The 114192-nt window shown below is 73.3% G+C and carries 98 protein-coding genes, 3 pseudogenes and 1 riboswitch (2 of these 102 running past the window's edge); of the genes and pseudogenes, 67 read left to right on the top strand and 34 right to left on the bottom strand.

All coding sequences use genetic code 11. The annotated features are described in order from the left end of the window. Both ACIQ9P_RS13165 and ACIQ9P_RS13160 read left to right on the top strand, forming a co-directional pair. A protein-coding gene (locus ACIQ9P_RS13165; protein ID WP_402354323.1) for an AAA family ATPase crosses the window boundary here: on the top strand, nt 1-638 show its 3' portion. Its footprint begins 142 nt before the window's first position; the window shows 638 of its 780 coding nt (coding positions 143-780); its start codon lies off the left edge, out of view; its stop codon occupies nt 636-638. 118 nt (nt 639-756) lie between these two features. Further along, entirely contained in the window at nt 757-1590 is an 834-nt protein-coding gene (locus ACIQ9P_RS13160) for an Fpg/Nei family DNA glycosylase (RefSeq protein WP_402354320.1), read from the top strand. 22 nt (nt 1591-1612) lie between these two features. Here ACIQ9P_RS13160 and ACIQ9P_RS13155 read toward each other — a convergent pair whose 3' ends face one another. Continuing rightward, nucleotides 1613-2002 (bottom strand): ArsR/SmtB family transcription factor, encoded by a 390-nt coding sequence (locus ACIQ9P_RS13155; RefSeq protein ID WP_402354317.1) that lies wholly within the window; start codon nt 2000-2002, stop codon nt 1613-1615. 83 nt (nt 2003-2085) lie between these two features. Further along, nucleotides 2086-2279: riboswitch (cobalamin riboswitch) on the top strand. 31 nt (nt 2280-2310) lie between these two features. On the opposite strand from ACIQ9P_RS13155, the gene ACIQ9P_RS13150 reads away from it, so the two are divergent. The 6 genes from ACIQ9P_RS13150 (at nt 2311) to ACIQ9P_RS13125 (ending at nt 7988) form a co-directional block, all read left to right on the top strand. Further along, nucleotides 2311-3471, top strand: a complete 1161-nt coding sequence (locus tag ACIQ9P_RS13150) for a HoxN/HupN/NixA family nickel/cobalt transporter (RefSeq protein WP_402354314.1) — start codon at nt 2311-2313, stop codon at nt 3469-3471. A 66-nt stretch (nt 3472-3537) separates the two neighbouring features. Continuing rightward, nucleotides 3538-4644, top strand: coding sequence for a M24 family metallopeptidase (locus ACIQ9P_RS13145; protein WP_402354311.1), 1107 nt, complete (start codon nt 3538-3540; stop codon nt 4642-4644). 66 nt (nt 4645-4710) lie between these two features. Beyond that, nucleotides 4711-5274, top strand: coding sequence for an elongation factor P (gene efp / locus ACIQ9P_RS13140; protein WP_266275326.1), 564 nt, complete (start codon nt 4711-4713; stop codon nt 5272-5274). A 4-nt stretch (nt 5275-5278) separates the two neighbouring features. After that, nucleotides 5279-5716, top strand: a complete 438-nt coding sequence (gene nusB, locus ACIQ9P_RS13135) for a transcription antitermination factor NusB (protein WP_402354307.1) — start codon at nt 5279-5281, stop codon at nt 5714-5716. A gap of 157 nt (nt 5717-5873) precedes the next feature. Beyond that, nucleotides 5874-6713 (top strand): thioesterase family protein, encoded by an 840-nt coding sequence (locus tag ACIQ9P_RS13130; RefSeq protein ID WP_402354304.1) that lies wholly within the window; start codon nt 5874-5876, stop codon nt 6711-6713. A 363-nt stretch (nt 6714-7076) separates the two neighbouring features. Continuing rightward, nucleotides 7077-7988 (top strand): hypothetical protein, encoded by a 912-nt coding sequence (locus ACIQ9P_RS13125; protein WP_402354301.1) that lies wholly within the window; start codon nt 7077-7079, stop codon nt 7986-7988. A gap of 227 nt (nt 7989-8215) precedes the next feature. On the opposite strand, the gene ACIQ9P_RS13120 is transcribed toward ACIQ9P_RS13125, so the two are convergent. After that, nucleotides 8216-8719 carry a transcriptional regulator gene (locus ACIQ9P_RS13120; RefSeq protein WP_045692870.1) on the bottom strand — a complete coding sequence of 168 codons (504 nt, stop codon included), beginning with the start codon at nt 8717-8719 and terminating at the stop codon, nt 8216-8218. A gap of 330 nt (nt 8720-9049) precedes the next feature. Between ACIQ9P_RS13120 and pyrR the strand changes: the two genes are divergently transcribed. From pyrR to ACIQ9P_RS13050, 14 genes are all read left to right on the top strand, one after another. Then, nucleotides 9050-9673 carry a bifunctional pyr operon transcriptional regulator/uracil phosphoribosyltransferase PyrR gene (gene pyrR / locus ACIQ9P_RS13115; protein WP_402354298.1) on the top strand — a complete coding sequence of 208 codons (624 nt, stop codon included), beginning with the start codon at nt 9050-9052 and terminating at the stop codon, nt 9671-9673. Nucleotides 9674-9678: 5 nt separating this feature from the next. Then, nucleotides 9679-10656, top strand: a complete 978-nt coding sequence (locus ACIQ9P_RS13110) for an aspartate carbamoyltransferase catalytic subunit (protein ID WP_402354295.1) — start codon at nt 9679-9681, stop codon at nt 10654-10656. Nucleotides 10657-10682: 26 nt separating this feature from the next. Next, the gene (locus tag ACIQ9P_RS13105; protein ID WP_402354944.1) at nt 10683-11987 is read left to right on the top strand and encodes a dihydroorotase; all 1305 of its coding nucleotides are present in this window, start codon (nt 10683-10685) and stop codon (nt 11985-11987) included. Between the two features lie 5 nt (nt 11988-11992). Beyond that, a complete protein-coding gene (locus ACIQ9P_RS13100; RefSeq protein WP_402354942.1) occupies nt 11993-12595 on the top strand; it encodes a hypothetical protein in 603 nt (200 codons plus the stop codon). After that, nucleotides 12592-13749 (top strand): glutamine-hydrolyzing carbamoyl-phosphate synthase small subunit, encoded by a 1158-nt coding sequence (carA, locus tag ACIQ9P_RS13095; RefSeq protein WP_402354292.1) that lies wholly within the window; start codon nt 12592-12594, stop codon nt 13747-13749. Before ACIQ9P_RS13100 ends, carA begins: the two co-directional genes overlap by 4 nt. Then, the gene (carB, locus tag ACIQ9P_RS13090; protein ID WP_402354289.1) at nt 13742-17056 is read left to right on the top strand and encodes a carbamoyl-phosphate synthase large subunit; all 3315 of its coding nucleotides are present in this window, start codon (nt 13742-13744) and stop codon (nt 17054-17056) included. The genes carA and carB overlap by 8 nt, the downstream gene beginning before the upstream one ends. Before the next feature lie 66 nt (nt 17057-17122). Continuing rightward, complete coding sequence (locus tag ACIQ9P_RS13085; protein WP_402354286.1) at nt 17123-18235, top strand: quinone-dependent dihydroorotate dehydrogenase; 1113 nt, start codon at nt 17123-17125, stop codon at nt 18233-18235. 47 nt (nt 18236-18282) lie between these two features. Next, complete coding sequence (gene pyrF / locus ACIQ9P_RS13080; RefSeq protein ID WP_402354283.1) at nt 18283-19116, top strand: orotidine-5'-phosphate decarboxylase; 834 nt, start codon at nt 18283-18285, stop codon at nt 19114-19116. A gap of 360 nt (nt 19117-19476) precedes the next feature. Then, on the top strand, nt 19477-19803 hold the full coding sequence (gene mihF, locus ACIQ9P_RS13075) for an integration host factor, actinobacterial type (protein WP_030056187.1): 327 nt from the start codon (nt 19477-19479) through the stop codon (nt 19801-19803). A 49-nt stretch (nt 19804-19852) separates the two neighbouring features. After that, nucleotides 19853-20410 (top strand): guanylate kinase, encoded by a 558-nt coding sequence (gmk, locus tag ACIQ9P_RS13070; protein WP_402354280.1) that lies wholly within the window; start codon nt 19853-19855, stop codon nt 20408-20410. Between the two features lie 36 nt (nt 20411-20446). Beyond that, nucleotides 20447-20713, top strand: a complete 267-nt coding sequence (gene rpoZ, locus ACIQ9P_RS13065; RefSeq protein ID WP_030240625.1) for a DNA-directed RNA polymerase subunit omega — start codon at nt 20447-20449, stop codon at nt 20711-20713. Between the two features lie 220 nt (nt 20714-20933). Continuing rightward, complete coding sequence (coaBC, locus tag ACIQ9P_RS13060) at nt 20934-22169, top strand: bifunctional phosphopantothenoylcysteine decarboxylase/phosphopantothenate--cysteine ligase CoaBC (RefSeq protein ID WP_402354276.1); 1236 nt, start codon at nt 20934-20936, stop codon at nt 22167-22169. Between the two features lie 152 nt (nt 22170-22321). Continuing rightward, nucleotides 22322-23530, top strand: a complete 1209-nt coding sequence (gene metK / locus ACIQ9P_RS13055) for a methionine adenosyltransferase (protein ID WP_402354273.1) — start codon at nt 22322-22324, stop codon at nt 23528-23530. 132 nt (nt 23531-23662) lie between these two features. After that, nucleotides 23663-25810: a primosomal protein N' gene (locus ACIQ9P_RS13050; RefSeq protein WP_402354270.1), complete on the top strand. Its 2148-nt coding sequence runs from the start codon at nt 23663-23665 to the stop codon at nt 25808-25810. A 531-nt stretch (nt 25811-26341) separates the two neighbouring features. Here ACIQ9P_RS13050 and ACIQ9P_RS13045 read toward each other — a convergent pair. Continuing rightward, nucleotides 26342-26693 (bottom strand): annotated as a pseudogene (locus ACIQ9P_RS13045) (hypothetical protein); the annotation flags it as partial. Between the two features lie 242 nt (nt 26694-26935). Here ACIQ9P_RS13045 and def point away from each other — a divergent pair. The 3 genes from def to ACIQ9P_RS13030 all read left to right on the top strand — a co-directional run bounded on the left by def (nt 26936) and on the right by ACIQ9P_RS13030 (nt 30085). Continuing rightward, on the top strand, nt 26936-27481 hold the full coding sequence (def, locus tag ACIQ9P_RS13040) for a peptide deformylase (RefSeq protein ID WP_402354267.1): 546 nt from the start codon (nt 26936-26938) through the stop codon (nt 27479-27481). A gap of 106 nt (nt 27482-27587) precedes the next feature. Beyond that, nucleotides 27588-28547, top strand: coding sequence for a methionyl-tRNA formyltransferase (fmt, locus tag ACIQ9P_RS13035; protein ID WP_402354264.1), 960 nt, complete (start codon nt 27588-27590; stop codon nt 28545-28547). Nucleotides 28548-28618: 71 nt separating this feature from the next. Continuing rightward, entirely contained in the window at nt 28619-30085 is a 1467-nt protein-coding gene (locus tag ACIQ9P_RS13030) for an RsmB/NOP family class I SAM-dependent RNA methyltransferase (protein WP_402354261.1), read from the top strand. 82 nt (nt 30086-30167) lie between these two features. Here the strand turns inward: ACIQ9P_RS13030 and ACIQ9P_RS13025 are convergent, their stop codons facing one another. From ACIQ9P_RS13025 to ACIQ9P_RS12990, 8 genes are all read right to left on the bottom strand, one after another. Next, nucleotides 30168-31145 (bottom strand): LysR family transcriptional regulator, encoded by a 978-nt coding sequence (locus tag ACIQ9P_RS13025; RefSeq protein WP_402354258.1) that lies wholly within the window; start codon nt 31143-31145, stop codon nt 30168-30170. A gap of 674 nt (nt 31146-31819) precedes the next feature. After that, a complete protein-coding gene (locus ACIQ9P_RS13020; RefSeq protein ID WP_402354255.1) occupies nt 31820-32176 on the bottom strand; it encodes a DUF6204 family protein in 357 nt (118 codons plus the stop codon). Nucleotides 32177-32308: 132 nt separating this feature from the next. Further along, a complete protein-coding gene (locus ACIQ9P_RS13015; protein ID WP_402354940.1) occupies nt 32309-33589 on the bottom strand; it encodes an MFS transporter in 1281 nt (426 codons plus the stop codon). 44 nt (nt 33590-33633) lie between these two features. After that, nucleotides 33634-34239: a GNAT family N-acetyltransferase gene (locus tag ACIQ9P_RS13010; RefSeq protein ID WP_402354252.1), complete on the bottom strand. Its 606-nt coding sequence runs from the start codon at nt 34237-34239 to the stop codon at nt 33634-33636. Further along, nucleotides 34240-35448 carry a type III PLP-dependent enzyme gene (locus ACIQ9P_RS13005; RefSeq protein ID WP_402354249.1) on the bottom strand — a complete coding sequence of 403 codons (1209 nt, stop codon included), beginning with the start codon at nt 35446-35448 and terminating at the stop codon, nt 34240-34242. After that, on the bottom strand, nt 35441-36904 hold the full coding sequence (locus tag ACIQ9P_RS13000) for a DUF6271 family protein (RefSeq protein WP_402354246.1): 1464 nt from the start codon (nt 36902-36904) through the stop codon (nt 35441-35443). The genes ACIQ9P_RS13005 and ACIQ9P_RS13000 overlap by 8 nt, the downstream gene beginning before the upstream one ends. Next, nucleotides 36901-38019 (bottom strand): phytanoyl-CoA dioxygenase family protein, encoded by a 1119-nt coding sequence (locus ACIQ9P_RS12995; protein WP_402354243.1) that lies wholly within the window; start codon nt 38017-38019, stop codon nt 36901-36903. The genes ACIQ9P_RS13000 and ACIQ9P_RS12995 overlap by 4 nt, the downstream gene beginning before the upstream one ends. Nucleotides 38020-38928: 909 nt before the next feature. Beyond that, nucleotides 38929-40032 (bottom strand): hypothetical protein, encoded by a 1104-nt coding sequence (locus ACIQ9P_RS12990; RefSeq protein WP_402354240.1) that lies wholly within the window; start codon nt 40030-40032, stop codon nt 38929-38931. A 403-nt stretch (nt 40033-40435) separates the two neighbouring features. Here ACIQ9P_RS12990 and ACIQ9P_RS12985 point away from each other — a divergent pair, with 403 nt between their 5' ends. Then, complete coding sequence (locus ACIQ9P_RS12985) at nt 40436-41800, top strand: FAD-dependent oxidoreductase (protein WP_402354237.1); 1365 nt, start codon at nt 40436-40438, stop codon at nt 41798-41800. A gap of 82 nt (nt 41801-41882) precedes the next feature. On the opposite strand, the gene ACIQ9P_RS12980 is transcribed toward ACIQ9P_RS12985, so the two are convergent. Next, nucleotides 41883-42344: a hypothetical protein gene (locus ACIQ9P_RS12980; protein WP_402354234.1), complete on the bottom strand. Its 462-nt coding sequence runs from the start codon at nt 42342-42344 to the stop codon at nt 41883-41885. A 179-nt stretch (nt 42345-42523) separates the two neighbouring features. Continuing rightward, nucleotides 42524-43915, bottom strand: a complete 1392-nt coding sequence (locus ACIQ9P_RS12975; protein ID WP_402354231.1) for an MFS transporter — start codon at nt 43913-43915, stop codon at nt 42524-42526. A gap of 55 nt (nt 43916-43970) precedes the next feature. Between ACIQ9P_RS12975 and ACIQ9P_RS12970 the strand changes: the two genes are divergently transcribed. Continuing rightward, the gene (locus ACIQ9P_RS12970; RefSeq protein WP_402354228.1) at nt 43971-44990 is read left to right on the top strand and encodes an ArsR/SmtB family transcription factor; all 1020 of its coding nucleotides are present in this window, start codon (nt 43971-43973) and stop codon (nt 44988-44990) included. Nucleotides 44991-45045: 55 nt separating this feature from the next. Here the strand turns inward: ACIQ9P_RS12970 and ACIQ9P_RS12965 are convergent, their stop codons facing one another. After that, nucleotides 45046-46113, bottom strand: coding sequence for a threonine/serine dehydratase (locus tag ACIQ9P_RS12965; protein ID WP_402354225.1), 1068 nt, complete (start codon nt 46111-46113; stop codon nt 45046-45048). A gap of 54 nt (nt 46114-46167) precedes the next feature. Here ACIQ9P_RS12965 and ACIQ9P_RS12960 point away from each other — a divergent pair, with 54 nt between their 5' ends. The 3 genes from ACIQ9P_RS12960 to ACIQ9P_RS12950 all read left to right on the top strand — a co-directional run bounded on the left by ACIQ9P_RS12960 (nt 46168) and on the right by ACIQ9P_RS12950 (nt 48162). After that, on the top strand, nt 46168-46893 hold the full coding sequence (locus tag ACIQ9P_RS12960; protein WP_402354222.1) for a TetR/AcrR family transcriptional regulator: 726 nt from the start codon (nt 46168-46170) through the stop codon (nt 46891-46893). 239 nt (nt 46894-47132) lie between these two features. Next, the gene (locus ACIQ9P_RS12955) at nt 47133-47357 is read left to right on the top strand and encodes a hypothetical protein (RefSeq protein ID WP_402354219.1); all 225 of its coding nucleotides are present in this window, start codon (nt 47133-47135) and stop codon (nt 47355-47357) included. Between the two features lie 376 nt (nt 47358-47733). Next, nucleotides 47734-48162: an SSI family serine proteinase inhibitor gene (locus ACIQ9P_RS12950; protein ID WP_402354216.1), complete on the top strand. Its 429-nt coding sequence runs from the start codon at nt 47734-47736 to the stop codon at nt 48160-48162. Nucleotides 48163-48244: 82 nt separating this feature from the next. On the opposite strand, the gene ACIQ9P_RS12945 is transcribed toward ACIQ9P_RS12950, so the two are convergent. Further along, a complete protein-coding gene (locus ACIQ9P_RS12945; RefSeq protein WP_402354213.1) occupies nt 48245-49204 on the bottom strand; it encodes a helix-turn-helix transcriptional regulator in 960 nt (319 codons plus the stop codon). Between the two features lie 64 nt (nt 49205-49268). Between ACIQ9P_RS12945 and ACIQ9P_RS12940 the strand changes: the two genes are divergently transcribed. Both ACIQ9P_RS12940 and ACIQ9P_RS12935 read left to right on the top strand, forming a co-directional pair. Then, the gene (locus ACIQ9P_RS12940) at nt 49269-49745 is read left to right on the top strand and encodes a hypothetical protein (RefSeq protein ID WP_402354210.1); all 477 of its coding nucleotides are present in this window, start codon (nt 49269-49271) and stop codon (nt 49743-49745) included. Next, entirely contained in the window at nt 49742-50290 is a 549-nt protein-coding gene (locus tag ACIQ9P_RS12935; RefSeq protein WP_402354207.1) for an NIPSNAP family protein, read from the top strand. Before ACIQ9P_RS12940 ends, ACIQ9P_RS12935 begins: the two co-directional genes overlap by 4 nt. Nucleotides 50291-50351: 61 nt before the next feature. Here ACIQ9P_RS12935 and ACIQ9P_RS12930 read toward each other — a convergent pair whose 3' ends face one another. Both ACIQ9P_RS12930 and ACIQ9P_RS12925 read right to left on the bottom strand, forming a co-directional pair. Continuing rightward, nucleotides 50352-50585 carry a DUF397 domain-containing protein gene (locus ACIQ9P_RS12930; protein WP_402354204.1) on the bottom strand — a complete coding sequence of 78 codons (234 nt, stop codon included), beginning with the start codon at nt 50583-50585 and terminating at the stop codon, nt 50352-50354. After that, nucleotides 50582-51442 (bottom strand): helix-turn-helix domain-containing protein, encoded by an 861-nt coding sequence (locus tag ACIQ9P_RS12925; protein ID WP_402354201.1) that lies wholly within the window; start codon nt 51440-51442, stop codon nt 50582-50584. The genes ACIQ9P_RS12930 and ACIQ9P_RS12925 overlap by 4 nt, the downstream gene beginning before the upstream one ends. A 169-nt stretch (nt 51443-51611) precedes the next feature. Here ACIQ9P_RS12925 and ACIQ9P_RS12920 point away from each other — a divergent pair, with 169 nt between their 5' ends. From ACIQ9P_RS12920 to ACIQ9P_RS12905, 4 genes are all read left to right on the top strand, one after another. Beyond that, the gene (locus tag ACIQ9P_RS12920) at nt 51612-52055 is read left to right on the top strand and encodes an ATP-binding protein (protein ID WP_402354198.1); all 444 of its coding nucleotides are present in this window, start codon (nt 51612-51614) and stop codon (nt 52053-52055) included. Between the two features lie 20 nt (nt 52056-52075). Further along, on the top strand, nt 52076-52798 hold the full coding sequence (locus tag ACIQ9P_RS12915) for a hypothetical protein (protein WP_402354195.1): 723 nt from the start codon (nt 52076-52078) through the stop codon (nt 52796-52798). An 82-nt stretch (nt 52799-52880) separates the two neighbouring features. Then, entirely contained in the window at nt 52881-53690 is an 810-nt protein-coding gene (locus ACIQ9P_RS12910; protein ID WP_402354192.1) for an alpha/beta fold hydrolase, read from the top strand. A gap of 559 nt (nt 53691-54249) precedes the next feature. Continuing rightward, nucleotides 54250-54549, top strand: a complete 300-nt coding sequence (locus ACIQ9P_RS12905; protein WP_402354189.1) for a hypothetical protein — start codon at nt 54250-54252, stop codon at nt 54547-54549. Between the two features lie 141 nt (nt 54550-54690). Here ACIQ9P_RS12905 and ACIQ9P_RS12900 read toward each other — a convergent pair whose 3' ends face one another. After that, nucleotides 54691-54819, bottom strand: a complete 129-nt coding sequence (locus ACIQ9P_RS12900) for a hypothetical protein (protein ID WP_402354186.1) — start codon at nt 54817-54819, stop codon at nt 54691-54693. Between the two features lie 393 nt (nt 54820-55212). Between ACIQ9P_RS12900 and ACIQ9P_RS12895 the strand changes: the two genes are divergently transcribed. Next, nucleotides 55213-56610, top strand: a complete 1398-nt coding sequence (locus tag ACIQ9P_RS12895; protein ID WP_402354183.1) for an MFS transporter — start codon at nt 55213-55215, stop codon at nt 56608-56610. Nucleotides 56611-56844: 234 nt separating this feature from the next. Here the strand turns inward: ACIQ9P_RS12895 and ACIQ9P_RS12890 are convergent, their stop codons facing one another. Further along, the gene (locus ACIQ9P_RS12890; protein WP_402354938.1) at nt 56845-57717 is read right to left on the bottom strand and encodes a LamG-like jellyroll fold domain-containing protein; all 873 of its coding nucleotides are present in this window, start codon (nt 57715-57717) and stop codon (nt 56845-56847) included. A gap of 86 nt (nt 57718-57803) precedes the next feature. Here ACIQ9P_RS12890 and ACIQ9P_RS12885 point away from each other — a divergent pair, with 86 nt between their 5' ends. Beyond that, a complete protein-coding gene (locus ACIQ9P_RS12885) occupies nt 57804-61082 on the top strand; it encodes an RHS repeat-associated core domain-containing protein (protein WP_402354180.1) in 3279 nt (1092 codons plus the stop codon). Then, nucleotides 61079-61606, top strand: coding sequence for a hypothetical protein (locus tag ACIQ9P_RS12880; RefSeq protein WP_402354177.1), 528 nt, complete (start codon nt 61079-61081; stop codon nt 61604-61606). Before ACIQ9P_RS12885 ends, ACIQ9P_RS12880 begins: the two co-directional genes overlap by 4 nt. A 215-nt stretch (nt 61607-61821) precedes the next feature. Here the strand turns inward: ACIQ9P_RS12880 and ACIQ9P_RS12875 are convergent, their stop codons facing one another. Next, nucleotides 61822-62358, bottom strand: a complete 537-nt coding sequence (locus ACIQ9P_RS12875; protein ID WP_402354174.1) for a hypothetical protein — start codon at nt 62356-62358, stop codon at nt 61822-61824. A 127-nt stretch (nt 62359-62485) separates the two neighbouring features. Here ACIQ9P_RS12875 and ACIQ9P_RS12870 point away from each other — a divergent pair, with 127 nt between their 5' ends. Continuing rightward, entirely contained in the window at nt 62486-63934 is a 1449-nt protein-coding gene (locus ACIQ9P_RS12870) for a serine/threonine-protein kinase (protein ID WP_402354171.1), read from the top strand. A gap of 6 nt (nt 63935-63940) precedes the next feature. Here ACIQ9P_RS12870 and ACIQ9P_RS12865 read toward each other — a convergent pair whose 3' ends face one another. Continuing rightward, complete coding sequence (locus tag ACIQ9P_RS12865; protein ID WP_402354168.1) at nt 63941-64699, bottom strand: TetR/AcrR family transcriptional regulator; 759 nt, start codon at nt 64697-64699, stop codon at nt 63941-63943. A 107-nt stretch (nt 64700-64806) separates the two neighbouring features. On the opposite strand from ACIQ9P_RS12865, the gene ACIQ9P_RS12860 reads away from it, so the two are divergent. From ACIQ9P_RS12860 to ACIQ9P_RS12830, 7 genes are all read left to right on the top strand, one after another. Further along, nucleotides 64807-65904: an ATP-binding cassette domain-containing protein gene (locus ACIQ9P_RS12860; RefSeq protein ID WP_402354166.1), complete on the top strand. Its 1098-nt coding sequence runs from the start codon at nt 64807-64809 to the stop codon at nt 65902-65904. Then, nucleotides 65904-66770 (top strand): ABC transporter permease, encoded by an 867-nt coding sequence (locus tag ACIQ9P_RS12855; protein ID WP_402354164.1) that lies wholly within the window; start codon nt 65904-65906, stop codon nt 66768-66770. The genes ACIQ9P_RS12860 and ACIQ9P_RS12855 overlap by 1 nt, the downstream gene beginning before the upstream one ends. Nucleotides 66771-66935: 165 nt before the next feature. Beyond that, entirely contained in the window at nt 66936-67922 is a 987-nt protein-coding gene (locus ACIQ9P_RS12850) for an aldo/keto reductase (RefSeq protein ID WP_402354162.1), read from the top strand. Nucleotides 67923-68213: 291 nt separating this feature from the next. After that, nucleotides 68214-69749: an FAD-dependent monooxygenase gene (locus tag ACIQ9P_RS12845; RefSeq protein WP_402354160.1), complete on the top strand. Its 1536-nt coding sequence runs from the start codon at nt 68214-68216 to the stop codon at nt 69747-69749. After that, nucleotides 69746-70966, top strand: coding sequence for a hypothetical protein (locus ACIQ9P_RS12840; protein WP_402354158.1), 1221 nt, complete (start codon nt 69746-69748; stop codon nt 70964-70966). Before ACIQ9P_RS12845 ends, ACIQ9P_RS12840 begins: the two co-directional genes overlap by 4 nt. Further along, complete coding sequence (locus ACIQ9P_RS12835) at nt 70963-71616, top strand: TetR/AcrR family transcriptional regulator (RefSeq protein WP_402354155.1); 654 nt, start codon at nt 70963-70965, stop codon at nt 71614-71616. The genes ACIQ9P_RS12840 and ACIQ9P_RS12835 overlap by 4 nt, the downstream gene beginning before the upstream one ends. 220 nt (nt 71617-71836) lie before the next feature. Beyond that, a complete protein-coding gene (locus tag ACIQ9P_RS12830; protein WP_402354152.1) occupies nt 71837-72370 on the top strand; it encodes a DUF4188 domain-containing protein in 534 nt (177 codons plus the stop codon). 59 nt (nt 72371-72429) lie between these two features. Here the strand turns inward: ACIQ9P_RS12830 and ACIQ9P_RS12825 are convergent, their stop codons facing one another. Further along, on the bottom strand, nt 72430-73290 hold the full coding sequence (locus tag ACIQ9P_RS12825; protein WP_402354149.1) for a hypothetical protein: 861 nt from the start codon (nt 73288-73290) through the stop codon (nt 72430-72432). Nucleotides 73291-73572: 282 nt separating this feature from the next. Between ACIQ9P_RS12825 and rpe the strand changes: the two genes are divergently transcribed. Together rpe and ACIQ9P_RS12815 are read left to right on the top strand one after the other, a co-directional pair. Beyond that, nucleotides 73573-74256 (top strand): ribulose-phosphate 3-epimerase, encoded by a 684-nt coding sequence (gene rpe / locus ACIQ9P_RS12820; RefSeq protein ID WP_402354146.1) that lies wholly within the window; start codon nt 73573-73575, stop codon nt 74254-74256. Between the two features lie 351 nt (nt 74257-74607). Beyond that, nucleotides 74608-77841 carry a discoidin domain-containing protein gene (locus tag ACIQ9P_RS12815; protein ID WP_402354143.1) on the top strand — a complete coding sequence of 1078 codons (3234 nt, stop codon included), beginning with the start codon at nt 74608-74610 and terminating at the stop codon, nt 77839-77841. Nucleotides 77842-78024: 183 nt separating this feature from the next. Here the strand turns inward: ACIQ9P_RS12815 and ACIQ9P_RS12810 are convergent, their stop codons facing one another. The 6 genes and pseudogenes from ACIQ9P_RS12810 to ACIQ9P_RS12785 form a co-directional block, all read right to left on the bottom strand. Then, complete coding sequence (locus ACIQ9P_RS12810; protein ID WP_402354140.1) at nt 78025-79035, bottom strand: hypothetical protein; 1011 nt, start codon at nt 79033-79035, stop codon at nt 78025-78027. Between the two features lie 105 nt (nt 79036-79140). Beyond that, on the bottom strand, nt 79141-79842 hold the full coding sequence (locus ACIQ9P_RS12805) for a M24 family metallopeptidase (RefSeq protein ID WP_402354936.1): 702 nt from the start codon (nt 79840-79842) through the stop codon (nt 79141-79143). Nucleotides 79843-79848: 6 nt separating this feature from the next. Continuing rightward, a pseudogene (locus tag ACIQ9P_RS12800) lies at nt 79849-80169 on the bottom strand (gamma-glutamylcyclotransferase family protein); the annotation flags it as partial. A gap of 160 nt (nt 80170-80329) precedes the next feature. Beyond that, complete coding sequence (locus ACIQ9P_RS12795; protein ID WP_402354934.1) at nt 80330-80815, bottom strand: peptidoglycan-binding protein; 486 nt, start codon at nt 80813-80815, stop codon at nt 80330-80332. A 12-nt stretch (nt 80816-80827) separates the two neighbouring features. After that, nucleotides 80828-81121 (bottom strand): annotated as a pseudogene (locus ACIQ9P_RS12790) (peptidoglycan-binding protein); the annotation flags it as partial. A 243-nt stretch (nt 81122-81364) separates the two neighbouring features. Next, entirely contained in the window at nt 81365-81721 is a 357-nt protein-coding gene (locus ACIQ9P_RS12785; RefSeq protein ID WP_402354932.1) for a peptidoglycan-binding protein, read from the bottom strand. A gap of 529 nt (nt 81722-82250) precedes the next feature. On the opposite strand from ACIQ9P_RS12785, the gene ACIQ9P_RS12780 reads away from it, so the two are divergent. After that, entirely contained in the window at nt 82251-82703 is a 453-nt protein-coding gene (locus ACIQ9P_RS12780) for a helix-turn-helix domain-containing protein (RefSeq protein WP_402354137.1), read from the top strand. 58 nt (nt 82704-82761) lie between these two features. Here ACIQ9P_RS12780 and ACIQ9P_RS12775 read toward each other — a convergent pair whose 3' ends face one another. From ACIQ9P_RS12775 to ACIQ9P_RS12760, 4 genes are all read right to left on the bottom strand, one after another. Then, entirely contained in the window at nt 82762-83481 is a 720-nt protein-coding gene (locus ACIQ9P_RS12775) for a peptidoglycan-binding protein (RefSeq protein ID WP_402354134.1), read from the bottom strand. A gap of 300 nt (nt 83482-83781) precedes the next feature. Further along, complete coding sequence (locus ACIQ9P_RS12770) at nt 83782-84861, bottom strand: N-acetylmuramoyl-L-alanine amidase (protein ID WP_402354131.1); 1080 nt, start codon at nt 84859-84861, stop codon at nt 83782-83784. A gap of 193 nt (nt 84862-85054) precedes the next feature. After that, complete coding sequence (locus tag ACIQ9P_RS12765) at nt 85055-85420, bottom strand: peptidoglycan-binding protein (RefSeq protein WP_402354128.1); 366 nt, start codon at nt 85418-85420, stop codon at nt 85055-85057. A 341-nt stretch (nt 85421-85761) separates the two neighbouring features. Beyond that, a complete protein-coding gene (locus ACIQ9P_RS12760) occupies nt 85762-86406 on the bottom strand; it encodes a hypothetical protein (protein WP_402354125.1) in 645 nt (214 codons plus the stop codon). 379 nt (nt 86407-86785) lie between these two features. Between ACIQ9P_RS12760 and ACIQ9P_RS12755 the strand changes: the two genes are divergently transcribed. The 6 genes from ACIQ9P_RS12755 to ACIQ9P_RS12730 all read left to right on the top strand — a co-directional run bounded on the left by ACIQ9P_RS12755 (nt 86786) and on the right by ACIQ9P_RS12730 (nt 95469). Then, nucleotides 86786-87424 (top strand): LmbU family transcriptional regulator, encoded by a 639-nt coding sequence (locus tag ACIQ9P_RS12755; RefSeq protein ID WP_402354122.1) that lies wholly within the window; start codon nt 86786-86788, stop codon nt 87422-87424. A gap of 305 nt (nt 87425-87729) precedes the next feature. Continuing rightward, a complete protein-coding gene (locus tag ACIQ9P_RS12750; RefSeq protein ID WP_402354119.1) occupies nt 87730-88530 on the top strand; it encodes a phytanoyl-CoA dioxygenase family protein in 801 nt (266 codons plus the stop codon). 151 nt (nt 88531-88681) lie between these two features. Beyond that, complete coding sequence (locus ACIQ9P_RS12745; RefSeq protein ID WP_402354116.1) at nt 88682-90601, top strand: NAD-dependent epimerase/dehydratase family protein; 1920 nt, start codon at nt 88682-88684, stop codon at nt 90599-90601. Nucleotides 90602-90714: 113 nt separating this feature from the next. Further along, on the top strand, nt 90715-92565 hold the full coding sequence (asnB, locus tag ACIQ9P_RS12740; RefSeq protein ID WP_402354113.1) for an asparagine synthase (glutamine-hydrolyzing): 1851 nt from the start codon (nt 90715-90717) through the stop codon (nt 92563-92565). Nucleotides 92566-92804: 239 nt separating this feature from the next. Beyond that, nucleotides 92805-94028 carry an MFS transporter gene (locus ACIQ9P_RS12735; RefSeq protein ID WP_402354110.1) on the top strand — a complete coding sequence of 408 codons (1224 nt, stop codon included), beginning with the start codon at nt 92805-92807 and terminating at the stop codon, nt 94026-94028. A gap of 127 nt (nt 94029-94155) precedes the next feature. Next, complete coding sequence (locus ACIQ9P_RS12730; protein WP_402354107.1) at nt 94156-95469, top strand: UDP-glucose dehydrogenase family protein; 1314 nt, start codon at nt 94156-94158, stop codon at nt 95467-95469. Nucleotides 95470-95519: 50 nt separating this feature from the next. Here ACIQ9P_RS12730 and ACIQ9P_RS12725 read toward each other — a convergent pair whose 3' ends face one another. Together ACIQ9P_RS12725 and ACIQ9P_RS12720 are read right to left on the bottom strand one after the other, a co-directional pair. Next, entirely contained in the window at nt 95520-96260 is a 741-nt protein-coding gene (locus ACIQ9P_RS12725; RefSeq protein ID WP_402354104.1) for a GNAT family N-acetyltransferase, read from the bottom strand. 232 nt (nt 96261-96492) lie between these two features. Further along, entirely contained in the window at nt 96493-98850 is a 2358-nt protein-coding gene (locus ACIQ9P_RS12720; RefSeq protein WP_402354101.1) for a collagenase, read from the bottom strand. A gap of 370 nt (nt 98851-99220) precedes the next feature. On the opposite strand from ACIQ9P_RS12720, the gene ACIQ9P_RS12715 reads away from it, so the two are divergent. The 11 genes from ACIQ9P_RS12715 to ACIQ9P_RS12665 all read left to right on the top strand — a co-directional run. Then, a complete protein-coding gene (locus tag ACIQ9P_RS12715; protein WP_402354098.1) occupies nt 99221-100408 on the top strand; it encodes an aminotransferase class V-fold PLP-dependent enzyme in 1188 nt (395 codons plus the stop codon). A gap of 219 nt (nt 100409-100627) precedes the next feature. After that, a complete protein-coding gene (locus tag ACIQ9P_RS12710) occupies nt 100628-101971 on the top strand; it encodes an extracellular solute-binding protein (protein ID WP_402354095.1) in 1344 nt (447 codons plus the stop codon). Beyond that, a complete protein-coding gene (locus ACIQ9P_RS12705; protein ID WP_402354092.1) occupies nt 101968-102900 on the top strand; it encodes a carbohydrate ABC transporter permease in 933 nt (310 codons plus the stop codon). The genes ACIQ9P_RS12710 and ACIQ9P_RS12705 overlap by 4 nt, the downstream gene beginning before the upstream one ends. Continuing rightward, nucleotides 102897-103805: a carbohydrate ABC transporter permease gene (locus ACIQ9P_RS12700; RefSeq protein WP_402354089.1), complete on the top strand. Its 909-nt coding sequence runs from the start codon at nt 102897-102899 to the stop codon at nt 103803-103805. Before ACIQ9P_RS12705 ends, ACIQ9P_RS12700 begins: the two co-directional genes overlap by 4 nt. An 8-nt stretch (nt 103806-103813) precedes the next feature. Further along, on the top strand, nt 103814-105583 hold the full coding sequence (locus ACIQ9P_RS12695) for a glycoside hydrolase family 36 protein (protein ID WP_402354086.1): 1770 nt from the start codon (nt 103814-103816) through the stop codon (nt 105581-105583). A 43-nt stretch (nt 105584-105626) separates the two neighbouring features. Further along, nucleotides 105627-106685 (top strand): LacI family DNA-binding transcriptional regulator, encoded by a 1059-nt coding sequence (locus ACIQ9P_RS12690; RefSeq protein WP_402354083.1) that lies wholly within the window; start codon nt 105627-105629, stop codon nt 106683-106685. Nucleotides 106686-107306: 621 nt separating this feature from the next. Next, complete coding sequence (locus ACIQ9P_RS12685) at nt 107307-108566, top strand: styrene monooxygenase/indole monooxygenase family protein (RefSeq protein ID WP_402354080.1); 1260 nt, start codon at nt 107307-107309, stop codon at nt 108564-108566. A 48-nt stretch (nt 108567-108614) separates the two neighbouring features. Then, complete coding sequence (locus ACIQ9P_RS12680) at nt 108615-110924, top strand: protein kinase (protein WP_402354078.1); 2310 nt, start codon at nt 108615-108617, stop codon at nt 110922-110924. A 2-nt stretch (nt 110925-110926) separates the two neighbouring features. Beyond that, nucleotides 110927-113341, top strand: coding sequence for a PQQ-binding-like beta-propeller repeat protein (locus ACIQ9P_RS12675; RefSeq protein WP_402354076.1), 2415 nt, complete (start codon nt 110927-110929; stop codon nt 113339-113341). Nucleotides 113342-113473: 132 nt separating this feature from the next. Then, the gene (locus ACIQ9P_RS12670; protein ID WP_402354073.1) at nt 113474-114142 is read left to right on the top strand and encodes a DUF6232 family protein; all 669 of its coding nucleotides are present in this window, start codon (nt 113474-113476) and stop codon (nt 114140-114142) included. Then, nucleotides 114139-114192: the start of a hypothetical protein gene (locus tag ACIQ9P_RS12665; protein WP_402354070.1), read on the top strand. The gene runs 306 nt beyond the window's last position; 54 of the gene's 360 nt are visible here — the first part of the coding sequence; the start codon lies at nt 114139-114141; its stop codon lies beyond the right edge, outside the window. Before ACIQ9P_RS12670 ends, ACIQ9P_RS12665 begins: the two co-directional genes overlap by 4 nt.

Raw genomic sequence — 114192 nt, 5'->3', positions numbered from 1 at the left:
CCGGGTCCACCGGGCACTTCCTGCTGCCCTCCGGGGCGCCGGTCCAGCTCCCCGCCCGCCCGCCGCAGCAGCACGCGCCCACCGGCCCGATCGCGGTGCTGCTGATCGGTCCGGCCGGTGCCGGCAAGACCACCGTCGCCCGCCACTGGGCCGAGCGGCGCCCCAGCCCGACCGCCCACATCAGCCTCGACGACGTCCGGGAGTGGGTGCAGTCCGGCTTCGCCAACCCGCAGTCCGGCTGGAACAACGCCTCCGAGGCGCAGTACCGGCTGGCCCGCCGGACCTGTGGCTTCGCCTGCCGCAACTACCTCGCCAACGGCATCTCCTGCATCATCGACGACGCGGTCTTCCCGGACCGCCCGGCGATCGGCCTCGGCGGCTGGAAGCGGCACATCGGGCCCGGCATGATCCCGGTGGTGCTGCTGCCGAGCCTCGACTCGGTGCTCCACCGCAACGCCCGGCGCAGCGGGAACCGCCGGCTGGGCGACGAGGAGGTGGCCCGGATCCACGGCCGGATGGCCGGCTGGTACAACTCCGGGCTGCCGATCATCGACAACTCCCACCTCGACGTGGCCGCCACCGCGGCCGAGCTGGACCGGGTGATCCTGGCCCGGCTGATGGGCATCCCGGTGCGCTGAGCGGCCCGGACGGCGGCGGGCGGCCGGGCGGTTCCGGGCCCGCGGGCGGGCGGGGCCTGTCGGTGCCGACTGCGATGATGGACGGGTCCTGAACGTTCCACCGGGGGGAGCCGCGCCCGTGCCGGAAGGCCACATCATCCACCGCCTCGCCGCCGAGAACCACCGTGCCTTCGGTGGCCGGGCGGTCCGTGCCAGCAGTCCGCAGGGGCGGTTCGCGGACGGCGCGAAGCTGATCGACGGGCGGGAGCTGGAGGCGGCGGAGGCGGTCGGCAAGCACCTGTTCCTCGGCTTCGGGGAGGACGCCTGGGTGCACATCCACCTCGGCCTCTACGGGGGCTTCGGTTTCGGCGCGATCGGCGACGGTCCGGTACCGCCCCCGGTCGGTCTGGTGCGGCTGCGGCTGGAGAACGACGAGCACGTCGCCGACCTGCGCGGTCCCAACACCTGCGCGCTGATCACGGGCGCCGAGAAGGCCGCGGTGGCGGCCAGGCTCGGGCCGGACCCGCTGCGGTCCGACGCCGACCCGGACGCCGCCTGGCGGCGGATGACGGCCAGCCGGACGACGGTGGCGGCCCTGCTGATGGACCAGAAGGTGCTGGCCGGGGTGGGGAACGTCTACCGGGCCGAGGTGCTGTTCCGGCACGGTATCGATCCGCACCGGACGGGACGCGAGCTGCTCCGGGCCGAGTGGGACGCGATCTGGGCCGACCTGGTCGTGCTGATGCGCGAGGGTGTCGGCGCGGGCCGGATCGACACCGTGCGCCCCGAGCACACCCCCGAGGCGATGGGCCGCCCGCCGCGGGTCGACGACCACGGCGGCGAGGTGTACGTCTACCGCCGGGCCGGGATGCCGTGCCTGGTCTGCGGCACCGAGGTCCGGACCGAGGAGCACGCCTCCCGCAACCTGTTCTGGTGCCCGTCCTGCCAGCCGGCCGGCACCCCGGCCCGCTGACCGGCCCTCCGGCCGGACCGGGTCAGCCGGTCGCGGCGTCGTGCTCCGGATGGGCGGGGGCGTCGACGGCGCAGGCGTCCAGCAGGGGGCGCAGGTCCGCGTCCACGAGCCGGTAGCGCACGACGCGCCCCTCCTTCTCGCCGCTCACCACCCCGGCCGTCCGCAGCAGCCGCAGGGCCTGCGAGACGGCGGGGTCGCGCATGCCGGTGGCGACCGCCAGGTCGGTGACGGCGAGCGGTCCGGTGCGGTGCAGCGCGAGCAGCAGGGCGAGCCGCCCGGGGTCGGCGAGCAGCGAGAAGCGCTCGGCCCAGGAGCGGACGCGGGCGGTGTCGCCGATCGCCGCGATGGCCTCGCAGACCCGGTGCCCGTCGATGGTGCGGTGGCCCGCGCGGTCGGCCGGTACGAGATGCATGCGGGCCATTCTCGCAGGCGGGGCGCTGTGATCCTGGACACCTGCGCAGGTGCGCAGCCTTGCAAGGGTCGTGCTCCGCCACCTACGGTGTTCCCCGCCGTGGTGTTCGGGAAGACCGGTGACGGATCCTCAGGGGTCCCAGTCCGGAGCGGCCCTCGCCACTGTGATCGGGGGGAAGTGTCCGTACCCACGTCGCCACTGGGCGCCTCGCGCGCCTGGGAAGGCGGGTACGGGAGCCCCGTCAGCCAGGAGATCGGCCGCGGCATCTCACGAGGTATTTCCACGAGGTGCTGGAGCGTGATCCCAGGATGACCCTGCCCGAAACCGTCGCCGCCCCGGCGGCGCCCGCCCCCCTGCCCACCTTCCGCTGGCGGCGGGAGGACACCGTGCGGACGGCCGGCCTGATGGGCGTGATCCTGGCCATGCACGTGGTGGCCTTCGGCACGCTGATCTTCCTGGTCGCGCCGGAGAAGTACGAGGTGGGAACCCAGGTCTTCGGGGTGGGCCTGGGCATCACCGCCTACACCCTCGGCATGCGGCACGCCTTCGACGCCGACCACATCGCGGTGATCGACAACACCACCCGGAAGCTGATGGCGGACGGCAAGCGGCCGGTCTCGGTCGGCTTCTGGTTCGCGCTCGGGCACTCCTCGATGGTGGTGCTGATGGCCGCCCTGGTGGCGGGCGGCGCGCAGCTGGCCAGCACCCTGATGGACGACGACTCCGCCACCCACCAGTGGCTGGGAGTGGTCGGCACCTCGGCCTCCGGGGTCTTCCTCTACCTGATCGGCGCGCTCAACCTGGCCGCGCTGTTCGGCATCCTCAAGGTCTTCCGCTCGATGCGGGAGGGCCGGTTCGACGAGGCCGAGCTGGAGGACCACCTCAACTCGCGCGGCCTGCTGGCCCGGGTGCTGAACCGGGCCACCCGCTCGATCACCCGCCCCGGCCAGATGTTCCCGGTCGGCATGGTGCTCGGCCTGGGCTTCGACACCGCGACCGAGGTCACCCTGATGGTGATGGCCGGCTCCGGCGCGGCCTCCGGCCTGCCCTGGTACGCGATCGTCTGCCTGCCGCTGCTGTTCGCGGCGGGGATGAGCCTGTTCGACACCCTGGACGGCACCTTCATGAACTTCGCCTACCAGTGGGCGTTCTCCAACCCGGTGCGCAAGGTGTACTACAACCTGACCATCACCGGACTGTCCATCGCGGTGGCCTTCGTCATCGGCACCATCGAACTGGTGGGCGTCCTGCACGAGAAGCTCGACCTCACCGACCCCGTGACCGGCTGGATCGCCGACATCACCCTGGACAACGTCGGCTACGCCATCGTCGCCCTGTTCGTCGTCGTCTGGGCCGCCGCCATCGCCTACTGGCGCCTCGCCGGCGTCGAACGGAAGTGGGCCCCCGTCCCGACCCCGGCCCCTGCCCCGGCGGCCCCTGCCCCGACCCCCGCGGGCGGCACCGAGTAGTCCCGCCCGGGCCCGGGTGGGGGCGTTCGGCGGGCGGAACGGGGGCGGGGTTCGTAGGCTCGACGCATGGCTGATGCGTACGCGGGCCGGCGGGAGCGGTTGCGGGAGCACTGCAGTGCGTCCGGGGCCGACGCGGCGCTGATCACCCGGGCGGCGAACGTGCGGTACCTCACCGGGTGTCCGCCGTGCGGGGCGACCCTGCTGCTGACCCGGGACCGGGCGCTGCTGGCGCTGCCGGACGACCTGCCGCCGGACGACACGGGGGAGCACCTGATCGCCCCCGAGCTGACCCGGCTGGAGGTGCCGGCCGGGGCGGACACCGCGCTGGCCGCGGCCGGCGCCGCGGCGCGGCTGCGGGTGGCCGGGCTGGCGGTGGAGGAGCACGATCTCACGGTCACCCGGCACCGGGCCGTGGCCGGGCTGGTCGAGGGCGCCAGGCTGGCGGACGTCGGACAGGCGGTCGAGCGGCTGCGGGTGGTCAAGGACGAGTACGAGATCGCCGATCTGCGGATCGCCGCGGAGATCGCCGACCAGGCGCTCGGCGAACTGCTGGAGTCGATCCTGGTCGGCCGGACCGAACGGCACCTGGCGATGGAGCTGGAGCGCCGGATGATCGACCACGGCGCGGACCGCGCCGCGTTCCCGGTCTCGGTCGGCACCGGCAGCCACTCCGGGCAGCAGGCGCACCAGCCCACCGACCGCCGGGTCGAGGAGGGCGACTTCCTGACCGTGGTGCTCGGTGCCCGGTACCGGGGCTACGGGGTCTCGACCGCCCGGACCTTCGTGATCGGCGCGGCCCCGGCCCCCTGGCAGGTGGAGCTGCACCGGCTGGTCTTCCGGGCCCAGCGGGCCGGCCGGGAGGCGCTCGGACCGGGGGTCGAGCAGCACGTGCCGGACCAGGCGGCGCGGGAGATCCTCCAGTCCGCCGGGCACGCCGAGGGCTCTCCGCACCCGGTCGGCCACGGCATCGGACTGGAGATCCGGGAGGCACCGCGTCTCGGCCCCACGGACATGGGTAAACTGGACAGCCGCGTGCCGGTCACCGTCGGCCCGGGGGTCCACCTCCCGGGACGCGGCGGGGTCCGGATCGAGGACACGCTCGTGGTGCGCCCCCTTGAGGAGGGCGGGCCCGAGCTGCTCACCATCACCACCAAGGAGCTCCTCGCCCTGTGACGCAGGTGTGCCACAGGACGCGATCCCTTGGTTCCTTGACAGCTATATCCAGGAGTTAGTGCGCCCGTGGCTTCCACGAACGATCTCAAGAACGGCATGGTCCTCAAGCTGGACGGCGGGAAGCTCTGGTCCGTCGTCGAGTTCCAGCACGTCAAGCCCGGCAAGGGCCCGGCCTTCGTGCGCACCAAGCTCAAGGAGGTCCTGACGGGCAAGGTCGTCGACAAGACCTTCAACGCCGGCACCAAGGTCGAGACCGCCAACGTCGACAAGCGCACGATGCAGTTCTCGTACAAGGACGGCGAGAACTACGTGTTCATGGACATGGACACCTTCGACCAGCTGACCATCGAGCCGGTCGTCGTCGGTGACGCCGCCAAGTACCTGCTGGAGGGCTTCGACGCCCTCGTCGCCGTGAACGACGGCGCGGTGCTGTACATCGAGCTCCCGGCCGCCGTCGAGCTGGTCATCGCCGAGACCGAGCCGGGCGTCCAGGGCGACCGCTCCACCGGTGGCACCAAGCCGGCCACGCTGGAGACCGGCGCCGAGATCCAGGTGCCGCTCTTCGTCACCACCGGCGAGAAGGTCAAGGTCGACACCCGCGACGGCAGCTACCTCGGCCGGGTGAAGTAAGTCCGTGTCGTCCGCACGCACCAAGGCCCGCACGCGAGCCTTCCAGATCCTGTTCGAGGCCGACCACCGCGGGGTCGACCCGCTGACGGTCCTCGCCGACTGGGTGGCCCGGGCCCGGGAGCCCAAGCCGGACGAGGGCACCCCGCAGGTCGCCGAGTACACCATGGAGCTGGTCGAGGGGTACGTCCAGTACGCCCGCCGGATCGATGACCTGATCTCCCAGTACTCGGTCGGCTGGACGCTCGACCGGATGCCGATCGCGGACCGCAACGTCCTGCGGCTCGGCGCGTACGAGCTGATCTGGGAGGACAGCGTTCCGGACGCGGTCGTCGTCGACGAGGCGGTGGAGATCGCCAAGGAGTACTCCACCGACGACTCCCCGGCGTTCGTCAACGGTCTGCTGGCCCGCTTCATGGAGCTCAAGCCGAGCATCCGCCGCTGAGGCGCACCCGTACCGACGGCCGTCGGACCGGAAACGGTCCGGCGGCCGTTCGGTGTGTTCACCCGGGCGGCGTATGGTGGATCTACTCGCCAGTAACCTGGTGCGACGGCGGCCCACGCCCGCCGACGACCGCGTAGCGAAGGGCAGGCCACCCCCCATGACCACGGCGATCCGCAGCGAGTTCGACCAGGGCATCGCCCTCACCCCGCACCCGGACGAGCCCGACCGGTACGACGGCGAACTCGGCGCCGGCTGGCAGATCGGCGGCGGCGTCAACGGCGGACTGCTGCTGGCCGTCGCCGGCCACGCGCTCACGCTCGCGCACACCGCCCGCCCGGAGAGCGCCGACCACACCGACCCGGTGTCGATCAGCGGCTACTACCTCTCCGCCGCCACCCCCGGACCGGCCACCGTGCGCACCGACATCGTCCGTACCGGCCGCACGCTCTCCACCGGTACCGCCTCGCTCAGCCAGGGCGGTGTGGAACGGCTGCGGGTGCTCGCCACCCACGGCGACCTCGCCACCCACGACGGGGAGGTGCGCACCAGTGCCACCCCGCCGCAGCTGCCGCCGCCGGACCAGTGCGTCGGCGTCGAGCACGCGCCCAAGGAACTGCTCACGCAGGCCGCCCTGCTGGAGCGGTTCGACATGCGGCTCGACCCGGCGACCATCGGCTGGGCGCTCGGACAGCCCTCCGGCACCGGCCGGATCCAGGGCTGGTTCCGGCTCGCCGACGGCCGCGAGCCCGACCCGCTGCTGCTCCTGCTGGTCGCCGACGCGCTGCCGCCGGTCACCTTCGACCTCGGGATGCCGGGCTGGGCGCCGACCGTGGAACTGACGGTGCATCTGCGGGCCAGGCCCGCCCCGGGCTGGCTGCGGGTCGTGCACGCGACCCGGAACCTGGCGGGCGGGTACTTCGAGGAGGACGCCGAGGTCTGGGACGAGACCGGCCGCCTGGTCGCCCAGTCCCGCCAACTGGCGCGCGTGCCCAGGTAGTCGCCCGCCGGCGGGTGGGGCCCCGGGGTGGGAGTCGCCCGCTCGCCTCCGGGGGTTCGGGGTGGGGCGCTCGGGGTGGGGCGCTCGGGCGGAAGGGGGGGGCGCTCGGCGGAGTGTGCGCGCGGGCGCGGATGGCTGAAATGGTGTGAGCGGGCGGGCACGGGGTGTGACGTTTGTGCCTCGCGCGGGGCGGATGCGCGGGGCGTGACCGCTCGGACGCACAACCGTGCGTGACCCCAAACATCTGATTCACCCTCGGTTACAGTCCTGTGACACGTCGTACGTGTGCGCCACGCGGGGCGGGGGAGGACATGGTCGGCGGTGCACCCGCCGCCGCCCGCCCGCCCCGCCCGAGGAGCCCCGATGAGCCGCAACGGCCGCGCCCGCCGCACCCCCGACTGCACCGCCGCCGGCCACCGCCCCCGGGTCCGTCCGCGCGCCGCCGCCGAGGGCTGCGAGCGGCAGCGGTCCGAGGGGGTCGGCCAGGCGTTCGTGATCGGGGTGCTCACCAGCGCGGCGGACTTCGAGCGGGCCCGCGCCTGGCAGCTGTCGGACGCCCCGGACCACGAGCGGTACCTCGCCGAGACCGCCGAGCTGCTCACCGACGCCCGGCGGCGTTTCGACACCGTCCGGGCGCGGATGTTCCACCCGCAGGACTTCGCGGAGTTCTGCCTGCTGCACGGCCTCGACCCGGCCGAGCCGGCCGCCCGTGAGCGCTACCTGGTCAATCCGCCGCTGCGCACCCAGCTGTTGACCTATCAGGGCGAGGACCTGGTCGGCGACTTCCTGCCCCGGCTGGTGCGGGCCCGGGAGAACGGGCTGACCCTGCGGCACGCCGACCTGCTGCTCGACGGACGCCTCCACGGGGAGCGCGACGAGACCGTGCGCGGCGCCTACGAGCAGGGCGCCGACGTGTTCCGGCGGATGCTGCTCGGGGCCGGCAGCGGTGTCTACGAGCTGCGGCTCTCGGTGGACGCCCCCGGCGGGCGGCTGACCGCGGCGGCCCGGGTGCTCCAGTGGGAGGACGGCGTGGTGCGGATCAACGACGAGGACCTCGAACTGCTCTGCGCGGTGTTCTGCGCCGGGTTGGCCCGGGGACTGCCCGGACTCGCGGTGCTGCACGGCGCGCAGGGCTCGGCGGCGGCCTGCGGGGAGTACCGGCCGACGGCCTGGGCCTGGGCCAGCGAGGGGCGGGTGTGGGCGCCCGCGGCGGGTCCGGTGCGGCTGGACGGCGTGGCGGCCGAGCCGGGCTACCGGCTGGAGACGGTCTGCTGATCGCCGGGGCGGGCGCGCGGGGCGCACGGGGGACGCGACGGGGCACCCGAACGGGCGCCCGGCCGGGCGGGCGGGGGCGCGCGGGCGGCCGCGGCCGGGCCCGCCGAAAGGCCGCGGCGCGGCGCCCCGTGCGGGGGCCGCGCCGTGACGTTTCTGCTGGTGTTCGCCGTTCCCGCGCCCGCTCCGTGGGCCGCGAACCGGGCTGCCGGGAACCGTGGGGCCGTGACTCAGCCCGCCTCCTCCTCGCGCACCGCGCGGCGCGCGTCGGGGTTGAGCACGCCCCAGGAGATGAGCTGCTCGGTGAGGATCGACGGCGACTGGTCGTAGATCACGGCCAGGGTGCGCAGGTCGTCCTGGCGGATCGACAGCACCTTGCCGTTGTAGTCGCCGCGCTGGCTCTGGATGGTCGCCGCGTAGCGCTGCAGCGGGCCGGCCTTCTCGGACGGGACCTGGGTCAGTCTCTCCAGGTCGAGGACCAGGCGCGGCGGCGGCTCGGCCGCGCCGCCGGGCGTACCGCCGGGCAGCAGCTCCTGTACCGGGACCCCGTAGAACTCCGCCAGTTCGGCCAGCCGCTGCACGGTGACCGCACGGTCGCCACGCTCGTACGAGCCGACGACCACTGCCTTCCAGCGCCCCTGGGACTTCTCCTCGACACCGTGCAGGGAGAGTCCCTGCTGAGTGCGGATGGCTCGGAGCTTGCCTCCGAGCTGCTTCGCGTAGTCGCTGGACATTGATCTCCCCGGACGAGATTGCTTCGCGTTCAGTGGTGGGTCACGGGCGTTTGCCGACGCCGTTACCGGTGGGTTCGACGTCCGTCTCGTAACTCACTGTGAGGTTACGTAGAGTGAGGTAGTTGCGTCAAGCCGAATGGGGCAGTCGTGCGAATGGGCCGCATCAGGGGTGCGTCCGGCACATGAACCAGGAGAAGCGGAACGATGGCCGTCGGTTGGCCGCGGAATCGCACTGGTAACATGACCGGAGCCCGCGCCGCAGGTCGGCGGGGGTCTCCCGACATCCTTTAAGACCCGTCCCGTGAGGCGGGGAAGGAGGTCCGCTTCGGCATGACCACACACCAGGAATCCGCTCCGAGGCCGCCGCACCAGGTGCTGGACGGCACGGACATCGCCCGGGTCATCACCCGGATAGCGCACGAGATCGTCGAACGCGCCAAGGGCGCCGAGGACGTCGTGCTGCTCGGCATCCACACCAGGGGCGTCCACCTCGCCCGCCGGCTGCACGCCAGGCTCGCCCAGATCACCGATCAGGACATCCCGCTCGGGACCCTGGACATCACCATGTACCGGGACGACCTGCGGCTGAAGCCCGCCCGCGCCCTGGAGCACACCGAGATCCCGCCCGGCGGCATCGACGGCCGACTGGTCGTCCTCGTCGACGACGTGCTCTTCTCCGGCCGGACCATCCGCGCCGCGCTCGACGCCCTCAACGACATCGGCCGCCCGCGCGCCGTCCAGCTCGCCGTCCTGGTCGACCGCGGCCACCGCGAGCTGCCCATCCGCGCCGACTACGTGGGCAAGAACCTCCCCACCTCGCTGCGCGAGGCGGTCCAGGTGCGCCTGTCCGACCGTGACGGCGTGGACGCCGTGCTGGTCGGCGACCGCGACTTCGCGGCGCGCTCGTCCCAGGCCATGGCCTCCCGGGCCACCGAACCGCACCTCCCGGAGTAACCCGCGTGAAGCGCCACCTCGTGTCCGCCGCCGATCTCAGCCGCGACGACGCGCTGCTCATCCTGGACACCGCCGAGGAACTCGCCCAGCTGTCCGGCCGGGCGGTCAAGAAGCTCCCTACCCTCCGCGGCCGCACCGTCGTCAACCTCTTCTTCGAGGACTCGACCCGCACCAAGACCTCGTTCGAGGTCGCCGAGAAGCGGCTCTCCGCCGACGTCATCAACTTCTCCGCCAAGGGCTCCTCGGTCTCCAAGGGCGAGAGCCTCAAGGACACCGCCCTGACCCTCCAGGCGATGGGCGCCGACGCGGTCGTGGTCCGGCACCACGCCTCCGGCGCGCCGGCCCGGCTGGCCCAGTCCGACTGGCTGCACGGCAGCGTCATCAACGCCGGTGACGGCACCCACGAGCACCCCACCCAGGCCCTGCTCGACGCCTTCACCATGCGCCGCCACCTGAACCCGGGCGCCGGCAACGACCTGGCCGGGCGGCGGGTGACCATCGTCGGCGACATCCTGCACAGCCGGGTCGCCCGCTCGAACGTCCACCTGCTCACCACGCTCGGCGCCGAGGTGACCTTCGTCGCCCCGCCGACCCTGCTGCCGATCGGGATCGAGAACTGGCCCTGCGAGGTCAGCTACGACCTGGAGAGCGTGCTGCCGAAGACCGACGCGCTGATGATGCTCCGGGTCCAGCGCGAGCGGATGAACGCCGCGTTCTTCCCCACCGAGCGCGAGTACACCCGCCGCTACGGCGTGGACGGCCCCCGGATGGCCCGGCTGCCCGAGCACGCCATCGTGATGCACCCCGGCCCGATGGTCCGCGGCATGGAGATCACCGCCGAGGTGGCCGACTCGCCGCGCTGCACCGTGGTCGAGCAGGTCGCCAACGGAGTCTCCGTCCGGATGGCCGTGCTCTACCTGCTGCTCGGCGGAGCCACCGCCGCCGACACCCCCCGCACCGACTCCGGCGAGACCGCCCAGTGAACGAGCGAAGCGAGCGAACCAACACCATGGTCACCTACCTGATCCGCAACGCCCAGATCCTCGGCGGCGCTCCGCAGGACCTCCACCTCGTCGACGGCGCGATCGCGGCCATCGGCACCGCGCTGGACGCCACGGCGGACATCGAGATCGACGCCACCGGGCTGATCGTCCTGCCCGGCCTGGTCGACCTGCACACCCACCTTCGCGAGCCCGGCCGGGAGGACGCCGAGACCGTCCTCACCGGCACCCGCGCCGCGGCCAAGGGCGGCTTCACCGCCGTCCACGCCATGGCCAACACCTTCCCGGTGGCCGACACCGCCGGCGTGGTCGAGCAGGTCTGGCGGCTGGGCCAGGAGTCCGGATTCTGCGACGTCCAGCCGGTCGGCGCCGTGACCGTCGGCCTGGAGGGCAAGAAGCTCGCCGAGCTGGGCGCCATGCACGAGTCCGCGGCCGGCGTCCGGGTCTTCTCCGACGACGGCAAGTGCGTCGACGACGCGGTGATGATGCGCCGCGCGCTGGAGTACGTGAAGGCGTTCGACGGCGTCGTCGCCCAGCACGCGCAGGAGCCCCGGCTGACCGAGGGCGCCCAGATGAACGAGGGCCAGGTCTCCGGCGAGCTCGGCCTGGGCGGCTGGCCGGCCGTCGCGGAGGAGGCGATCATCGCCCGCGACGTGCTGCTCGCCGCGCACGTCGGATCCCGGCTGCACATCTGCCACGTCTCCACCGCCGGCTCGGTCGAGATCGTCCGCTGGGCCAAGGCCAAGGGCTGGGACGTCACCGCCGAGGTCACCCCGCACCACCTGCTGCTGACCGACGAGCTGGTCCGCTCCTACGACCCGGTGTACAAGGTCAACCCGCCGCTGCGCACCGCCGAGGACGTCCAGGCGCTGCGCAAGGCGCTGGCGGACGGCACCATCGACGCCGTCGCCACCGACCACGCGCCGCACCCGGCCGAGGACAAGGACTGCGAGTGGGCCGTGGCCGCGATGGGCATGGTCGGCCTGGAGACCGCCTTGTCCGTGGTGCAGCAGACCATGGTCGACACCGGCCTGCTGAACTGGGAGGGCGTCGCGGACCGGATGTCGCACCGCCCGGCCCGGATCGGCCGGCTCGCGGGCCACGGCCGCCCGGTCTCGGTGGGTGAGCCCGCCAACCTGGTGCTCTTCGATCCCGCGTACCGTGGTGCCGTGAATCCCGACACCTTCGCCACCCGCTCCCGCAACACCCCTTACAAGGGCCTCGACCTGCCCGGTCGGGTGCACGCCACCTTCCTGCGCGGCACCGCCACGGTGCTGGCCGGCGAGCTGGTCGAGCAGGGCGGTCCGGCGTGAGCTCCGTGACCGGGGGCACCGCCGCCCTGCTGGCCCAGGAGCAGGCCAGGGTCGCCAACTGGCCCGGGTACATCGGCTGGACGGTCGGCCTGCTGCTGGTCATCGGCCTCGTGTACTGGCTGATGCGCCAGGGCTGGAACTGGCGCCGCACCCTGCAGTCCGGGATCCCGCCGCTCCCCGCCGTGCCGGAGCGCGCCGGCCGGACCATCCTGGAGACCAGCGGCCGGTACCACGGCACCACCACCGCCGGGAACTGGCTCGACCGGGTCGTCGCGCACGGCCTGGGCACCCGCAGCCGCGCCGATCTGACCCTCGGCGAGAACGGCCTGCTGGTGCAGCGCCCGGGTGACGTCGACTTCTGGATCCCCGCCGAGCACCTGACCGGTGCCCGGACGGACTCCGGGATCGCCGGCAAGGTCGTCCCCTCCGGGCTGCTCGTCGTCACCTGGACGCTCCCGCAGGCTCCGGCCGGGGGGACGTCCGTGGTGACGGAGCTCGACTCCGGGTTCCGGTTCGACCATCCGGACGAGCACGCCGCCTGGGTCGAGGCGGTCGCTCAAATCGCAACACGTACGACGACGAAGAAGACGGAAGAGGCCGCGTCATGACCGCACCTGCCCCCACCACGCAGCGCCAACGGCGGGAGCGTGTGCCCGCTGTGCTCGTCCTGGAGGACGGCCGGACCTTCCGGGGCCAGGCATACGGCGCGACCGGCGAGACCTACGGCGAGGCCGTCTTCAACACCGGCATGTCCGGCTACCAGGAGACCCTCACCGACCCCTCGTACCACCGCCAGGTGGTCGTGATGACCGCCCCGCAGATCGGCAACACCGGCTGGAACGACGAGGACGACGAGTCCAAGCAGATCTGGGTCGCCGGATACGTCGTCCGCGACCCCTCCCGGGTCGCCTCCAACTGGCGCTCCCGCCGCTCGCTGGACGAGGAACTGGTGAACCAGGGCGTCGTCGGCATCAGCGGTATCGACACCCGGGCGCTCACCCGGCACCTGCGCGAGCGCGGCGCCATGCGCTGCGGCATCTTCTCCGGCGAGGCCCTGGCCGACCCGGCGGCGCTGCTCGCCAAGGTGCAGTCCTCGCCCGAGATGAAGGGCGCCGACCTGTGCGCCGAGGTCGCCACCACCGAGCCGTACGTGGTGCCCGCGATCGGTGAGAAGCGCTTCACCGTCGCCGCCCTGGACCTCGGCATCAAGGCGATGACCCCGCAGCGGATGGCCGAGCGCGGCATCGAGGTGCACGTGCTGCCCGCGAACGCGACGATCGAGGACGTCTACGCCGTCAACCCCGACGGCGTGTTCTTCTCCAACGGCCCGGGCGACCCGGCGACCGCCGACCACCAGGTCGCGGTGGCGCGGGGCGTGCTGGAGCGGAAGACCCCGTTCTTCGGGATCTGCTTCGGCAACCAGATCCTCGGCCGCGCGCTGGGCTTCGGCACCTACAAGCTCAAGTACGGCCACCGCGGCATCAACCAGCCGGTGCAGGACCGCACCACCGGCAAGGTCGAGGTGACCGCCCACAACCACGGTTTCGCCGTGAACGCGCCGCTCGACAAGGTCAGCGACACGCCCTACGGCCGGGTCGAGGTCTCCCACGTCTGTCTCAACGACGATGTGGTCGAGGGCCTCCAGGCGCTGGACGTGCCCGCCTTCTCGGTGCAGTACCACCCGGAGGCCGCCGCCGGCCCGCACGACGCGGCGTACCTCTTCGATCGTTTCGTGAAGCTCATGGAGGGCCCGCGTGCCTAAGCGCACTGACATCAAGTCCGTCCTGGTCATCGGGTCCGGCCCGATCGTGATCGGTCAGGCCGCCGAGTTCGACTACTCGGGCACGCAGGCGTGTCGCGTCCTCAAGGCCGAGGGCCTGCGGGTCGTCCTGGTGAACTCCAACCCGGCGACGATCATGACCGACCCGGAGATCGCCGACGCCACCTACGTCGAGCCGATCACCCCGGAGTTCGTCGAGAAGATCATCGCCAAGGAGCGCCCCGACGCCCTGCTGCCCACCCTGGGCGGCCAGACCGCGCTCAACACCGCGATCTCCCTGCACGCCGCCGGCACGCTGGAGAAGTACGGCGTCGAGCTGATCGGCGCCGACGTCGAGGCGATCAACAAGGGCGAGGACCGCGAGCTGTTCAAGGGCGTGGTCGAGGCGGTCAACGCCAAGATCGGCCACGGCGAGTCCGCCCGCTCGGTCATCTGCCACACCATGGACGAGGTCATCGCCGGGGTCGACACCCTCGGCGGCGGCTACCCGGTCGTCGTCCGCCCCTCCTTCACCATGGGCGGCGCCGGCTCCGGCTTCGCCCACGACGAGGAGGAGCTGCGCCGCATCGCCGGCCAGGGCCTGACGCTCTCCCCGACCACCGAGGTACTCCTGGAGGAGTCCATCCTCGGCTGGAAGGAGTACGAGCTGGAGCTGATGCGCGACAAGAACGACAACGTCGTGGTCGTCTGCTCGATCGAGAACTTCGACCCGATGGGCGTGCACACCGGTGACTCGATCACCGTCGCCCCGGCGATGACGCTCACCGACCGCGAGTACCAGATCCTGCGCGACATCGGCATCGCCGTGATCCGCGAGGTCGGCGTCGACACCGGCGGCTGCAACATCCAGTTCGCCGTCAACCCCGACGACGGCCGGGTCATCGTCATCGAGATGAACCCGCGGGTGTCCCGCTCCTCGGCGCTGGCCTCCAAGGCGACCGGCTTCCCGATCGCCAAGATCGCCGCCAAGCTGGCCGTCGGCTACACCCTCGACGAGATCCCCAACGACATCACCGAGCAGACCCCGGCCTCGTTCGAGCCGGCCCTCGACTACGTCGTGGTCAAGGTGCCCCGGTTCGCGTTCGAGAAGTTCCCGAGCGCCGACGCCACCCTCACCACCACCATGAAGTCGGTCGGCGAGGCGATGGCCATGGGCCGCAACTTCCCCGAGGCGCTGCAGAAGGCGCTGCGCTCGCTGGAGAAGAAGGGCTCCCAGTTCACCTGGGTCGGCCCGGTGGGCGACAAGGCCGAACTGCTGGCCAAGGCCGTCGTGCCGACGGACGGCCGGATCAACACCGTGATGCAGGCCATCCGGGCCGGGGCCACCCCGGACGAGGTGTTCGAGTTCACCAGGATCGACCCCTGGTTCGTCGACCAGCTCTTCCTGCTCGACGAGATCGCCGCCGAGCTGGCCGAGGCCCCCGAGCTCACCCCCGAGCTGCTGCGCCACGCCAAGCGGCACGGCTTCTCCGACCACCAGGTCGGTGAGATCCGCGGCCTGCGCCCGGACGTGGTCCGCGAGGTCCGGCACGCGCTGGGCATCCGCCCGGTCTTCAAGACCGTCGACACCTGCGCGGCGGAGTTCGCGGCCAAGACCCCGTACTTCTACTCGTCCTACGACGAGGAGAACGAGGTCGCCCCGCGCACCAAGCCCGCGGTGATCATCCTCGGCTCCGGCCCGAACCGCATCGGCCAGGGCATCGAGTTCGACTACTCCTGCGTGCACGCCTCCTTCGCGCTCGCCGACGCCGGGTACGAGACCGTCATGGTCAACTGCAACCCGGAGACCGTCTCCACCGACTACGACACCTCCGACCGGCTCTACTTCGAGCCGCTCACCCTGGAGGACGTGCTGGAGATCGTCCACGCCGAGAAGCAGGCCGGACCGCTCGCCGGTGTGATCGTCCAGCTCGGCGGCCAGACCCCGCTCGGCCTGGCCCAGGCGCTCAAGGACAACGGCGTGCCGATCGTCGGCACCCAGCCGGAGGCCATCGACCTGGCCGAGGAGCGCGGCGCCTTCGGCCGCGTGCTGCGCGACGCCGGCCTGCCCGCCCCCAAGCACGGCACCGCCTTCTCCTTCGCCGAGGCCAAGGCCATCGCCGACGAGATCGGCTACCCGGTCCTCGCCCGCCCGTCCTACGTGCTCGGCGGCCGCGGCATGGAGATCGTCTACGACGAGGAGTCGCTCGCCTCCTACCTGGAGCGGCACGCCGGTCTGATCTCCGAGCACCCGGTGCTGATCGACCGCTTCCTCGACGACGCGGTGGAGATCGACGTCGACGCGCTCTACGACGGCACCGAGCTGTACCTCGGCGGCGTCATGGAGCACATCGAGGAGGCCGGCATCCACTCCGGCGACTCCGCCTGCGCCCTGCCGCCGATCACCCTCGGCGGGTACGACATCAAGCGGCTGCGCGCCTCCACCGAGGCCATCGCCCGCGGCGTCGGGGTGCGCGGTCTGATCAACATCCAGTTCGCGCTCTCCGGGGACATCCTCTACGTCCTGGAGGCCAACCCGCGCGCCTCGCGCACCGTGCCGTTCACCTCCAAGGCGACCGCGGTGCCGCTGGCCAAGGCCGCCGCCCGGGTCTCGCTCGGCGCCACCATCGCCGAGCTGCGCGCCGAGGGCATGCTCCCGGCCGAGGGCGACGGCGGCACCCTGCCGGCCGACGCCCCGATCGCGGTCAAGGAGGCCGTGATGCCGTGGAGCCGCTTCCGCGACGTCCACGGCCGCGGCGTGGACACCGTCCTCGGCCCGGAGATGCGCTCCACCGGCGAGGTCATGGGTCTGGACCGGGTCTTCGGCACCGCCTACGCCAAGGCCCAGGCCGGCGCCTACGGCGCGCTGCCGACCAAGGGCAAGGTCTTCGTCTCGGTCGCCAACCGGGACAAGCGCAACCTGGTCTTCCCGGCCCGCGCGCTGGTCAGCCTCGGCTTCGAGGTGCTCGCCACCGCCGGCACCGCCGAGGTGCTCCAGCGCGGCGGCATCCCGTCGACGCTGGTGCGCAAGCACAGCGAGGGCGAGGGCCCGAACGGCGAGCGGACCATCGTCCAGCTGATCCACGACGGTGAGGTCGACCTCATCATCAACACGCCGTACGGCACCGGCGGCCGCCTCGACGGCTACGAGATCCGCACCGCCGCCGTCGCCCGCGCGGTGCCCTGCCTGACCACCGTGCAGGCCATGGGCGCAGCCGTCCAGGGCATCGACCGGTTGCTGCGCGACGAGGTCGGCGTCATGTCGCTCCAGGAGCACGCCGAGCTGATCAACGCCGGCCGCGCCAACTAGCCACACCGCAGTGGGGGGCACCAGTACCGCCGGGTGCCCCCCATTTCCATGCCCTGGGAGGATCTTGTGTACAAGCTGCTGTTCGACCTCGTGTTCAAGAGGATGGACCCGGAGAAGGCCCACCACCTGGCGTTCTTCTGGGTCCGGCTGGCCTCCTCGGTGCCCGGCCTGCGCGGCCTGGTCCGGCTGGTGCTCGCCCCGCGCGACCGGGCGCTGCGCACCGGCGCCCTCGGTCTCGCCCTGCCCGGACCGTTCGGCCTGGCGGCCGGCTTCGACAAGAACGGGGTCGGCATCGACGGCCTGTCGATGCTCGGCTTCGACTACGTCGAGATCGGCACCGTCACCGGCGAGGCGCAGCCCGGCAACCCCCAGCCGCGACTGTTCCGGCTGGTCGAGGACCGCGCGCTGATCAACCGGATGGGCTTCAACAACCAGGGCTCGGCCCGGGTCGCCGCCCGGCTGGCCGCGCGCCCGCACACCAGCTCGACCCCGGTCGTGGGCGTCAACATCGGCAAGACCAAGCTGGTCGAGGAGGCCGACGCGGTCGCCGACTACGTGAAGTCCACCGAGCGGCTCGCCCGCTTCGCCGACTACCTGGTGGTCAACGTCAGCTCGCCGAACACCCCCGGGCTGCGCAACCTCCAGGCGGTCGAGCACCTGCGCCCGCTGCTGAGCGCCGTGCGCGAGGCCGCCGACCGGACCACCCCGCACCATGTGCCGCTGCTGGTCAAGATCGCCCCCGACCTGGCGGACGAGGACATCGACGGGGTCGCCGACCTGGCCCTGGAACTCGGCCTGGACGGCATCATCGCGACCAACACCACGATCGGCCGCGAGGGCCTGCGCAGCGACGCCGCCCGGGTCGCGGAGATCGGCATGGGCGGCCTGTCCGGCGCCCCGCTCAAGGAGCGCGCGCTGGTGGTGCTGCAGCGGCTGCGCGCCCGTACCGGCGGCCGGCTGACGCTGGTGTCGGTCGGCGGCATCGAGACCGCCGAGGACGCCTGGCAGCGGATCGTCCACGGCGCCGACCTGGTGCAGGGCTACAGCGCCTTCGTCTACGAGGGCCCGTTCTGGTGCCGGCGGATCCACAAGGGCCTGTCGGCGCGCCTGCGGGCCGGCGGCTTCCGCAGCCTCTCCGCGGCCGTCGGCAGCGCGGTCGACGACCGCACGGCCGCCTGAGCGCCTCCTCTTCCGCCTCTTCTCCCACGCCCCTCCGGAAGGACGTCATGACCCTCGCCCCCTTCGGCGCCCGGCTGCGCCACGCCCTCGACACCCGCGGCCAGCTCTGCGTGGGCGTCGACCCGCACGCCTCCCTGCTCGCCGCCTGGGGCCTGGAGGACACCGTGGCGGGCCTGGAGACCTTCAGTCGCACCGTGGTCGAGGCGCTGGCCGACCGGGTGGCCGTGCTCAAGCCGCAGGCCGCGTTCTTCGAGCGCTTCGGCTCCCGGGGCGTCGCCGTCCTGGAGCGGTCGGTCGAGGAGGCCAGGGCGGCCGGCGCGCTCGTTCTGATGGACGCCAAGCGCGGCGACATCGGCTCCACCATGGCCGCCTACGCCGAAGCCTTCCTCGCGCCCGGCAGCCCGCTGTTCTCGGACGCCGTCACGGTCAGCCCCTACCTCGGTTTCGGTTCGCTGCGCCCGGCGCTGGACCTGGCGCACGCCAACGGCGCGGGCGTGTTCGCGCTGGCGCTCACCTCCAACCCGGAGGGCGCGGAGGTGCAGCGGGCGGTCGGTGCCGACGGCGAGCCGGTCGCCGCCTCGGTGCTGCGCCAGCTGGCGCAGGAGAACGCGGGGGCCGAGCCGCTGGGCTCCTTCGGCGCGGTGGTCGGGGCGACCCTGGCCGACGCCGGGGTGGACCTGGCGATCAACGGTCCGCTGCTGGCCCCCGGCATCGGGGCGCAGGGCGCGACCATGGCGGACCTGCCGCGGGTGTTCGGCGCCTCGGTGCGCAACGTCGTCCCGAGCGTCAGCCGGGACGTGCTCAAGCACGGCCCCTCGGTGACGGCGCTGCGTTCGGCCGCGGACCGTTTTGTCCAGGAGTACGCCGAGGCGGTCAAGTAGCGGACGGAGTGCCGGGGTTCGCCCCGGCGGACGCTCCGCAGCACCCCCGTGACGGGTTGCGACGGGGGAGGCGGGGCGGCGGCCCGACGTGAGCGCCGTCACATCGGTGCCGCCAAAGCTTCGCAATCGCGGTCATTTTGCCCTGGAAAGTCCTGGTCGGCCTTGGCTGACCAGGACTTTTCGTGTTCTTTTCCTGACGCGGCGCCGCAATCCGGGTAGTGTCCGGCGATAGGTCATCGAAGAGCGGCGAATATCGCTGCTCCCGCAGGTCAGGGGCGGCGCCATCGCTCTTTGACCGGTGTCCTGGGAACCACAACAGTCCTAGTTCCATCCCTTCCATCCACACCTGAGGTGAACGGCGTGGCTCTTCCGCCCCTTACCCCTGAACAGCGCACCGCCGCGCTCGCCAAGGCCGCCGAGGCTCGCCGGGAGCGCGCCGAGGTCAAGAACCGGCTCAAGCACTCCGGCGCCTCCCTGCACGAGGTGATCAAGGCCGGCAAGGCCGACAACGACGTGATCGGCAAGATGAAGGTCTCCGCCCTGCTGGAGTCCCTGCCGGGCGTGGGCAAGGTTCGCGCCAAGCAGATCATGGAGCGGCTCGGCATCTCCGAGAGCCGCCGTGTCCGTGGTCTCGGAACGAACCAGATCGCCTCCCTGGAGCGGGAGTTCGGCGGCGGTGCCGCCTGACCGTGCCCCCGTGGTCCCAGGATCGTCCGCGATCCGGGATAATCGGTGCATGAGTGAGCGTCCGCGGCTGACCGTGCTCTCCGGCCCCTCGGGGGTCGGCAAGAGCACGGTCGTCGCTCATATGAGGAAGCAGCACCCCGAAGTCTGGCTCTCGGTGTCGGCGACGACCCGCCACCCGAGGCCGGGCGAGCAGCACGGGGTCCAGTACCACTTCGTCGACAACGACGAGTTCGACAAGCTGATCGCCAACGGTGAGCTGCTGGAGTGGGCCGTGTTCGCGGGCAACCGCTACGGCACGCCCCGGGCGGCGGTCCAGGAGAAGCTGGAGCGCGGCGAGCCCGTGCTGCTGGAGATCGACCTGCAGGGTGCCCGCCAGGTGCGCGAGTCCATGCCCGAGGCGCAGCTGGTCTTCCTGGCTCCGCCGAGCTGGGACGAGCTGGTCCGCCGGCTCACCGGCCGGGGAACGGAGCCGCAGGACGTGATCGAGAAGCGGCTGGAGGCCGCGAAGATCGAACTGGCGGCCGAGCCGGAGTTCGACACCACCCTGGTCAACACCTCCGTCGAGCAGGTGGCGAGCGAACTGCTAGCCTTGCTCGGTGTAGGCTGACCTGTTGTCTTTTCCACCCTTTCGGAAGGTTTTCGCGTGTCCTCTTCCATGACCGCGCCCGAGGGCATCATCAACCCGCCCATCGACGAGCTGCTTGAGGCCACCGACTCCAAGTACAGCCTGGTCATCTACGCGGCCAAGCGTGCGCGGCAGATCAACGCGTACTACTCCCAGCTCGGCGAGGGCCTGCTGGAGTACGTCGGCCCGCTGGTCGACACCCACGTGCACGAGAAGCCGCTCTCGATCGCGCTGCGCGAGATCAACGCCGGCATGCTGACGGCCGAGGCGATCGAGGCCGCCTGAGGCGTCCCGCCCGGTGCGGAAGGGCCCGTCGGAGTTCGCTCCGACGGGCCCTCCGCCGTTTCCGGGGCCGGGTCCGGTCCGGCGCCGTCCGGCGTTCGGCGGGCCCGGGCGGCCCGGGACAGCGCGGGGCGGGGCCGTGCGGGGTGCCCCTGTGCGGGTGGTCGTCGGCGGGCCGTAGGGTTGGCGGGCATCTGGGACCGCCACGAGGAGAGCAGGCGACATGAGCGGCAGCACGGAGCGGACGGGCGCACCGCGCGTCGTCCTCGGCGTCAGCGGCGGCATCGCCGCGTACAAGGCGTGCGAGCTGCTGCGGCGGTTCACCGAGTCCGGCCACCAGGTCACCGTGGTGCCCACCGCGGCGGCGCTGCACTTCGTCGGCGAGGCGACCTGGGCGGCCCTCTCCGGCCGCCCCGCGGCCACCGAGACCTGGGAGAACGTGCACGAGGTGCCGCACGTGCGGATCGGGCAGAACGCCGACCTGGTCGTGGTCGCCCCGGCCACCGCCGATCTGATGGCCAAGGCCGCCCACGGCCTCGCCGACGACCTGCTCACCAACACCCTGCTCACCGCCCGCTGCCCGGTCGTCCTGGCGCCCGCGATGCACACCGAGATGTGGGAGCACCCCGCGACCCGGGAGAACGTGGCCACGCTGCGTCGCCGGGGTGTGATCGTGCTGGAGCCCGCCAGCGGACGGCTGACCGGGAAGGACACCGGCAAGGGGCGGCTGCCCGAGCCGTCCGCGATCTTCGACGCCTGCCGCGCCGTGCTCCGGTACGGCGGCGAGCGGGCCGACCTGGCCGGCCGGCACGTGGTGGTCTCGGCCGGTGGCACCCGTGAGCCGCTCGACCCGGTCCGCTTCCTCGGCAACCGCTCCTCCGGCAAGCAGGGCTACGCGCTCGCCGCGACGGCCGCCGCCCGCGGTGCCCGTGTGACGTTGATCTCGGCCAACGCGGGGCTGCCGGATCCGGCGGGGGTGGACGTGGTCCGGGTGGCCACCGCGCTGGAGCTGCGGGACGCGGCGCTCAAGGCCGCCGCGGACGCGGACGCCGTGGTCATGGCCGCGGCGGTGGCCGACTTCCGGCCCGCGGTCTACGCCGCCGGCAAGATCAAGAAGGTCGAGGGCGTCGAGCCGGCGCCGGTCGAGCTCGTCCGCAACCCCGACGTGCTGGCCGAGCTCTCCGCCCACCGCACCCGTTCGGGCCAACTGGTGGTGGGATTCGCGGCGGAGACCGACGACGTCCTCGCCAACGGCCGGGCCAAGCTCGCCCGCAAGGGCTGCGACCTGCTGGTGGTCAACGAGGTGGGGGACGGAAAGGCATTCGGGCAGGACGTCAACGAGGCCGTGGTGCTGGGCGCCGACGGCACCGAGACCCCCGTTCCGGTGGGGCCCAAGGAGGTTCTGGCGGACGTCGTCTGGGACCTGGTCGCGGAGCGGCTGGATCTGCGCGCCCATTGATCTCGAAGGGTGGGCACGCGGTCTTCGATTCCGGAATCACGTGACGTTTCTCGGAAGCCGACCGTTACACTCCAGGAATCAAGTCTTTCCGGAAGTCCCCGGTTCCGACCGGGGCCTTTCAGTCAGCAGCCGCTGCAACCCCAGGGAGCGCTGTGTCTCGCCGCCTGTTCACCTCGGAGTCCGTCACCGAGGGACACCCCGACAAGATCGCTGACCAGATCAGCGACACCATTCTTGACGCTCTCCTCCGCGAGGACCCGACCTCCCGGGTCGCGGTGGAGACGCTGATCACCACCGGCCAGGTGCACGTGGCCGGCGAGGTGACCACGAAGGCTTACGCGCCGATCGCGCAGCTCGTCCGGGACAAGATCCTGGAGATCGGCTACGACAGCTCCAAGAAGGGCTTCGACGGCGCCTCCTGCGGCGTTTCCGTCTCGATCGGCGCCCAGTCGCCGGACATCGCCCAGGGCGTCGACACCGCGTACGAGGCCCGGGTCGAGGGTGACGAGGACGACCTGGACCGCCAGGGCGCCGGGGACCAGGGCCTGATGTTCGGCTACGCGTCCGACGAGACGCCCGAGCTCATGCCGCTGCCGATCACGCTGGCCCACCGCCTCTCGCGCCGCCTCACCGAGGTGCGCAAGAACGGGACCATCCCCTACCTGCGGCCCGACGGCAAGACCCAGGTCACCATCGAGTACGACGGCGACAAGGCCGTCCGCCTCGACACCGTGGTGGTCTCCACCCAGCACGCGAGCGACATCGACCTGGAGTCGCTGCTCACCCCGGACATCCGCGAGTTCGTCGTGGAGCCGGAGCTGAAGGCGCTCGCCGAGCAGGGCATCAAGCTCGTCACCGAGGGCTACCGGCTGCTGGTGAACCCGACCGGCCGCTTCGAGATCGGCGGCCCGATGGGCGACGCCGGCCTCACCGGCCGCAAGATCATCATCGACACCTACGGCGGCATGGCCCGCCACGGCGGCGGCGCCTTCTCGGGCAAGGACCCGTCCAAGGTGGACCGCTCGGCCGCGTACGCGATGCGCTGGGTGGCGAAGAACATCGTCGCCGCCGGCCTCGCCCGCCGCGCCGAGGTGCAGGTCGCGTACGCGATCGGCAAGGCCGAGCCGGTCGGTCTGTTCGTGGAGACCTTCGGCACCGAGACCGTGCCGGTCCTCGCGATCCAGCAGGCCGTCACCGAGGTGTTCGACCTGCGTCCGGCCGCGATCATCCGCGACCTGGACCTGCTGCGTCCGATCTACTCGCAGACCGCCGCGTACGGCCACTTCGGCCGTGAGCTGCCGGACTTCACCTGGGAGCGGACCGACCGCGTGGAGCAGCTGAAGAAGGCCGTCGAAGCCTGATCGGCCCGTAAGGCTCCTAGGATCGTTTGACGGCAGGTGGTGGCCGCCCGGTACTCCGGGCGGCCACCACCTGCCGTTTTGTCGGTGGACCCGCTGCTGTTCTGTCGGTGGGACCTGGTAGGACTGGGTGCGATGAGCAGCAGGCAGGGGAGTGACGAGGGCGGGGCGCCCGGGGCTGACGCCGGGGTGTCGGGCGAGGGGGGTGGCGCGTCGGGCGAGGACGGTGGGGCGCCGGAGCAGCTGGCGTTCATCCGGGAGACGGTCCGGCGGGCCAAGCCGCGCAGTTGGCGGGGCGCCAAGCGGGCGGAGCACCTGCCGGTCGCCCGGGTGGTCGTCGACAAGGGCGTGCTCACCATCGACAAGTTCTTCGACTACGAAGTACCGGCCGTGATGGCGGAGGAGGCCCAGCCCGGTGTACGGGTCCGGGTGCGTTTCGGCGCGCGGGTCGTCAAGGGTCAGCGCGAGGGCGGGGAACTCCACGACGGCTTCATTGTCGCCCGGCTGGAGAAGAGCGATTTCTCCGGGCCGCTGGCCCCGCTCGCGCAGGTCCTCTCGCCGGAACCGGTGCTCACCCCGCAGCTGCTGCGGCTCTGCCGCACCGTCGCCGACCGCTACGCCGGCACCCTCGCCGACGTCCTGCAACTGGCCGTACCGCCCCGGCACGCCAAGGCGGAGGCCGAGCCCTCGCCGCCGTCGCCGCCCCGGCCGGACGCGCCCGCGCCCGGCGGCTGGTCCCGCTACCCGGCCGGACCGGACTTCCTGGCCTCGCTCGCCGCCGGTGGTGCGCCGCGCGCGGTCTGGACGGCCCTGCCCGGCCCCGGCTGGCCGTACGAGATCGCCCGGGCCGTCGCGGCCACCCTCGCGGGCGGACGCGGCGCGCTGGTCGTGGTGCCCGACGGCCGCTCGGTGGCCAGGGTCGACCGGGCGCTGACCGAACTGCTCGGCGAGGGCCGGCACGCCGTCCTGGCCGCCGACCTCGGCCCGCGTGAGCGCTACCGGCGCTGGCTCACGGTCAGCCGGGGTTCGGTGCACGCCGCCGTCGGCACCCGGGCGGCGATGTTCGCCCCCGTGCGCGACCTCGGGCTCGTGGTCGTGTGGTCCGACGGCGATTCCAGTCACGCCGATCCCCGCGCCCCGCACCCGCACGTGCGCGAGGTCGCCCTGCTGCGCGCGGCCGAGGAGGGCGCGGCGGTGCTGCTCGGCGGGCACGTGGTCACCGTCGAGGGTGCCCAGCTGGTGCGGACCGGGTGGGCCAGGCCGCTGACCGCCGACCGGGAGACCGTCCGCCGGACCGCGCCCCGGGTCCGCACCGTCACCGATCTCGACCAGCACCGGGACGCCGCCGCGCAGGCCGCCCGGCTGCCCTCGATCGCCTGGGAGGCCGCCCGAGAGGGCCTGACCTCGGGCCCGGTGCTGATCCAGGTGCCCCGGCGCGGCTACGTCCCCCGATTGGCGTGCGGGCGCTGCCGTACGCCGGCGCGCTGCCGGCGCTGCGAGGGCCCGCTGGAGGCGGCCGGGGCCGACGCGCCCCTGCACTGTGGGTGGTGCGGCGAGGAGGACCGGGAGTGGCACTGCCCGGAGTGCGGGTCGTTCCGGCTGCGGGCGCAGGTGGTCGGCGCCCGGCGGACGGCCGAGGAACTGGGCAAGGCGTTTCCCCGGGTGCCGGTGCGGACCTCCGGGCGGGACGCGGTGCTGGCCACCGTGCCGGACGAACCGGCACTGGTGATCTCCACGCCCGGGGCCGAGCCGGTGGTCGAGGGGAGCGGCGGGTACGCGGCGGCGCTGCTGCTGGACGGCTGGGCGCTGCTGGGCCGCCCCGACCTGCGGGCCGGGGAGGAGGCGCTGCGGCTCTGGCTGGCCGCCGCCGCGCTGGTCCGGCCGGCCGGGGAGGGCGGGACGGTGGTGGTGGTCGCCGAGCCGACCGCGCGGGCGGTGCAGGCGCTGGTGCGCTGGGACCCGCTCGGGCACGCCGGGTTCGAGCTGGACGAGCGGGCCCAGCTGCACTTCCCGCCGGTGGCCCGGATGGCCTCGGTGACCGGCAGTCCGGCGGCGGTGGCGGACCTGCTGAACCTGGTCCGGCTGCCACCGGACGCGGACGTGCTCGGGCCGGTGCCGCTGGCGGCCCTGCGGGGGGAGGAGCAGGAGCGCGCGCTGCTGCGGGTGCCGCCCGGGCAGGGTGCCGCGCTGGCGGCGGCGTTGAAGGCGGCGCAGATCGCGCGGATCGCGCTGCGGACGCCGGAGGTGGTGAAGGTGCGGATCGATCCGACGGACATCGGCTGAGGGCGGTCCGGCGGTGCGGTGTGCGCTGCTCTTCCGGTCGGGGGCCGGTCGGGTGGGCCGGCCGGGGTGCCGGACAGCGGGTGAGGGGCGCGGCGTTCGTACGGCCGTGGCCCTCACCCGGCGTCCGGGTGGTGCGTCAGCCGCGCAGGGGGACGCCGGAGCGGTCCAGCGCGGTGCGGTCGACGGAGCCGCGGTCGACGGGGGTCCGGTCGACGCCTGCGCGCTCGACGGCGGTGCGGTCGACGCTGCCGCGGTCGAGTGCGCCGCGGTCGAGGGCCGTGCGGTCGAGGCCGCCCTGGCGGGCGGCCGGGACGGTCGCGGCCAGGCCGGTCGGGGCGGGGGAGCGGTCGCGCTCCACCACCGGGTGGCCCGGGGCGGTGTGGCCCGGGGCGGTGTGGGCCGACGGGAGGCCGGCCGCGGCGTGCTGCGGGGTGTGGGTCGCGGGGTGCGGCGCGCTGTGGCCCGGGAGCTCCTCGGAGCGGTCCGGGCGGCTCGGGTTGGGCACCGCGGCGCCCGCCGCCAGCAGTTCGCCGGTCGGCCGACGCATCCCGTAGCGGCGGTGCACCGCCTGCTTGGTCACCCCGAGGGCCGATCCCACCGAGTCCCAGGAGAACCCCAGCGCGCGGTCGAACTCGACCGCCGCCGCCACCAGCGTCTCCACGCTCTCCCGCAGCTCCTGCGCCAGCCGCACCGTCGGCGCGGGGGCCCGCCCGTAGACCACGAAGCCCGCCGAGGTGCTGGGGCGACGGGGCCGGTAGACGTTGCCCAACTGGGCGGTCAGCGTCCGCAGCGCATCGACCTGCCGCCTCACCCGCTCGATGTCCCGCACCAACAGGTGCAGGCTCGCCCGCGCCCGGGCGTCGTGGTTGATCTGCTCGGCCATGGCTTACGTGCCACCTTCCGTACGGTTCGCTCGACCGGAGCGCCCTTCCCGCGCGCTCCGGCCACGGTCAATCCCCCTTGACCAACGCCGTACCGGCGCCGGGGTCACGCAGGCGGGGCGAGCGGGATATGCCAGAACCCCGCGCGGGCGGATTGCATAGACTTGCCGACGGCCGCGCGCACCCCGCCCGGCCCACCCGTTCCCGGCAGTCAGCACCCCCGACGGACAAGGAGCCCGCGCCCGTGGCGATCCAGCCGATCCGTATCTTCGGAGACCCTGTCCTGCGCGCCACCGCCCAGCCCGTCACCACCTTCGACAAGGAACTCCGCACCCTGGTCGGGGACCTCACCGAGACCATGCTCGACGCCCCCGGCGCCGGTCTGGCCGCGCCCCAACTCGGTATCTCACTAAGGGTGTTCACCTACCATGTGGACGGCGTCACCGGGCATCTGATCAATCCCGACCTGTCGCTCAGCGAGGAGGAGCAGGAGGGCCCCGAGGGCTGCCTCTCGCTCCCCGGCCTGCGCTACGACACCCGGCGCGCGTACGGGGTGGTCGCCCGCGGCTTCAACATGTACGGCGATCCGGTCACCGTCGAGGGCACCCGACTGCTGGCCCGCTGCATCCAGCACGAGACCGACCACCTGGACGGGATCGTCTTCATCGACCGCCTCGACCGGGAGCAGCGGAAGGCCGCGCTCAGGGCGATCCGGGAGACGGACTGGGGTTCGGGCCCGGTGCCGGTGGTCAAGGTCTCCCCGCACAGCACCTTCGGCGCGGCGCGCTGAGCCCGCACCGCCTTCGGCACGCCGGGCCCGAGTGGCTCCGGCGCGGCGCACCGCGCGCCCGCCCGTTTTTGAAAAACGCCAACTCCGTACTGCAGAAAGGCACTTGATGCGCCTCGTGTTCGCCGGCACCCCCGAGGTCGCCGTTCCCGCCCTGGACGCCCTGCTCGCCTCCGGCCGGCACGAGGTCGTCGCGGTGGTCACCCGCCCCGACGCCCCCTCCGGCCGGGGCCGCAGGCTCGTCGCCAGCCCCGTCGCCCAGCGCGCCGAGGAGGCCGGGATCGAGGTCCTCAAGCCGGCGAAGCCGAGCGACCCGGACTTCGTCGCCAGGCTCACCGAGCTGGCCCCCGACTGCTGCCCGGTCGTCGCCTACGGCGCCCTGCTGCGCCCCGGCACCCTGGAGATCCCGAAGCACGGCTGGGTCAACCTGCACTTCTCGCTGCTCCCCGCCTGGCGCGGCGCCGCGCCCGTCCAGCACGCGGTGATGGCCGGCGACGAGGTCACCGGCGCGTCCACCTTCCTGATCGAGCAGGGCCTCGACTCCGGTCCGGTCTACGGCGTGATCACCGAGGAGGTCCGCCCCGCCGACACCAGCGGCGACCTGCTCGGCCGGCTCGCGCAGTCGGGCGCCCGGCTGCTCGCCGCCACTATGGACGGCATCGCCGACGGCAGCCTGCACGCCCTCCCGCAGCCCGCCGAGGGCATCACCCTCGCCCCTAAGATCACCGTCGAGGACGCCCGGATCGACTGGACGGCGCCCGCCCTGCGGGTCGACCGGGTGGTGCGCGGCTGCGCCCCCGCCCCCGGCGCGTGGACCGAGTTCCGCGGCGAGCGGCTCAAGGTCACCGGCCCGGTCACCCTGGTGCCGGACTCCGCCGCGCTCGCCCCGGGCGAGCTGGCCGTCGGCAAGAACAGCGTCCGGGTCGGCACCGGCAGCCACGAGGTCGAGCTGGGCGAGGTGCGGCCGCAGGGCAAGAAGGCGATGCGGGCGGCGGACTGGGCGCGCGGCGCCCGGATCGAGTCCGGCGAGCGCCTGGGCGAGCGCCCCGCCGAGGCCGGCACGAGCTGAACCGGCCCGCGTTTCGCGTTACTGTTCGAGAGATCACGACATAACCTCCGTAGCACCTTGAGGCACATCCCATGAGCACGCCCAGCAGCAGTTCCGGCACCACCCACGGCGCGTCCGGCGGCAAGCGCGCCCCGCGCCCGCACCGGCGCCCGAAGAAGGACCCCGCGCGGATCGTCGCGTTCCGCGCCCTGCGCGCCGTCGACGAGCGCGACGCCTACGCCAACCTGATCCTGCCCTCGCTGCTCCGCGAGGCCGAGCAGAAGGGCATGGACCGGCGCGACGCGGCACTCGCCACCGAGCTGGTCTACGGCACCCTCCGGCTCCAGGGCACCTATGACGCGGTCATCGCCGCCTGCATCGACCGCCCGATCAGCAAGGTCGACCCGCCGGTCCTCGACGTCCTCTCGCTCGGCGCCCACCAGCTGCTGACCACCCGCATCCCCAGCCATGCCGCCGTCTCGGCCACCGTCGAACTCGCCCGGGCCGTACTCGGCGACGGCAAGGCCAAGTTCGTCAACGCCGTGCTGCGCCGGATCAGCGCCCACGACCTGGACACCTGGCTGGAGCAGGTCGCCCCGCCGTACGACAAGGACGCCGAGGACCATCTCGCCGTCGTGCACTCCCACCCGCGCTGGGTGGTCGCCGCCCTGTGGGACTCGCTCGGCCGCTGGCAGCCCGGGGCCGCCGGGCGCGAGGCGATGGAGGAGCTGCTCCGCGCCGACAACGAGCGCCCCGAGGTCACCCTGGTGGCCCGGCCCGGGCGGATCGCCGTCGGCGAGCTGGCCGAGACCCTGCCGGAGGCCGAGCCGGGCCGCTGGTCCCCGTTCGCGCTGCGGCTCGCGGAGGGCGGCGACCCGGGCTCGCTCGCGGCGGTCCAGGACAACCGGGCCGGTGTCCAGGACGAGGGCAGCCAGCTGGTCGCCCTCGCCCTCGCCGCCGCTCCGCTGGACGGCCCGGACCGGCTGTGGCTCGACGGCTGCGCCGGTCCCGGTGGCAAGGCCGCGCTGCTCGGCGCGCTCGCCGCCGGACGCGGGGCCGCGCTGGTCGCCAGCGAGAAGCAGCCGCACCGGGCCCGGCTGGTCGCCCGCACCCTGGCCGGGAACCCCGGCCCCTACACCGTGATCGCCGCCGACGGCACCAGGCCGGCCTGGAAGTCCGGCGGCTTCGACCGGGTGCTCGTCGACGTGCCGTGCTCCGGCCTCGGCGCCCTGCGCCGCCGCCCGGAGGCCCGCTGGCGTCGCCGGCCGGCCGACGTCGCCGCCTTCGGGCCGCTCCAGCGCGACCTGCTGCGCTCGGCCGTCGAGGCGACCCGGATCGGCGGCGTGGTCGGCTACGCCACCTGCTCGCCGCACCTCGCGGAGACCAGGGCGGTCGTCGACGACGTGCTGCGCGACGAGGGCGGCCGGGTCGAGTGGATCGACGCCCGGCCGCTGCTGCCCGGCGTGCCGGCCCTCGGCGACGGCCCCGACGTCCAGCTCTGGCCCCACCTCCACGGGACCGACGCGATGTACCTGGCGCTGCTGCGCCGCACGGCGTAGCGGGGGGAACGACGGCGGGGGTGGGCGGAGTCGGTCGGCTCCGGTCCGGGCGATCGGTCCGGACCGGAGCCGACCGGGGTGTTCAACGGGAGCTCAGGACCGGGCGGTTGGCGCCGAGGAACGCTTCGGCCGGGGGCAGGGCGGCGCGGCGGGGCGCGCCCGCGCGGGCGGTGACCACGCCGCGGACCAGCTCGCGCAGCCAGCGGTGGCCGGCGTCCTGGTCGTTGCGCGGGTGCCAGGCCATGGTCAGTACCACCTCGGGCAGGTGCACCGGGAGCGGGAAGGTGCTCAGGCCCAGGGCCTCGGCCGCCGGGGTGCCCAGGCGGGCCGGGGCGAGGCCGACCAGGTCGCTGTCGCGGAGCAGGAAGAGGGCGGCCGGGTAGCTCGGCACGCTGGCCACCACCCGGCGGGAGAGGCCGACCTCGGCCAGTCGCTGGTCGATCGGGCCCGGGCCGCGGCCGTTGCGGGAGACCGCGAGATGGTCGGCGGTGGCGAACTCCTCGACGCTGGGGGGCGCGCCGACGGTCAGCGGGTGCCCGGCACGGGCGATGCCCACCAGGCTGGAGGTGGCCAGCGGTTCGGTGCGGGTCTCGGGGTCGAGGTGGTCCGTCACGCCGACCTCCAGGTCGATCACGCCGTCCCGCATCGCGCTGGCGCCCTCCGGGTGGTCGCTCAGGAAGCGCAGGGTGACGGCGGGAGCCTGGGCGCGGACCGTCTCCACCAGGCTCGCGCCGATCGTGGTGAGGAGGACGTCCCCGGTCTGGAGGGTGAAGCGGCGGTTGAGGTCGGCGGGTTCGGCGGCGGCGCGCGGGACCAGCAGCGACTGGCCGCGGCTGACCAGCGCGCGGACCTCCGCCCGTAGTTCGACCGCGCGTGGTGTCGGGACCAGCCCCCGGCCGGCCCGGACCAGGAGCGGGTCGCCCAGTACCCGGCGCAGCCGCCCGAGCGTGCGGCTCATCGCGGGGGCCGAGGTGTGCAGCCGCTCGGCGGCGCCGGTCACGCTGCCCTCCTCCAGCAGGGCGTCCAGGGCGACGAGCAGGTTGAGATCGAGGTCCGGCATGGAGTTCTCCGCTGGTGGTCGGTCGGCTGGGTGGGGGGTGGTGGGGGGTGGTGGGGGTGTGGATGACCAGAAGTGGAAGCAGTGCTGACCCAGGGTTTCGTGGGAGCGCGTGACGACTCGTCATCTACCGTCGATCGTGACAACTCCCCTTTGGAGTGAAGGATCTGACGTGATGATTGACAATGACATGTTGGTGATGGCCTGCCAAGGAGGCCGTGTGCCGACCTTTTGTCCGGCCGACGGCGCACGCCGGCCGCTTCGGCCCGGTGAGCTGCCCGGGTGCCCCGCGCACCGCCCGGGCGGCGTCCCCGGGTGACCCGGCGGCCCGGTGGCGGGGGTACGGAAGTGGGGACGGTCGGTCCGGATCACCGGACGGTGGTACATACCAATCGGCCTGCGCCGGAGCGCGCCCCGTGCGGGCCGGCGGGCGTGCCGGATGCCCGCGCGGGTGGGACCGGGCGCGGGGCGGGGGCGTGCGAGGGGGGCGAGGTCGGCGGCGGCGGTGCGGCCGAAGGCGGTGGCGGCGGTCGGCCACGGGCGTTCGACGGCCCGGCAGTGATCCGCGGGACACGCCCCGGCCGCGGTGGGCGGCCCCGGGGCGGTGGTCCTCGACGATTCGGATCCGGGCGGGATCCGGGCGGGCAGGCGTCGTGCGCGGGGGTGGGGCGCGGGCCTCAGAGCTCGTTGGCGGCCGCCCGGCGCTGTCGCTTGCCGAGCGGGGCCTGCGAGAGGTCCTCGGCCTGGGAACGGAGGTTCTTGTGGCCGTACCCGCGTTCGTCGAGCCAGGCGCGCGCGGACCGCTCCGCGCGCTCGGTGGCGTCGAGGATGTCCTCCTCGGCCTCGCCGGTGTCCTGGTAGCGGAACGTGAAGACGGCGCGGGCGTTCAGGTCGTAGCTGAGGTGGCCCTCGGGGGTGAAGGCGGCGTAGAGGATGTCGTGCTCGGCGGCCTCGGACAGCAGCTCGGCGCGCTGCTCGGGGGTGAGGCCGTCGAAGACGCCGCGGACGGTGATGCGGAAGGTGCGGGAGCTCATCCGGCGAGCCTAGTTCGCGGGGCCGCGGGTGGGCGAAGGGTTTTGCGGCGGCCGGTCGCACCGCGTGCCGCCCGGCGCCCCTGGCGACTGCCCGAGTGTCGGGGAGGGGCGGCCGGGCGGGTGCGGCGCGGGTCAGACCTCGTGCAGCGCCGAGTCGGCGGGGGCGGCCGGCGCGGCGGGCGCGGTGGCGTCGGCCGCCGGGTCTCCGTCGAGGGCGGGCCAGGCGATCCGGGTGGAGCAGAGCGCGACCACCAGCGCCGAGACCGCGACCACGCCCATGCCCCAGGCCAGACCGGTGGCGTTGGCGACGAAGCCGATCACGGCCGGACCGGCGAGCAGTCCGGTGGTGCCGGTGGCCGCGACCAGGGCCAGGGCGTCGGAGCCCTGCCGGGCGGCCGCGACGTAGACACAGGGAGTGACGGCGGCGATGCCGAGGCCGACGCAGGCGAAGCCGATCAGGGCCGGCACGACGCCGCCGACCAGCAGGGCGAGCGCCAGACCGAGCCCGGCCACGGTGCTGCCGACCCGGACGATCGGGCCGTCCCCGAAACGGGTGCGCCAGCCGTCGGCGAACAGCCGGGCGACGACCATCATCACCGAGATGACGGCGATGCCCAGCGGGGCCAGCTGGGGCGAGGCGTGGACGACGTTCTTCAGGTAGAGGGCGGACCAGTCGTTCATGGCGCCCTCGGTGATGGTGCCGAACACCATCGCGACGCCCATCCAGATGGTGATCCGGGAGGGGAGCGGGATCCCGCGGCGCTTCGGCGCCGCCTCGGCGTCCGGTCCGGCGTCCGGTCGGGCCTCCGCCCCGGCGACGGGCTCGTCGGCCGCGGCGGGCTGCGGCTCGTCCGTCAGCATGCCGGTCCGGGCCAGCAGGAGCAGCAGGGCGAGGACGGCGGCCGCGATCGCGAAGTGCGCGGACAGCGTGGTGGTGACGATGTTGACACCGGAGGCGAGCAGGGCCGCCAGGCCCAGGCCGGCGCTGAAGGTGGCGTGCAGCCTGGACATCGCGGTCCGCCGGAAGCGGACCTCCAGCGCGGCGCCCTGGGCGTTCATCGCGACGTTCAGGAAGCCGACCGCGACACCGTCGAGGGCGGCCACCAGCAGCAGGACCGGGAAGTTCGGGGCGAGGGTGAAGCCGGCCAGCACGAGGCCGAGGACGATCGCGGAGACCGTGGCGAGGGTACGCGAGCCGTACCGCTTCATCATCGTGGCGACGAGCGGGAAGGAGGCGGCCGCGCCGATGCCGGAGGCCATCAGCAGCAGGCCGATGTGGCCGTCACTGAGTTCGAACCGGGTCTTCAGGGCGGGCAGACGGGAGACCCAGGTCGCGTACTGGAAGCCGAGGAAACAGAACAGCGCTGCGATGGCCAGGTGCGCCCGCAGGAAGTCGTCGCGCACGCGGAGCATGTGCATCAGTCCGATTCGTAGTGGGGGAGGAGAGGGGGACGGCGCTACGGGTGGAGGGGCATCGCCATGTACACGGCCCGGTCGCCGTAGCTCGCGGGGAGCCGTACCTCGGGGTGGGGGAGGTAGCCGAGGGGGGCCCAGAGGACTTCGCTGCCGCGGACGGCGACCAGCGAGATGGTGGCGTAGCCGCGGTCGCGGGCGGTGTCGGCGAGGAAGGTGAGCAGGCGCGGGGCCAGGCCGCGTCCGCGCAACCGCTCGGTCACCACCAGGTCGTGGGCGTGCAGGTTGGTGGAGGCGGCGGCGGCCGGGGACTCCGCGCGGCCGAGGTCGGGGCAGTGGCCGAGCGGATAGGGCAGCGCGAGCAGGTAGCCGCCGAACTCGCCCTTGTGCTCGACCGCGAAGCAGAGGTCGGGGGCGGCCCGGTGGCGCGAGCGCAGCGCCTCGCCGCCCTCGGAGAGACCGCTCTCGCCGTAGGCGCGGGCCTCCAGCGGGACCACCTCGGCCCAGTCGCGCTCGGCGAGCGGGCGGACGAGGAGCTCCTCGTCGAGGAGGGCACCGGTGGGGTGCGCGTCGGCGTGGTGTTCGTCGGCGTGCTGCTCGTGGGTGGGGTGCTCGTGGGTGGGGTGCGTGTCGGTGGGGTGCGCGGACATCTACTGCGGGACTCCCTCGGGGGCGGGCGGGTCGACCGGCCCGCCCGCCCGGACGCAGCTGTAGGGGAGCGGGGGGAGGCCGTTGAACCCGCGCGTGGTGTAGGCGGTGGCGTAGGCGCCGCAGGAGAGGATCCACACCGGGTCGCCCGAGGCGGCGTCCCGGGGGACGGGCACGCCGGCGCCCTCGTCGGCGTAGGCGTCGTCGCTGTCGCAGGTGGGCCCGGCGATCACGGCCGGAACGGTCACGGCGTCCGGGTGGGTGGGGAACTCCAGCCGGTAGCGCAGCTCGTCCATCTCGTACAGGCCGTTGAACTTGCCGCAGCTCAGGTAGAGCCAGTACGCCCGCTCACCGTCCAGTTGCTGACGATCGGTCAGGCGGGCGACGCGGGCCCGGATCGCGCCGTGGTCGGCGACCAGGTGGCGGCCCGGCTCCAGTAGGAAGTCGAGCGGTGCCGCGGAGATCTCGCGCAGCCGCTGCATGCCCTCCCGGATCACCGCGAACATCTTGTCCACCGGCGGGTGGAGTGCTTCCCCGCGCCGGTCGAGTACGCCCAGGGCGGGCAGGCCGCCGCCGAGGTTGACGTGGTCCAGCAGGATGCCGCGCCGGTTGGCCTCCTCGACCACCGAGGCGATCGTCTCCAGGACGTGCCGCCAGGCGTCGGAGGTGAGTTGCTGGGATCCGACGTGCACCGAGAGCCCGGCCGGGACCAGTCCGGCGTCCCGGGCCGCGTCCAGCACCCGCAGGGCGTCCGCCGGCGAGCAGCCGAACTTCCGGCTCAGGCCCCAGAGCGCCCCTTCGCCGGTGGTGGCGAGACGGCAGAACACCCTTGCGCCCGGGGCGTGTTCGGCGATCGCGAGGACGTCGGCCAGGCTGTCGGTGGCGAAGTCGCGCACACCGAGCCGGTACGCCTCGGCGATCTGGCGATCGGACTTGATGGTGTTGCCGTAGTGGATCCGCTCGACCGGCACGCCGGTGCGCAGCGCCTGGGAGATCTCCTGCGGTCCGGCCGCGTCGAAGCCGGCGCCCCGGGCTGCCAGGCAGTCGAGCACCTCGTCGACCGGGCACGCCTTCATGGCGAACCGGATGTCGACGTCCGGCAGTTCGCGCCGCAGGGCGTCGTACTGGGACTCGATGCCGTCGAGGTCGTAGAGGATCCGGTCGTCCTCGGTGGCGGCCAGGGCGGCGCGCAGGGGTCCGTGATCAGGCATGGGCGGCGCTCCGGCCGGTGGTGGGCTGGGCGGGTCCCCGGGGTGTGTCCGCGCGGGCGGGCGCGGGCGGGACCACGAGGAGGTCGGTGTCCGACGGCGCGGGCGCGACGGTCCGGGCGGCGGCGACCAGCGGGCCCCAGGCGTCGACGAGCAGGGCGAACGCCTCGATGTCGGCCTGCGCCTCGTCCAACAGGCGTTCCCGCCGGGGCAGCAGGTGATCGGCGAAGTCGGCGTAGCGTCCGCCGAGGCCGCGGTAGGCGCGGTCGAGGACGGCCAGCCGCCGGTGGTTCTCCGCCCGGTCCTCGCCGGCCGCGCGGCGGGCGAACCCGGCCACGGCCCCGGGGCGCAGGTGGTGCTGCCCGTCGAGCAGTTCCCCACCGGCCGACTCCAGCGCGTCGTAGACCGGGTGGAGGTACAGCATCGACAGCAGGAACTTGGTGAACCGCAGCTGGTAGGCGAGGAATCCGGCGTCGGTGCGCCGTTCCGGGGTGTACCGGTTGACGATGTCGCGGTTGTGGGTGACGCCGGGCAGCCCCGCGCTGAGCACCAGGTGGTGCAGGAAGTAGTCGCTGCCGATGGTGTCGGTCGCCGGTGGCAGCGGCACCCGCTCGTACACCTCGCGGTCCAGCGCGATGTTGCACATGTCGATCCGCCAGATGTCGGGCAGGTCGAGCACTGCACGGTCGTGGGTGAACGGGTCGGTGCCGTTGCCGACGAACGAGTCCGCGACCAGCTCGCGCCGCTGCTCCTCGGTGGAGCCGGTGCTCGCCCACAGGCCCACGACCTCCTCGTAGACCGCCGGGTCCAGCGCCCGGACCTCCCCGAGGTCGACCGAGAGTTCACCGATGAAGGAACCGCCGACCAGGGCGACCGGCTTCCCCGCGTGGGCCGGGTCGAGGGTGTGGTGGGTGACGTCGGGGGCGGCGTCGGCGGCGCGCCGTCCGATCGAGCGCAGCTCGTGGTGGATCGGGAACACCGGCCGGCCGTCCAGCTCCTGGTAGGTGCTGTCGGAGTCGCGGCGGTGCAGGGAGGTGCAGCCGAGCGCGGCGGCGATCAGGAACGCCCGGTTGGTGCAGGCCCCGTAGGACACGGAGTCCGGCAGCATCAGGTCGAGCAGCCGGTCGGCGCCGGCCGCCCCGGACAGGGCCGGGGCCGCGGACAGGGCCGGGGTCGCGGCGCGGGCGCGGTCGATCACGGAGCGCAGGAAGGCGCGCTGCCGCTCCTCGTCGAGGTGGTGGACGAGGACGCCCGCGGTGGCGGGCAGGTCGGCGACGGCCTTCTCGTGCCCGGCGCGGGTCCCGGCGTCCGCCGAGTCGAGGATCAGCAGGTGCACCAGGACGCCGAACTCGCGGGCTGCCCAGGCGGCTTCGGCGGCGACGTCGGCGATGGCGGGGGCGCAGGCCCGGTTGGTGGGCAGGGCGAGGCAGATGCCGGGCGCGGCGAGGTCCACGGTCATGCTTCGCCCTTCCGGGTGTCGGGGGTGGTGCGGGAGTCGGTGGCGGTGTCCGGGGTCGGGGCGCCGTCCGGGGCGGTGGCCGGGCCGGGGCCGGATCCGGCGCCGTGCCAGGACTCCAGGCCGAGCAACCTGGCGCCGAGACCGGTGAGTTCGGCCGCTCCGTAGCGCAGCGACTCGTGCTCGCGGTGGTCGCCGACCAGGGTGCGGTTCCAGGTCGGGGTGGAGCGGTCGCGCCAGGAGTCGACGCGTGATGCGCGGAGCTCCGTGTGCTCCTCCAGCGCTGGCATCATCGACAGGTACTGCACGGAACGCACACCGCCCGCCGAGGTGTTGGCGGCCACGCCGTGGGCCAGCATGCCGTTCCAGATCAGCAGGTCACCGGCCTTCAGCTCGGGCCGGACCACCGGGAACTCGGCCCGGTCGACGGCCGGCCGGATCGGGTCGCGGTCGGTCGGCTGGGCGGCCTGCCAGGTGTTGAACCGGTGGAACAGTTCGGGGTTGCACTGGAAGCCGCCGTGGTCCGGCGCGGTGTCGTTGAGGGCGATGATGCCCTGGACGCGCTGGGGGAGCATCCCGGCGGTGGAGTCGACGTCCCAGTGCAGCTCGATGTCGAAGCCCTTGTCGGTGGGCTCGATCAGCGCCCGGTCGCGGTTCCGGACGTTCGGCGGGTTGAGGTTGAGCCGGTCGAGGGTGACCCAGAGCTCCTCGCAGTCCCAGACGTCGACGAAGGCGTCGTAGACCCGGCGGGCCTGCCGGCTGTCCCACATGAGCTGGTGCTGGTACGCCTCGACGAACCCGTAGATGTGCAGGTGCTGGTCCAACTCGTCCCGGAAGTCCCGTTCCTCGTACCAGGTTTCGGGTCGTTCGGGGTCGAGCCCCTGGAACGACCAGGCGAAGTCGAGCAGCCTGCGCGCGGCGTCGGGGGCGATCGCCTCCGGCACGACGACGTAGCCGTACGTCTGCCAGAAGGCGAACTGCTCCTCCGACAGAACGCGCAACGGGCGCTGCTTCTCGATGTCCCTCAGCGCGGTGGCGGCGAGGTACGCCTCGCCGTCGTTGCTGAAGTACGGGCGCTCCGAAGCGGCTCGATACAGGTACCCGTCGGGCTTCGGCATCACGTCACTCCAAGGTCGGGTCGGGGCGTCGGATCGGTGGGTGGTCGTGTGCCCCGGTGGGCCCGGGCGGCTGGGTGTCCGGGGCGCTGAACGGGGTGGGCGCGGAACGGGTCGCGGGAACGGCTGCTGGAAACGCTGGCTGGAACGGGTCGCCGGGCGGCGCGGAGAAGGGCGCGGCACAGCGCGCGGCGGACCTCGCGGCGCGGGACACGGCGAGGGGCACGGCGAAAGGGCACGGCGAAGGATCGGGAACAGGGTGCGGGAAGAGGACGCGGAAGGAGGAGGCGGGAAGGGGCCGGGCGGGCCCCGGGGGCCCTGAGGGGGAGTGAGGAGGCGGCTGGTTTGCTCGTCGGACAAGGAGTGCCGACATCTGTTCCGGCCTCGTCAAACGCGTGTGACCCTACGGTGGACTAGACCAACTTGCGGTGTCAACCCTCGTCCGGACAGCCCCGGACGGCGCTCCGTCGGTCGGTGGACGACCGGGCATGACCTGCGGGGAAGCCGAGGGCCGGGCGGGTCACGGCCGGTCGGCGCGGCGGTCCGGCGGACCGGGGCGCCGCTGCCCCTTCGGGCGGCCCGCGTTGCCCGAAGGGGCTGATGGCGGGCCGCGTTGACGGGTTGACGCGGCCTCGGGGCGGAGGTCGGCGCGGTGCCCGTGCGGATATGGGGCAGGGGGTGCGGCGAGGGTGTGGAGGGTGGGGCTGGTGTGGCGACGGCGGTCGCCCGGACGGGCACGGTTGCCGCTCCGATTCCGCCCGGCGCGACTGCTCGGTGCGACTGCCGGTTGCGACTGACCGGGCGCGACTGCCCGGTGCGGACCTGCGGTGCGCGGGGGGTGGGAAGTGCGGACGACGCCCGGTCCGTCACCTTCTCCCGGCGGGAGGAGGCGACGGACCGGGCGCCGGGGGATCAGAGTGCGACGGTCCGCAGGTAGGAGCCCTGGCCGCGGATCCCGGCCAGGAGGAGCGTGTGCCCGCCGGGAACGACCGCGGTGGCCGAGACGCCGTCCAGGCCGAAGCCGGTGAGCGTCTCGCCCGGGACGGCGGTGTCCGTCGCCGTGTTGTAGGCGAGCACGGCGGCCTGCGGCGTCCAGCTGTCCTTGAGGAGGTAGAGCCGCCCGCCGTCCGGGCTCACCGACACGTAGTGGAGGTCGGCCGGCGCGGTCGCGAAGGTGAAGACCGGCCGCGCGGAATTGGTGACGGTGCTGATGGCGTACCCCGTGCCGGCGGAGGCTTGGCTGCCCAGCGCGTACACCCGCAGACCGTCGGGCGAGGCGGCCAGCTCGCCGGTGGCGCCGAGCCGTTCGACGGGGAGCAGCGGCGTCGGCACCGCGGTGGTGGTGTCGAGGTGCTCGACGCCGAGGTCGGTGGCGACGTAGGCGGTCGCGCCGCCCGCCTGGAGGGCGAGTCCGGACACGCCGTACCCGCGCAGCTGGAGGGTCCCGGTGAAGGTGCCCCGGTCGGTGCCGAGAACCAGCACCCGTCCGGGCCGCACGCCCTGGCCGGCGCCGGCCGGGCCGTTCTGTCCGATGTAGACCCTGGACCCGTCCGGGCTCACCGCGAGGCCGGTCAGCGCGCCCGCCGACCAGCCGGCCGGGCGCTCCTGCTCGGGCGCGGAGGTGCGGGAGAGCACGGTGCCCGCCGCGGTGTCCACGGTCACCAACCGGTCCGCCACGACCACGTAGAGCCGCCGGCCGTCCTGGCTCACCACGGGCTTCCCGGCGTCGCCGTCCTCGGCCAGCGGCAGCTCGGCCACGACCGCGCCGCTGCGGAGGTCCACCGTGCGCAGGACGACCGGGGTCCGGCCGCCGGACCGGTCCGCCGCCACCACGTACGCCTTGGTGCCCTCGGGGCTGACGGCCAGCCCGAGCGCCCGCCAGCCGACGGCGGTGCCGTTCGACGTGTCCGGGGTCGGGTCGGCGGCGGCCGCCCCGGCGCCGGTTCCGGTCAGCAGCAGCGCCGCGGCCACCGCGATCGCTCCGGTCCACCGGGCTTTCCCCACAAGCGATTTCATGATTCCCCACTCTATGGTCTAGACCTTATGGGTGGTGCGAGGAAAGGCTAGGGCACGGGGCCGGGCGCGCGGCGTCGGTTTTTGGACCTTGTTCGTACCGGCCGGAGGCGGGGCCGGCGGACCCGAGGGGGACCGGGACGGCGGCCGGAGGAGGGCCCGGAGGTGGACCGGAGGAGGGCCCGGGAGGGAGGGCCGGGAGCGGCTCGGGCGGGGGATGCCGCAGGCGTGGGGGCGGCCCCGGCGTTGTTCCCGGGCCGCCCATAGGTTCGCTCTATGAGCTCATAGATCCACACCGCCTACAGTGGCAAGGTCCGGCGGGGTTGGGTGGACGTGGGTCACCCTCGCCCGTCCGCTCCGCCGCTCGACCCGTCCTGTTCGCCCCTGTCCGGAGGATCGCCCCGAGATGACCCGCCCGATCCGTGTCGCGATCGTCGGAGCCGGCCCCGCCGGCATATACGCCGCCGATGCCCTGCTGAAGTCCGACGCCGCCCAGCAGCCCGGGGTCTCCATCGACCTCTTCGAGCGGATGCCCGCGCCGTTCGGTCTGATCCGGTACGGCGTGGCGCCCGACCACCCGCGGATCAAGGGCATCGTCACCGCCCTCCACAAGGTGCTCGACAAGCCCGAGGTCCGGCTCTTCGGCAACGTCGACTACCCGGGCGACCTCGCCCTGGACGACCTGCACCGGTTCTACGACGCCGTGGTCTTCTCCACCGGTGCGATGGCCGACCGCGCGCTCGACATCCCCGGCGTCGGCCTCGACGGCTCCTACGGCGCCGCCGACTTCGTCTCCTGGTACGACGGCCACCCCGACGTCCCGCGCACCTGGCCGCTGGAGGCCGAGAAGGTCGCCGTGCTCGGCGCCGGCAACGTCGCCCTGGACGTGGCCCGCATCCTCGCCAAGACCGCGGACGAGCTGCTGCCCACCGAGATCCCGCCGAACGTCCACGAGGGCCTCAAGCGCAACCGGGCCCTGGAGGTGCACGTCTTCGCGCGCCGCGGTCCCGCCCAGGCCAAGTTCAGCCCGATGGAGCTGCGCGAGCTCGACCACTCGCCCAACATCGAGGTGATCGTCGCCCCCGAGGACATCGACTACGACGAGGGCTCGATCGCCGAGCGGCGCGCCGCCAAGCACGTCGACATGGTCGCCTCGACCATCGAGAACTGGGCCATCCGGGACGTCGGCGACCGCCCGCACCGTCTCTACCTGCACTTCTTCGAGTCCCCGGTGGAGGTGCTCGGCGAGGACGGCAAGGTCGCCGGGCTGCGCACCGAGCGCACCGAGCTCGACGGCACCGGCAACGTCCGCGGCACCGGGAAGTTCACCGACTGGGACGTCCGCTCGATCTACCGGGCGATCGGGTACTACTCCGACGAACTGCCCAAGCTGCCGTTCGACCCGGTCTCCGGCACCGTGCCGAACGCGGCCGGCCGGGTGCTCGCCGCCGACGGCTCGCACCAGGACGCGGTGTACGTGACCGGCTGGATCAAGCGCGGGCCGGTCGGCCTGATCGGACACACCAAGGGCGACGCCAACGAGACCGTCGCCTGTCTGCTCGCCGACCAGGCCGAGGGCCGGCTGCCGGGCGCCGTCGAGCCCGACCCGGAGGCGGTCCCGGCGTACCTGCGGGAGCGCGGGGTCCGGTTCACCACGTGGCAGGGCTGGTACGAACTCGACGCCCATGAGCGCGCGTTGGGCGAGGCCGAGGGCCGGGAGCGGGTCAAGGTGGTGGAGCGGGAGGACATGCTCCGGCACAGCGGGGCGTAGGCCGGAGCGGGGACCGGGCCGGGATCGGATCGATCCCGGCCCGGCCCCCGGACCGTTGGACCCGGCCCCCGGTCCCCGGTGCTCAGTTCTCGTTGGGCGGGGGTGGGGCGAGGACGACCGGCCAGGCGTCCTCCCCGGCCAGCAGGTTGTCCAGCGCGAGCCCCGGACCGGCGGCGAACACCGCCGTCGCGGCGCCGGCCCGGGCGTACAGTGCCGGGTCGACCGCCGCTTCCGCGTGCAGCACCAGGGCCGCCTCGGGGACGGCGGGCGAACGCTCCGGGAACGCCGCCGGGTCCGCGCCGATCTGCTCCAGCGTGAACGGGTACGCGGCCACCGCGACGGTCAACCGGTCGCCGTCCAGGGCGTGTTCCGCCCAGCCGTCGGTGGGGAGGAGGAAGAACGCGCCGTCCCCCTCGTGCCCGTACCAGCTGAGCCTGGCCACGGCGCGCTCGCCGGGCGGGCCGTCCGGATCGACGAGCAGCGCCACCACGGGCGCGTCGGGGTCGTCGGGGTTGATGCCGTTGCGGACGTAGAGCCGGGCCACGGGCGACCTCCGGTCGGGGGTGGGCGGGGTGTGCGCGTCTGTGGTCTGCGGGCGAATGCTAGCGGGGCTTCCGCGGGACGGTCACCTGGGGGTGATTGTCATGAACACGACCTTAACGGGCCGATGGCTCGAACGACAGGAGAACCGTTCGCTCCGGATCGACCGCTCCGGACGATCCGTCACGGGGTGTGCTCGCGTTCGCGCCGGCCTCGGCGTCCGTCGTCGTGTCCGTCGTTGTGCCGGTCCTCGTGCCCGTGCCCGTGCTCGTGCCCGTGCTCGTGCCCGTGCTCGTGCCCGTGCTCGTGCCCGTGTCCGTCCTCGTCGTTGTGCTCGCGAGGCCGTTCAGGCTGCTTCGGCTGTTTCGGCCGTTGGCCGCGGGGTGCCGGCGGCACGGTGCGGCGGAGGTGCGCCGCCTCGACCAGGTGGCGGGTCAGGGCGAGGGCGGTGAGCAGGGCGAGCAGGGAGCAGACTCCCGGCCAGCCCGCCAGGGCGTGGGCGCGCAGGCCGAGCCAGGAGCCGACGCTGCCGCCGAGGTAACCGAACGTCATGTAGGCGGTGTTGAGCCGGCTGCGGGCGTCACCCCGGAGCTCGTACACCCGGGTCTTGTTGGCGATCATGCCGGACTGCATCGAGACGTCCAGCAGCAGGGTGCCGGCCACCAGGACGGCCAGGCCCGCCGCTCCGCCCCCGCCCCCGGCCGCCAGGACCGCCGCCGAGGCGAGGGCGCCGAGCAGTCCGGCCAGGTTCACGGGGTCGGCGCCCCGGCGGTCCACCACTCGTCCGGCGAACGGCGTGCAGACCATCGTCGCCGCCCCGACCAGCGCGATCAGCCCCACCGTCTGCGCGCCGAACCCGTACCGGGGCCCGGTGAGCAGCAGTGGAAGGCAGGTCCAGACGGCGCAGAACCCGCCGAACACCATCGCCTGGTAGAAGCCCGAGCGGCGCAACTCCGGTTCGTCGCGCAGCAGTCGGAGCGGCTCGACCAGCAGCGACCCGTACGAAGGCCGGACCGCCGGGGCGACGGCGGTGACGTCCGGAAGGGCGCGGGTGAGCACGGCCGCGAGTGCCAGCGTCAGCACCCCCGCCGCCAAGTACGGCGCGCGCCAGCCCAGATGCTCGCCCAGCGTGCCGCTGAACGTCCGCGCCAGCAGCATGCCGCCGGTGGCCCCGCTCAGCAGGGTGCCCATCACGGCGCCGCGCCGGTCGACGGGCACCAGCCCGGCCGCCATCGGCGACACCACCTGGGCGGCGACCGTGGTGGTGCCGACGGCGACGCTCGCCGCCAGCAGGACGGGCAGGGTGGGCGCGCAGCCGGCCGCGAGCAGTTCGAGGCCGGTGAGGCCGAGCAGGGTGGTCAGCAGTCGGCGGTTGGGTATTCGGTCACCCAGCGGCACGATGAGGAAGATGCCGATGGAGTAACCGATCTGAGTGAACGTCACCGCCAGCGCGGCGGAACTCTCGGAGGTGTCCAGGCCGGCGGCGATCAGTGGGGTGATCGCCTGCGGGAAGTAGATCGTGCCCACGCCGACGGCGCAGGTGACGGTGAGCAGCAGGAGCAGGCGGCGATTCATACCCGGAGGTTGGCCCGGCGACGCGCCGTTGCCAACCGATGTAGCGTGGCCCTTCATGGTCATCACCTTCGAGCTGGGTGTCGAGGACCTCGCGGACACCCGCTTCGCCCTCTCGCCGCTGAACGAGACCGTGCTCAGCCTGCGCGTTCTGCGCGAGCCGGGCTTGTCGGCCGTGCATCTGCCCTGGCGACGCTCGGTGCTCCGAGCGCTCGGCGAACTCGGCGCACTCGGTGAACTCGACGGCTTCGACACCGGTTTGCTGCTCTCCCTGGTTGCCGAGCGGCGGACCGTGCCGGACTTCCTCACGCCCCCTCCGGCGAGCTTCGCCCCGTCGTTCGAGGAGGAGTTGGCCGTCGTCCGTCGTACCGCCCCCGCGGTGGTCCGGCGCGACCTGCTGGGCACCCACCTGCCCGACCCGCCGCCCGAGCCGCTGCGCACCGCCCTCGACGGAGTCGGCGACGCGGCGGTGCGCCGGCTGCGCGACACGCTGTGCGAACTCCTGCGGCGCTACTGGGAGATCGCGCTGCGGCCGGACTGGCCGGGGATGCGGCTCCTGCTGGAGGCCGACATGACCTACCGCGCCCGTCGGCTCGCCCTCGGCGGTGCCCGCCTGCTCTTCGCCGACATGCACCCCTCACTGCGCTGGCAGCGGGGAGTACTGCACATCGCCGACATGATCGGCCGGCACCACGTCCTCGCCTCCGGGCGGGGGTTGCTGCTGCTGCCGTCGGTGTTCGCCCACAAGCCGGCGCCGCCGCTCAGTCCGGACGGCGCGCCCACGCTGGCCTACCCCTGCCGGGGAGTGGCCACCCTCTGGTCCCGCCCGCCCGTCGTCGAGGCCCCGGCGCTCACCGCCCTGGTCGGGGCGGCCAAGGCCCGGTTGCTCGGCATGCTCGACGAGCCGCTGGCCACCGTCGAACTCGCGCGCCGGCTGCGGGTCACGCCGAGCGCCGTCTCGCAGCACCTGCGGGTGCTGCACGCCAACGGCCTGGTCGCCCGGGCCCGGGACGGCCGACAGGTGCTGTACCGGCGGACGTCCCTGGGGGACCGACTGGCGGGCGGGGTGGGGGAGTAGGCGGGGTGGACGTCCGAACGGCCGGGCGCCCGGCCGTTCGGACGCCCGGTTGGGCCTAGATCGTGGTCGGGTCGGTGTTGGCGCCGCACAGGATGACGCAGACCTTCTCACCGTCGGCCGGGCGGTAGCCGTAGCTGGTGCCGGTGTTGGTACTGCTGTTGGTGTTCGTGCCGGTGATCGCGTCGCGGGATCCGTCGCCGGAGCCGTCGCCGTTCGTGAGCAGGGCGGCGAGGGCGGTGGCGGCGCCGTGCTCGACCAGGATCCGGCGTTCCTCCCAGAGTTCGCGGCGGGCCCGGACGATGGCCGCGTCCGGGACGAGCACCGACCGGGCGCCGTGACCGTCCGCCTCGGGCCGGGCGGCGTCCACGGCCAGGGCGGTGGCCCGGCGGGCGCCGAGCGAGTCGCCGGCGACCGAGTCGACCGTGACGTCCACCGGCCGGCCCGCCGCGAGGGCGGCGTTCAGCGCGCGCGAGTGCTCCGGCTCGACCGCCACCGCGCGGATCCCGTGCTGCCGGGCGGCCGTGGCCACGCCCGCGAACAGCCCGCCGCCGCCGACCGCGACCAGCACGGTGTCCAGCCCGGGCACCCGCGCGTGGATCTCCTCCAGCAGGGTGCCCGCGCCCGCCGCGATCAGCGGGTGGTCGTAGGCGTGGCTCGCCAGCGCGCCGCTGCTCGCCGCGAACTCCTCGCAGGCGGCCAGGGCTTCGGCGTACTCGGTGCCGACCAGCCGGACGTCCGCCCCGTACGAGCTCAGCCGGGCGATCTTCACCTGCGGCGCGTTGGCCGGCAGGAACACGGTGGCCCGTACGCCCTGCCGGAGCGCGGCCCACGCGCACGCCAGCCCGGCGTTGCCGCCGGAGGCGATGGTGACGCCCGCGTCCGGCAGGGTCCCGGCCTCCCGATGGGCGCGGAGGAAGTTCTGCGCGCCGCGCGCCTTGAACGACCCGGTGTACTGGAGGTACTCCAGCGCCAGCCACAGTTCGGCGCCCTCGGCACTTCCGGTGGCCCTGGTGGCCCCGGTGGCCCCGGGGACCTCGGCGGGGGCGACGGCGACCGGCCGCACGTGGCCGGCGATCCGCTCCGCTGCCGCCTTGATGTCGTCGTAGCCGAGCTGCTGTCGCATGGTGCCGCCTCCACGGGTCCGTCTTCCGGTACGGCGTACCGTACGCTGTGCCGCATGCCTCGGCAATCCGCCTCCCTCGACCGCGCCACACCCGAACGCATCGCGGTCGCGGCCCTGTCCATCGTCGACGACCAGGGCCCGGCCGCCCTCAGCTTCCGCACCCTCGCGGCCCGGCTCGACATCTCCGTCGCCTCGCTCCAACGCCGCTGCACCGATCTGGCGGGCCTGCTCGACCTGGTCACCGACCACCTCGCCGAACGGCTCCCGCACATCGCGCCCGGCACCGGCTGGGCCGACGCCACCGAGAGCCGGTTCACCGCGCTGTACCGCCTGCTCACCGCCCACCCCGGGCTCGTCGCCCTGCGCGGCAGCCGCCCCTGGATGGGCCGGAACCTGCTCGCCCGCCTCGTCGAACCGCAGCTCGCCGACAGCATCGCCGCCGGGATGACCACCGTGGAGGCGATCACCGCGTACCGGCGGATGTACCTGCTCACGCTCGGGAGCGCGAGCTTCGTCGACCACCGCGACCCCGCCGCCACCCGGGCCGTCACCCGTGCCGCGCTGGCCGCGCTCGACCCGGAGACCTACCCCGTACTGAGCGGCCGGCTCGCCGAGATCGTGCCCGTGGTGACCGACCACGAGGTGTACTACGGGGCTCTGCGGCAGCTGATCCGGGCGGCGGCGCCGTCCGCGGCCTCGGAATCGTCCGCGGTGACCGAACCGTCCGCGTCGTCCGGACCCTCAGAGCCCTCCGAACCGTCCGCGTCGTCCGGGGACTGACCGGTGCCCGGAAGGGCACGACTGTCGTTCCCCATGGGCCGCCCCGCCGCCGGCCCGGTTGTGGCGCGCCCCCGCCGAACCCGCCCGCGCGGGCACTCGGCGCGCCGGATCCCGTCCCGCCGCCGACGCGCCCACCCCGCCCGGGCTGCCCGACCTGCGTGCCGGGCTGTCGAACCGGCGCCGGACCTGGGAATATCCTTGGTAACCGTACGAGAACGAAGAACATAAGGGTGGGCGACATGATCGGTGTAGTGCTGATCGGCGTGCTGGCGCTCGTCATCGGGGGCTGTGTGTGCGTGGTGTGGGCCGACCGCGGCGGTCCGCGGTGGACGCGCGCCGTGGCGGCGGCCACCGTCGGTGCGGGTCGGCTGGTGCGGAGCTACCAGAAGGCCCAGGGCCGCCGGGGCAACAGCGGCCCCGAGATCCTCGGTGGCACCGACAACTCCGGCGGTAGCGCGGGGTAGGGGTAGGTGCGGGGCCGCCTTCCTCCGGACCGGTGGTCGTCCCGGTGCCCCTGCCGATCGGCAGGGGCACCGCTGCGTGCGGAAGCGGGCGGGACGCTCAGCGGCCGCTTTCGGTGCGCTCGATGCCCTCGGCGCCCTCGGCGCGCCGCCACGCCCGCCCGTCCCGTTCCCGCGGGTACTCGTCGATCTCCATGCCGTCCCCCTGGTGCGATTCGATCACATGGCGGGGGAGAGCATCCCAGATCGTCCGCGACCCTTCGCCCCCTCCCGTCGGCCTTTCCGTTGCTCTTCCGCACCGGAAGTCGACGCCGCCGACTTCCCACTCCGGTACGGGGGCCGGCCGTGACGCCGGTATCCGGGCGTCGTTGCGCCGGGCGTGAAGACGACCCGCACCCTCGCCCTCCTCGTGACCGCGCTGCTCACCACCGGCCCCATCGGCACTGCCGCCGCCACCGCCGCGCCCGCCGCCACCTCTGCCCCCGCGCTGGGGACGAGCCTGCGCCTCACCGTCGCCCACGGTGACACCCCCTCCGGCGGAACGCCGCGCACCGTCACGCTTGAGTGCCCGCCCTACGGCGGCACCGCCACCACCCACCCCGACCCGGTCACCGCCTGCCGCCTGGTCGACTCCGTGAACGGGGAACTCGACCGGCTCGACGTCGACCCGGGCGTCTGCACCGACCAGTACGACCCCTACACCGTCACCGCCTCCGGTACCTACCGGGGCCACCCGCTCTCCTTCCGGCACACCTACGGCAACCACTGCGTGCTGCTCCGCACCACCGGCGCGGTCTTCGACTTCTGACCCGCCGCCCACTGCCCGCCGCCCACCGACCACCGTTCGGCGGGGCCTCGCCGAATGGTGGGCGGCGGCCTCGCGGGACCGGTCATCGGTCGTCCGGCGGGGCGCCGTAGCGGGTGGCCAGGGCGCGGACGGTGGCGGCGACGCGATCCCGGAGTTCCGGCGGGGCCAGTACTTCGAGCTCCGCGCCCAGGCGGAGGAACTCCCCGAGGGCGTGCTCGACCGACTCGATCGGCACCCGGGCCTCCGTCCACTCACCTTCACCCGAAGGTGTGAGGCCGAGCCGCCGGGCGCCGTCCGCCGTCACCCGGACGAGTGCCTCCCCGGTGTGCAGCCGGGTCCGGAAGTCGGCCACGTGTGCCTGCCAGTGGGCGGCCAGGTCGAACCCGGCGGGCGGCGTGATGCCCTGTTCCTCCTCCAGGTGGCGCAGACCGAGGATCTGGTCCACCCGGTACGTCCGCAGCCCGGACGCCCCGCCCGCGACCAGGTACCAGCGCCCGGCCTTCAGCACCAGCCCGTACGGCTCCACCCGCCGCTCGATCTCCTCGGGCGCCCGCCAGCGCCGGTAGCGCAGCAGTACCGCCCGCCGCTCCCAGACGGCCGTGGCGACGTCCGCGAGGTAGGGGTGCGGCGCGCGGTCGGCGTCGCCGTACCAGCCGGGGGCGTCGAGCAGGAAGCGCTGCCGGATCCGCCCGGCGTGCTCGCGGAGGGCCGCCGGGAGCGCCGCGTCCAGCTTCAGCCGGGCGGTCGCGAGGGCCTCCCCGAGCCCGAGCTGGGCGGCTGCCCCGGGCAGCGCGGCGAGGAAGGCCGCCTGTGCCTCGTCGAGGGTGAGTCCGGTCAGGCGGGTCCGGTAGCCGTCGACCAGCCGGTAGCCGCCGGAGTGGCCCGCGTCCCCGTACAGCGGGATCCCGGCGGCGGCGAGGGCCTCGACGTCCCGGTAGACGGTGCGGACGGAGACCTCCAACTCCTCGGCGAGCTGCTGGGCGGTCATCCGGCCCCGGTTCTGGAGCAGGAGCAGGAGGGTGACGAGTCGGCTCGCGCGCATGGCGTCGAGTATTCGGCATTTCACTGACAGAAGGTGTCAGTGGAGTCCCCCTAACCTGCGGCGCATGAACGATTTCGACTTCCTCCACGGCTCCTGGGACGTGGCCAACCGCCGCTTCACCGCCCCGCTCGACCCCGGATCCGGCAGTTGGGAGGAGTTCCCGGGCCGGTCGGTGGTCCGCCCGCTGTTCGAGGGCGGCGGCAACATCGACGAGATCACCTTCCCCACGCTCGGCGGCCGCCGCGGTGTGACCCTGCGGCTGTTCGACCGGGAGGCCGGGCAGTGGTCGATCTACTGGTCCAGCAGCCGGACCGGTCGGCTCGACCCGCCCGTGACCGGTGGCTTCGCCGGGGAGCGGGGCGACTTCTACGGTGACGACACCTACGAGGGTCGGCCGATCCGGGTCCACTTCACCTGGCACCGGCTCGGCCCGGACGCGGCGCGCTGGGAACAGGAGTTCTCGGCCGACGGGGGAGTGACCTGGGAGCTCAACTGGGTCATGGACTTCACCCGCACCGGACCTGCGACGGCCGGCCTGTGAGCGCGTCGCTGATCGTCGAGCTGCGGCGGTACACCCTGCACCCGGGGGCGCGGGACACGCTGATCGAGCTGTTCGAGCGGGAGTTCGTGACGGGGCAGGAGGCGGTCGGGATCACGATGGGTGGCCGGTTCCGTGACCTGGACGACCCGGACCGCTTCGTCTGGCTGCGGGCGTTCCCCGACATGGCGAGTCGCCGGCGCTCCCTGGAGGCGTTCTACGGCGGGCCGGTGTGGCGGGAGCACCGGGAGGCGGCGAACGCGACGATGGTCGACAGCGACGACGTGTTCCTGCTGCGGGGGCCGGGCTTCGCGGCCGTGGACGCGGAGGTGCTCGCCACCGTCTGCCACCCGCCGGACGCGGCCGCGTTCGACGCGTATGCCGCCCGGCACCTGGGCCCGGCTCAGGCCCTCCACCGGACCGAGCACGCGGTGAACGACTTCCCGGCGCTGCCGGTGCGGGAGGGCGAGGACGTTCGGGTCTGGTTCAACGGGCCTGCGGTGCCGCCTCCGTGGCCGTCGGAGCGGCTGCGCCTGGTGCGGGTGTGAGATGACGGACGGAGTGGGACGTCGGCGGATCCGACGTCCCACTTCGCCGTGTGTTGTTCCGTCAGACCGTGAAGTTGGGAGCCTTCGCCTCGATCGCCTTGACGAAGGCCGTCCACTCGGCGTGGTCGAAGGCGAGGTGGGGCCGTTCGGGGTTCTTGTCGTCGCCGAGCCAGACGTCGCCGTTGGGGAAGCGAGCGACGATCACACAGTCTCCGTTGCCGTCGCCGGAGAACGGGGACTTCACCCAGGACGCCTCGGTGGGATTGTGGTCGTAGGGGTCGTGCTTCTCGCTCACGTCAGCTCTTCCAACTTGCGTTCCAGGGCGGTGATGGTGTCCTCGGGGGACAACGAGTTCTGCTTGACACGGCCAATGGCGCGCTCGGCCCGGCGTACGTCGCGTCCCGTCCTACGCGGGAGCATACCGCCGACGGCCTCGATGAATACGAAGCCATTCTCGGCATCGTCGGGGAACCGCAGAAGCGTGAGACCGGAGGAGAGGATGCCCGGCCGTCCGGCGCTCAAGGGCACCATGCGCAGGGTCACATTGGGGAGTTGGGCAACCTTGATGGCGTGTCGGAGCTGTTCGACCATGATGCTCTCGTCCCCGGCGATCAGCAGCGTGACCTCACCGAAGTAGGCTTCAAGGGTGAGTGTGGGCCACTCGGTAAGACGGCGCTGGCGAAGGATCCGGACCTCGGCCCCAGCCTCGACGCGCTCCTCGTTGGGGGAGTCGAGCCCGGCGGCGATCATCTCTTTGGCGTATCCCTCGGTCTGCACCAGACCCGGGAATCCTGCGGGGAAGTAGTTCAGCATGTGCGATGCCTCGGCTTCGAGGGCCAAGTACTCCGCGAAGGCCGGCGTGATCGCCTCGGCGTAGTCGAGGTTTCGCCACCACTGCCGAGTCGGGCCACTGCCCAGGAGGTTTTCGTAGTACTCCCGGTCCTCGTTGGTGACTCCGTAGTAGTCGAGGAGCGTCGCGAGGTCCTTGGGACCGACGGGCTGCTCGGCGCGCTCCATCTTGCTGAGACGGGCGGCGCTCCAGCCCGCCAGACCGCTCGTGACCTCCTGGAGCTTCTTGTTCTGCTCCAGTCGCAGTGCTCGCAGTTCATCGCCGAGTCTGATCTGCCGGATCGTGGAGAGGTCGGTGGTCAAGTGGGTCCCTCCCTTTCGATGTTGACGCCCAGTCTTGCCCCATACGGTGTCGGTACTCAAGCCGGTTTCAAGATCCACCGATTTTCTACGACGTTCTGTTGCACTTTCGATTCGCAAGGATCCACACTCAACGTGACCGACTGGACACGCTCCTGAAGGCGGCCTCGCCATGTCCACTTTGAGTAGACCCGTCCTCCGCACCTGGGAGGCATCGCTCACCGACCACTGCACATCCGTGCGGGTCGCCCGCCGGGAGATCCGTGACCAACTGGCCTCCTGGGGCTGGTCCGGCGACCGGGTCGACGACCTCGTCCTCATCACCTCCGAACTGGTCACCAACGCCGTCGTGCACGCCTGCGCCGGTGACGGGGAAGTCCGGCTCCACCTCCAGGAGTTCGACGGCGACTGCCGGCTCGAAGTCTGGGACCCCCGGCACGACCTGCCGCTCCACTCTCGCGCACCGCGCCGCTTCAGCGAATGCGGGCGCGGCATCGACCTCGTCCGCCAACTCGCCTTCGACTTCGGGGTGGTCACCCGCAAGGGGGCCGGAAAGCGGGTCTGGGTGCGGATGTTGCTCGACCCCTCCGCCGCCCCACCACCACCCACCTCTTGAACTCCTGAGGACCAAGCCCCATGCACCCCGCCGCCATCGCCTTCCAGGACCCCGCCCGCCTGCACGCGCGCTGCGAGATCTCCGGCGTCCGCCGCTTCACCCTCCGACCGGGGTACGAGACCACCGTCGCCGTCCCGGACGGCGGCTGGGAACCGCTCCCGGACGGCTACCCGGAGCGGTTCGCGCCGAGTGTCTTCACCCGCGAAAGCGGGCTCGTCGAACTCTTCCGGCTCCCGGAGACCGTCTTCGACCTCCCGACCGCCACCGCCCTCGTCGAGATGCTCGGTGATCCCTTCCCGATCACCCTCGGTGAAACCACCGACCCGCCGGGGCTCCCCTCCACCCACACCCACCCCGACACGGGCCTCCACCTCGGCCTGCACATCGACAACCACCAGCCCATCCCGTACCCGACCCGCGAGACCGCCCGCCGACGCCTCTGCGTGAACCTCGGGCCGGGCAGCCGGTACCTCCTCCTCGCCACCACCGACATCAAGTCCGTCTGCCGCACCGTCCACGCCGACTACGCGAACCACACCCCGACCACCGCCGACCTGCGCCTCTACGTCACCCTCCGCAGGCCCGTCCACGCCCTCCGGCTGCGGATCGACCCGGGGGAGGGGTGGATCGCGCCGACGGCCGTCCTCCCGTACGACGAGTCGACCGTCGGCCGGCCGCTCCCCTCCGTGACCGCCTCCTGGCTCGGCCACTGGGACCGCGGCCTCTTCCCGCCCCTGATCTGATCCCCCTCTCCTCCTCTCCCCTCCCTCCCCCTCCCTTCTGTGTCAGGCTGGAGGGTGCACGACCGAGGTCGGGAGGCGCACGATGGCCGAGATCAGGGTGAACGGGGTGTCCCTGTACTACGAGACCCGGGGCGCCGGGCCGGGAGTGGTGCTGGTGCACGGCTCCTGGACGGACGCCGACAGCTGGGTGCGCGTTCTGCCGGGGCTCGCCGAGGAGACCACCGTCGTCTCCTACGACCGGCGCGGGCACAGCCGCAGCGAGGACCTGCTCACCCAGGGTTCCGTCTACGAGGACGCCGCCGACCTCGCCGGCCTGATCGTCGGACTCGGCCTGGCGCCCGCCTACGTCTGCGGCGACTCCTACGGCGGCCTGATCGCGCTGCGCCTCGCTGCCGCCCGCCCCGACCTGCTGCGCGGAGTCACCGTCCACGAACCCCCGGCGACCGGCACCCTCCTCGCCGACCCGGAACTCCGCCCCCTCGGCGTCGCCTTCGCCGAACGCATCTCGGCCGTCCGCGAACTCCTCGAACAGGCCGAATCGGCGGCCGCGGCGGAGCTCTACGCCGACACCATCGCCTTCGGCCCGGGCGCCTGGGAACAGCTCCCCGCCCCCGTCCGCCACACGTACATCCGCAACGCCCCCACCTACCTCGACGAACTCCGCGACCCGGACGCCCTCGACCTCGACCTCCCCGCCCTCAGCCGCTTCACCGAACGCGTCCTCCTCACCCAGAGCGACGACAGCGCCCCCATGTACGGCGAGATCCTCGACCTGATCGACCTCTCCCTCCCCAAACCCGAACGCCACGTCTACCCCCACGCCGGCCACACCCCCCACCTCTCCGAACCCGAACGCTGGATCCGCACCACCCTCCCCCACGCCCTGAACTGAACCACCCCGGCCAGGCTGCACCAGGCCGACCGGAGGGGGAAGACGGTGGTGCGTTCTGTCCTGTCCAGTCGGTTTTCCTGCACACTCGGGAGCTCGGCGCTACCGCTGTGCGGCTGCTCCGCCGGAGGCTCGTCCTTCTCGGCCTCCCGGACCGACGTGATCGGGACCTGGAGCAAGTCCATGGGCGCAGAGTTCGTGATCGAGCAGGAAGGCACCTTCCGCTCCGAGAACCTCACCCCTGCGCACCGAACTCTCCCAAGAGATCCGACTTGAACCTGCCTGTCCCGAGATCTCGTCGAGGCCGGGTCGCCGCCATCGGGTCGCTCCTGATCGTCCTGCTGGGCCTGTCGACCTGGAACCTTCCCCTGATGGCACAGTGGCGGGCGGGCGGCGCGGGCGAGCGGCTGTTGCTCCAGGCCCCGCCGACAGGAGCGACGTGGGAACGCAAGCCGGACAAGGACCCTGGGGCGCCCTATCTGCGTGGGCTCGACAGGCGTGTGGAGCGTTCGTTCGTGCAGAACCATGCGGACCCCTGGTCGGGACCTTCATCCAGACGGTCATGGAGTTCGACTCCCCGACCTGGGCCTGGCTGGTCTTCCGGGCCGGTTCTCCGGACAAGCGCTACGCCCGGTACGGAGAAGTCGAACGAATCGATGGAGCCAGTGTCGCGGGAGCGGAGGAGCAGCGGACCTTCTGCGCCCACTTCGGCGGGGGCGAGTGCGACCGCTGGTACGCGTGGCTCCGCTTCGGCCAATACCTGATCGAGGTCAAAGTCATCGGCGGACCGTCGGCGGAGGCTTCGACCGGGATGCTGAAAGCCGCCGTCGCGGAGATCGCCGAGGCCGCCCGCCGAATCTGACCCGGGGCGTCAGGAACAGGTGTCCCGGAGGGGGCGTCAGAAGGAACGGTGTCCCTTCCCGGATCTCCGTCCGGGGGAAGGGACATCTGTAGGAGCGGCGGCGGGGTCCCGCGTCGGGGCAAGGTCGTGACCGGTCAGAGGTCAGCCGACGGCGCGCCGGGCGGCGAAGCGCTCGGCGGCGTCTGCGGCCAGCGCCTCGGCGGTGCCCGGCCCCACGGTCAGGTGCACCTCGAAGTCACCCCGCTGGCCGGGCAGGTCCGGGGGCGTCACTGCCCTGGTCGGGACAGGTGGCGAGCATGGGCAGCATGCTGGCACTCGCCTGTGACAACACCCCGGCCGGGGCCGCGAAGGGCCCTGAAAGTGCCCCCGAGTGAGGAGGGTCACCCGAAGGGGCGGTGCACCGGTGCGAGGCGGTCCCGGGCCCGCCAGAACTGGACGGAGGCCCCGGCGGCACGGGCGGAGGGCCCGTCCGCTTCAGGACTTTGGTCACGAATTCGCCCGACCTTCGGCCCGGTGGCGCCCCCTCCCCGACCGGGCAACCGTGGACGGTCGCCCGCTCACACCGGGCGACGGCACCACCCGCCGGGCGGTGCCGATCCCTGCCGTCTACCCGGCGCACACCGTGCGGGAGCACACCGTGCGCTCCGGAGGACCCGAAGACCCATGTCCAGCACCATCGACAACGCCCCGTATACCGCCTTCCACCGCAGACTGGCCCTGGCCTGCTCCGGTGGACCGCTGCTCGACGGCTACATCCTGAGCATCGTCGGCGTCGCCCTCATCGGGATGCGCCCCGAACTCGGCCTCTCCACCGCCGAGGTCAGCCTGATCGGCGCCGCCGCGCTGGTCGGCATGTTCGTCGGCGGCGCGCTCTTCGGCGTGCTGACCGACCGCATCGGCCGGGAGGTGATGTACACCGCCGACCTGCTCGTCATGGTCGCCTGCTCGGTGCTCTCCTTCTGGGTGGACACGGTGTGGGCGATCGCCCTGCTGCGCTTCGTGCTCGGCATGGCCGTGGCCGCCGACTACCCCATCGCGACCTCGCTGCTCGCCGAGTGGCTGCCGGCCAAGCACCGCGGGCGGCTGCTCGGTCAGCAGATCGTCGCCTGGTACGCCGGCTCCGTCCTCGCCTACGTGACCGGCTACGCCTTCCTGCGCCTGGCCGGCCCCGGCAGCTGGCGCTGGATGCTGGCCAGCTCCACCGTGCTGTGCGTCGTCTTCCTGGTGATCCGCCGCGGCTCGCCGGAGTCCCCGCGCTGGCTGGCCGCCAACGGGCGGGTCGGTGACGCCGTGCGCGTGGTCGAGAAGCACCTCGGCGTGCGGGTCGACGGCCGGGAGCTGATGCCCGACCCCGCGCAGGCCGCCGGGCCCGGCGGGCTGCGGCTGCTGATGACCCCGCCCTACCGGCGCCGCACCCTGTTCTGCGGCCTGTTCTTCCTCTGCCAGGTCGGTCCGCTCTTCGCGATGCTCACCTTCGGCCCGCAGATCCTCTCGTCCTTCGGCATGCCGGGCGGCACGGTGATGGAGACCCTGGGCACCGGCCTGATCAGCGTGGTCTTCCTGCTCGGCTGCTACCCGGCGCTGCGCCTGATCGACACCCGGGGCCGACGGCCGGTGATCATCTGGTCGTTCGCCCTGATGACCGTCCCGCTCGCCCTGCTCGGCGTGTGGCCCACCGCCCCCGCCGCCGTCGCGCTCACCGCGCTGTGCGCCTACGCCTTCCTGTGCGGCGGACCGAACGTGCTCGACTGGACCTACCCCAACGAGCTGTTCCCCACCGAGATCCGGGCCACCGCCGTCGGCGTCGCCACCTCGGTGAGCCGGATCGGCGCGGCCGTCGGCACCTACCTGCTGCCACTGTCCCTGACCGGGCTCGGCACCGGGCCGACGATGCTGATCGCGGCCGGGACGACGGCCCTCGGCCTGCTGGTGTGCGTGCTGTGGGCCGAGGAGACCCGCGGCACCGCCCTGGGCGCGGCCCCGGCCGAGCCGTCGGCCGCCGGGGCGACCGGTGCGCGGAAGGGCGTCCCGGCGCAGCGCGTGGTGCAGTCCGTGCGCTGACAGATCCGCAGGCCGACCTGGTGGGCCCGGAGCTGGGCCCCGCCATCACCGAGGACTTCCCGCAGGCGATGGTCGCCCTGCTCGCCCACGCTGCCGGGCCCGCCCCCGGTGCCGGCGCGGCTGTATGCGCGGGCGCTCGGCCGGGAAACCCCGGCCGAGCGCCCGCGTGAACTGCTCACGGTCCGCTCAGGCCGACCGCGTACGGCAGCGGCCCCCGGGGGCCGTCGAGCCCGGTCAGTTCACCTGGGCCTCGGCGAACCAGCGCTGGTTGGCGTTGCCGTTGCACTGCCAGATGCCGACCGTCGTGCCGTTCTCGGTACTCCAGCCCGGGAGCTCCAGGCAACTGTCGGCGGCCGGGCTGTAGAGGGTCCCGTCGAAGCGGCGCACCCAGTTCTGGCCCGGGTCCGCGCCGTTGCAGGACTGGATCTGGACCTTGGACCCCCAGTGCGGCTGCGCGTCGGCGATGCCGAGGCAGCGGTCCCCGGTGCCGCGGACCTTGATCTTGTTGTCCGTGGTCAGGGAGAGGTGCTGGGAATCGCCGTTCCAGCAGTCGTACACGGTGACGAGAGTGCCGACGGCGCCACCCCAGTCGTCCAGGCACTTGCCCCGGTCGTACGAACTGCGGATATGAACCCGGGAGTTGGTGGTGGCCAGGGCGTTGGCCTGCTGTTCGGTGAACGCGTAGGGGTACACCCGGACGTCGCTGATCGCGCCGTTGAGCAGGTCCTCGGGGGAGCCGTACCGGTCGGTGACCGCGCCGCCGATGTTGATGCTTCCGTCGGCCCGCCAGGTGCCCGCGACCCAGGTCGATCCGGTGGTCCTCCCGTTCACGTACAGGGTGGCGGTTCGGCTCGGGCCGTTGTAGGTGCCGACCAGGTGGGTCCAGACGCCCGGTTCCGGCGCCCTGTCGTCCGCCGCGGTGAAGTAGGTGTCGGTGCCGCGGTAGTCCTGGCCCGGAAGGGTGAATGCCCATCGGTTCAGATTGGCCGCGTACTGCAGGTAGAACGGGCTGCGTTCCTGACCGGTCTGGCTGACGACGGTCTGGTAACCGTTGGTGTCGTTGATCTTGACCCAGGCGGCGACCGTGAAGCTCTGACCGGTGTCGATTCTTCTACGACTCGCAGGGCCGCGCGAACCGGGCCTACGCGCCGCACTACGACGACACGACGGGCCCGAACACGGTCCGGTTCACGGTGAACGCGGCGCAGGTGCCCGGGCAGACCTACACCGTCTTCGACGGGATGGGCCGCCCGGTGGCCTCGCAGTTCATAGCCCTCGGCGTGCCGCAGAACACCACCACCATGGCCTACCCGGGAGCCGACCGGGTCGACGTGACGCCGCCCGCCGGTGCCACCGCGACCAGCACGGTCACGGACAGCCGCGGCCGTACGGCCGAGCTGTGGCAGTACCGGACGCCGAACGCGACCGGGAACCGGGCGGACGCGGACGTCACCGGCTACACCTACACGCCGGGCAGCCAGCCCGCGACCAGGGTCGACGCGGCCGGGAACTCCTGGAGCTACGGCTACGACCAGCGCGGCCGCCAGGTCCGCGCGGACGACCCGGACACGGGCGTCTCGACCCGGACCTACGACGGTGCGGGCCGACTGGCCACCACCACCGACGCGCGCAATCAGACGGTCGCGATCACCTATGACCTCCTGGGCCGCAAGACCGGCACGTACAACGGCAGCGTCAGCCCGGCGAACCAGCTCACCGGCTACACGTACGACACGGTGGCCAAGGGCCAGCCGACCGCCGCCACGCGGTACGTCGGCGGAGCGGGCGGGAACACCTACACCAAGTCGGTCGTCGAACTCGACGTGGCGTACCACCCGACGAAGACGACGGTCTCGATCCCCGGGACCGAGATCGGCCGCACCGGCCAGGCGACGTTCACCTACGGAGCCACGTACGACCCGATCACCGGCGCGATGACCGAGGACGGCCGGGCCGCCGCGGGTAATCTGGCCGAGGAATGGGTCTCGTACAACTACGAGGCATACGGCCTGCTGCACGACATGGGGGGTGCCGGCGACGTCTACCTCCGGCAGGCGGACTGGGACGCCTACGGGCGCAACATCCGTTCCACGATGAATCCGTTCGGCACCCAGATCGTCGCGACCAACACCTACGACGAGTCCACCGGACGCCTGCTCACCCAGTACCTCGACAAGCAGACGTCGACCACGGGCACGGTCCAGAACACCACGTACGCCTACAACCAGGCCGGCCAGGTGACCGCGATCCGGGCCATCCCGAACAACACACCGTCCGCCACCGACCTCCAGTGCTTCACCTACGACCACCTGGGGCGGCTGACCACGGCCTGGAGCGACACCGGTCGGCTGCAGCAGCCGACCCCGTCGCTCGCGGGGCAGGGCGCGTGCGCGAACCCGACGCCGACGAGTGGTGCCGAGGCACCCGCGAGGACCACGGTCGGTGGCAGTGCGGCCTACTGGCAGGACTACACGTACGACCTGACCGGCAACCGGACCAAGGTCGTCCACCACGACCCGGGCGGCGAGCCCGCCAAGGACATCGCGGTCGACCAGGCATCCCCCGCGCCGGGCACCCGCAACATCCCGACCGGCGCGGCGGGAACGGGCGGCGGCACCGGTGGCCCCCACGCTCTCGCCACGACGACCAACACCTACGGGTCGGCGGGTTGGGGCACGGGCGGCAACCAGTACGACGCCGCCGGAAACACCACACGGATCGGCAACCCCGGCGCCAACCGGGAACTCGGGGCCGGCTTCGTCCTCAACTCCGGTGAGTCGGTGCGCTCCAACAGCGTCCAGCTCGCCATGCAGGCCGACGGGAACCTCGTCCTCACCTCGCTGCGCAGCGGCCAGGCGGTGTGGTCCAGCAACACCCAGGACCACCCCGGTGCCTGGGCCACCATGCAGGACGACGGCAACTTCGTCGTCTACGACACCCAGTACAACGCGCTCTGGTCGTCCCAGACCTGGGCAGGCGGCGGCAGCGGCAACTTCGCGGTCGTCCAGGACGACGGCAAGTTCATGGTCTACGCCCCGGGTTGGGACCCCAAGTGGGGCACCGAGACGTGGAACCCGGTCGACGCGGCCAACGGCTCGGCCCTCACCTGGGACATCGAGGGCAAGCTCGCCTCACTCACCCAGGGCTCGGCCACGACGACCTACGTCTACGACGCCGACGGCCAGCAGCTTGTGCGCCGCAACCCCGGCAAGGTGACGGTCAACCTCGGTGGTGGGGACGAACTCACCTACGACACCAACACCGGTGCCAGCACCGGAACCCGCTACTACAGCCTCCCCGGCGGCATCACCCTGGTCCGCCAGGGCCCGACCCGGCTGACCTACCAGTTCGCCGACCACCACGGCACCAACTCGCTGTCCATCGACCGCGACACCCTGGTCGAGTCCCGCCGCACCACCGACCCCTTCGGCGCCCCCCGCGGCCCCGCCTCCCTGCCCACCCCCTGGGCCGGCGACAAGGGCTACGTCAACGGCCTCAAGGACGACACGACCGGCTTCACCAACCTCGGCGCCCGCCAGTACCAGCCCTCGACGGGCCGCTTCCTCAGCCCGGACCCGCTGCTGGTTCAAAATGATCCACAGCAGTGGAACAGCTATGCGTATGGTCATAACTCCCCGATCAACAGGGAAGATTCTTCAGGGCTCTACGGTCCGGATATCAGGAATGCTGTTCAGGAGGAGCAGAAGGCTCAGAAGAAGGCGGCCCAAGAAGCGTCAGGAAACTGCGGCGGGAACGGAGTGCGCGGGCCGCTCGCGTGCTCTGATGGAAGTTCATGGAAGGATAACGGTCCTACTGAGACACAGTTGAATGTTCTGAAGTATCGAACGAAGATGAAGGTTCTTATCGCGGAGACCGGTGACGACTATTCCGATACGGAGGATCGTGGCTTCGGGAAGCATGCACCGGGTCCCCACGATCAGAAGATCAGGCTCTGGATGTATCAAGTTTCGGCTGGATTGAGTGCCGAGGCGGCATATCTTGGAGAGCCGGAGACGTTCAATATTGCTGCCGGTCTTCTCCATCACTGGCTGGATGCAAGTGGGACGCCGGTCGAGCTTAATCCAAGTAGTATGATCAGTGAGATCCCAAAGTTCAAAAGGGATGTCAAGGGGTACTTGACCGGCGATGCAGTCAAGAATGGAGCATTCGATTCCGGCTGGCAAAGGACTCGATCGGTAGAGACTGACGGAGCGTCCAGTGTCGGTTGGTTCTATGCCCTGAACAATTTTCAGTGGAGAGCCACGGGTGTGAGTCAGGGTGGGGCGGTTGCGGAATACAAGCTTGAGATCAGAAAGCGCTACGACTGGGGTACGCCCGGCGAAGGGCGCGACGATTTGAACAAGGCGTGGCTTCATATGACTCAGCCGGAGATTGCCCATCTCAATACCGTTGGATTGGCGAGGGACTTTGATGTGTTCGGCTCGTCCATGATGCAGGGAGTCCCTCGATGAAAATTAACAGGAGGATGCTGGCTGTATTCCTGGTGGGTGTTTCGATGCTGACCGCTGCGTCGTGTAAAAGCGAAAGTGTGGCGGAAGGTGGGCCCGGACGTGTTGATTCGGCGTCTCCGAGCTCGGTGGCCAGGGGGGAATTGACGATCACGGGGGCGCCCAGTAAAGAGCGCCAGGAACGATACGGAATAACCGTTCCGGCTGGCGCAACGGATGTCTCCCACGGGTTCCAGAAAGAAAGTGGTGGCGGAGAGCTCTGGGTGACCTTCAAGATTGGCCCCGAGGGTCGCGATCTCTTTCTTTCGAGTATCGGAATCAGTGAAAAAGACTTGAATTCAGGTGTTGTCGAGTTCACGTCGGACGATCTTGACCTCACCGGCTGGTCCATCGGTAATGCGCAGTCGGTGAAAGGCAAGATGGTTCCCGCAAAGGATGATGACATGAAGAGCCCGAGCATCAAGGTTGTCATTGACTACTCGGGTGTCGACGTGATGACGGTCTACGCCCTTTCGGCAAGGCCGTAGTGCCGTGGTGTTGCCTTTGGCGCTTCAAGCCTCTCTGATCTGAGTTCTTCGTGACGGCCTGCCGGTCAGCCCGGCAGGCCGTTTCGGCTTTTTGGCCGGTGGTGGTTCCGTTCGGCCTCCGAGGGTCGGAGCACAGAAGCCGCCGGGTGGGCCTGGCGGCTGGGGGCCTCGCCGTGACGGGATCGCCCTGTGCGGCCTGTCTGACACATTGTCGGTCAGGCGGCCGGAAGGGCCGCGGCGAGGTTGTTGGCGCGGGGGTCGGCGTTGCCGATCATGCGGTTGGTGGTGTAGGCGAAGGTGAGAGCGCGAGTGGGGTCGGCGAAGGTGAACTGGCCGCCGGCGCCGTCGTTGCTGAAGCTGGTGGGGGAGTGCATGGGGCGAAAGGCGGGGGAGGGGAGGAGGAAGGCGGAGCCCCAGCGGGAGCCCGTGTCGAAGCCGAGGTGGCCGGGGCCGGAGCTGAGTTCGCGGGTGACGGGGGTGAGGGTGACGGGGTGCCGTCGAGGCCGGTGACAGCGGCGGAGAGCCCGGTGGTGGAGGCGACGGCGCCCGCGTCGGGGGAGCTCGATCGTCTGCGGGACGGGGGCGTTCCAGCCGTGCGGGTCGTCGAGGCCGGGGAAGACCAGCGCGCCGTTCATGGTGACGATGCGGGTGAGCAGGTGCTCGGGGCCGGGCATCGGGCGGCGGCCTTCGGTCTCGGCGAGGCGGGCCAGGCGGGGGAGTTCGGTGGCGGGGAAGCCCAGGTGGGCGTCCATGGGGGTGGTTCCGTCTCCCAGGTGCAGGATTGTTGGCGCGCCAACGGTAGGCGGCGGCCGGGGGCCTGGGGAAACGATTTGTTGATACGGCGTCAGTGGGGGGTGGGGGGAGCGCTAGGGTTTGCGCGTGGCAGCGGTGGGTGGGGCGTTGGTCGGGGGCCGGTACCAGCTCGTGGAGCTGATCGGCCAGGGTGGCATGGGGCGGGTCTGGCGGGGGTGGGACACCACGTTGGGCCGGGATGTCGCGGTGAAGGAGGTGCTGCTGCCGCAGGGGGTGACGGAGGCTGAGCGGGAGCAGCTCGTCCAGCGGGTGCTGCGGGAGGCGCGGGCCGCCGCGCGGTTGAACCATCCCGGGATCATCACCGTGCACGACGTGGTCGAGTACGAGGGTGCGCCGGTGATCGTGATGGAGTTCGTCACGGGGGCGTCGCTGGCGGCGGCGGTCGCGCGGGACGGGGCGCTGCCGGTGGCGCGGGTGGCGGAGCTGGGTGCGGCGATGGTGAAGGCGTTGCAGCAGGCGCACGCCGCGGGCATCGTGCACCGGGACCTCAAGCCGGACAATGTGCTGCTGATGGGTGACCGGGTGATCCTGACGGACTTCGGGATCGCGCACATGGCGGACGCGACCACGGCGCTGACCCGGACGGGGGCGGTGATCGGGACTCCCGCGTACATGGCGCCGGAGCAGTTGGAGGGCCGGCCGGCGGCGCCCGCCAACGATCTGTGGGCGCTGGGCGCGACGCTGTACTCGGCGGTGGAGGGCGAGGCGCCGTTCAGTGGGGAGACCTTCGGCGCGCTGTGCGTGGCGGTGGTGACCAAGGAGCCGCGTCCGATGGTGCGGGCGGGAGCGTTGGCGCCGCTGTTGGGCGCCCTGTTGGCCAAGGACCCGGCGGCGCGGCCGACGGCGGAGCAGGCGTTGGCGGCGCTGGAGGCGGTGGCGTGGGCCGGGGGAGGAGTCGGGGGAGGAGTCGGGGGAGGCGTGTTCGGGCCGCCGCCGGTGATGTCCGGGGGTGTGCCGCTGGGGCCGGTGCGGATCCCGCCGCAGGTCGGGCCCGGGCCGCTGGCGTCGCCCCGGCCGACGGGCGATTTCGCGCACGGCGGTTGGCAGGATCCGGTGGCGGCGGGGTGGGGGAGTACCGCGGCGGTGCCGGTGGGACAGGCGGCACCGGTGGCACCGGAGCCGGAGCGGTCCGGGGCGAGTCCGGCGGTGGCGGTGCTGGTGCGCTTCATCGGCTGTCTGGTGCTGATCTGGGTGGTCGGATCGGTCCTGCCGTGGAACTACCTGGACCAACTGCCGGACAGGTTCGCGTCGCTGGCTCTGGCCATCACCGGTGTCCTGGCCCTGACCAACGCCCTGCCCAGGCCGCGCCGGCACCCGGCGCTGGTGTGGGTCATGGCGGTCGTCGGGGACTTCGGCCTCTGGTACCTCACCTGCACCCTGCTGGAGGTGAAGTACGGCGGCTGGCTGACCGCGTTCGGCGAACTGCCGTGGCAGATCGCCGTGAACATGCTGCTGCTGGGCACGGGTGCCTGGCTGCTCTGGATGTTCGTCCCGGGCAGCCGCCGTAGGGCGTAGTACGGGTCAGACGCGCCCCACCGGGGCAAGGGCGGCCGTGATCACGCGGTCCAGTGAGCGGTCGAAGACGGCATCGGGGTCGCCGGCCGGCGGTCCGGGGTTGGCGAACGCGGCCGCCAGGTGCGGGAATTCACCACTGGCGGCGGCGCGGCCGAGGTAACCGGCGAGTTCCGCCTGCCACTTGGCCCCGGCCGCCGCCGTGCGTTCGTACTGCGCGTACTGGCACACGAACCCGTTGAGCAGGGCCAGCGCCTCCAGTCTGGCCGCGCCGTCGAGGCCGCTCGGCTCGGTGACGGCGAGGAAGTGGTCGGTGTAGCGCAGGGCGTTGGGGCCGAGCCCGGGGCGGGCGATCACCAGGGCGGGGACCCAGGGGTGGCGGCGCAGGGCGGCGAGCTGCTCGTGCGCGAGGCGGCGGAGGTCGGCCCGGCAGTCGCCGGTCGGGGCGAGGCCGGAGTAGTCGTACTCGCCGGCGACCGCGTCGAGCATGAGGTCGAGCAGATGCTCCTTCTTCGGCACGTAGTTGTAGAGCGACATGGTGCCCGCGCCGAGCGCGGCCGCGACCCGGCGCATGGAGACCGCGTCCAGGCCCTCGGTGTCGGCGATGACGATCGCGGCGGCGGCGATGGAACTCCGGCTGTGGGCGGGCCGGGGGCCCCGGCCGGTGCGTTCGGGGCGCAGCCAGATCAGTTCGGGCGACTCGCCGGGGGCGGGCACCCCGGGGTCGCCGGTCGGCGGATTGCTGTTCGTGGGCTTGCTGGACGGCACTGGTTGATCACCTCGGTTCCCCATCTTAGAGACGTACGTCGTACGTAGTAGGATGCGGTCGCGCGCGCTTCTACGTACGATGTACCTAGTGAGGGAGTGGCAGAGCCATGTCCGATACCGCCTGGGCCGACGCCCGGAAGAGTTCCGGGGCCCGTAACACCGCCTTCGCCGTCGAGATGTCCGGTGTGGAGAAGCGCTTCGGCGCCACCACCCGGGCGCTGCGCGGCCTCGATCTCGCCGTGCCGGCCGGCACCGTCTGCGGCCTGCTCGGCCCCAACGGCGCGGGCAAGACCACCGCCGTCCGCGTGCTCGCCACCCTCGTCTCCCCCGACCGGGGGACGGCGCGGGTCGCCGGACACGACGTCGCCCGCGAACCCGACGCGGTGCGCCGCAGCATCGGCCTGGCCGGCCAGTACGCCGCCGTGGACGAGGGCCTCACCGGCCGCGACAACCTGCGTCTGCTCGGCCGGCTGCACCACCTCGGCGGCCGGGCGGCCCGGGCCCGCGCCGACGAACTGCTCGACCGCTTCGGGCTCGCCGAGGCCGCCGACCGCCTGGCGCGCACCTACTCCGGCGGCATGCGGCGGCGGCTCGACCTCGTCGCCAGCCTGGTCATCGCCCCGCCGGTGCTCTTCCTCGACGAGCCGACCACCGGGCTCGACCCGCGCAGCAGGCGGCAGATCTGGGATGTGGTGGAGGAGTTGGCCCGGGCCGGGACGACGGTGCTGCTCACCACCCAGTACCTGGAGGAGGCCGACCGGCTCGCCGACACCGTCGTGGTGATCGACCACGGCGCCGCCATCGCGACCGGTCCGCCCGAGCGGCTCAAGGCGTCGATCGGGACCCGGGTGTCGGTCACCCTCGCCGACGCGGGCCAACTCGGCCGGGCCGCCGTGGTCCTGACCGGGCTCGCGGGGAACGGCGACGTGGCGGTGGACCAGGAGGAGCGGACGGTGGAGGTGGTGTCGCGGCCGGGGGTGGCGGTACCGCTGCCGAACCTGGTCCGGGAGTTGGACGCGGTGGGGGTGGTCGCGCTCGACGCGGCCGTCCGGGCGCCCTCCTTGGACGACGTCTTCTTCGCGCTCACCGGGGGCGGGGGGTCCGCCACGGACCCCGGGCCCGAATCCGGGCCTGGCTCCGGCCACGGCGCCGCGTCCGGCATCGCGTCCGGAAGCGTTTCCGGCGCCGGGACGGAGGTCGCCTGATGCCCGCGCTCGCGAACCTGGCCGTCGACGCGTGGTCGTCGATGCTCCGTGTCCTGCTCCACTACCGCCGTTCGCCCGGGCTGCTGGCCGTCTCGCTCGCCGTGCCCGTGTTGATGGTGCTGGTGTTCGGCTATGTGTTCGGCAGCGCCATCACGGTGCCGGGCGGTGGGTCCGGCTCCTCCGAGGCGCTGGGTGCGTCCGGTGTGGCCGGTGCGTCCGGTGCCTCGGGCGCCGGATCCGCCGACGGCTACCGGGAGTTCCTGATGCCCGGCCTGTTCGCGATGGTGGCCGTCAACGGCATCACCCCCACCATGGTCGGCGCCGCTCGCGACGTCGGGCGCGGCGTCACTGACCGGCTGCGCTCGATGGCGGTCTCCCGAACCGGCCTGCTGCTCGGCCAGACCCTCGCGGACCTGCTGGTCAGTGTGCTGGTACTGGCACTGCTGGCGGCGGTCGGGCTGGCCGTCGGCTGGCGGATCCGGGGCGGGTTCGCCGACGCCGCGGAGGCGTTCGGGTTGCTGCTGCTCTTCCGGTTCGCCATGACCTGGGTCGGCCTGCTGTGCGGCCTGGCTGTCGGCAAGGAGGAGGCGGCCGGGCAACTGGCGGTGGCCGTGGTCCCGTTGACGATGGTCACCAACGGCTTCGTGCCCACCGGCGGCATGCCCGGCTGGCTGGCCGCGATCGCCGACTGGAACCCGATGAGCGCGGTGGTCCAGGCCGGGCGCGAGCTCTTCGGCAACCCGTCCGCGCCGTCGGACGCGTGGCCGATGCAGCACGCCGTAGCGGCCACGCTGCTCTGGTGCGGCGTCCTGCTGCTGCTCTGCGGACCGGCCGCTGTAAGGAAGTTCGCCACCCACGGGCGCTGATCCCACGGGCGCCGATCCCGATCGAGGGTGATCCCGACGGGCGCCGATCCCGACCGGCCCCGTCGTCCGGATCCGGCGGGACACCGCGCCGCGGGGCGCCGGGACGTTCAACCGTGGGGTGGAATGTGCTGGACAGCACGGCCGGTGCGGCGGAGGGTGGGGTGCATGGAGTTCACCCACCTCGGCCGCACCGGCCTGACCGTTTCCCGACTCTGCCTGGGCACCATGAACTTCGGTCCTCACACCGAGGAGTCGGATGCCCACCTGATCATGGACAGTGCCCACGAGCGGGGCATCAACTTCTTCGACACCTCGAACAGTTACGGCCGCGACTCCGAAGGCAACCACAAGGGCCGCACCGAGGAGATCATCGGCCGCTGGTTCGCCAAGGGCGACGGCCGGCGCGAGCGGACCGTGCTCGCCACCAAGGCGTACGCCCCGATGGGCGACTGGCCGAACGAGGGGCGGCTCTCCGCTCTCGCGATCCGCCGCTCCGTCGAGGCCAGCCTGCGCCGGCTGGGCACCGACCACATCGACCTCTACCAGATGCACCACATCGACCGGGACACGCCCTGGGAGGAGATCTGGCAGGCGATGGAGGTCCTGGTCGCCCAGGGCAAGATCATCTACGTCGGTTCCAGCAACTTCGCCGGCTGGCACCTCGCCCAGGCCCAGGAGACCGCCCGGGCGAGGAACTTCCTCGGGCTGGTCAGCGAGCAGTCCCTCTACAACCTGCTGGACCGGACGATCGAACTGGAGGTGATCCCCGCCGTCGAGCACTACGGGCTCGGCCTGCTGCCGTGGTCCCCGCTGCGCAGCGGCGTACTCGGCGGGGCCCTGCGCAAGGAGCGCGAGGGCGGCCGGGTCCGCAGCGGGCTCGAACACGCGGGTGAGATCCTGGCGGCCAACCGCGACCGCGTCCAGGCGTACGAGGACCTCGCCGACGAACTCGGCGAGCACCCCGCGGACCTCGCCCTCGCGTGGCTGCTCTCCCGGCCCGCGGTCACCGCCCCGATCGTCGGACCGCGTACCCTCGGGCACCTCGACGCGGCCGTGCACGCGCTGGACATCAAGCTGGACGACGACGTCCTCGCCCGCCTGGACACCCTCTTCCCGGGCCGCAGGCCCGCCCCGGAGGACTACGCCTGGTAGGGATACGCCTGGTAGGGAGTTGCACCGGGCTCCTTCCCCGACCGTCGCCGGTCGGGGAAGGAGCCCGGACCGGAGGAGGGGGAGGAGGAGCAAAAACAAAGGCAACGAGGAAAAGCCACTCGTTGCCACCTCTAACTTATAGCGGGTGGGGGGCCTTGCCGCAAGGGGGTGGGGGTGGCGCAGAATGACCGACCTGAACCGGGCGAGGATGAAAACGGCTGATTCATGGGATTTGGTCTTCTTTGTCTCCCTTGGTGGATGGCAGGACACGGCGGGACGGGGCAAGCGGTGATGGACGTGCGTTCGACGGTGGACGTGATCGTGGTCGGCGGCGGCCCGACCGGGCTGATGCTCGCGTGCGAGCTGCGCCTGCACGGGGTCGAGGTCGTGGTGCTGGAGCGGCTCACGGAGCGGACCGGGGAGTCGCGCGGACGCGGTCTGCACGCGCGCAGCGTGGAGATCATGGACCAGCGGGGCCTGCTGGAGCGCTTCCTCGCGGTGAGCGAGAAGTTCCGGGTGGGCGGGCTGTTCGGCGGCGTCATGGCGGCCTGGCCGGACAGTCTGGACACCGCCCACCCGTACGGGTTGGCGACGCCGCAGGCGGTCACCGAGCGGCTGCTGGAGGAACGGGCGCGCGAACTCGGCGCCGAGATCCGGCGCGGCCAGGAGGTGACCGGGCTGGAGCAGGACGCGGACGGCGTGGACGTCGAGCTGGCGGACGGCACCCGGCTGCGCTCGCACTACCTGGTCGGGTGCGACGGCGGGCGCAGTACGGTGCGCAAGGCGATCGGGATGGGCTTCCCGGGCGAGCCCGCCAAGGTCGAGACGCTGATCGGCGACCTGGAGCTGACCGAGGACCCGGCGAAGGTCGCCGAGGTGGTGGAGCGGGTGCGCCGGACCGAGCTGCGGTTCGGCGTGGCGCCCGACGTGGACGGCCGGACGGGGGTCGCCCGGATGATCGTGCCCGCGGACGGTGTCGCCGAGGACCGGTCGACGCCGCCGACGCTGGAGGAGTTCAGGGCGCGGTTGCGGGCCGTCGCGGGCACCGACTTCGGCGCGCACTCGCCGCACTGGCTCTCCCGCTTCGGCGACGCCACCCGGCAGGCCGAGCGCTACCGGGTCGGCCGGGTGCTGCTCGCGGGCGACGCCGCGCACATCCACCCGCCGACCGGCGGGCAGGGGCTGAACCTGGGCGTTCAGGACGCGTTCAACCTGGGCTGGAAGCTCGCCGCCGAGGTCGCCGGCTGGGCGCCGGAGGGCCTGTTGGACAGCTACCACGCCGAGCGGCACCCGGTCGGCGCGCGGGTGCTGACCAACACCCGCGCCCAGATGACCCTGCTCGGCGCCGAGTCCGGGCCGACCGCGCTGCGCGAACTGCTGACCAGGCTGATGGAGTTCGAGGACGTCAACCGCTATGTGACCGGCATGATCACGGCGGTCGACGTCCGCTACGACTTCGGCGACGGTGCCCCGGGCGGCGCCGCCCCGGAGGGCGGCCACGAACCGCTCGGCCGACGCCTGCGCGACCTGCCGCTGTCGGGCGGCCGTCGCCTCTACGGCCTGATGCACGAGGGCCGCGGACTGCTCCTGGACCGCACCGGCGGCCGCCTGTCGGCCGACGGTTGGGCGGACCGCGTGGACCACGTCCTCGACGACACCGACGGCGCCAACGACCCCGACGGGACCCCCGCCGCGGCGGACGCGCCCGCGCTGCTGCTGCGCCCGGACGGCCATGTGGCCTGGGTCGGCGACGACCAGGACGGCCTGGAGGCCGCGCTGGCCACCTGGTGGGGAGCCCCGGCCCGGGGGCCGGTGGGCGGCCGATGACCGGGAACGGGGTGGCGGACTGGACGCCGGTGCTGGAACTGACCGGCACCACGGCGGAGTTGCGGGACGCGTGGCGGAAGGGGGTGCTGCGGAACCCGGCTGCGCCGCCGGAGTTGTTCAAGCGGCTGATCGAGGAGTGCGAGCCCGCGGATCCACTGCTGCGCGACCTGACGTACGTGATGCTGCCCGAGGCGGTGGTGGACGCGTGGATCGCGCACCCGGTGGCCGCGGTGCGGGCGCTGGCGGCACAGCGGCACGGGCTGACCGACGCGCAGCGGCGCCGGCTGCTGTACGACACGAGCGCTCGGGTGCAGTACATCGTCCTCTGCCTCGGCGGGTCGGACCTGGCACTGGACGAGGCGGAGCTGGACTCCCTCCTGGCCGGGGCCGGTCCCCTCGTACGAGCGGAACTCGCCGCCCGTGAGGGCCTTTCGGCGCGACAGGTGGTCCGGCTGCTCGACGACCCGCTGGGCAGCGTCCGGGCGCTGGTGGCCGTGCGGGCGTGGCCGCACCTCGACGAGGCGGCGCGGGCCGCCCTGCTGGCCGACCGGCACTCCGGTGTCCGGGCGGCCGCGATGCTCGTCCGGTACGCCGACGATCCGCTGTCGGCGGGCGAGTTCGTGGCGCTGACAGCGGAGTTCGAGGACGCGGACCGGCAACGGATCGTCGAGCGGTGCGCGTTGGGCCGGGAGCTGGCTGAGGAGCTGGCGCGGGGAGAGGTCCGGGTCCGACGGGCGCTCGCCGGGAATCCCCGGCTCGACCCCGACCTGGTCGCGCTGCTGGCGCTGGACGAGGACCGGTCCGTCCGTCTCGCGGTGTCCCTCCGGCCGGAGTTGACCGAGGAGGAACGCGCCCGGATCTCCGTCGGCCTTGATCCGTCCGAGCACCACAAAGCGTTGCCATGGGTGCTGGAGCGGCAGGGGGACGCGGCGGAGATGCGGCGTCGTGCCGCGTCCGCCCACGTGCTGGTGCGGCGCAGTGTGGCGCGGGTCCGGGACCTGCCGCCGGATGTCGTCGAAGTGCTCGCCCGCGACGAGGACTTCGCCGTCCGCAGGGCGCTGAGCGACCGGCGGCTGCCGGAGGCCGCGCTCGTCGGGCCGGTCGGACAATCGGACGGCGCAGGCCGCAGCGGCCCATCCCGCGGTCCCGGTGACCGTGTTGCGGCACCTGCTGGCGCTGCCGGTGGTGTGACGGCTGTGATAGCACTGCTGGCATGACGGAGAGGCCCGGCGGGCGGGAGAGTTACCACCACGGGGCGCTGCCCGAGGCGTTGGTCGGGGCGGCGTTCGAGCTGCTGGACGAAGCCGGGCAGGAGAGCGTCACCATGCGGGAGGTGGCGCGGCGGGCGGGGGTGTCGGCGGGGGCGCCGTTCCGGCACTTCGCGGACCGGCGGGCGCTGCTGACGGCGGTGGCGGACCGGGTGCTGGCGGACTTCGAGGGCTGGCAGCGGGCCGAGGTCGCGGCGGCGACGGGGGCGGCCGCGGGGCCGGAGCGCGGAGCCGCCGACGGTGCGGGGGACCAGCGGGCGGTGCTGCGGGCGCTGGGGCTCGGCTTCGTCCGGTACGCCGTCCGGCATCCGCACCGGTTCGCGCTGGTGCGGTCGCGGGTGTTCGCGCCGGCGCCGCAGCCGGAGCTGCGGGACCGGTTGTCCGGGATCGACCGCGCGTACGCCGAGGTGATCGTCGCCGATCAGGAGGCGGGGCTGCTGCGGCCCGGCGATCCGGGGCTGGTGGGCCTGGCCGGGCAGGCGCTGGTGTACGGGCTGGCGCAGATGATCCTGGACGGGTACCTGCCGGCCGAGAAGGCGGAGGAGGTGGCCGAGCAGGTGCTCGACACCTTCGGCCGGGGGATCGCCAACCCTCGCTGAGGGATCGCCAACCCTCGCTGAGGGAGCGTCAATACCCGGTGAGGGATCGCCAGTACCCGCGGATGGAGGGCCAACCCGGTTCGGGGCAAAGGAAGTTCGCGTGCGCGGAGCGTTGACCGGTTCCGTGCGCGCTGATGTAATCACCGCTTACATCGACCTCTACCCGCGAGTAGCCCAAGTGGCGGGAGGGTCGGAAGCACCGACAGGGCTGGGGGCAGACGTGTTCGCGAAACCGACTCCGGGCTTCACCACCGCGGCCGCCACCGGGGAGACCGTCGTCCTGCTCATCGGGATGCGGATCAACCGGTTCTGGGCCGTCCACCAGTGGTTCCCGATGCTGCTGGCGATGTTCCGGATGCTGCACGAGCTGGGCCGGGAGCCGGAACGCGGCCTGCGAGGGAAGGTCCTGCTGACCGCCTCGCCGCGCACCTACTACGCCGTGCAGTACTGGGAGTCCGAGGAGAAGCTCTACGCGTACGCGACCGCGCCGGACGCCTTCCACCACCGGGTCTGGAAGATCGCCAACAACAAGCTCAAGAAGGGCAGCATGCGCGGGCACGTCGGTCTCTGGCACGAGGCGTACATCGTGCCGGAGGGCGGCTACGAGTCCGTGTACTTCGACATGCCGCCGTTCGGGCTCGCGGGCGCGACCGGGGTGCTGCCGGTGGAGAGCCGGGGGCGCGGCGCCAGGCAGCGGCTGGCCTTCCGCTCGGGGGAGGGAAGGGCGGCCGCCGAAGCGCCGGCGGAGGACTGAACGACGGCGGCCCCCGCGGACTCCCTCCGCGGGGGCCGCCGTCACCCGGAGGGGAACGGTCAGGCGGTCGTGGTCGCCGGGAGGCCGATCGGGTTGATCGGTGGCAGTGCGGCCCGACAGAGCGCCGAGATCGGCTTGAGCGCCGCGGCCAGCCGGTCGAGTTCGGCCCGCGAGTGGTGCTCCCAGACCCGGGCGGCGGCGAGGTCGGTGGCGGCCTCCAGCGCCTGGTGCCGGATCCGGCCGCACTCGGTGATGGTGCCGCGCTCGGTGATCCAGCCGCGCTCCACCAGCCGGGCCGCCGCCGCGTCCCACTCCGCGTCCGTCCAGCCGCGCCACGGCTGCAGCGCCTCGCGCCGCACGTCCAGGGCGCAGCGCACCACCAGCGCCTCGCAGCCGTCCAGCCCGGCGGCGACCAGGGCGGCGACGTGCCCGTCGCCCCGGTGCTCGCGCATCACCGTGGCGGCCTGCCAGAGCCGCCCGTGCGGGTCGGACGGGCGGGGGAGGGCGGCGTTGGCGGCGGCCAGGACCCGGCCGGCGCAGTCCAGCCGGGTGACCGCGTCCTCCAGCAGGTCCGCCGCCAGCTCGATCCGCGCCGGGTCGACGTGCTCCAGCAGCCGTTCCAGGGCCGCCGAGGAGCCGCTGACCCGGGCGGCGAGCGCGGCCTCCGGGGAGGCCAGCTTCCAGACCGCCGGGAGGGCGCGCTCGATCGGGGCGGGCGCGAAGTTGAAGAACGCGGCGATCACCGGGGTCGCGTCCACCGCGCCGAGCGGGGCGGCCCGGCCGGCGAAGTAGCTGCGGGCGACGCCGCGCAGGCCGGCCTCCTCGAAGGCGGCGAGGCCCTCGGGGGTGAAGTAGGTGACGGCGTGCACGGGTTCGAAGAGCCACCACAGGGCGCGGGCGGGGTGGACCAGATCGGCCAACGGAGGACCTTCCTCGAAGGGCGCGGGGAGCGCGAGGGGGAGAGGCGGTGTGTCGTACTGGCCTGATGACCACGGCGGCCGTCACGATAACCCTGCCGCCGGTGTGATGACGGTCACGGGGAGGTATCGCTGGTGCCACGCCCCCGACGGCGCGAGAGATGATGGACGCGGGTGCGCCCCGCGCGCGCCCCGGACCTCCGGGGCCGGGCCCCGGACACCCGGGCCGGGGCCCCGGGACTCCGAACACCCTCGGCACGCAGGCAAGAAGAGGTAACAGGCCCCATGGCGCAGATCAACCCCAGCATCCTGTCCGCGGACTTCGCCCGCCTCGCCCAGGAGGCCGAGGCCGTGCGGGGCTCGGACTGGCTGCACGTCGACGTGATGGACAACCACTTCGTGCCGAACCTGACCCTCGGCGTCCCGATCGTCGAATCGCTCGCCCGGGCCACCGACATCCCGCTCGACTGCCACCTGATGATCGAGGACCCGGACCGCTGGGCGCCCCAGTACGTCGAGGCGGGCGCCGGCTCGGTCACCTTCCACGCCGAGGCCGCCGCCGCCCCCGTCCGGCTCGCCCGCGAGATCCGCGCCAAGGGCGCCCGGGCGTCGATGGCGCTCAAGCCGGCCACGCCGATCGAGCCCTACGAGGACCTGCTGCCCGAACTGGACATGCTGCTGATCATGACCGTCGAGCCCGGCTTCGGCGGCCAGTCGTTCCTCGACATCATGCTGCCGAAGATCCGCCGGACCAGGGAGCTCATCGCCAAGCACGGCCTCGAACTGTGGCTCCAGGTGGACGGCGGGGTGTCGGCGAGCACCATCGAGCGCTGCGCCGAGGCGGGCGCGGACGTCTTCGTCGCCGGTTCGGCGGTGTACGGGGCGCAGGACCCGGCCGACGCGGTCGCCAAGCTGCGTACCCTTGCGGAGGGTGCCACCGCCGACGCCTGGTGGGCCTGCGCGCACTGACCCTCCCCCGGCGGAATGTCGCCGCCCCCGACGAGGACGTGTCGGGGGCGGCGGCGTTTCCGGAGTCGGTCGGGGACCGGCCGCGGCCGTGCGCTGTCGACCCGGGCGACCACCTCGCCGGGGCCGTTGATGCGCTCACGGTCCAGCGGGACGCCGAACAGGTCGGCCGGGTGACGAGTCGGCGGTCGGCTGAGTGGTCGTCCGATCCCCCCGGACGTCCGGGTCCTGTTCATACAAAGGATTTCCGTACGCATACGGCCATGGGGTACGACTGTCCGTGCGCATCAGGGCCTCTGGTGCGCACGGACCCGTAACCGACCAGGGGGCACAATGAGGAAAATACCCATAAGGGTGTCGATAGCGGCGTCGGCCTGTTTGCTGCTGGCGTCCGCCCTGCCCGGACAGGCGGCCGCGGCGGCGACGCCCTCCGTCTGGGTCGCCGACGGCGCCGACCACGTCTTCTCGTCTTCGCCGTCGCCCGGGCGTCCGACGAACGCGGTGACGCTGTTCGCCGCGCGCAACGAGGTCCAGGCCGCCCAGATCGCCGTGCGCTCCGGGCAGCAGCTGACCAGCCTGTCGGTGCGGGCGAGCGACCTCACCGGGCCGGGCGGGGCGGTGATCCCGTCCTCGCGGATCACCGTGCGCCGGGAGTACAACCATCCGAATGTCACCAAGGTCACCAGCGGTCACCAGCAGGAGCCGCCGGGCGGCGGCACCGGCTACTACGACGCGCTCGTCGAGAACGCCATCGAGGAGCCGCTGGCGGCGAACACCACCCAGCCCTACCACTACAGCGTGGCGGTGCCCACCGGTCAGGCGCCCGGCACCTACACCGGCAAGGCCACCGTGCAGAGCTCGGCCGGCCCGGTGGACGTGCCGGTCTCCGTGACCGTGTACGACGCCGCGCTGCCCGCGGCGAACCGTTCGACGTTCCGCATGAACAACTGGTTCACCTCCGCCGGCTGGGACTACGGCTGGACGGCGAAGTCCATCCCCGCCCAGTACACGGTCAAGGTGGACAACGAGGAAAAGCCGGTCGAGGCGTTCACCGAGCCGTGGTGGACGCTGATGGGGAACTTCGCCAAGAACCTCGCCAAGCACCGCAACAACGTCGTGTTCGCGGACTTCCAGGGCCTCTCCGTCCCCGACACCAAGGTCGTGGGCGGAAAGTACAACTTCACCTGGGCCAACTTCGACCGCTTCGTCCAGCTCTTCCAGGACGCCGGCGCCCTCCAGTACATCTACACCCCCCACCTCGTCGAGGGCAACGGGAAGTACCTGGAGGCGCTCGTCGACGCCGGTTCCGGCGACGGCAAGGTGAAGATGACGTACCTGACCCCGGGATCGCCCGAGGCCACCGACTACGTCAACGCCGTGTTCCCCGCGCTGAAGGCCCACCTCGACTCCAAGTGCCTGGATTCGGGGCCGGTCTGCGCCCCCGGCCGCCGGTGGAGCGACGCCTTCTACATGAGCGCCGTCGACGAGCCCGCCGGCGGGGACCAGACCGCGTCCGCCGCCTCGGTCTGGCTCTACGAGCGCTACCACAAGTACTTCCCCGACGGCCTCTCCAACGAGGCCCACCACGCGGTCGTGCCCGCGACGGACGCCGCCCTCGGCACCATCACGCCGGTCGGCGACAACCACTACGACGCGAACGCCGGCTACTACCAGAACCGGCGCCTCGCCGGAAAGGACCTCTGGCTGTACTACTGCACCAACCCCAAGGACGGCCACGTCAACCGGTTCATCAGCTACCCGCTCTCCGACTCCCGGCTGACCCCGTGGATGGTGTCGGCGGTCGGTGGCAACGGCTTCCTGCACTGGGGCTGGAACATCTGGACGAACGGGGACACCGGCGCGAAGCTCGACACCTTCGACGGCACGGACGACGGTGACTACTACCTGGTACGCCCGAACAACCGCAACGGCGCCCTGGACGTCTACGACAGCATGCGCAGCGAGGCCCTGCTGGCGGGCATCCAGGACTACGAGCTGCTGCAGCAGCTCGCTGCCGTCAAGCCGGTCCTGGCCCGGGCCCTGACGTCGTCGCTGATCACCGCCACCACCGAGTTCACCACCTCGGGCACGGAGATCAGCAACCGGCACAAGCAGATCCTGGACGCCCTCACCACCGCCGGTCCCGACGCCTCCTACCCGTTCGTCGACGACTTCTCCTCCGGCACCGACGCCGACTGGCGGCACATCCGCGGCGCCTGGTCGGTCACCGCGGACCACGCGTACGAGCAGAGCGACCCGGCCGCGAACTGGGACACGGTCGCCGGCGTGGCCGGCCGCGCCTACGGTGACGTCGCCGCCTCCGCCGACGTCCGGATCACCGGCGTCAGCAGCGAGGGCGAGGACACCAACTGGGCGGGCCTGACCGTCCACAGCCAGAACCCGACCGACCGCCAGACCGGCTACCTGGTCGCCCTGCGCAACAACGGCGAGGTGTTCGTCGAGCGCGGCGGGGCCCTCCTCGGAACGGCGACCGTGCCCGGGTACGCCCCGGGCCGGACGGTCGGCCTGCGGGTGGTCACCCAGGGCTCCACCCTCCAGGTGTACGCCGGAGCGACGCGACTGCTCTCCCTCACCGACAGGGGCTACCCGGTCGGCAACATCGGCCTCGCCACCGGCGGTGCCTCCGCCGTGTTCGACAACGTGCGGCTGAACCCCGGCACCAACCCCGCCGAGGGCGCCGTCGTCACCGCCTCCAGCAGCTACGAGGCGGACGGCTGGGGCAAGGACGCCCTCACGGACGGCCGCCGCTCGCTGCCCACCGGCACCAACGGCTGGAGCAGCATCGACAACCTGTCCGTCGACCACACCGAATCGGTGACGGTGGACCTCGGCGCCCGTCGCCGGATCAGCCGTCTTGACCTGTTCGGCCGCGCCGACGGCGCGAACACCGGGCTGGGCTTCCCGGTCGACTTCACCGTCCGGGTCTCGCCCGACAACGTCAACTGGACCACCGTCGCCGACGAGCACGACCGCCCGCGGCCCGACGGGTCCGCGCAGTCCTTCCCGTTCGCGCCCACCGACGTGCGCTACGTGAAGGTCACCGGGACCAGGCTGCGCACCGACGCGGCCGGGAACTACCACATGCAGTTGGCCGAGATCGAGGCCGCCGGTTCGAACCTGGCCGCCAACCGGCCGGTGACCGCGTCGAGTTCGATCGAGAGCTCGGGGTGGAAGCTCGCCGCGGCCACCGACGGTGTGCGGAACTCCGCCCAGGACTACTCGATGGGCTGGAGCAGCCTCAAGTCGCCCACGGCGGCCGCCGCCGAATGGATCTCCGTCGACCTCCAGGGGCCGAGCGTCCTCAGCGAGGTCCGGCTCACCCCGCGCACCGACGGCGCGAACACCGGCCTGGGCTTCCCGGTCGACTTCACCGTCCAGGTCTCGCCCGACAACGTCAACTGGACCACCGTCGCCGACAAGCACGACCAGCCCCGCCCCGGCACCGAGGCGCAGGTCTTCCCGTTCGCGGCGACCCCGGCTCGCTACGTGAGGATCACCGGGACCAGGCTGAGCGCCGACCAGTTCGGCGACCACTACATGCAGCTCGGCGAGATCGGCGTCAGCTGACCCGCGATTCCCCGTGACCGACCGGTGCCGTCGCCGAAGGCGCCCGGCCGGGAGCGGGAAACCCCCTGGGGGCGGCGCGCCACGCGGCACGCCGCTCCCAGGCGGTGACGACGGGTCCGCCCACGGTGCACGGCGCGCCGTGCGGGCCCGGCGGCCCGGCCCGGCGCCTGCGCGCGGAGCGGTTCACTGGAGGCTGATCCGGTGCGGGTGGCCGGGGTCCTCCGGGCACACGAAGACGTACAGGATCCCGTCCCGGCTCACGAGGACGGAGGTGGGCCCGATCGCCCCTTCCAACGTCTCCCGGTCCTCCAGTGGGACCCAGCTGCGGTTGGAGCTGTCGCACTCGTAACTGGCGATGGTCAGGAGGGGCTCCATGGGCTGCCCGCATGCGCAGTCCATGGGCACCGGATCCGTCACGTGCCAGGAGGCGAACCCCCCGACCTTCCAGCCCGGGGCGATCGAGAGGTCGCTCCGGTAGCCGACTTCCTCCTCATCGCGCTCGTCCTCGGGCCCCTCCCACTTCTCCACGCGCCTGCGCAGACGGTCGGGAAGCAGATCGATGTACTGGTGTTCCACCACCTGTTCCGGGTGCAGGACACAGGGGTCGAGCACATACCCCGGAGCACCGACCACCACCGGCTCCGGCTGGTCGGCCAGCACCTCGCGGACGTCACCGGACCGGCGCCAGCGCAGGTGCAGCGCCAACCGGTAGCCGGTCCCGTGGGCGTCGAAGGGGCACCAGAACACCTGGAGCACGTCGCAGTCGGCCAGCCCGCCGAACAGGTCGGGCACGTCCCCCCGGTACAGCTGGGCGACGGCCAGCAGGGGGATCGGGTCGGTGTTCGCCAGCCACGGGGCGTGCCGCCCGCGTTTCAGCGAGGCCAGGACCGCCCGTTCGGCGTCCGTCGGCCCGGGCCCGACACCCGGCTCCGGGGCACGCCCCCACGCCTCGGCCCGGATCCGGCGCTTGAGCCGGACGTCCTCGACCCGCTCGCCGGAGCTCCGCTTGTGCGGGTGCTCGCACACCGGCCACGGTTCGTCGGCCGGCCAGAGCATCGGGCCGCCCACGGAACTGTCCCGCACTCCAGGGGCCCCGGGGCGGGGGTGCAGTCGCGTGGCGGTCCGCCGGTGCCGGGCCAGTTCCGGGAAGAGAGCCTCCACGTCCAGGGGCCGCTCGGGCGTCGTACGGGTCATGCCGGTCCTCGTGTCGGGCTGTCACAGCCGTTCCGTTCCGGCGGCTCAGCGGTCGCCGGAACCCCCCGAGGCTACCGGGCCCGTCGTACTGGGGGCTGTCGGAGTTCAGCCGAGGTCGAGGAGTTGCTCGTGGAAGCCGCCGAAGCCCCGTGCGGTGTCGACGAGGTGGACCTCCAGGATCCAGTGGCAGACGCGGCCGGCCCGGTCGGTGCGGCGCATGGGGGTGGTGTTTCCGGCGGCGATGTAGGACTCGATCTCGGCGGCGTCGATCTTCTCGTGCGGGAACTCGCCGACCAGGTGGCCGGCGTGGCCCGTGCCGCCCAGGGTCCAGCCGGCCTCCCGGGCGAGCCGGCCGATCTCGGCGTGGAGTTCGGCGCCGGTGATGTCCGGGCGTTCGGCGAAGTAGCGGCGGCCGGCCTCGAAGACGGCGGGCAGGTCGGCGGCGAGGCGGTGCTTGACGGGGTCGTCGCCCAGCACGTACGTCCGGCCGAGGTCGGCCTCGAACTCCTCGAAGATCGGGCCGAAGTCCGCGAAGGCGATGTCGTCCGGCCGGAGCACCCGGTCCGGAGGGTTCTCCGCGTAGGGGGACAGGGTGTGCGGGCCGGAGCGGACGATGCGCTTGTGCCAGTGCCGGGTGGTGCCGAACAGCTCGTTCGCCAGGTCGCGGATCCGGTCGCTGATCGCCTGCTCGGTCTCGCCCGCCGCGACGATGCCGCGCTTCGCCACCTCCTCGAACAGGACGGTGGCCTTGTGCTGCGCCTCCAGCAGGCGTCGGGCGCGGAACTCCTCCGCGGTCGCGGTGTCGATGTAGACCCAGGCGCGGGCGCCGGAGCGCAGCGTGGTCCTGACCCGCAGGTAGTCCTCGACCTCGTAGGAGTCGGCGGCCGCCAGTTCGGCGGGGGCGAGGGTGAAGAGGGTGCCCTCGATCGCGTCCCCCGGGTCCTCGGAGCGGACGGCCACCGGGTGCACGTCGCTGCCGCTCTCGGCGATGACGGCCGGGTCGGTGATGGTCACCGAGTCGAGCCGGAACCCCGGCAGCGCGTCGGGGGTGCCGGCCAGCTCGCGGCCGAACCGGGCGGTCTGGACCTGCGGCAGCCGCAGCGTCCCGTAGGAGAACAGCAACTGATCCGACACGCGGGACCCCCAGAGTCATGTCGCACATGCGAGTACTTTGTCGACTCTACCCTTGCATGTGCGATGGACCGACGAGTGGTGCCTGCTACGGCTGCCCGACGACCCCGAGGGGCGCCGGATGCGTCCGGTGCCCCTCGGGGTGCGGTGTGCCGGGTGGCCGTCAGGCGGTGAAGGTGACGTCCCAGTGGCTGCCCTCGTTGGCGTAGACGTTGCCCGAGGGAGCGGTGTAGAGGGCGGCGCCGTCGCCGCGGAGGCCGCTGTAGGGGAAGTTGCCGGTGATGTGGTTGGTGAGGCAGCTCGCCATCGCGAAGTCCAGCTTGTAACCGTTGGCGTGGCTGTAGGTACCGGCGGCGTGGCCGGTCTCGGTGCCTCCGGTGATGGTCAGGCCGCAGCCGCCCACGGCGTGCTTGAGCGCGACGGCGCCGTCCGCCGAGGCGCGGCGCAGGCCGTCGAAGGAGGTGCAGCTGCTGCTGTTGCGGTTGGAGCAGTTGCCCGAGGAGGACCAGTTGATGCCCGCGGCGGAGAGCAGCGAGGCGGCCTGGGACTGGGTGAGCACGTCGCCGCTGCCGCCGCCGGTGCTGCCGCCCCCGCCGGAGAGCAGGGCGGCCCAGGTGGCGGGGCCGACGATGCCGTCCACCGGGCTCAGGCCCGCGGACTGCTGGAAGCCGCGCACCGAGGAGTCGGTGCCGCCGCCGAAGGCGCCGTCCACGGAGAGGTTGGCGCCGCGGGCGTTCAGCTGGACCTGGAGCGCCTTGACGGCATCGCCGTTGTCGCCCTGGCGGACGGTGACGATCAGCTTCGGCCAGGTGCCGCCGCCGACGACGCCGTCCACCGGGCTCAGGCCGTTGGCGCTCTGGAAGCTCTTGACCTTGGCCTCGGTCGCGGGGCCGAACGCGCCGTCCGCGCCGGTCGCGTAGCCGCGGGCGTTCAGCAGGTACTGGACGGTGGACACCTTGGCGCCCTGGTCGCCGTTGCGGACGACGGGCCAGCTCGCGGCGTGGGCGGCGGGGACGGACAGCACCGCTGCCAGGAGGGCGGCGAAGACCGCGGCCACTACGGCCGGGAAGCGCTTCACGGAACGTTCTCACTTCTGCTGGGAGTGACGAGGGGAGAGGTGACGGGCGGAGAGGGAATGAGCGGAGCGGGGACGAGCGGCCGAGGCGCCGTCGACGGACGGCGCCGGGAACGGGCCGGGCTACCAGGTCGGCAGGTTCTCCCAGCAGGTGTTGCCCCAGTCGTGCTCGTTGTGGACGATGATCTCCAGCAGCTGGGAGCCGGTCTGGACGCCGATGATCCCGTCCACGTCCAGGTGGTTGGCCTTCTGGAACTGGCGCACGGCGCTCTCGGTGCGGGCGCCCCAGATGCCGTCGGTCTGGAGACCGGAGTGCAGGGAGGCGTTCAGCGCGAGCTGCACGCACTTGACGCCGGTCCCCCGGTCGCCGAAGGCGATCTCGCCGGCGCTGGGCCGGGCGCTGGCGGTGCCCGCCAGAACGGTGACGGCGACGGCGGCGGTGGCCGTCACGACGGCGGCGCGCTTGACGACGGAGAACATGGGCACGGCGGGGCTCCCTGGGAGACGTGGGTGAGGGCGGCCTGCAACGGCCGTCGGGTGCCGACACTAGGAAGCCCCGAGGGCGTCCCGCGAACGTTTCGTGTCCCCGGGACGCCCTCCCTCGCGGGCGCGACGATCGGGGACGGCGGCACCCGGCCGACCGGGCAGTACGGTGCGTCCGTAGCGCCGGCGGGGGCGACGTCCCACGCCGTCCGACCTGGGACTCCGCGTCTCAACCTGATGGGTGACGGTGTCTCAAACCGCAGCTCAGGGCGGTGGCATGGGTGCCGTCCGTCCCAAAGTCCGAAAGATCGTGGATCTTCGTCCCGGGGATGGGACAGAGTGGATCAAGCAGTAGCACGCGACCCGGGGTGGGCCCGTGCTACGGGAGGGCGTACCGCGGGGGCGGGTGCTCGGCCGCCGGGAGACCGGTTCGGCCCGGTGGGGACCGGCCGGCGGGAGCGCGGCACGGCACCCGGCTCCCTCGCGGGCCCTCGCCCGCATCCGAACGACCTGGGGGATACAAACGATGGACCGTGTTCTGACGTCAGGCGGCGCACCGAAGGACCCTGCCGACCGGCTCTCGGAGGAGCTTCAGTCGCTGAAGTCCTCGTCCGGCCTGACCTACGCCCGGATCAGTGAGCACACCCACTACGCGAAGTCCTCGTGGGAGCGGTGGGTGAACGGCAAGCAGTTCCCGCCGCGTGACGCCGTCGAGCGGATCGCCGCCGTCTGCCGGGCCGACGAACGGCACCTGCTGGACCTGTGGAGCCAGGCGGAGGCGTGTCGTACGCAGGCTGCCGCACCGGGGGTCGCCGTCCGCGCCTCCGCGCCCGCCGAGGGGGACGCCGGCTCGCCGGACCCCCGGCAGGTGGCGCTGTGGTCGCTGACCGTGCTGGCACTGGCCCTGACGGCGGGTCTGGCGCGGTCGGTGGTCCAGGGGCGGGAGCTGCGGCGCGGCACCCTTCCCGGCGGCCTGTAGGCACGACGCGGGCAGGGCCCCACCCCCGATCGGGAGTGGGGCCCTGCCCGCGTGCCGCTCAGTACCAGTTGTGGGCCTGCCAGAAGCTCCACGCCGAGCACGGGTCGCCGTAGCGCGACTTGATGTAGTTCAGGCCCCAGCTGAGCTGGGTGGCCGGGTTGGTCTGCCAGTCGGATCCGGCGGAGGTCATCTTGGTGGCGGGCAGCGCCTGCGGTATCCCGTACGCGCCGGACGAGGGGTTGGTCGCGTAGACCTTCCAGCCGCTCTCGTGGGTGTAGATCTGCTCCAGGCAGCCGAACTGCCCGCTCACGCTCCAGCCGAGGGCGGGGAACTTCCACTGCGCGGTGATCCGCACCGTCCGGGCGATCCCCAGCGCGTTCATGGTCGCGGGCCCGGCGATGCCGTCGGAGCCGAGGCCGTGCGCCTGCTGCCAGGCGGCGACGGAGGAGGTCGTCCCCGCGCCGTATGCGCCGTCGGCGCCGGAGCCGGTCGCGCGCTGGACCTCGGCGACCTTGTTGTGGAGGGCGAGTTCGGTCCTGGGGCCGTACGCGCCGTCCTCGTCGAGCCCGTTGTCGCCCTGGAACCTGCGGACGGCGGCGGTGGTGGCCGGGCCGTAGGCGCCGTCGACGCCGCCGCTCGCCAGGTAGCCGATCCCGACCAGGTTGCGCTGGATCCAGGTGGTCGAGTCCACGGCCTGCGCCTGTGCGGGCAGCAGGGCGAAGGCGACGAGTGCGAGCACGGCCACGGCGAGGCCGCGCAGGGCTGCGATGTGTTTCACGGTATCCCTTCCGGTGCGCCTGTCGGACGATCAGGCGGTGCCGCCCACTCTCGGCCCGGGTACCGGCGTCCCACTACGGTTCCCGGCGATTCGGGGACGTCCCGCGACGGTCCGGGCCGACTTTTCGCGGTGGACGCGACGTCCGTGGCCGGGCGTCGGCCGGAGCGTCGGCCCTGCTCCGACAGCCGCGGCGCCGGCCCCGCCGCGACAGCCGCCGCGCGGGCCTTGCCGCGACGGACGCGGCGCCGCCCGCGGTGACCTGGGTCCGCGGGCGGCGCCGGAGTCGTGCGGCAGCGGGTGTCAGGCGAGCAGCCGGCTCCAGGTCCGGGCGTCGACCACGCCGTCGGAGGGCAGTGAGGCCGCGCTCTGGAAGGACGCCACCCCGGACTGCGTCCCGGGGCCGAAGGCGCCGTCGACCGACACCGTGATGCCGTGCGCGACCAGCTGGCTCTGCACGGCGGTCACCGCGCTGCCCGAGGCCCCGCGCGCGAGCGGCGCGACCGCCTGGCTCCAGGTCTGGTTGCCCGCGACGCCGTCCGCCGAGGCGTGCACCGTGTTCTGGAACGCCAGGACGGCGTTGCGGGTGGCGGGACCGAACGAGCCGTCCACGGTCAAGGTGGCGCCCCGCTGCATCAGCAGGTACTGCAGGGTCTTCACCCGCTCGCCCGCCGCGCCGCTGTTCAGCACCGGCCACACCGGGCCGGCCGGGTCGCCGCCGATCCGGGCGGCCACGTCGCGGCGCAGCTGCGGGATCAGCGCGTACAGGCGGTCGCCGGGGCACTCGGTGTTGTTGAAGTCGCGGTGCCCGTAGATCTGGTAGGCCCGCAGCCCGTACTGGCGGCAGATGTGGGTGATGAGGTCGACCAGCGCCGCGTACTGCTCGCTGCGCGGGTCGACGGTGCTGTAGGTGCCCTCGTTCTCGATGCCGATCGCGACCGTGTTCTGCCCCGTGCAGTGGGCGGACTCCACGTGCTGGGTGCCGCCGGTCAGCGTGGACAGGCTGTTGTGCCGGCCTTCGGTGATGTAGGCGCCGCGGCTGACGGTGAAGTGCTGGCCGGTGTCGATCCAGCCCTCGCTGTCCATCTGGTAGGTCTGCATCGACCTGGCCAGCGAGAACGCGGCGGCCTGCGAGTAGTTGGTGACGTTGTCGGTCGCGGTGTGGTGCACGATCACCTTGTCCGGCGCGCCGGGCAGGACGGTGAGCGGGCCGGACGCGGGCCGGGCGCCCCAGGCGGCGGTGGAGGAGATCGTCGGGCCGGTGGCGGCGCGCGCCGTCCCGGCGGGCAGCGCGGCGGAGAGCAGCGTGCCGGTGCCGAGCGCGAAGGCGCCGGCGAGCACCGAGCGGCGCCCGGGGCGGGAGGAGGTGGGGTCGGTGGTCATGTCGAGGTCTACCTGGTCCTTCGGAGGAGGAGCGGGAGGTCCGGGGCGTGGGGCGGAGCACCGCTGCCCCCGCGCCTGCGGACGGCACGAGGGCAGTGGTGGGCCGCCCGGATCCGGCGGGCGGGCCATTGGGTCGTCCGGCACCGCGTCAGGCGATGCCGAGCCGGCTGGCGTGACGTCAGCCGGCGGCGACTCAGCTGGAGGTGGGGATGACCGTGGGGCAGAACTCGATCTGGACCAGGTTGCCCGAGGGCTTGAGGTAGCCGTAGTAGAGGGCGTCACCGGTCTTCGGGCCGACGATGCCGTCCGCCGAGAGGCCGCGGTTGTGCTGGAAGTCGGTCAGCGCCGCGTAGGTCGCGTTGCCGTACTGGCCGTCGACGTCGATGGAGTACCCCGCGTTGCGCAGCCCCTGCTGCACGCAGGCGACCGCCTGGCTGTGCTGGCCGGGCTTGATGTACGCGACGCCCCGGTCGGCGTGGGCGACGCCGGCGAGCGCGGTGACGGCCATGGCCGCGGCGCCGAGGGTGACGGCTCCGCGTCGGAACACGTGCTTGATCATGGAAGGTTCCCCCATCTCGGTAAGCGGTCACGGGCCGCCCGGCGGGGCACCCCCCGGTCTGCGGTCCGTGACTCGGACAGGGCTCATGCTCGGCGCCGCGCCACCCGTCCCACCAGGGCTTTCCCGTCCCTGGGACGCCCCGGACCGGCCGGGGGAGAGCGGCCCCGGCGTCCGCCGCCGTCCCGCCCTCCTCCCCCTCCTCCCGCCCCTTTTCCCGCGCCGTCCCGGCCCCGGCCCGGGACGCCCCCGGACTCCTGGCCCGGGGGTTCGGGGCCCGGGGACGTGAAGGGGCGATCGGGCGTGGTGGGGCCCGGCGGGCCGGACCGAGAACTGACGGAGCATCAGTCGGTGGGGACGGCCGGGGGGAGGGCGAAGGCGACCATGTCGCGGTAGCGGGGGTGGGGGGTGTCGGTGGGGGAGTACCAGTCGCTCGGACCGGTGCGCTCCTCCCAGGACAACTGGGCCTCGGTGAGGGCGTCGACGAGGTCGGTGGCGAGCCGGCCGGCCTCGAAGAGGTCCTGGTCGGTGGACTGGGAGCTGGCGCCGACGATCTGGCCGCGGATCGCGGCCGAGTGTCCGTAGCGGAAGGCGCCGCTGCCGCACAGGTGGGGGTCGGTCAGGACCGCCTCGCCGTAGTTGCGTCCGAGCCGGCGGTGGCCCGCGGCCTTGGCCGCCGCCTTGGGCAGGAAACGGTGGGCGTCCTCGCCGACGGTGATCACCGCCAGCACCGACTCGGTGTCGGGGACCCAGGGGCCGGCCGTCGGGTCGAGCAGGACGAAGCCCATGCTCGCCCGGGGGTACGGGTCGCGGGGGGCGGCTCCGGCGGCGGCGCTGTGGTTGCGCCAGATGCTGGCGGCCCGCCGCAGTCCGAGGCCGATCAGCAGCCCGGCGAAGCCCGCGTCGTCGAAGAGGTGGTCGTACGGGTTGTGCCGGTGCTGGGCGCGGACGGTCAGGCCGTGCTCCGAAACGCTCTCCCGGGTGGTCACGTTGGCTCCTTCGGCTGCTTTCGGTGCCCGGGCCTCTCCGACGGGCCGGGGCGGTGCGATTGTGGCCGCGGGGGCGGGTGGGTCGCCAGGTCCGTGGTCCGGGGGAGAGGGCGGTGGGCGGCCGGGATTCCCGTGCCGGGGCGGCCGCACCGGGTCTGGTCTGCGGTTTCTGACGGGGCCATGTCTCGCCGGCGGGACGGCGGGCGGGACGGCCGGCGGTGCGAGGGGTGGTGCGAGGGGGGTGGGGCGGGCGGGGTGACGGACGGTGGGGGAAGCGGTGGGGCGGAGGTGGGGGATTCCGAAGGCTGGTCTAGACCTTGAAGCGGTGCGGTTCGTTCCTCAAAATGATCGACTGTTGCTGAACAACGGGGAGGACAGCATGCGAAGGGCGGATCGGCCGGACGACGTGAGGATTCTGGGAAGGCGTACCGGGAGGGGATCGGAACTCTCCAGGGACCAAACCTCACTCGCCCTCCCGGCCAGGCTCCCGATCGACGCGTGGATGCGCATCGGGCAGGATCTCGGAACCGCCGCGGATTCCGCGACCTGGTGGCTCGGTGACTGGCTGGTCTACGGCCAGGACCGATATCCCGAACGCTACCGACGGGCCATTGACGAAACCGCGCTGGATTACCAGACGCTGCGGAACTACGCCTGGGTCGCCCGGAAGTTCCCGCCCGGCCGCCGCAGACCGGTGCTGAGCATGCAGCACCACGCCGAGGTCGCCTCGCTGGATCCCGAGGTCCAGGACAACTGGCTCGACCGGGCCCAGCAGGGCGGGTGGTCCCGCAATGAACTCCGCCGCCGGATCCGCACCGCCACCACCCCGGGCGCCGGCGCGCGCCCCATCGCGGTCGAACTCCGGCTCGCCGTCACCCAGGCCCGCCACGGCCTCTGGGAGGACGCCGCGGACCGGGCCAACCGCGATCTCTCCGCCTGGGTGCTGGAGGTGCTCGACGCCGCCGCCCGCCGGGCCACGGAGGACCGCGAGCGGATGCGGATCGCCGAGGCGGGCTGACCCGCCCGGCGCCCAGGACCCCCGCCCCCCGGTCGGCGGACCGGGGGGCGGGCGGAACGGGGGCGGGCGGAACGACGGACGTTGACGCGCCGAATTACCGGTTATTTGATGACCGGGGTCGGGAAACGCCGGAAGGGCGAACACCCGATCCGCCATCGGGCCGCGCACCAGGAATCGCGAATCGCGACCGCGGAATGAAGCGGCGGAATGAATCCACGGCGTTCCGCCGTGCTCCGCCGTGCCCGGGCCGCTCGGACGCGGCGAATTCCACCGGCCCCGGACCGTACACGGGAAAGGATCAAGTCATGACTGTCAGCGCGAACCCCGACCTGGTCGGCGTATTCCGGGAGGACGGATTCGTCTTCGCCGGAACCCTGCTCTCCGCGGACGACGTCGACGCGTACCGGGCGATCTACGACCGCTTCCTCAGCGGTGAGATCGAGAGCGGAGACAAGCGCTCCGACCTCGGCTCGCACGCGCCGCGGGCCGAGGGCGCCGAGGCCGGCGTCGAGAACATCACCCAGATCATGTGGCCCTCCGCGCTCCACCCGCCGATCCTCGATCTGCCGCTGCACGAACGCGGACTGGCGCTCGCCCGCGAGTTGATCGGCGAGGACGCGATGCTCGACTTCGACATGCTGATCCACAAGGCCCCGCGCACCGCGGTGCCCACCCCGTGGCACCAGGACGCCGCGTACTGGATCGATCTGCCGGACACCCGGGCCGTCTCGCTCTGGGTGGCCCTCGACGACGCCGGGCCGGACAACGGCTGCATGTGGTACGTGAAGGGCTCGCACACCCGGCCGCTGCGCGCGCACCGGCCCACCAGCGACGGCAAGAACATCGAGTGCGACTGCTCCGAGGACGAGCCCGGGGCCACCGCGGTGCCGGTGACGGCCGGTCAGGGCGTCGCGCACTCCGGCACCACCCTGCACTACTCCCGCGGCAACACCAGCGACCGGGTGCGGCGGGCGTACATCCTCAACTACCGCCCCGCGGCGATGATCCGGCTGGAGCGCGAGCAGGGGTCCGACCACGGCCTGAACGACAACGAGCGCAAGGTCCGCAACGCCGGTGCCGACGGTGCCGACGGCACCCTTCGCTGATCCGACCCCGCCGAACCCCCACCCCCCACAGCGAGGTACTTCGATGGATGCCAGTACGGATGCCAGTACGCACGTCAGTACACATGTCAGTACGGATGTCAGTACGGATGCCCGTGACGACTCGGCCCGGGTGCGGCTGAGCGGCGCGGTGATGAGTCACCCCAAGCGCGCGGAGGAGGCCCGGCGGCTCGCCGACGCGGACCCCCTGGGCCGAGTCCTCGTGATCATGGACCCCGAGCCGGACGGCCGCCCGACCGCGCTCCGGGTGGCGCCGCTCTCCTGGTCCTGCGTGGCGCCCGACGCCACCCACCACCTGGTGCTGCAGGACGACGTGGTGCTCGCCGAGGGTTTCTACGAGCACGCCGAGCGCGCCGCCGCGGCCGCCCCCGGCGAGGCGATCGCCCTCTACGCGGGCTGGGAGGCCCGCAACGGCGCCGTCGCCCGGCTCGCCGCGCTCGCCGGCGAGCCCTGGGCGTACACCCTCCAGGAGCACGTGCCCTGCCAGGCGCTGATGCTGCCCGCCGAGGCCGCCCGCGGTTACGAGGCGTACCAGCTGGAGCACGGCGGCGGCTGGCCCTACGACGTGGTGGTGCAGCGCTACCTGAACGCGATCGGCATGCCGGTGCGCTTCTGCACCCCCAGCACGGTCCAGCACGACGACCTGCCCAGCCTGGCCGGCAACACCTACCACGGCTTCCGCCAGGCGACGCTGTTCACCGGCGCGGCCGGTCCGGCGGAGGCCGACGGGCCGTGCCCGCGCTTCCCGGTGGTGCCGTTCTACCAGTACGGCGAGGCCCGCTGCGCCGTCCTCCGGGGCACCGAGTGGGAGTACCTGGAGACCGAGCGGCAGCTCGCCCGCACCGGTCTGCTGGACGCCTGTCTGGCCGCCCTCGTGGCCGCCGGCCCGGACGCCGCGGCCGGCCTCCCGGACGGCGCCGGCCGGGCCGTGTGGCTGACCGCGTTCGCGCTCGGCGCCGTCACCGCCGATCTGCCGGAGCCGGACCCGGGGATCGCCGCCGCCGTCCTGGAGACGCTCGGATCGGGCGGCCTGTGCGAGGAGTTCACCGCCGCCGAACTGCTCGCGGCGGCCCCGGTGGTGCGCGACTTCGCGCTGACCGCGCTCGCCGCCGGCCGTCGCGCCGGAGCCGACCCGGCCGCCCGCACGCCCCGGCCGGCCCCGCTCGCCCGGGTGGCCGTCACCGGCGGCGACCCCGCCTTCGCCCGGCAGCTGGCCCGGTTGCTCGCCGACGCCGGGCACGACATCGGCCAGGACCTCGGCCGGGGCAACGGCCAGGACCTCGGCCACGAGGCCGGGCACCCGGCCGGCCGCCCCTCCGCCGGGGACCTCGACGGCGTCCGGCACCTGGTGCACCTGGGCCGCCCGGAGGAGGAGGGCCTGCTGGCCGATGTGCTCGCCGCCGCCGCCGAGGCCGGGGTGGAGCGCGTGGTCTACGCCGGCTCCTCGGCCGTCTACCGGGGCATTCGCGAACGGACCGTCACCGAGGAACTCCCGGCCGCCGCGCCGGCCGACCCGGTGGCGCTGGCCTGGTGGCAGGAGGAGCAGGCGGTCCGGGCCTGGGGCGCGGACCACGGCGTCCCGGTCCAGGTGCTCCGCCTCGCCGACCCGGTCGGCCCGTACGCGGCGGAGCACAGCCCGCTGGTGCGGTGGGTGAACCTGGCCTGGACCCGGCGCCCGCTCGCCCTCAACCCGCTCGGCCGGCACCAGGTACTGGACCACCGCGACCTCGCCGACGCGCTGCGCGCCGTGCTCGCGTCCCCGCCCGCGCGGCCGGTGCTCAACGTCGCCTCTGCGGCCTTCGACGAGCAGGAGCTCGCGGGGCTGCTGGCCGACGTCTCGCGCCGGACGCCCTGGGAGTGGGTCCAGGACCCGACGGTCGACCGCTGGACCATGGCGACCGACCTGATCGGGGCCGAACTCCACTGGCGGCCCTCGGCCGAGCTGCGCGAGAGCATGCGGGCCCTCGCCCAGTGGTGGGCCTGCGACATCCACGGCGACTACACGGCGCCGGCCGTCCCCGCCGCTCCCGCGGTTCCCGACCTGCTGGTGTGACCGCGCCGGCCGGCGGCGCCCCGTCCGGCGCCGCCGGCCCCCGCCCCCGCTGCCTTCCAGTGCAACGACCGTGACCCCACTTCACCCGTCACCGCCCACCCCTGGAGTACCGCATGTCCGCCATAGCCGGCTGGGTCGACTTCTCCCGCGACACCCCCTCCCGTGACACTGCGGACGGACAGGACGTCGTCCGGGCCATGACCACGGCACTGGCCCGGCGCGGGCCCGCCGCCGAGGGGCTGTGGAGCTCCGCGCACGCCGCCCTCGGCCACCGCCGCACCGCCCACGACCCGCACCCCCAGCCGCTCGCCGCACCCGGCGACACCGGCCCCCGGGCCGTGCTCTCCTTCGCCGGTCACCTCACCAACGCCCGCGCGCTGCGCGACCGCCTCACCGCCGCCGGCCACCGCGCCGACACCGGCGGCGACGCCGAGGCCGTGCTCCAGGCGTACCTGGCCTGGGGCGAGGACTTCGTCACCCGGATCGAGGGCACCTACGCGCTCGCCCTGTGGGACCCGCGCCGGGAGGAACTGCTGCTGGTCCGCGACCGGATGGGCGTCAAGCCGCTCTTCTACGCGACCACCGCGGACGGGGTGCTCTTCGGCTCCGAGCCCAAGGCCGTCCTCGCCCACCCCGGATTCCGGCCCGCCGTCGACGCCGACGGCCTGCGGGACATCCTCTCCGTCGCCCGGGTGCCCGGCCACGCGATCTTCCGCGGCCTGCGCGAGGTCCTGCCCGGGGCGCTGCTGCGGGTCGGGCGCTCCGGCGCGGCCGAGCGGCGCTACTGGCAGCTGCGGGTCGCCGGCCACCCCGACGACCTGGGCACCACCGTCGACACCGTCCGCGCCCTCCTGGAGGACGCCGTCGCCCCGAACCTGGACGGCGGGGAACTGCCCCTGTCGCTGCTCTCCGGCGGCCTCGACTCCAGCACCCTCACCGCGCTGGCCGCCGACCTCGCCCGCCGCCAGGGCCGCGGCCCGATCCGCTCGCTCGCCGTCAACGACCAGGAGCCGGGCGGCGACGGCGCCGCGGCGCAGGGCAACGAGGACCACCTCTACGCCCGGCTGATGGCCGATCACGCGGGCACCGAGCACGACGAGATCTCGCTCGTCGGCCTGGACCTGCTCGACCCCGCGCTGCGGGCCTCGGTGCTCGCCGCCTACGACATCCCGATCAACAAGGGCGACCAGTACGCCTCGCTGCGGCTGCTGTTCGGGGAGGCACGGCGGCACGCCGCCGTCGCGCTGTCCGGCGAGTGCGGCGACGACGTCTTCGGCGGCTACAACTGGAACCGGTTGCCCGAGTGGATCGCCAGGCCGACCTTCCCGTGGGTGGCGGAGGGCCGCCCGCGCTTCCTCGGCACCGACGTCGTCTTCGACGCCGGGCTGCTCGGCAAGCTCGACCTGGCCGGCTACGAGGAGGACTGCCACCGGGCCGCCGTCGCCGAGATCGCCGCCGCCGACGCGGTCGCGGACCCGGTCGAGGCCCGCTACCGCGAGGTCACCTACCTCGCGCACACCCGCCACACCCGGGTGCTGTTCGACCGGCTGGACCGCCTCGGCAGCGCCGCCGGGCTCGACATCCGGGTGCCGTTCGCCGACCCCCGGCTGGTCGAGTACACCTTCAACATCCCCTGGGAGATGAAGGCGTTCGACGGTCGGGAGAAGAGCCTGCTGCGGGCGGCGATGAAGGACCTGCTGCCCGAACCGGTGGCGATGCGGGTCAAGACGCCCTACCCCAACCTGCGCGACGCCGGCTACGACCGGGTGCTGCGGGAGCGGCTGGCCGCGGTCGCGCTGGACCCGGACAGCCCGGTCGGCCCGCTGCTCGCGTCCGGGCTCCGGGCCGCGGTGGCCCGGGACGGCGCGGACGCCCTGGTGACGGGGGTCGGCCGGGCCGCGCTGGAGACCGCCCTGCAGACTGACGCCTGGCTGCGCGCGTACGGGGTCGAGCTCGACCTCTGAGCACCGCCGGTGCGGGTTCCGGTGTCGGGTCGGTGCTGGTGCTGGTGCTGGTGCTGGTGCCGGTGCTGGTCGGCGCCGGTGCTGGTGCCGGTGCCGGTCGGTGCCGCACACCACCCCCGAGGCCCGCGCCCGCCCGACGCCGAGCACTCCGCCCGACGTCGAGCACTCCGCCCGACGCCGGGCACCCCGCCCGACCCCGAGCACCCGCCCCGCCTCGGCGGACGTCCCGAAGGAGCCCCATGGCCGCGACCCTGGCCGCGCCGCCCGCCCCGCCCGCCCGCCTGTGGACCCGCAATTTCGGGTTCTACTTCACCGCCCGCACCATGGCGGTGCTCGGCGACACCATGATTCCCGTCGCGACGGCCGTCGCGATGCTCTCGCTCGGCTTCGGGGTGGGCGCCGTCGGCGTCGCGCTGGGCGCGTGGATGGGGGCGTTCGCCCTGTTCGTGGTGTTCGGCGGGGTGTTCGCCGACCGGTTCCACCCCCGCCCGCAGATGATCGCCGCGGACGGGGCGCGCTGCGCGGTTCAGGCCGGGCTCGCGCTCTGCCTCTGGCTCGGCCACCCGCCGCTGTGGCTGCTGGTCGTCGCGTCGGTGCTCGGCGGCCTCGCCACCGCGATGTTCCAGCCGGGGCTGACCAGCCTGGTCCCCCAGGTCGCGGCCGACCCGCAGCAGGCCAACGGCGTCCTGAGGGTCAGCCAGGGCGTCGCCACGATGGCCGGCCCGGCCATCGCCGGCACCCTGGTCGCCGTGGTCTCCCCGGCCTCGGTCTTCGCCGCGACGGCGGCCACCTTCGTCGTCAGTGGGCTCTGCCTGACCGCCCTGCGGCTGCCGTACACCGAACCCGACCGAAGCGCCTCCACCCTGCAGAACCTGCGCGAGGGCTGGACCGAGTTCCGCTCCCGCTCCTGGCTGTGGTCGGTGATCCTGATCTGGTGGGTCCTCGGCGTCGCGGTCTGGGGCCCGATCACCCCGGTCGGCGCGGTGTCCATCATCGACGCCCACGGCAAGGCGGCCTTCGGCTGGGCGGAGAGCGCCTTCGGCGTCGGCTGCGTGCTCGGCGGCCTGGTCGCGATCCGGCTGCGCCCGTCCCGTCCGCTGTTCGGCGGGGCGGTGGCGATGCTGCTCTTCCCGCTGATGCCCCTGTCCGCCGCCCTGGTGCCGCCGGTGCCGCTGCTGATGGCGGGCTATCTGGTCAGCGGCATCGGGTGGGCGTTCTGGGGGGTCCAGTGGGCGACCTCGGTCCAGACCCGGATCCCGGAGGACAAGCTCAACCGGGTCGCGGCCTACGAGATCGCCGGATCCATCCTGGCCGTCCCGCTCGGGCAGGCGGTCGCCGGCCCGGTCAGCGGCCTGGTCGGCGTGCACCGGCTGCTGTTCCTCGGCGCCGTGGTCGGCCTGGGGTGCGCGCTCGCCCTGCTCGCCGTCCGGCCCGTGCGCCGGCTGACCCGGGCCGTCGGCTGACGCCCCCGGTCCACCCCGTCCGTTCCCCCGGCCGCTCCTCCGTTCCCCCGGCCGGTCCCTCCGCCGGCCGGTCTCCCTGCCCCGTCCGGCAATGCCACGCACCCCCACCAACGACAGGAGACCGTCCATGCGCCACCGCCTGACGGTGATCGGCAGCGGCTACCTCGGCATCACCCATGCCGCCTGCATGGCCGAACTCGGCCACGAGGTCCTCGGACTGGACATCGACGAGGACCGGGTCCGCTCCCTCAACCAGGGTGAACTGCCCATCCACGAGCAGGGGTTGGGCGAGCTGCTGCGCCGCAACCTGGCCGCCGGCCGGCTGCGCTTCGGGACCGACCCGAAGGAGGCCGCCGCCTTCGGCGACCTGCACTTCCTCTGCCTCGGCACGCCCCAGCGCAAGGACTCCGGGGCCGCCGACCTCTCCCAGCTCGACGCCGCCGTGGCCGCCCTGGCCCCGCACCTGGACCGGCCCTGCGTGATCGTCGGCAAGTCCACCGTCCCCGTCGGCACGGCCGAGCGGCTGGCCGCCCGGCTCACCGCCCTGGCGCCCGCCGGGGAGGCCGTGGAACTCGCCTGGAACCCGGAGTTCCTGCGCGAGGGCCACGCGGTGGAGGACACCCTCTCGCCCGACCGGATCGTGCTCGGAGTGCGCCCCGGCCGGGCCGAGGGACTGCTGCGCGACCTGTACGGGCCGCTGGGCGACATCCCGACCGTGGTCACCGACTACGCCACCGCCGAGTTGGTCAAGACCGCCGCGAACGCCTTCCTGGCGACCAAGATCTCGTACATCAACGCGATCGCCGAGGTGTGCGAGGCGGCCGGCGCGGACGTGGTGCGGCTGGCCGAGGCGCTCGGCCACGACGAGCGGATCGGCCGGCGCTTCCTCGCGGCCGGACTCGGCTTCGGCGGCGGCTGCCTGCCCAAGGACATCCGGGCCTTCGTCGCCCGTGCCGAGGAGCTGGGCACCGGCGAGTCCCTGGAGTTCCTGCGGCAGGTGGACGCGATCAACCTGCGCCGCCGCACCCGCGCCGTCGACCACGCCCGGGAGCTGGTGGCCGGCTCCTTCGCCGGCCGGAAGGTCGCCGTGCTCGGCGCCGCCTTCAAGCCCGAGTCGGACGACATCCGCGACTCGCCCGCGCTCGACGTCGCGGCGGCGATCGCGCGCGAGGGCGGGCGGGTCTCGGTGTACGACCCGGCGGCCCTCGACAACGCCCGCAAGGCGTTTCCCGACCTGGCCTACGCCGCCTCCGCCGCGGCGGCGGCGCGCGGGGCCGAGGTGCTGCTGCTGCTGACCGAGTGGCGCGAGTTCGTGGAACTGGACCCGGTGGCGCTGGGCGAGGAGGTCGCCGTCCGCGCCGTCGTCGACGGCCGCAACGTGCTGGACCCGGGGGCCTGGCGCGCGGCCGGCTGGACGTACCGGTCGCTCGGCCGCCGCTGACCCGGGGCCGCGCCCCGCCTCCGGCTCCCGGGCGGGGAGCCGGGGCGCGGTCAGTACAGGCTGATGTTGACGGTGTACCGGGACAGGCCGAGGCGCCGGGCCACGGCGAGCGACGCCTGGTTGTCCCACTCGGTGCTGTAGAGGGCGGTCCTCCCGGTGGCCCGGACCAGCTCGGCCCACCGGGTCACCAGGGCCGGGGAGATGCCGCGGCCCCGGTACTCCGCGAGGGTCGCGGTGCCCGCCTCGCAGGCCCGCCGGCCGACCCGGGCCGAGCAGCACACCCCGACCGGGCGGTTCCCGTCGAAGGCGGCCACGGTCGGCTGCCGGTCCGCCAGGGTGGCGGCGAGCTCGGGGAAGCCGTCCCGGAACTCCTCGGCCCGGTCGGGGCCGCACACCTCGAACCGCAGCCCCGGGACCTCGGTGGCGACCAGCGGGCCGAGCACCGCGAAAGCGGGCCCGATGTAGGTGTCGGAGACCGGCCGGTGCCGGGCGACCAGCCGGGCCACCTCCTCCGGGATCTCGGCCACCTCGGCCAGGTCGTCGACCGGGGGCTGTGCGGCGGCCCAGGCGCGGATCGCGGCGCCGGTCGGCGCGGGCAGCTCGGCGCTGGTCCACACCCGTACCGCGGCGCGGGTGCGGGACAGGAAGCAACGGGCGGGGGCCGGGCCCCCCACGTCGTTGACCGAGGCCAGGAGGCCCTGAGGAGTCATCACATACAGGGCCTCGGCCTGGACTTCGGCGAGCTCCGCGTCGGTGGCGGCCGTGAGGCCGTCCGGGGCGGGCTGGGTCATGACGGCGTGGTCCTCGGATCGGGGCGGTGGGACGACCCCTCGGGGCACGGCCGGTCGCCGGCCGATGCGCCTCAGGATCGTCTGTCACCCTACACACGGCCGGATCCGGCCGTCAGGAGCGATCCCGCCGGTGGGGTGGGGTGCCGGGGCGGCCCCGGACGGTCGGTCCGGGGCCGCTCGGGACGGGGCGGGGCGGGCCGGTCGGGCACCGCCCCCCGCGCGGGGGAGGGCGCTATCGGCGCAGCGGGCCCTCGCAGGTGTAGTCGGCGCTGCCGGCCCGGCCGGTGGGCCAGACCTCGACCTGGCCGAACCAGCAGTTCATGTCGGCGAGGTTGTTGGCGGCGGCACCGCCCCGGGTGAGCAGGAAGTAGTCGACGGTGGCGGCCATGTCGGTGCGGACCTGTCCGGCGTCGAGGGTGTTGGTGAGGTTGGCGGTCATCCGGCCGGTGCAGGTGAACCGCATGGTGTTGTTCCAGTCGGCGTTGTCCTTGCAGACCGGGGTGTTCTGGGTGGCGCGGGTGAACGCGTCCCGGACCTCGGTGGCCCAGGCGTAGGTGAGCCGGCTGTTCGGCGTGTAGGTGGTGGCCGGAACGTAGAGGTTGTCGGCGAGCGGGATCTCGGTGTCCAGGAAGGCGTTGTACTCGCGCTGGAGGGCGGCGTCGCGGCCGAGGCGGTCGCGCCAGGCGTTGTAGCCGGTGACGTCGTCGGCGCGCAGCAGCCGGTACATCTCGGCGAGCCGGTCGGGGTGGTGCTCGCCGAGCAGGTTGAAGAAGGTGGCCGCGTACGGGTAGACCCGGAAGCCGAGCGTCTCCCAGCTGGCGTGCAGGATCTGATCGATCGTCAGGCGGGGCGTCCCGGCGGCGCCTTCCTGGGCGATCTGGCGGACCATGTACTTGCGGGCCTTGACGCCGTCCTTGGAGGTGGAGCCGGCGAAGTACTCGGCGGTGCCCTCGTTCATCGCGAAGGTGGCGCTGCCGGGCCAGCGGGTGGTGTAGCCGGACTCCGGGATCGCCCAGCGGGCGTTGAGGTAGTGGGTGTACTCGTGCCGGAAGAGCTCCTCCAGGCTGAAGTACGACTCGGCGGTGGTCCGCTGGTAGGTGTAGAAGGTGGAGTTCTCCTCGATGAACATGCCGCCGTTCTCGACGTCGCCGATCCCGAACAGCAGGTACTGGAGCGAGCGGTAGTTCGTCTTGGTGTCGTACAGCTGCACCGTGAGGGTGGGGTGGGTGTCGTCGGCGAGCGGCCGGTCGGTGCCGATGACCCGGAAGAACTGGGCCTTGACCTGCTTGGTGGCGTAGTACAGCTGGTCGGCGGTGGCCCGGTCGAGGGCGGTGCGGATGACCAGGGAGCCGTTGTCGTAGGTGTAGGTGTTGGGGAAGAACTGCCTGTCCAGGTCGGCCCGGCAGGCCCCGTACTGGCCGCAGAGGCCGAAGTCGTTGAGCGGGACGGCCAGGTTGAGCCACGGGCGGCTGAGGCGGCCGAAGTTGTTCTGGACGGTGGTGACCACGTCGCCGATCTCGGCCTTGATCCCGGCCTTGAGCGCGTCCACCACGGCGTAGCGGGCGTACTCGTTCATGGCGTCGGCGACGGCCCACTCGGTGTCGGTGCCCTTGAGGTGGGTGTAGCCGGAGAAGGCGCGGATCGCCTGTCGGTAGCCGGGGTCGGCGACGGCGGCGGCGCGGAAGGCGCCGCCGTCCTCGGTGACGTTGTTGACGCCCTGGAAGTTGAGCTGGAGCGCGGCCTGGAGGGCCCAGTTCCAGCCCCGGTCGCCGATGTACGCGGTGCCGGGGGTGGCGTACTGGCGCAGCACCCGCTCCAGCAGCGGGAGCCGGCCGGGGCGCAGCTTGGGGGCGGTGGAGGTCTGGAGCAGCTCGCCCATGGTGTTGCCGGCGGCGGTGGTCGGGTCGAACGAGCGGGGGTTGGCGGTGTGGGCGGTGATCGCGCGGTCGACCGCGGCCGCGGTGGCGTCGTCGTTGAGGTCGAGCTCGGCGTGGCCGTAGTCGAAGTAGACCGCGACGTGCAGGTAGTACCAGAGTTCCTGCTGGTTGCGGTTGTTGGCGCTGTCGAAGCCGGGGGAGAGGGCGGTGATCCGGTCGGCGACGGCGCGCACGTGGGCCGGGGTCAGCACCTTGGCGAGTTCGGGGCGCCAGTCGACCAGCAGCGGGCGCAGACAGCCGTCGTAGGTGTGCGAGCGGTCGGCGAGGAAGTCGGCCAGGGCGGCCGGGGAGAGCGCGGTGAAGGAGCCGAAGGAGCAGGCCGCGGCGGCGTCGGCGGCGGCCGGGGCGGCCTGGGCGACGGGGGTGGCCGGGTCGGCGGCGGGCCGGGTGGCGTCCGTGGTGGGCTGGAGCGATTCGTTGCCCGGTGCCCCCTCGGGGCCGGGGGCGCCGGTGGTGCTGCTGCCGTGGGCGACGTCGCCGGTGGGGCCGGCCGGGTGGGCGGTGGTGCCGCCGAAGGTGGTGGCCGGGCCGGTGGCCCGCTCGGAGGCGGCGGGGGGTGCGGCGGCCTGCGCGCTCTGGACGAGCGGGGCGGTGAGGGTGGCGGCGAGGGCTGCCGAGAGCAGGACCGAGCGCAGGCGGGGACTGGTGGGCACAGGAGCTCCAGTTGGGCATGTGGGGGTGCGCGGGGATGGGCGTGCTGCGGGATCGGAGCCGTGGGGGGCGCCGGGTCCGCGGGGGGACCGCGCGGGAGTCTGATGACGTCGAGGGAAACGATGATGATCTCTCGACTCACTGGCCAGTAAAATAGTAATGTCAAATTGCATTGCGCAAGGGCTGGTGGGAGGGCAGATCGGCGGTCGGTAACGAGAGGGTCTCGACCGGGGGTCGGTGGTGCGCAGGGTCTTGACGGGGAATCGGCCGGGGGCGTTTGCTGGCTCCCGCTCGTTGAAGGTTGATCGGTTCTGTTCGTTTGTGTGGGATTTGAACGTTCAAATCGCTGCGCCGCCCGACCAAGGAAAGGCCATGTCCGAGTACCTGAAGCAGTTCGCCGAGCCCTTCGGCTACCTGGACTTCGCCCGCTTCGGGCCGGTGTCGCAGCCGGTCCGACGGGTCCTGCTCCGCGAGGCCGACCGGCTCCACCGGCACGGTTGGGACGCGCTCGAAAGCCTCGACGCGGACACCGCGGCGGCGGCCCGGACGGCGGGCGGACTGCTGGGCTGCGCGCCGCACGAGATCGCGTTCGTCGGCTCCACCTCGCACGGGCTGTTCGCCGCCGCCCACGCGGTCGGTGCCGGTGCGCGATCCGTCGGCGGCCCCGCCCCGGACGGGACCGTCCTGGTGGCCCGGACCGACTTCCCCGGCGCCGTCTACCCGTGGCTGCGCGCCGCCGCCAACGGCGGACTGGCGGTCCGGCAACTCGACGGCCCGGTCACCGTCGACCTGGTCCGGGCCCACCTGGACGACCGGGTGCGCGCCGTCGCCGTCTGCGCCGTCGACGCCGCGACCGGCTACCGGGCGCCGCTGGCCGCGATCAAGGAACTGATCGGACCGGACCGGATCCTGGTGGTCGACGCCGTCCAGGCCCTCGGCGCCGTGGAGTTCGCCGCCGACGCGGCCGACGTGCTCGCCGCCGGCGGCCAGAAGTGGCTCCGGGCCGGCTGGGGCGCGGCCGTCCTGATGGTCCGGGACCGGATCGCCGACCGGATCGGGCCCGGGCTCAGCGGGTGGTCCGGCGTGGTCGACCCGATCGACGCGCCCGTCCACCCGTGCCCGCCCCGGCCCGGCGCCGTCGCCCACACCCTGACCAACCCCGACGGTCCCGCCGTCGCCGCCCTGGGCGCCGCGCTCGCCCTGGTGCGGGAGGAGGGCCCCGGCCGGATCGAGGCCCGGATCGGCGAGGCGCTCGGCGGACTGCTCGCCGCCGCCCGCGCCGCCGGCGCCGAGACCGGCGGCGGCCCGACGCCGGACGCCCCCTACGGCTCCCCCCGCGGCACCGGCGACCCGGCCGCCACCGGCAGCGGGATCGCCCGGCTGCGACTGCCCGGCGCCGACCCCGCCGCCGTCCATCGCGCGCTGACCGCGGCGGGCCTGTCCACCACCCTGCGGGCCGGCTGGATCCGGCTCTCCCCGCACGCGAGCACCGACCCCGGGACCGCCGATCTGCTCGGCGGCACGCTCGCCCACGTACGGCGGGGCGTCCGCACCGCCTGAGCGGACGCCCCGCGCCCGACCGTCCCCGCCACCCGGCGGGGCGGCCCGGCTCCCCGCACCACCCGGCACGCGCCATCGCTCACCACCCGCGCCATCGCTGGCCGCCCCGCACCACCGCTCACGATCCCGCAGGACCGTTCACCACCCCGCATGCACCACCTGGCACCACCCGACGTCCCACCCCTCCGCTCGACGTCCACCCCCTCAGAAGGGCATGCCATGTCACACCTCTCCCGCCGCGACCTGCTGCGCGCCACCGGCGCCGGCCTGCTGACCCTCTCCGCCGGCGGCGCCCTCGCGGCCTGCGGCGGCTCCAGCGGCTCCGGCTCCTCCGGTGGGGACGCCGCCACCGGCACCATCACCGTCTGGTCCTGGACCAGTGCCGCCGACGCCCTGCGCGGCGTCGTGCCCGCGTTCGAGAAGGACAACCCGGGCATCAAGGTCGACGTCCAGGACGTCGGCAACCCGGCCATCTGGGACAAGATCACCGTCGGCCTGGCGGCCGGCGGCCAGGGCCTCGCCGACGTCCTGCACATCGGCTGCGACTACCTGCCCGGTTACCTGGAGAAGTTCCCCAACGGCCTCGCCGACCTCTCCGCCCTCGGCGCCGACGCCCACAAGGACAAGTTCACCAAGGGTCTGTGGCCGGTCGTCACGGACAAGGACGGCAAGGCCCGTGCCCTCCCCTGGGAGGTCAACGCCCAGGGCTTCTTCTACCGCAAGGACATGTTCGACCGGGCCAAGCTCGACCCGACCACGTTCGAGACCTGGGACGACGTGATCGCCGGCGCCGACGCCTTCAAGGCGGCCAACCCCGGTGTCGGCCTGGTCGGCATCAACAAGCCCGGCACCCCCGCCCCCGACGTCGACTTCCTGCAGTCCCTGATGCAGCAGCAGGGCGCGTTCTTCTTCGACCTCAAGGGCGACATCACCCTGACCTCGACCGAGTGCGTCCGCGCCCTCACCCTGGTCAAGCGCCTCAACGACGCAGGGCTCGTCCTGGAGACGCCCGGCTCCACCGCCTGGCGCACCCAGATGAAGGACAGCCAGCTCGGGGCCGGCCCGCAGCCCTCCTGGGCCGCGCACTACATCGAGACCAAGTTCCCCGACCTGAGCGGCAACTGGCGGCTCACCCGGCCGCCGGCCGTCACCCCCGGCGGCAAGCGCACCGCCATCGTGAACACCACCCACCTGGCCGTCGCCTCCTCCAGCCCCCGCCGCGCCGCCGCCTGGAAGTTCGTCGAGTACGCGCTCACCCGGGCCGACTCGGTCAACGCCATGTTCAAGGCCGGCAGCGTCTTCCCGGCGCTCACCGCCGCCTACCAGGACCCGATCTACAGCGAGCCGAGCGCCTACTACGGCGGCCAGCCGGTCCTGAAGACCTTCACCGACCTGCTCACCGAGGGCGGCGACGCCACCAACTACTCCGGCGACTACGCCCGCGCGCTCAAGCTGGTCAGCGACGCCCAGACCAAGGTCCTGGTCAAGGGCGTCGACCCGGCCGAGGCGCTCCAGGACGCCGCCAAGCAGCTGGCCCAGCAGACCGGGCGCAAGATCAAGTGACCACCGCCGCTCCTCCGGCCGCCCGGCCGACCGCCCCGGCGGCGGTCCGCCCGGCCGCCGTCCGGCGCGCCAGGCTCCGCCGCCGGGCCGTGCCCTACCTGCTGCTCGCGCCCGCGCTGATCCTCTTCGGGGTCTTCAAGGCGTACCCGATCGTCTCCTCGCTGCTGCTGTCGCTGACCGCCGGCTCCGGCAGCGTCACCCACAACGCCGGTCTCGCCAACTACCAGCGGCTGCTGCACGACCCGCTGTTCTGGACCGCGCTCGGCAACACGGCCCGGATCCTCGTCGTCCAGGTCCCGGTGATGCTCGGGCTCGCCCTCCTGCTGGCGGTCGCCCTGAACGCGGCGTTCGTCCGCTGGCGCACCGTGTGGCGGCTCGGCGTCTTCATGCCCACCGTCACCGGGCTGGTCGCCACCGGCATCCTGTTCTCCTTCCTGCTCAACACCAAGGACGGCGCGGTCAACAACGCCCTGGGCGCGATCGGCCTGCCCGGCGTCGACTGGTTCGGCGACGGCTTCTGGGCCCGGATGGCCGTCGTCCTGGTGCTGACCTGGCACTACACCGGCTACAACGCCGTCATCTACCTGGCCGGGCTGCAGGGCATCCCCAAGGAGCTGTACGAGGCGGCCATGGTCGACGGCGCCGGACCGGTACGCCGGTTCCGCTCCGTCACCCTGCCCGCGCTGCGGCCCGTGCTGCTGTTCACCGTGGTGCTCTCGACCATCGGCACCCTCCAACTCTTCGACGAGCCCTACGTCCTGACCCGCGGCGGTCCCGACAACGCGACCCTCACGGTGTCGATGTACCTGTACGACAACGGCTTCCGCTACTTCGACTTCGGCTACGCCTCCGCCATCGCCTACGCGCTCACCCTGATCGTCTCGGTGCTCGGCGCGGCCCAGATGCGCCTGATGGGAGAACGCGAATGACCACTGCCGCCACCTCCGTCGAGCCCGTCGCGCCGGGCCCGGCGGTCCCGCCCGCCACCCCGGCGCCGACCGGCCCGAGCCCCTGGCGCCGACTGCGCGGCTGGCCGCTCACCCTGGTGCTCGCCGCCGTCACCGGGCTGTCGATCGCCCCGTTCTACTGGCTGGTGATCTCCGCCACCCGCAGTGACGGCGAGATCTTCTCCTGGCCGCCGAAGCTGCTGCCCGGCTCCCACCTGGGCGACAACATCGGGCACCTCCAGGACCGGATCGGGCTCGGCCGGGTCCTGCTCAACTCGCTGCTGGTGTCCGGCCTGCAGACCCTCGGCGGGCTCGTCGTGGCCCTGCTGGCCGGGTACGCCTTCGCCAAGTTCCGGTTCCGGGGCCGCACGCTGCTGTTCGCCGTCCTGCTCTCGACCCTGGTCGTGCCGGACCAGGTGATGCTCGTCCCGCTGTTCAAGATGATGATGTCCTTCGGGCTGCTCGACAGCTACCAGGCGCTGATCCTGCCCGGTCTGTGCGTGCCGTTCGCGATCTTCCTGATGCGGCAGTCGCTCAGCGCCATGCCGGACGAACTCCTCGACGCCGCCCGGGTCGACGGCGCCGGCGAACTGCGGGTGCTGTTCGGGATCGTGGTACCGGTCATGCGGCCGGTGCTGGCCGCGCTGGGCATCTTCCTGTTCCTCGGCTCGTGGAACAGCTTCGTCTGGCCGCTGATCGCCCTGCGCAGCACCGACATGCACACCCTGCCGGTCGCCCTCGCCACTCTCCAGGGCATGAAGGCCAACACCGACTACGGCTCGATCCTCGCCGGAACCGCGATTTCCACCCTGCCGATGATGGTCCTCTTCCTGGTCCTCCAACGGCAGTTCATCTCCGGCCTGCTGGCCGGTGCCACGAAGGGCTGAACCGAACCATGACCGACACCAGCGACGAGATCTGGGAACCCCACGCCCCCGCCACCACCGCCCGCCCCCGCCCCGTGGACGTGCCCGGCCCCGCCGCCGGACGGCTGGAACTGCTGGTCGCCGGCACGGCGACCGTGACCGTCCTCGCCGAGGGCGTCGTCGAGGTCACGGCCGAGACCGGGCCCACGGACGGCGACGGCGGCCCCGGCGAGGTCCGGATCGAATGGCGCGTCCCCTGCGTCGACGTCACCTCCTTCTGGACCCCCGAGCCGCGCGGCACCGGCTGGCTGCCCGCCTCCTGGAGCGCCCCGCGTCGCGTCGGCCTCTCCCGCGGCGCCCCCGTCGCCGCCCTCGTCGGCACCGGCGACACCACCGTCTGCGCCTTCGCCGCCGACCGTGAGGAGGCCCTCGCCAGCGGCGGCGTGGTCGAGGAGACCGGCGAGTTCCGGTTCTGGGTCCACGCCACCGGCCGGCTCACCGTCCGCATCGACACCTCCGGCCGCCACTTCGGCCGAAGCCTCGCCGAACTCGCCGACTGGTGGGCCGAGGGCCGCCCGGTCCACGTCCCCGACGCGGCCCGCCTCCCCGCCTACTCCACCTGGTACGCGCTGCACCAGAACATCACCCCGGAGACCGTCGAACGGCAGGCCGCCCTCGGCAAGGACCTCGGCCTGGACACGATCATCGTCGACGACGGCTGGATGACCACCGACCGCACCCGCGGCTACGCCCACTGCGGCGACTGGGAGCCGCACTCGCTGCCCGACACCGCCGCCCACGTGGCCCGGGTCCACGACCTCGGCGTCCAGTACATGCTCTGGTACGCGCTGCCGTTCATCGGCAAGGACAGCGCCGCCTGGGACGGACTGAGCCGGTACGCCCTCGTCGACGCCGCCCACATGGGCGCCGTCGTCGCGGACCCCCGGTACCCGGCGGTCCGCGCCCATCTGGCCGACCGGCTCGCCCGGGCCGTCGAGGAATGGGGCATGGACGGGCTCAAGGTCGACTTCATCGACTGGTTCGGCGTCCAGGACCCGCCCGCCCCCGGCCCGGAGGCCGACTGTGCCACCGTCGACGAGGGCCTGCACCTGCTGCTCGCCGAGATCCGCCGCCGGACCGCCGCCGCCCGGCCCGAGTCGATGATCGAACATCGCCAGCCCTACGTCAGCCCCGGCCTGTGGCCCTACGCCACCATGGTCCGGGCCGTCGACTGCCCGCTCGGCACGCAGGAGAACCGGCAGCGCGTCGTCGACACCCGGCTGATCGCCGGACCGCTGGCCGTCCACTCCGACATGCTGATGTGGCACCCCACCGAACCGGTCGAGCAGATCGCCTGCCACCTGGTCAACGTCCTGTTCGGCGTGCCGCAGATCTCCGTCGACCTCGCCGTCCAGAGCCCCGAGCAGCGCGAGACGCTCGCTTTCTGGCTCGGCGTCGCCCGCGCCCACGTCGACACCCTGCAGCTCGGCGCGTTCCGGCCGTCCCGCCCCGACCTCGGCTACCCGCTGGTCGCCGCGGTCGGCGACGGCACCACGATCGTCGCCCGGTACGCGGCGCTGCCCGTCGACACCGGCACGGACACCGCCGGCGAGTGGCGTACGCTGCTGGTCGCCAACGCCGACGCCGACCCCGTCGTCCGCCTCACCGGCGGCCGGGGCACCGCCGGGGCCACCGTCCAGGACGCCCGCGGCCGGACCGTCGGCACCTCGACCGTCCACCTGGACGGTGGCCTCGTCGACGTCCCCCGGGGCGGCCTGCTGACCCTCCGCCGGGTCTGACGGCCGGTGCCCGACGGGGCGGCGCCCACGCGAAGGAGAACCGATGACCACCCCGGGAGCACGCCCCGCGCGCCGCGTCACCACCATCGCGGACGTGGCCCAGGCGGCCGAGGTGTCCCGGCAGACCGTCTCCAACGCGCTCAACGCCCCGCACCGGGTCCGCCCCGACACCCTCGCCCGGGTCAACGCGGCGATCGAGCGGCTCGGGTACCGGCCCGACCAGTCCGCCCGGTCGCTGCGCACCGGCGAGCGCCGCACCATCGGCTACCTCGCCCCGGTCGACGACCCCTTCGACCCCAACCCGCTGATGGCGGGCTTCCTCGAAGCCCTCGTCGACGCGGCCGGGGCCGTCGGACACCACGTGCTGCTCCTCCGCCCGGCGGCGGGGGAGCAGCACGTCCGGGCGGTGATCGACGGCGTGGTGGCGGCCCGCCAGGTCGACGGCCTGGTCCTCGCCGACGTCCTCCCCGACGACCCCCGCGCCGCCCACGCCGCCCGGGTCGGCATCCCCTTCGCCGCCTTCGGGCGCACCGGCCCCGGCCTTCCGCAGCACTGGGCCGACATCGACAACGCGGCCGCCACCGCCGAGGTCGCCCGTCACCTGGCCGCGCGCGGCCACCGGCGGGTCGCCTTCGTCGGTGCGGTGGGTGCGGTGGGTGCGGCCGACGCCGGTGCCGCCCTGCCGTGGCTCGCCGCCCGCCGCGAGGGCTTCCACCGCGAGGCCGCCCGCCTCGGCCTCTCCCTCGCCCCGGCGCCTCCCGCCGGCGGCCTCCGCGCCCTGCTTCGCGACCCGGACCGGCCGACCGCCCTCGCCACCGACAACGACCTCGCCGCCCTCGACGTCTACGAGGCCGCCCGCGCCGAGGGCCTCCAGGTCGGCCGCGACCTCGCCGTCACCGGCTTCCACGACACCCCCCTCGCCCGCCACCTCCACCCACCACTGACCTCGCTCCGCCTTCCCCTGCGCACCATCGCCACCACGGTCGTCACCCGCCTCCTGGCCCAGCTGCGCCCCGGCACGCCGACCCCGGCGGAGGGCGTCGAACTGGCGGCGGAACTGGTCGTTCGCGAGAGCTCGGCGGGGGTCGCGCCGGGGGCCTGAGCCCGCCCGCCGCCGCCCTCGCCGCGGCTTCCTCGGCGGAGCGCCGCCGTGACGGTCGTCGGCCGCCCGCCGGCCCGGTCGCGCTCCGAGGGCCGGCTCCGGCGGAGGACGTCGGTTCCGGCGGTGCGGGAGAGCCCTGACCGCCCGGTGCCCCGCCCCCTGCCGGCGCGCCCGCAGGGGGTGCGGTGAGCCCGGCGCCGCGGCCGCCGACCCGTCGGGCTCCGCGCGTTCCGAGACCGAACCTGCCCGGCCTGCCGCGGTGTACCGTCGCCGCGACGGTCGTCGGCCGACTGCCGGTGCGGCGGCGCTCGGAGCCGCCGGTCCCGGCCGCCGGGCGGGCGTCGTCCGTGACCGGTCCGTTCGCGACGGGCCCGACCCGCCGGGCCGGGGAGATTCCGGCCCGCCTCCGCCTGCCGGGGACGGGCCCGGCGATTCGGCGCCGTCCTCGACCGGCCCGGCATCTCCCCGTCACGGCTGCCCTCCGCCGAGGGCGGCCGGTGGGCGTTCGGGCGCCGTCCTGGTCCGTGTGCCCCGCCGGTCCTCCCGGCCGAAACCGGCGGGGCGGTGGCCGGACTGACATAGCATCAGCTCTTTCGTTCGTCGTCGGCACGGAGGTGCGGGATGCGTCGGGTCGCGGTCGTCGGGGCAGGACAGGCGGGGCTGCAGGTGGCGTTGGGGCTGTTGGCGGCCGGTGGGTACGAGGTGACGGTGGTGTCGGGCCGGACGGCGGGGGAGTTGCGGGCGGGGCCGGTGCTGTCGACACAGGCGATGTTCGGTCCGGCGTTGCGGGTGGAGCGGGCGGCGGCGTTGGACCTGTGGGTGGGGGAGGCCCCGCAGGTGCGGTCGGTCGACGCGGTACTGGTGCCCGAACCCGGCGTGCGGGCGCTGGAGTTCACCATGACCCTGGACGAGCCGGCGCAGTCGGTGGACCAGCGGATCAAGATGGCGCGCTGGCTGGAGCTGGTCGAGGAGCGCGGTGGGCGGGTCGAGTACCGGGAGCTGGACCGGTCCGGGCTGGGGGAGTTGGCGGTCGCGCACGAACTGACGCTGGTCGCGGTGGGGCGGGGCGAGCTGGCGGGGATCTTCGCGCGGGACGCGGCCCGTTCGCCGTTCGACGCCCCGCAGCGGCGGCTCGCGGCGCTGTACGCGCAGGGCGTGGGCGCGCCCGACCCGGCGGCCGGGCCGCGGGCGCGGATGCACGCGGTGCCCGGGGTGGGGGAGCTGTACCTCCAGCCCGCGCTGACGCTGTCCGGGCCGTGCGACATCCTGCTGTGGGAGGCGGTGCCCGGGAGCGCGTTCGACCGCTTCGGCGACCGCCCGCCTGGCGCCGAGCAACTGCGCCGGATGCGGGAGTCGATGGCGGAGTACCTGCCGTGGGAGGCGGAGTTGTGGGCGGCCGCCGAACCGACGGACGCGGGCGCGTCGCTGTACGGCGCGCTGACCCCGGTGGTGCGGCACCCGGTGGCGGAGCTGGACGGCGGCGTGGCGGTGCTGGGCATCGGGGACGCGCTGGTGGTCAACGACCCGATCACCGGGCAGGGCGCCAACGGCGCGGCGCGGGCGGCCGAGGCGTATCTGCGGGCGATCGTCGAGCGCGGCGACGGGCCGTTCACTGCGGAGTGGATGACGGAGGTGTTCGAGGGGTTCTGGCAGCGGCACGCCCGGCACGGGGTGGCCCTGACGGCGGACCTGCTGACGATGCCCGAGCACCTCCGGGGAGTGTTCGCCGCGGCCGCCGAGCACGAGCCGGTGGCCCGCCGGTTGGCCAACACCTACGCCGAACCGGTCGACCACGCGGCCTGGTTGGCGACGCCGGAGCTGACGGCGGAATACCTGGCCACCCTCCCCGGGCGGTCCGGAACGGGTGATCGGCTGTCATGATCGCGTCGCGGAGCCTAGGGTGAGGGGCTCCGGGGGAGGGGGAGAACGGTGGAGCAGCTCGGACCGACGGATCCGCGGCAGGCGGGGCCCTATGTGCTGGCCGGCCGGCTGGGGGCCGGTGGCATGGGGGCGGTGTACCTGGGCCGGGCGGTCGGCGGGCGGACCGTCGCCGTGAAGGTGGTGCGCCCGGAGCTGGCCGGGGACGGGTCCTTCCGGGCCCGGTTCCGGCAGGAGGTGGCGGCCGCGCGACGGGTGTCGGGGGCCTTCACCGCGCCGGTGGTGGACGCGGACACCGAGGCCGGGATGCCGTGGATGGCGACGGCGTTCGTGCCCGGGGTGTCGCTCCAGCGGGCGGTGTCGGCGCACGGTCCGCTGCCGGAGGGGACGCTCCGGACGCTGGTGGCGGGGCTGGCCGAGGCCCTGGGCGAGATCCACCGCGCGGAACTGATCCACCGGGACCTCAAACCGGGCAACGTGCTGCTGGCCCTGGACGGCCCGCACGTCATCGACTTCGGCATTTCGCGGGCGGCCGACGGCACCGGGCTGACCACGACCGGTTCGGTGATCGGTTCGGCCCCGTACATGTCGCCGGAGCAGGCGCTGGGGGAGCCGCTGACACCGGCGAGCGACGTGTTCTCGCTGGGCGCGACGGTCGCCCACGCGGCGCTCGGCCGGCCCCTGTTCGGCGAGGGCGTGGCGGCGGCCGTGCTGTTCCGGGTGGTGAACACCGAGCCGGACCTCGGCGGACTGCCGGACGGCCTGCGGCACCTGGTGGCGGCCTGCCTGGCCAAGGACCCGGCGCACCGGCCGGCGCCGCGCCAACTGGTCGAGCTCGTCGAGCGGACCGGCCGCCCGGAGACCTCGGGCGGGTGGCTCCCGGCCGCGGTGGCGGCGGACGTGCTGGCGGTGCGGCGCCTGCTGACCGCCCCGCCGCCCGCTCTTGCGCCGGCCGGTGCTCCCCCGGTCGTCGGGCCGTGGTCCGCGGAGGGACCCGCCCTGCCGCCCCCGCCTGCCGGGGACATCGGGGGCAGCGGGGACATCGGGGGCGCCGGGGAGGGCCGCCCGCCCCGGCGGGCCCTGCTGCTCGGCCTGGGGATCGGCGCCGGGGTGCTCGCCGCCGGGGGCACGGCCGCCGTGGTGGTCCGGCAGCGGCGGCGGACGCCCGGGGGCGGCACTCCCTCCGGGGGCGCCTCGTCCGGCGGGGCGCCGCCCGTCGACCGGCCGACGGGTGAGGACGTCAAGGAGGGCGTGCTCTCCTGGAAGACCTCCCCGCCGGAGTCCTGTTCGCAGGCGCTCGCGGCCGGGGACCTGGTGGTCGGGGTGGGGGAAAGCGCCCTGGTGGCCTTCGACCGGCACGGCACGGCCGCCTGGACCTTCGACGGCCGGGCCACCGGACTGAGACTGGCGGGCACGAAACTCCCCGGCCGGCGGGCGGTCCTGGACGGCGGCCTGCTGTACACCGGGGCGACGAAGATCGCCGCGGTCACGGAGGCGGGACAGGCGACCGTGTCCTCCACCACCGCCCTGGTCGCCGTCGACCCGGCGACCGGCAAGGAGGCGTGGCGGGCCGAGACCGATGGACAGCGGACGGCCGGGTTCGTCCAGATCCTCGGCGTCCGGGCGGGGCGGGCGTACCTGGCCGGGCTCGGCGACGGGACGGGCAGGTTCACCGGCGGCCACGTCTGGGCGGTCGACCTCGCGACCCGGGCGACCGCGTGGTTCCGCGGCTTCGACGGGTTCGTCCTGGTCGGAGCCCTGCCGCCGGAGGGCGACCGGCTGCTCGTCGGCGGGGAGAAGACCGTGCAGGGCCTGGACCGGGACGGGCGGACCGGCTGGTCCCGGGACGCCGTCCTGTCGGGCGCCGGCGCGGTCGGCGGGCGCTTCCTCACCGTCGTCGACGGCACCCTGTCGGCACTGGATCCGGCCACCGGCGAACCGGTCTGGACCGTGCCGGGGGTGCTCCCGGCGGCCGGCGGCGGCTCCGGCAGCGCGGTCGCCGCCGCCGAGGACGGCACCCTCGTGTTCTGCCTGCTGAAGGACGCCGACGGCGGCTCCTCGCTGGGCGTCCTGGACGCCGCCACCGGCGCGGTCCGCCGACGTACCCCGCTGCCGCGCGAGGCCGACCGGGGACTGCCGCCGGCCGCCCGGCTCCAGTGCGCCGACGGCAATGTGTACCGGCTGGGCGCGGACGCCGTGCTGTGGGCCCTCGACCCCGCCGACGGCAGGCCCCGGTGGAAGTTCACCGGCCTGCGCGGCACCGACCCCCAGAACCTGTCCTGGACGGCGGGCGGGGGACGGGTGTGCCTCGCCGACGCCTCCGCCGGCACCATCGCCTCGCTCTTCGCGAACGGAGCCTGACCATGCGCGGACCGGAACCGGGGGACCCGACCAGGATCGGCCCCTACACCCTGCTCGGCCGACTGGGCGCGGGCGGTATGGGCGTGGTGTTCCTCGGCCGCTCGGCCGGCGGGCGCACCGTCGCGGTCAAGCTCGTCCGCCCCGAACTCGCCGGGGACCAGGGCTTCCGGGCCCGGTTCCGGCACGAGGTGCGGGCGGCGCGCGCGGCCTCCTCGGCGTTCACCGCGCCGGTGGTGGACGCCGATCCGGACGGGCCGGTGCCGTGGCTGGCCACCGCCTTCGTGCCGGGGGTCGGCCTGGACGAGGCGGTGCGGCTGGTCGGGGCGTTCCCCGAGCACGTGCTGCGGATCCTGGCCGCCGGGGTCGCCGAGGAGCTGCGCGCCATCCACGCCGTCGGACTCACCCACCGCGACCTCAAGCCGAGCAACGTGCTGCTGGCCCTGGACGGCCCGCACGTCATCGACTTCGGGATCGCGCGGGCCGCCGACGGCAGTGTGATCACCGCCGAGGGAGCGATCTTCGGCACCCCCGCCTACATGTCCCCGGAACAGGCGCTGGGGCGGACGGCGACGCCCGCGAGCGACGTGTTCTCGCTCGGCGCCACGCTGGTCCACGCGGCCTCCGGCGGCCGGGGGCCCTTCGACGGCGAGGGCGGCGGCCACCCGCTGGCGCTGCTCAACCGGGTGGCGCACGAGGAACCCGACCTGTCGGCGGTGCCGGAGGGGCTGCGGTTACTGGTGGCCGCCTGCCTGGCGAAGGACCCGGCGGACCGGCCGGCGCCCGCACAGGTGCTGGCCGCCGTGGCGCGGGACGGGTCGCCGCTCGGGGTGCGCGGACCGTGGCTCCACCCGGTGCTGGTGGAGCGGATCGAGCGGGCCGCGGCGGTCCTGGCGCCGGACGCCGCCCCGGCGCCACCTCCGGGCCCGCCGGAGAACCCTCTGGACGACCGGACCGTGCCCCTGCGGCCGGACGCGCCGCCGCGGCCGACCCTGCCGCTGCTCCCCACCGCGCCACCGTCACCGCCGCCGCCGTCGGGCCCGTCCCGCCGCAAGCTGTTGTGGGGCCTCGCGGGCGGCGCCGCGGCGCTGGCGGGCGGAGGTGCCGCGCTCGCCCTCGGACTGCCGACCGGCGGCGGGTCCGGCCGCGGTGGTACCGCGCTGGCCGGCGGCCCCTCGTCCGGCGTGTCGGCGGCCCCCGCCGCCGCGTCCGGGACCCCCTCGACGACCCCCTCCGCTGCCGTCACGATCGGGACCGACACCGTCGCCACCCCGTTGTGGACGGGACCGGTCACCGAGGCCCTGGTGCAGGTGGTGGGCTCGGAGAAGGCGGTGCTCGCCGTCGGCAAGGACCACATCTGGGCCTTCGACCCGACCGGCCGCCCGCTCTGGGGTCCGGTGCCCAACGCGATCGACTCGACCACGACCTCGATGGGCGGCACCACGGTCGCAGTGGACGGCTCCCGGGTGTACACGGCGACCAGCGGTGGCCGTCTCGGGTTCGACCGCCTGCTGCGCGCACTCGACCTCGGCACCGGACAGGAGGTCTGGAACACCGGGGAGTTGGCCCACCTGGTGCTGGCCTTCGCGCTGCCGGGGATGCTCGACGGCTCCGTGTTCGTCACCAGCACCGCCAACGCCAGCGCGAACGGGGACAGGTCGACGGGCACGGTCTGGGCCGTCGACGCGCAGACCGGCAAGGTGAGCTGGTCGGCCCGGACCCCTGACGAGGACTGGGGCCGGATCAGGCTGATGGTGCCCTCCTCGGGGCGGACCCTGCTGTGGGCGCGCGCCACCCTGCGCGGCGACGCGCCGAGGATCACCGGGGTCGACGTCGGGGACGGCGGCCGGATCCGCTGGAACCAGCCGGCCCCGGGCGTGTCCACCACCGCGTCCCAGGCGACCCCCGCGCTCTACGCCCACTGGCAGGACGGCCCGCACACCTCGGCGGGCGGACGCTTCCTCTTCCTGTCCGACCACCTCTACGCGCTGGAACCGGACACCGGCCAGGCGGCCTGGCAGTCCGCCGACACGGTGCTCCACCAGAGCGTGGTGGCCGCTCCGGACGGCGCCACCGTCTACGCCGCCGGGATCGACCGCGCGGACGTGGGCATGACCACGGTCGTCCGTTCCTTCGACGCCGCGACCGGTCGCCCGGGCTGGACGGCCCGGACGCCCCGGGACCCGATGGCGCTGAACTCGCCCGCCCTGCACTGCGCGGACGGAAATGTCTACCTCCACCTCGGCACCACGGTCCACGCGCTGGACGCGGCCACCGGCGCCACCAGGTGGAGCTTCCCGCTAGGCAGCACCACCGGCGGCTTCGGCCCGGTCGCGCTGTGGGCGGGCGGCGGCCTCCTGTTCGGCAACACGGACCAGGGCCTGGTCGCGATCCCCGCCGACGGAAAGCCCCGCGGCTGAGCGGTCGGGCCGTCGGGTGGCCGGGTGCACCGGGGGATTGCGCCTGACGATGCGTCAGTGTCACTGTAATGGCGCACTCCCGGGGTCCGTCGATCACGAACCGGACCCCGGCCGGACACGCGAGGGGGAAGCGTGGACAGGAACGATCAGCCGGACCGGCCGTGGCGGGACCCGGGGCGAGGGGTGCCGCCGCAGCCGCCGGGGCCGCCGACCGTCGGGGACCGGGGCGGGCTGCCCCTCGCGACCGGGCCGTCGGCGGTGCTGACCGAATCGGTCGACCTGAGGGTCAGCAAGCGGCTGCTGTGGGTCGGCGGGGCCGCGTACCCGCTGCACAACATCGTGCGGGTCTACTCCTTCGTGCTGCTGCCCCGACGCGCGGAGGCGGTGCGGCTGTTCGCGCGGCAGGCGGTGCAGGCGGTGACGCTGGCGCTGCTGGCCGTGGTCGGGGCGGCGTTCCCGTTCGGCGTCGGGGAGGACGTCGAGCCGCTCAAGGTACCGGTGCTGGTCGTCGCTCTGCTCTGGGCGGGGTACGGGTTCGTGGCGATGTTCGTCGTCCTCGCCGCGCCCTCGATGCCGGTGCTGGCGGTGGACACGGCCGGGAACGCGACGGCCCTGGTCGGGACCGCCGACCGGGCCGGGCTCGCGGAGGCGGTCCGGATCCTCTCGCACGCGCTGGAGAACCCGGAGGCCGAGATCGCGCTGACGATCCGCTCGCTCACGGTCAAGACCGGGAACTACCACTACGGCGACAACGTGAACGTGTACGGCGGCAGCGGCAACACGGGGAAGGCGACGGGATGAGCGGCGACCACTTCCACGGCGACGTGGTGAACCTGTACGGCGGCACCGAC

The sequence above is a fragment of the Kitasatospora sp. NPDC094019 genome (genome assembly GCF_044764505.1).
GTDB lineage: Bacteria > Actinomycetota > Actinomycetes > Streptomycetales > Streptomycetaceae > Kitasatospora.
Note: the sequence above shows the minus strand (reverse complement) of the source record. Positions and strands in the feature narration are given on the sequence as shown.

Bases quoted from the DNA above. Each gene is read 5' to 3' on its own strand.
- ACIQ9P_RS12765 (WP_402354128.1), bottom strand. From the start codon at position 85,420: ATGATCAAGCACGTGTTCCGACGCGGAGCCGTCACCCTCGGCGCCGCG.
- ACIQ9P_RS13105 (WP_402354944.1), top strand. From the start codon at position 10,683: ATGGTCACCTACCTGATCCGCAACGCCCAGATCCTCGGCGGCGCTCCG.
- ACIQ9P_RS12860 (WP_402354166.1), top strand. From the start codon at position 64,807: ATGTCCGATACCGCCTGGGCCGACGCCCGGAAGAGTTCCGGGGCCCGT.
- ACIQ9P_RS13030 (WP_402354261.1), top strand. From the start codon at position 28,619: ATGAGCACGCCCAGCAGCAGTTCCGGCACCACCCACGGCGCGTCCGGC.
- ACIQ9P_RS12895 (WP_402354183.1), top strand. From the start codon at position 55,213: ATGTCCAGCACCATCGACAACGCCCCGTATACCGCCTTCCACCGCAGA.
- ACIQ9P_RS13125 (WP_402354301.1), top strand. From the start codon at position 7,077: ATGAGCCGCAACGGCCGCGCCCGCCGCACCCCCGACTGCACCGCCGCC.
- ACIQ9P_RS12995 (WP_402354243.1), bottom strand. From the start codon at position 38,019: ATGCCGAAGCCCGACGGGTACCTGTATCGAGCCGCTTCGGAGCGCCCG.
- ACIQ9P_RS12710 (WP_402354095.1), top strand. From the start codon at position 100,628: ATGTCACACCTCTCCCGCCGCGACCTGCTGCGCGCCACCGGCGCCGGC.
- ACIQ9P_RS12975 (WP_402354231.1), bottom strand. From the start codon at position 43,915: ATGAATCGCCGCCTGCTCCTGCTGCTCACCGTCACCTGCGCCGTCGGC.
- ACIQ9P_RS12770 (WP_402354131.1), bottom strand. From the start codon at position 84,861: ATGACCACCGACCCCACCTCCTCCCGCCCCGGGCGCCGCTCGGTGCTC.
- ACIQ9P_RS12945 (WP_402354213.1), bottom strand. From the start codon at position 49,204: ATGCGCGCGAGCCGACTCGTCACCCTCCTGCTCCTGCTCCAGAACCGG.
- ACIQ9P_RS12985 (WP_402354237.1), top strand. From the start codon at position 40,436: ATGACCCGCCCGATCCGTGTCGCGATCGTCGGAGCCGGCCCCGCCGGC.
- ACIQ9P_RS12835 (WP_402354155.1), top strand. From the start codon at position 70,963: ATGACGGAGAGGCCCGGCGGGCGGGAGAGTTACCACCACGGGGCGCTG.
- ACIQ9P_RS13150 (WP_402354314.1), top strand. From the start codon at position 2,311: ATGACCCTGCCCGAAACCGTCGCCGCCCCGGCGGCGCCCGCCCCCCTG.
- ACIQ9P_RS12970 (WP_402354228.1), top strand. From the start codon at position 43,971: ATGGTCATCACCTTCGAGCTGGGTGTCGAGGACCTCGCGGACACCCGC.
- ACIQ9P_RS12840 (WP_402354158.1), top strand. From the start codon at position 69,746: ATGACCGGGAACGGGGTGGCGGACTGGACGCCGGTGCTGGAACTGACC.
- ACIQ9P_RS13130 (WP_402354304.1), top strand. From the start codon at position 5,874: ATGACCACGGCGATCCGCAGCGAGTTCGACCAGGGCATCGCCCTCACC.
- ACIQ9P_RS12675 (WP_402354076.1), top strand. From the start codon at position 110,927: ATGCGCGGACCGGAACCGGGGGACCCGACCAGGATCGGCCCCTACACC.
- ACIQ9P_RS12875 (WP_402354174.1), bottom strand. From the start codon at position 62,358: ATGGACGCCCACCTGGGCTTCCCCGCCACCGAACTCCCCCGCCTGGCC.
- ACIQ9P_RS12920 (WP_402354198.1), top strand. From the start codon at position 51,612: ATGTCCACTTTGAGTAGACCCGTCCTCCGCACCTGGGAGGCATCGCTC.
- ACIQ9P_RS13145 (WP_402354311.1), top strand. From the start codon at position 3,538: ATGGCTGATGCGTACGCGGGCCGGCGGGAGCGGTTGCGGGAGCACTGC.
- ACIQ9P_RS12755 (WP_402354122.1), top strand. From the start codon at position 86,786: ATGCGAAGGGCGGATCGGCCGGACGACGTGAGGATTCTGGGAAGGCGT.
- ACIQ9P_RS12905 (WP_402354189.1), top strand. From the start codon at position 54,250: ATGGAGTTCGACTCCCCGACCTGGGCCTGGCTGGTCTTCCGGGCCGGT.
- ACIQ9P_RS13020 (WP_402354255.1), bottom strand. From the start codon at position 32,176: ATGAGCTCCCGCACCTTCCGCATCACCGTCCGCGGCGTCTTCGACGGC.
- fmt (WP_402354264.1), top strand. From the start codon at position 27,588: ATGCGCCTCGTGTTCGCCGGCACCCCCGAGGTCGCCGTTCCCGCCCTG.
- ACIQ9P_RS12725 (WP_402354104.1), bottom strand. From the start codon at position 96,260: ATGACCCAGCCCGCCCCGGACGGCCTCACGGCCGCCACCGACGCGGAG.
- ACIQ9P_RS12845 (WP_402354160.1), top strand. From the start codon at position 68,214: ATGGACGTGCGTTCGACGGTGGACGTGATCGTGGTCGGCGGCGGCCCG.
- ACIQ9P_RS12960 (WP_402354222.1), top strand. From the start codon at position 46,168: ATGCCTCGGCAATCCGCCTCCCTCGACCGCGCCACACCCGAACGCATC.
- rpe (WP_402354146.1), top strand. From the start codon at position 73,573: ATGGCGCAGATCAACCCCAGCATCCTGTCCGCGGACTTCGCCCGCCTC.
- ACIQ9P_RS13015 (WP_402354940.1), bottom strand. From the start codon at position 33,589: ATGCTCCGCGTGCGCGACGACTTCCTGCGGGCGCACCTGGCCATCGCA.
- ACIQ9P_RS12745 (WP_402354116.1), top strand. From the start codon at position 88,682: ATGAGTCACCCCAAGCGCGCGGAGGAGGCCCGGCGGCTCGCCGACGCG.
- ACIQ9P_RS12910 (WP_402354192.1), top strand. From the start codon at position 52,881: ATGGCCGAGATCAGGGTGAACGGGGTGTCCCTGTACTACGAGACCCGG.
- ACIQ9P_RS12855 (WP_402354164.1), top strand. From the start codon at position 65,904: ATGCCCGCGCTCGCGAACCTGGCCGTCGACGCGTGGTCGTCGATGCTC.
- gmk (WP_402354280.1), top strand. From the start codon at position 19,853: ATGAGTGAGCGTCCGCGGCTGACCGTGCTCTCCGGCCCCTCGGGGGTC.
- ACIQ9P_RS13005 (WP_402354249.1), bottom strand. From the start codon at position 35,448: ATGCCTGATCACGGACCCCTGCGCGCCGCCCTGGCCGCCACCGAGGAC.
- ACIQ9P_RS12690 (WP_402354083.1), top strand. From the start codon at position 105,627: ATGACCACCCCGGGAGCACGCCCCGCGCGCCGCGTCACCACCATCGCG.
- ACIQ9P_RS12730 (WP_402354107.1), top strand. From the start codon at position 94,156: ATGCGCCACCGCCTGACGGTGATCGGCAGCGGCTACCTCGGCATCACC.
- ACIQ9P_RS12990 (WP_402354240.1), bottom strand. From the start codon at position 40,032: ATGAAATCGCTTGTGGGGAAAGCCCGGTGGACCGGAGCGATCGCGGTG.
- ACIQ9P_RS12850 (WP_402354162.1), top strand. From the start codon at position 66,936: ATGGAGTTCACCCACCTCGGCCGCACCGGCCTGACCGTTTCCCGACTC.
- ACIQ9P_RS13010 (WP_402354252.1), bottom strand. From the start codon at position 34,239: ATGTCCGCGCACCCCACCGACACGCACCCCACCCACGAGCACCCCACC.
- ACIQ9P_RS13025 (WP_402354258.1), bottom strand. From the start codon at position 31,145: ATGCCGGACCTCGATCTCAACCTGCTCGTCGCCCTGGACGCCCTGCTG.
- ACIQ9P_RS12955 (WP_402354219.1), top strand. From the start codon at position 47,133: ATGATCGGTGTAGTGCTGATCGGCGTGCTGGCGCTCGTCATCGGGGGC.
- ACIQ9P_RS13120 (WP_045692870.1), bottom strand. From the start codon at position 8,719: ATGTCCAGCGACTACGCGAAGCAGCTCGGAGGCAAGCTCCGAGCCATC.
- ACIQ9P_RS12735 (WP_402354110.1), top strand. From the start codon at position 92,805: ATGGCCGCGACCCTGGCCGCGCCGCCCGCCCCGCCCGCCCGCCTGTGG.
- pyrF (WP_402354283.1), top strand. From the start codon at position 18,283: ATGACCCTCGCCCCCTTCGGCGCCCGGCTGCGCCACGCCCTCGACACC.
- ACIQ9P_RS12715 (WP_402354098.1), top strand. From the start codon at position 99,221: ATGTCCGAGTACCTGAAGCAGTTCGCCGAGCCCTTCGGCTACCTGGAC.
- carA (WP_402354292.1), top strand. From the start codon at position 12,592: ATGACCGCACCTGCCCCCACCACGCAGCGCCAACGGCGGGAGCGTGTG.
- ACIQ9P_RS13155 (WP_402354317.1), bottom strand. From the start codon at position 2,002: ATGCATCTCGTACCGGCCGACCGCGCGGGCCACCGCACCATCGACGGG.
- asnB (WP_402354113.1), top strand. From the start codon at position 90,715: ATGTCCGCCATAGCCGGCTGGGTCGACTTCTCCCGCGACACCCCCTCC.
- pyrR (WP_402354298.1), top strand. From the start codon at position 9,050: ATGACCACACACCAGGAATCCGCTCCGAGGCCGCCGCACCAGGTGCTG.
- ACIQ9P_RS12965 (WP_402354225.1), bottom strand. From the start codon at position 46,113: ATGCGACAGCAGCTCGGCTACGACGACATCAAGGCGGCAGCGGAGCGG.
- ACIQ9P_RS13000 (WP_402354246.1), bottom strand. From the start codon at position 36,904: ATGACCGTGGACCTCGCCGCGCCCGGCATCTGCCTCGCCCTGCCCACC.
- coaBC (WP_402354276.1), top strand. From the start codon at position 20,934: ATGAGCGGCAGCACGGAGCGGACGGGCGCACCGCGCGTCGTCCTCGGC.
- ACIQ9P_RS12700 (WP_402354089.1), top strand. From the start codon at position 102,897: ATGACCACTGCCGCCACCTCCGTCGAGCCCGTCGCGCCGGGCCCGGCG.
- ACIQ9P_RS13050 (WP_402354270.1), top strand. From the start codon at position 23,663: ATGAGCAGCAGGCAGGGGAGTGACGAGGGCGGGGCGCCCGGGGCTGAC.
- ACIQ9P_RS12780 (WP_402354137.1), top strand. From the start codon at position 82,251: ATGGACCGTGTTCTGACGTCAGGCGGCGCACCGAAGGACCCTGCCGAC.
- ACIQ9P_RS12915 (WP_402354195.1), top strand. From the start codon at position 52,076: ATGCACCCCGCCGCCATCGCCTTCCAGGACCCCGCCCGCCTGCACGCG.
- ACIQ9P_RS12940 (WP_402354210.1), top strand. From the start codon at position 49,269: ATGAACGATTTCGACTTCCTCCACGGCTCCTGGGACGTGGCCAACCGC.
- ACIQ9P_RS12880 (WP_402354177.1), top strand. From the start codon at position 61,079: ATGAAAATTAACAGGAGGATGCTGGCTGTATTCCTGGTGGGTGTTTCG.
- ACIQ9P_RS12750 (WP_402354119.1), top strand. From the start codon at position 87,730: ATGACTGTCAGCGCGAACCCCGACCTGGTCGGCGTATTCCGGGAGGAC.
- ACIQ9P_RS12695 (WP_402354086.1), top strand. From the start codon at position 103,814: ATGACCGACACCAGCGACGAGATCTGGGAACCCCACGCCCCCGCCACC.
- ACIQ9P_RS12810 (WP_402354140.1), bottom strand. From the start codon at position 79,035: ATGACCCGTACGACGCCCGAGCGGCCCCTGGACGTGGAGGCTCTCTTC.
- ACIQ9P_RS12785 (WP_402354932.1), bottom strand. From the start codon at position 81,721: ATGTTCTCCGTCGTCAAGCGCGCCGCCGTCGTGACGGCCACCGCCGCC.
- ACIQ9P_RS12685 (WP_402354080.1), top strand. From the start codon at position 107,307: ATGCGTCGGGTCGCGGTCGTCGGGGCAGGACAGGCGGGGCTGCAGGTG.